At 64.7% G+C, this 113,159-nt stretch carries 107 protein-coding genes and 1 tRNA gene (2 of these 108 cut by a window edge); 54 read left to right on the top strand and 54 right to left on the bottom strand.

Annotated features, from left to right (window positions below):
* From ROH8110_RS04660 to ROH8110_RS04605, 12 genes are all read left to right on the top strand, one after another.
* Positions 1 to 628, top strand: partial view of an MlaE family ABC transporter permease gene (locus ROH8110_RS04660; RefSeq protein ID WP_085816534.1) — the 3' portion only. The gene continues 158 nt to the left of window position 1, outside the view; 628 of the gene's 786 nt are visible here — the last part of the coding sequence; its start codon lies beyond the left edge, outside the window; the stop codon is at positions 626 to 628.
* Positions 625 to 1,371 carry an ABC transporter ATP-binding protein gene (locus ROH8110_RS04655; RefSeq protein ID WP_085816533.1) on the top strand — a complete coding sequence of 249 codons (747 nt, stop codon included), beginning with the start codon at positions 625 to 627 and terminating at the stop codon, positions 1,369 to 1,371. The genes ROH8110_RS04660 and ROH8110_RS04655 overlap by 4 nt, the downstream gene beginning before the upstream one ends.
* Positions 1,368 to 1,829 (top strand): paraquat-inducible protein A, encoded by a 462-nt coding sequence (locus tag ROH8110_RS04650; RefSeq protein ID WP_245962749.1) that lies wholly within the window; start codon positions 1,368 to 1,370, stop codon positions 1,827 to 1,829. Before ROH8110_RS04655 ends, ROH8110_RS04650 begins: the two co-directional genes overlap by 4 nt.
* A 138-nt stretch (positions 1,830 to 1,967) precedes the next feature.
* Positions 1,968 to 2,735, top strand: coding sequence for a DNA repair protein (locus ROH8110_RS04645; protein ID WP_245962750.1), 768 nt, complete (start codon positions 1,968 to 1,970; stop codon positions 2,733 to 2,735).
* 39 nt (positions 2,736 to 2,774) lie between these two features.
* The gene (radA, locus tag ROH8110_RS04640; protein ID WP_085816530.1) at positions 2,775 to 4,139 is read left to right on the top strand and encodes a DNA repair protein RadA; all 1,365 of its coding nucleotides are present in this window, start codon (positions 2,775 to 2,777) and stop codon (positions 4,137 to 4,139) included.
* 28 nt (positions 4,140 to 4,167) lie between these two features.
* Positions 4,168 to 4,770 carry a CvpA family protein gene (locus ROH8110_RS04635; RefSeq protein WP_085816529.1) on the top strand — a complete coding sequence of 201 codons (603 nt, stop codon included), beginning with the start codon at positions 4,168 to 4,170 and terminating at the stop codon, positions 4,768 to 4,770.
* Positions 4,771 to 4,810: 40 nt separating this feature from the next.
* Positions 4,811 to 5,257, top strand: coding sequence for a DMT family transporter (locus ROH8110_RS04630; protein WP_085816528.1), 447 nt, complete (start codon positions 4,811 to 4,813; stop codon positions 5,255 to 5,257).
* Positions 5,258 to 5,434: 177 nt separating this feature from the next.
* The gene (gene purF, locus ROH8110_RS04625) at positions 5,435 to 6,916 is read left to right on the top strand and encodes an amidophosphoribosyltransferase (protein ID WP_085816527.1); all 1,482 of its coding nucleotides are present in this window, start codon (positions 5,435 to 5,437) and stop codon (positions 6,914 to 6,916) included.
* Positions 6,917 to 7,003: 87 nt separating this feature from the next.
* Complete coding sequence (locus ROH8110_RS04620) at positions 7,004 to 7,648, top strand: SDR family NAD(P)-dependent oxidoreductase (RefSeq protein ID WP_085816526.1); 645 nt, start codon at positions 7,004 to 7,006, stop codon at positions 7,646 to 7,648.
* 92 nt (positions 7,649 to 7,740) lie between these two features.
* Positions 7,741 to 8,523: a 5'/3'-nucleotidase SurE gene (surE, locus tag ROH8110_RS04615; protein WP_085816525.1), complete on the top strand. Its 783-nt coding sequence runs from the start codon at positions 7,741 to 7,743 to the stop codon at positions 8,521 to 8,523.
* Complete coding sequence (locus ROH8110_RS04610; RefSeq protein WP_085816524.1) at positions 8,520 to 9,176, top strand: protein-L-isoaspartate(D-aspartate) O-methyltransferase; 657 nt, start codon at positions 8,520 to 8,522, stop codon at positions 9,174 to 9,176. The genes surE and ROH8110_RS04610 overlap by 4 nt, the downstream gene beginning before the upstream one ends.
* Positions 9,177 to 9,241: 65 nt before the next feature.
* On the top strand, positions 9,242 to 10,405 hold the full coding sequence (locus tag ROH8110_RS04605) for a M23 family metallopeptidase (protein ID WP_085816523.1): 1,164 nt from the start codon (positions 9,242 to 9,244) through the stop codon (positions 10,403 to 10,405).
* Positions 10,406 to 10,580: 175 nt separating this feature from the next.
* On the opposite strand, the gene ROH8110_RS04600 is transcribed toward ROH8110_RS04605, so the two are convergent.
* From ROH8110_RS04600 to ROH8110_RS04565, 8 genes are all read right to left on the bottom strand, one after another.
* A complete protein-coding gene (locus ROH8110_RS04600; RefSeq protein WP_245962751.1) occupies positions 10,581 to 11,417 on the bottom strand; it encodes an ATP-binding protein in 837 nt (278 codons plus the stop codon).
* Positions 11,414 to 12,418 (bottom strand): twin-arginine translocase subunit TatC, encoded by a 1,005-nt coding sequence (gene tatC / locus ROH8110_RS04595; RefSeq protein WP_085816521.1) that lies wholly within the window; start codon positions 12,416 to 12,418, stop codon positions 11,414 to 11,416. The genes ROH8110_RS04600 and tatC overlap by 4 nt, the downstream gene beginning before the upstream one ends.
* Positions 12,415 to 12,933, bottom strand: a complete 519-nt coding sequence (tatB, locus tag ROH8110_RS04590; protein ID WP_085816520.1) for a Sec-independent protein translocase protein TatB — start codon at positions 12,931 to 12,933, stop codon at positions 12,415 to 12,417. The genes tatC and tatB overlap by 4 nt, the downstream gene beginning before the upstream one ends.
* A 7-nt stretch (positions 12,934 to 12,940) precedes the next feature.
* Positions 12,941 to 13,165, bottom strand: coding sequence for a twin-arginine translocase TatA/TatE family subunit (locus ROH8110_RS04585; protein WP_085816519.1), 225 nt, complete (start codon positions 13,163 to 13,165; stop codon positions 12,941 to 12,943).
* 224 nt (positions 13,166 to 13,389) lie between these two features.
* Complete coding sequence (locus ROH8110_RS04580) at positions 13,390 to 14,475, bottom strand: ABC transporter ATP-binding protein (RefSeq protein WP_085817006.1); 1,086 nt, start codon at positions 14,473 to 14,475, stop codon at positions 13,390 to 13,392.
* 87 nt (positions 14,476 to 14,562) lie between these two features.
* Positions 14,563 to 15,711, bottom strand: a complete 1,149-nt coding sequence (locus tag ROH8110_RS04575; RefSeq protein WP_085816518.1) for a trans-sulfuration enzyme family protein — start codon at positions 15,709 to 15,711, stop codon at positions 14,563 to 14,565.
* Positions 15,708 to 16,457: a maleate cis-trans isomerase family protein gene (locus ROH8110_RS04570; RefSeq protein ID WP_085816517.1), complete on the bottom strand. Its 750-nt coding sequence runs from the start codon at positions 16,455 to 16,457 to the stop codon at positions 15,708 to 15,710. Before ROH8110_RS04570 ends, ROH8110_RS04575 begins: the two co-directional genes overlap by 4 nt.
* Positions 16,454 to 17,575 carry an anhydro-N-acetylmuramic acid kinase gene (locus ROH8110_RS04565; protein WP_085816516.1) on the bottom strand — a complete coding sequence of 374 codons (1,122 nt, stop codon included), beginning with the start codon at positions 17,573 to 17,575 and terminating at the stop codon, positions 16,454 to 16,456. The genes ROH8110_RS04570 and ROH8110_RS04565 overlap by 4 nt, the downstream gene beginning before the upstream one ends.
* 63 nt (positions 17,576 to 17,638) lie before the next feature.
* On the opposite strand from ROH8110_RS04565, the gene tyrS reads away from it, so the two are divergent.
* The 6 genes from tyrS (at position 17,639) to arsH (ending at position 22,101) form a co-directional block, all read left to right on the top strand.
* A complete protein-coding gene (gene tyrS, locus ROH8110_RS04560; protein WP_085816515.1) occupies positions 17,639 to 18,892 on the top strand; it encodes a tyrosine--tRNA ligase in 1,254 nt (417 codons plus the stop codon).
* 62 nt (positions 18,893 to 18,954) lie between these two features.
* Positions 18,955 to 19,287, top strand: coding sequence for an ArsR/SmtB family transcription factor (locus ROH8110_RS18865; RefSeq protein ID WP_085816514.1), 333 nt, complete (start codon positions 18,955 to 18,957; stop codon positions 19,285 to 19,287).
* Positions 19,288 to 19,314: 27 nt separating this feature from the next.
* The gene (locus ROH8110_RS18860) at positions 19,315 to 19,809 is read left to right on the top strand and encodes an arsenate reductase ArsC (RefSeq protein ID WP_085816513.1); all 495 of its coding nucleotides are present in this window, start codon (positions 19,315 to 19,317) and stop codon (positions 19,807 to 19,809) included.
* 18 nt (positions 19,810 to 19,827) lie between these two features.
* On the top strand, positions 19,828 to 20,886 hold the full coding sequence (gene arsB / locus ROH8110_RS04545) for an ACR3 family arsenite efflux transporter (RefSeq protein ID WP_085816512.1): 1,059 nt from the start codon (positions 19,828 to 19,830) through the stop codon (positions 20,884 to 20,886).
* A gap of 53 nt (positions 20,887 to 20,939) precedes the next feature.
* Entirely contained in the window at positions 20,940 to 21,362 is a 423-nt protein-coding gene (gene arsC / locus ROH8110_RS04540) for an arsenate reductase (glutaredoxin) (RefSeq protein WP_085816511.1), read from the top strand.
* The gene (arsH, locus tag ROH8110_RS04535; RefSeq protein WP_085816510.1) at positions 21,355 to 22,101 is read left to right on the top strand and encodes an arsenical resistance protein ArsH; all 747 of its coding nucleotides are present in this window, start codon (positions 21,355 to 21,357) and stop codon (positions 22,099 to 22,101) included. The genes arsC and arsH overlap by 8 nt, the downstream gene beginning before the upstream one ends.
* A 92-nt stretch (positions 22,102 to 22,193) precedes the next feature.
* On the opposite strand, the gene aroB is transcribed toward arsH, so the two are convergent.
* Positions 22,194 to 23,309 carry a 3-dehydroquinate synthase gene (gene aroB / locus ROH8110_RS04530; protein WP_085816509.1) on the bottom strand — a complete coding sequence of 372 codons (1,116 nt, stop codon included), beginning with the start codon at positions 23,307 to 23,309 and terminating at the stop codon, positions 22,194 to 22,196.
* Positions 23,306 to 23,887 carry a shikimate kinase gene (locus ROH8110_RS04525; RefSeq protein WP_170156469.1) on the bottom strand — a complete coding sequence of 194 codons (582 nt, stop codon included), beginning with the start codon at positions 23,885 to 23,887 and terminating at the stop codon, positions 23,306 to 23,308. The genes aroB and ROH8110_RS04525 overlap by 4 nt, the downstream gene beginning before the upstream one ends.
* A 226-nt stretch (positions 23,888 to 24,113) precedes the next feature.
* On the opposite strand from ROH8110_RS04525, the gene ROH8110_RS04520 reads away from it, so the two are divergent.
* The 4 genes from ROH8110_RS04520 to ROH8110_RS04505 all read left to right on the top strand — a co-directional run bounded on the left by ROH8110_RS04520 (position 24,114) and on the right by ROH8110_RS04505 (position 28,817).
* The gene (locus tag ROH8110_RS04520; RefSeq protein WP_085816507.1) at positions 24,114 to 25,649 is read left to right on the top strand and encodes a hypothetical protein; all 1,536 of its coding nucleotides are present in this window, start codon (positions 24,114 to 24,116) and stop codon (positions 25,647 to 25,649) included.
* Positions 25,646 to 26,596 carry a site-specific tyrosine recombinase XerD gene (locus tag ROH8110_RS04515; RefSeq protein ID WP_085816506.1) on the top strand — a complete coding sequence of 317 codons (951 nt, stop codon included), beginning with the start codon at positions 25,646 to 25,648 and terminating at the stop codon, positions 26,594 to 26,596. Before ROH8110_RS04520 ends, ROH8110_RS04515 begins: the two co-directional genes overlap by 4 nt.
* A 201-nt stretch (positions 26,597 to 26,797) precedes the next feature.
* Entirely contained in the window at positions 26,798 to 28,105 is a 1,308-nt protein-coding gene (locus ROH8110_RS04510; RefSeq protein WP_085817005.1) for an HlyC/CorC family transporter, read from the top strand.
* A gap of 82 nt (positions 28,106 to 28,187) precedes the next feature.
* Entirely contained in the window at positions 28,188 to 28,817 is a 630-nt protein-coding gene (locus tag ROH8110_RS04505; protein WP_085816505.1) for a LysE family translocator, read from the top strand.
* Between the two features lie 87 nt (positions 28,818 to 28,904).
* Here ROH8110_RS04505 and ROH8110_RS04500 read toward each other — a convergent pair whose 3' ends face one another.
* Positions 28,905 to 31,334: a GcvT family protein gene (locus ROH8110_RS04500; RefSeq protein WP_085816504.1), complete on the bottom strand. Its 2,430-nt coding sequence runs from the start codon at positions 31,332 to 31,334 to the stop codon at positions 28,905 to 28,907.
* Positions 31,335 to 31,621: 287 nt separating this feature from the next.
* Here ROH8110_RS04500 and ROH8110_RS04495 point away from each other — a divergent pair, with 287 nt between their 5' ends.
* Positions 31,622 to 34,039: a GcvT family protein gene (locus tag ROH8110_RS04495; RefSeq protein ID WP_085817004.1), complete on the top strand. Its 2,418-nt coding sequence runs from the start codon at positions 31,622 to 31,624 to the stop codon at positions 34,037 to 34,039.
* Positions 34,040 to 34,148: 109 nt separating this feature from the next.
* Positions 34,149 to 34,748: a nucleotidyltransferase family protein gene (locus ROH8110_RS04490; protein ID WP_085816503.1), complete on the top strand. Its 600-nt coding sequence runs from the start codon at positions 34,149 to 34,151 to the stop codon at positions 34,746 to 34,748.
* A gap of 10 nt (positions 34,749 to 34,758) precedes the next feature.
* On the opposite strand, the gene ROH8110_RS04485 is transcribed toward ROH8110_RS04490, so the two are convergent.
* Positions 34,759 to 36,063: an ATP-binding protein gene (locus ROH8110_RS04485; RefSeq protein WP_085816502.1), complete on the bottom strand. Its 1,305-nt coding sequence runs from the start codon at positions 36,061 to 36,063 to the stop codon at positions 34,759 to 34,761.
* A gap of 40 nt (positions 36,064 to 36,103) precedes the next feature.
* Here ROH8110_RS04485 and ROH8110_RS04480 point away from each other — a divergent pair, with 40 nt between their 5' ends.
* Positions 36,104 to 37,015, top strand: coding sequence for an MBL fold metallo-hydrolase (locus ROH8110_RS04480; RefSeq protein ID WP_085816501.1), 912 nt, complete (start codon positions 36,104 to 36,106; stop codon positions 37,013 to 37,015).
* Between the two features lie 81 nt (positions 37,016 to 37,096).
* Positions 37,097 to 37,171 (top strand) — tRNA-Asn (locus ROH8110_RS04475).
* Between the two features lie 119 nt (positions 37,172 to 37,290).
* Here the strand turns inward: ROH8110_RS04475 and ROH8110_RS04470 are convergent.
* From ROH8110_RS04470 to ROH8110_RS04440, 7 genes are all read right to left on the bottom strand, one after another.
* Entirely contained in the window at positions 37,291 to 38,676 is a 1,386-nt protein-coding gene (locus ROH8110_RS04470) for a M20 family metallopeptidase (protein ID WP_085816500.1), read from the bottom strand.
* A 3-nt stretch (positions 38,677 to 38,679) separates the two neighbouring features.
* A complete protein-coding gene (locus ROH8110_RS04465) occupies positions 38,680 to 40,260 on the bottom strand; it encodes a gamma-glutamyltransferase family protein (RefSeq protein ID WP_085816499.1) in 1,581 nt (526 codons plus the stop codon).
* Position 40,261: 1 nt separating this feature from the next.
* Entirely contained in the window at positions 40,262 to 41,263 is a 1,002-nt protein-coding gene (locus tag ROH8110_RS04460) for an ABC transporter ATP-binding protein (protein ID WP_085816498.1), read from the bottom strand.
* A complete protein-coding gene (locus ROH8110_RS04455; protein WP_085816497.1) occupies positions 41,260 to 42,255 on the bottom strand; it encodes an ABC transporter ATP-binding protein in 996 nt (331 codons plus the stop codon). The genes ROH8110_RS04460 and ROH8110_RS04455 overlap by 4 nt, the downstream gene beginning before the upstream one ends.
* A 4-nt stretch (positions 42,256 to 42,259) precedes the next feature.
* Positions 42,260 to 43,162: an ABC transporter permease gene (locus ROH8110_RS04450; protein ID WP_085816496.1), complete on the bottom strand. Its 903-nt coding sequence runs from the start codon at positions 43,160 to 43,162 to the stop codon at positions 42,260 to 42,262.
* Position 43,163: 1 nt separating this feature from the next.
* Complete coding sequence (locus tag ROH8110_RS04445) at positions 43,164 to 44,081, bottom strand: ABC transporter permease (protein WP_085816495.1); 918 nt, start codon at positions 44,079 to 44,081, stop codon at positions 43,164 to 43,166.
* A gap of 101 nt (positions 44,082 to 44,182) precedes the next feature.
* Entirely contained in the window at positions 44,183 to 45,700 is a 1,518-nt protein-coding gene (locus ROH8110_RS04440) for an ABC transporter substrate-binding protein (protein ID WP_370738108.1), read from the bottom strand.
* A gap of 170 nt (positions 45,701 to 45,870) precedes the next feature.
* On the opposite strand from ROH8110_RS04440, the gene ROH8110_RS04435 reads away from it, so the two are divergent.
* A complete protein-coding gene (locus tag ROH8110_RS04435) occupies positions 45,871 to 46,674 on the top strand; it encodes an IclR family transcriptional regulator (RefSeq protein WP_085816493.1) in 804 nt (267 codons plus the stop codon).
* 19 nt (positions 46,675 to 46,693) lie between these two features.
* Here ROH8110_RS04435 and ROH8110_RS04430 read toward each other — a convergent pair whose 3' ends face one another.
* The 6 genes from ROH8110_RS04430 to ROH8110_RS04405 are packed head-to-tail and all read right to left on the bottom strand — an operon-like array spanning position 46,694 to position 52,655.
* Positions 46,694 to 47,068: a Na+/H+ antiporter subunit G gene (locus ROH8110_RS04430; RefSeq protein ID WP_085816492.1), complete on the bottom strand. Its 375-nt coding sequence runs from the start codon at positions 47,066 to 47,068 to the stop codon at positions 46,694 to 46,696.
* 9 nt (positions 47,069 to 47,077) lie between these two features.
* A complete protein-coding gene (locus tag ROH8110_RS04425; RefSeq protein WP_085816491.1) occupies positions 47,078 to 47,347 on the bottom strand; it encodes a K+/H+ antiporter subunit F in 270 nt (89 codons plus the stop codon).
* Positions 47,344 to 47,835 (bottom strand): Na+/H+ antiporter subunit E, encoded by a 492-nt coding sequence (locus tag ROH8110_RS04420; RefSeq protein ID WP_085816490.1) that lies wholly within the window; start codon positions 47,833 to 47,835, stop codon positions 47,344 to 47,346. Before ROH8110_RS04420 ends, ROH8110_RS04425 begins: the two co-directional genes overlap by 4 nt.
* The gene (locus ROH8110_RS04415; RefSeq protein ID WP_085816489.1) at positions 47,832 to 49,409 is read right to left on the bottom strand and encodes a monovalent cation/H+ antiporter subunit D; all 1,578 of its coding nucleotides are present in this window, start codon (positions 49,407 to 49,409) and stop codon (positions 47,832 to 47,834) included. Before ROH8110_RS04415 ends, ROH8110_RS04420 begins: the two co-directional genes overlap by 4 nt.
* Positions 49,406 to 49,789: a Na+/H+ antiporter subunit C gene (locus tag ROH8110_RS04410; protein WP_085816488.1), complete on the bottom strand. Its 384-nt coding sequence runs from the start codon at positions 49,787 to 49,789 to the stop codon at positions 49,406 to 49,408. Before ROH8110_RS04410 ends, ROH8110_RS04415 begins: the two co-directional genes overlap by 4 nt.
* A 1-nt stretch (position 49,790) precedes the next feature.
* Positions 49,791 to 52,655, bottom strand: coding sequence for a monovalent cation/H+ antiporter subunit A (locus ROH8110_RS04405; protein ID WP_085816487.1), 2,865 nt, complete (start codon positions 52,653 to 52,655; stop codon positions 49,791 to 49,793).
* 309 nt (positions 52,656 to 52,964) lie between these two features.
* Here ROH8110_RS04405 and ROH8110_RS04400 point away from each other — a divergent pair, with 309 nt between their 5' ends.
* On the top strand, positions 52,965 to 53,705 hold the full coding sequence (locus ROH8110_RS04400) for a sulfotransferase family 2 domain-containing protein (protein ID WP_139837383.1): 741 nt from the start codon (positions 52,965 to 52,967) through the stop codon (positions 53,703 to 53,705).
* Positions 53,706 to 53,730: 25 nt separating this feature from the next.
* Here ROH8110_RS04400 and ROH8110_RS04395 read toward each other — a convergent pair whose 3' ends face one another.
* On the bottom strand, positions 53,731 to 54,369 hold the full coding sequence (locus ROH8110_RS04395; protein WP_245962752.1) for a response regulator transcription factor: 639 nt from the start codon (positions 54,367 to 54,369) through the stop codon (positions 53,731 to 53,733).
* Positions 54,370 to 54,658: 289 nt separating this feature from the next.
* Between ROH8110_RS04395 and ROH8110_RS04390 the strand changes: the two genes are divergently transcribed.
* From ROH8110_RS04390 to lexA, 5 genes are all read left to right on the top strand, one after another.
* Positions 54,659 to 55,864, top strand: a complete 1,206-nt coding sequence (locus ROH8110_RS04390; RefSeq protein WP_085816484.1) for an aminotransferase class V-fold PLP-dependent enzyme — start codon at positions 54,659 to 54,661, stop codon at positions 55,862 to 55,864.
* A gap of 25 nt (positions 55,865 to 55,889) precedes the next feature.
* Positions 55,890 to 56,834: an HpcH/HpaI aldolase/citrate lyase family protein gene (locus tag ROH8110_RS04385; RefSeq protein WP_085816483.1), complete on the top strand. Its 945-nt coding sequence runs from the start codon at positions 55,890 to 55,892 to the stop codon at positions 56,832 to 56,834.
* Positions 56,835 to 56,852: 18 nt separating this feature from the next.
* The gene (locus ROH8110_RS04380) at positions 56,853 to 58,037 is read left to right on the top strand and encodes a malate--CoA ligase subunit beta (RefSeq protein ID WP_085816482.1); all 1,185 of its coding nucleotides are present in this window, start codon (positions 56,853 to 56,855) and stop codon (positions 58,035 to 58,037) included.
* Positions 58,037 to 58,918: a succinate--CoA ligase subunit alpha gene (gene sucD / locus ROH8110_RS04375; RefSeq protein ID WP_121143623.1), complete on the top strand. Its 882-nt coding sequence runs from the start codon at positions 58,037 to 58,039 to the stop codon at positions 58,916 to 58,918. The genes ROH8110_RS04380 and sucD overlap by 1 nt, the downstream gene beginning before the upstream one ends.
* A gap of 198 nt (positions 58,919 to 59,116) precedes the next feature.
* Positions 59,117 to 59,818, top strand: a complete 702-nt coding sequence (gene lexA, locus ROH8110_RS04370) for a transcriptional repressor LexA (protein ID WP_085816480.1) — start codon at positions 59,117 to 59,119, stop codon at positions 59,816 to 59,818.
* Here the strand turns inward: lexA and ROH8110_RS04365 are convergent.
* Entirely contained in the window at positions 59,812 to 61,836 is a 2,025-nt protein-coding gene (locus ROH8110_RS04365) for a ComEC/Rec2 family competence protein (RefSeq protein WP_245962753.1), read from the bottom strand. The two genes, lexA and ROH8110_RS04365, sit on opposite strands and share 7 nt — an antisense overlap.
* A gap of 85 nt (positions 61,837 to 61,921) precedes the next feature.
* Here ROH8110_RS04365 and gltX point away from each other — a divergent pair, with 85 nt between their 5' ends.
* Together gltX and gltA are read left to right on the top strand one after the other, a co-directional pair.
* Positions 61,922 to 63,331, top strand: coding sequence for a glutamate--tRNA ligase (gene gltX, locus ROH8110_RS04360; protein WP_085816479.1), 1,410 nt, complete (start codon positions 61,922 to 61,924; stop codon positions 63,329 to 63,331).
* A gap of 73 nt (positions 63,332 to 63,404) precedes the next feature.
* On the top strand, positions 63,405 to 64,700 hold the full coding sequence (gene gltA, locus ROH8110_RS04355) for a citrate synthase (protein ID WP_085816478.1): 1,296 nt from the start codon (positions 63,405 to 63,407) through the stop codon (positions 64,698 to 64,700).
* Positions 64,701 to 64,817: 117 nt separating this feature from the next.
* Here gltA and ROH8110_RS04350 read toward each other — a convergent pair whose 3' ends face one another.
* The 7 genes from ROH8110_RS04350 to argC all read right to left on the bottom strand — a co-directional run bounded on the left by ROH8110_RS04350 (position 64,818) and on the right by argC (position 71,031).
* The gene (locus ROH8110_RS04350) at positions 64,818 to 65,597 is read right to left on the bottom strand and encodes an enoyl-CoA hydratase-related protein (RefSeq protein ID WP_085816477.1); all 780 of its coding nucleotides are present in this window, start codon (positions 65,595 to 65,597) and stop codon (positions 64,818 to 64,820) included.
* Positions 65,598 to 65,669: 72 nt separating this feature from the next.
* Positions 65,670 to 66,134, bottom strand: coding sequence for a cytochrome c-type biogenesis protein (locus tag ROH8110_RS04345; protein ID WP_085817002.1), 465 nt, complete (start codon positions 66,132 to 66,134; stop codon positions 65,670 to 65,672).
* A 32-nt stretch (positions 66,135 to 66,166) separates the two neighbouring features.
* Positions 66,167 to 68,137: a heme lyase CcmF/NrfE family subunit gene (locus ROH8110_RS04340; RefSeq protein WP_085816476.1), complete on the bottom strand. Its 1,971-nt coding sequence runs from the start codon at positions 68,135 to 68,137 to the stop codon at positions 66,167 to 66,169.
* 84 nt (positions 68,138 to 68,221) lie between these two features.
* Positions 68,222 to 68,824 carry a holin family protein gene (locus ROH8110_RS04335; RefSeq protein WP_085816475.1) on the bottom strand — a complete coding sequence of 201 codons (603 nt, stop codon included), beginning with the start codon at positions 68,822 to 68,824 and terminating at the stop codon, positions 68,222 to 68,224.
* Positions 68,815 to 69,426: a holin-associated N-acetylmuramidase gene (locus tag ROH8110_RS04330; RefSeq protein WP_085816474.1), complete on the bottom strand. Its 612-nt coding sequence runs from the start codon at positions 69,424 to 69,426 to the stop codon at positions 68,815 to 68,817. Before ROH8110_RS04330 ends, ROH8110_RS04335 begins: the two co-directional genes overlap by 10 nt.
* An 81-nt stretch (positions 69,427 to 69,507) precedes the next feature.
* A complete protein-coding gene (gene ccmE, locus ROH8110_RS04325) occupies positions 69,508 to 69,984 on the bottom strand; it encodes a cytochrome c maturation protein CcmE (RefSeq protein ID WP_085816473.1) in 477 nt (158 codons plus the stop codon).
* 18 nt (positions 69,985 to 70,002) lie between these two features.
* Complete coding sequence (gene argC / locus ROH8110_RS04320) at positions 70,003 to 71,031, bottom strand: N-acetyl-gamma-glutamyl-phosphate reductase (RefSeq protein ID WP_085816472.1); 1,029 nt, start codon at positions 71,029 to 71,031, stop codon at positions 70,003 to 70,005.
* 1,001 nt (positions 71,032 to 72,032) lie between these two features.
* Here argC and ROH8110_RS04315 point away from each other — a divergent pair.
* The gene (locus ROH8110_RS04315) at positions 72,033 to 72,362 is read left to right on the top strand and encodes a PadR family transcriptional regulator (RefSeq protein ID WP_085816471.1); all 330 of its coding nucleotides are present in this window, start codon (positions 72,033 to 72,035) and stop codon (positions 72,360 to 72,362) included.
* Positions 72,362 to 73,264, top strand: coding sequence for a sugar transferase (locus ROH8110_RS04310; RefSeq protein WP_085816470.1), 903 nt, complete (start codon positions 72,362 to 72,364; stop codon positions 73,262 to 73,264). Before ROH8110_RS04315 ends, ROH8110_RS04310 begins: the two co-directional genes overlap by 1 nt.
* A gap of 313 nt (positions 73,265 to 73,577) precedes the next feature.
* On the opposite strand, the gene murI is transcribed toward ROH8110_RS04310, so the two are convergent.
* The 3 genes from murI to ROH8110_RS04295 all read right to left on the bottom strand — a co-directional run bounded on the left by murI (position 73,578) and on the right by ROH8110_RS04295 (position 78,793).
* Positions 73,578 to 74,390, bottom strand: coding sequence for a glutamate racemase (murI, locus tag ROH8110_RS04305; protein ID WP_085816469.1), 813 nt, complete (start codon positions 74,388 to 74,390; stop codon positions 73,578 to 73,580).
* A 24-nt stretch (positions 74,391 to 74,414) separates the two neighbouring features.
* Positions 74,415 to 75,278, bottom strand: a complete 864-nt coding sequence (locus ROH8110_RS04300; RefSeq protein WP_085817001.1) for a lysophospholipid acyltransferase family protein — start codon at positions 75,276 to 75,278, stop codon at positions 74,415 to 74,417.
* A 95-nt stretch (positions 75,279 to 75,373) separates the two neighbouring features.
* Positions 75,374 to 78,793, bottom strand: coding sequence for an indolepyruvate ferredoxin oxidoreductase family protein (locus ROH8110_RS04295; RefSeq protein ID WP_085816468.1), 3,420 nt, complete (start codon positions 78,791 to 78,793; stop codon positions 75,374 to 75,376).
* 172 nt (positions 78,794 to 78,965) lie between these two features.
* Between ROH8110_RS04295 and ROH8110_RS04290 the strand changes: the two genes are divergently transcribed.
* Complete coding sequence (locus ROH8110_RS04290; RefSeq protein WP_085816467.1) at positions 78,966 to 79,871, top strand: LysR family transcriptional regulator; 906 nt, start codon at positions 78,966 to 78,968, stop codon at positions 79,869 to 79,871.
* A 268-nt stretch (positions 79,872 to 80,139) separates the two neighbouring features.
* Here the strand turns inward: ROH8110_RS04290 and ROH8110_RS04285 are convergent, their stop codons facing one another.
* Both ROH8110_RS04285 and ROH8110_RS04280 read right to left on the bottom strand, forming a co-directional pair.
* Complete coding sequence (locus tag ROH8110_RS04285; protein ID WP_085816466.1) at positions 80,140 to 81,279, bottom strand: M24 family metallopeptidase; 1,140 nt, start codon at positions 81,277 to 81,279, stop codon at positions 80,140 to 80,142.
* Positions 81,276 to 82,319 (bottom strand): pyridoxal-phosphate dependent enzyme, encoded by a 1,044-nt coding sequence (locus tag ROH8110_RS04280; RefSeq protein ID WP_085816465.1) that lies wholly within the window; start codon positions 82,317 to 82,319, stop codon positions 81,276 to 81,278. The genes ROH8110_RS04285 and ROH8110_RS04280 overlap by 4 nt, the downstream gene beginning before the upstream one ends.
* Positions 82,320 to 82,454: 135 nt before the next feature.
* On the opposite strand from ROH8110_RS04280, the gene purL reads away from it, so the two are divergent.
* The 5 genes from purL to grxD all read left to right on the top strand — a co-directional run bounded on the left by purL (position 82,455) and on the right by grxD (position 85,990).
* Entirely contained in the window at positions 82,455 to 84,620 is a 2,166-nt protein-coding gene (gene purL / locus ROH8110_RS04275; RefSeq protein ID WP_085816464.1) for a phosphoribosylformylglycinamidine synthase subunit PurL, read from the top strand.
* A 124-nt stretch (positions 84,621 to 84,744) separates the two neighbouring features.
* Positions 84,745 to 84,987 carry a BolA/IbaG family iron-sulfur metabolism protein gene (locus tag ROH8110_RS04270; protein ID WP_085816463.1) on the top strand — a complete coding sequence of 81 codons (243 nt, stop codon included), beginning with the start codon at positions 84,745 to 84,747 and terminating at the stop codon, positions 84,985 to 84,987.
* A gap of 4 nt (positions 84,988 to 84,991) precedes the next feature.
* Positions 84,992 to 85,258 (top strand): hypothetical protein, encoded by a 267-nt coding sequence (locus ROH8110_RS04265; RefSeq protein ID WP_085816462.1) that lies wholly within the window; start codon positions 84,992 to 84,994, stop codon positions 85,256 to 85,258.
* A gap of 38 nt (positions 85,259 to 85,296) precedes the next feature.
* A complete protein-coding gene (locus tag ROH8110_RS04260; RefSeq protein WP_085816461.1) occupies positions 85,297 to 85,617 on the top strand; it encodes a hypothetical protein in 321 nt (106 codons plus the stop codon).
* 10 nt (positions 85,618 to 85,627) lie between these two features.
* A complete protein-coding gene (gene grxD, locus ROH8110_RS04255) occupies positions 85,628 to 85,990 on the top strand; it encodes a Grx4 family monothiol glutaredoxin (protein ID WP_085816999.1) in 363 nt (120 codons plus the stop codon).
* 120 nt (positions 85,991 to 86,110) lie between these two features.
* Here grxD and ROH8110_RS04250 read toward each other — a convergent pair whose 3' ends face one another.
* The 4 genes from ROH8110_RS04250 to ROH8110_RS04235 all read right to left on the bottom strand — a co-directional run bounded on the left by ROH8110_RS04250 (position 86,111) and on the right by ROH8110_RS04235 (position 89,846).
* The gene (locus ROH8110_RS04250; protein WP_245962794.1) at positions 86,111 to 87,895 is read right to left on the bottom strand and encodes a TRAP transporter permease; all 1,785 of its coding nucleotides are present in this window, start codon (positions 87,893 to 87,895) and stop codon (positions 86,111 to 86,113) included.
* Between the two features lie 2 nt (positions 87,896 to 87,897).
* Positions 87,898 to 88,851 (bottom strand): TAXI family TRAP transporter solute-binding subunit, encoded by a 954-nt coding sequence (locus tag ROH8110_RS04245; RefSeq protein WP_085816998.1) that lies wholly within the window; start codon positions 88,849 to 88,851, stop codon positions 87,898 to 87,900.
* Positions 88,852 to 88,929: 78 nt separating this feature from the next.
* The gene (locus ROH8110_RS04240) at positions 88,930 to 89,334 is read right to left on the bottom strand and encodes a cell division protein ZapA (RefSeq protein ID WP_085816459.1); all 405 of its coding nucleotides are present in this window, start codon (positions 89,332 to 89,334) and stop codon (positions 88,930 to 88,932) included.
* Complete coding sequence (locus tag ROH8110_RS04235) at positions 89,334 to 89,846, bottom strand: hypothetical protein (RefSeq protein ID WP_085816458.1); 513 nt, start codon at positions 89,844 to 89,846, stop codon at positions 89,334 to 89,336. Before ROH8110_RS04235 ends, ROH8110_RS04240 begins: the two co-directional genes overlap by 1 nt.
* Positions 89,847 to 90,045: 199 nt before the next feature.
* On the opposite strand from ROH8110_RS04235, the gene tkt reads away from it, so the two are divergent.
* Together tkt and ROH8110_RS04225 are read left to right on the top strand one after the other, a co-directional pair.
* Positions 90,046 to 92,061 (top strand): transketolase, encoded by a 2,016-nt coding sequence (gene tkt, locus ROH8110_RS04230; RefSeq protein ID WP_085816996.1) that lies wholly within the window; start codon positions 90,046 to 90,048, stop codon positions 92,059 to 92,061.
* Between the two features lie 106 nt (positions 92,062 to 92,167).
* On the top strand, positions 92,168 to 92,653 hold the full coding sequence (locus tag ROH8110_RS04225) for a flavodoxin family protein (RefSeq protein WP_085816457.1): 486 nt from the start codon (positions 92,168 to 92,170) through the stop codon (positions 92,651 to 92,653).
* A 1-nt stretch (position 92,654) separates the two neighbouring features.
* On the opposite strand, the gene ROH8110_RS04220 is transcribed toward ROH8110_RS04225, so the two are convergent.
* Both ROH8110_RS04220 and ROH8110_RS04215 read right to left on the bottom strand, forming a co-directional pair.
* The gene (locus ROH8110_RS04220) at positions 92,655 to 93,587 is read right to left on the bottom strand and encodes a carbon-nitrogen hydrolase family protein (protein WP_085816456.1); all 933 of its coding nucleotides are present in this window, start codon (positions 93,585 to 93,587) and stop codon (positions 92,655 to 92,657) included.
* A 109-nt stretch (positions 93,588 to 93,696) separates the two neighbouring features.
* On the bottom strand, positions 93,697 to 94,656 hold the full coding sequence (locus ROH8110_RS04215; protein WP_085816455.1) for a DUF808 domain-containing protein: 960 nt from the start codon (positions 94,654 to 94,656) through the stop codon (positions 93,697 to 93,699).
* 208 nt (positions 94,657 to 94,864) lie between these two features.
* Between ROH8110_RS04215 and gap the strand changes: the two genes are divergently transcribed.
* Both gap and ROH8110_RS18650 read left to right on the top strand, forming a co-directional pair.
* Entirely contained in the window at positions 94,865 to 95,866 is a 1,002-nt protein-coding gene (gap, locus tag ROH8110_RS04210; protein ID WP_085816994.1) for a type I glyceraldehyde-3-phosphate dehydrogenase, read from the top strand.
* Between the two features lie 118 nt (positions 95,867 to 95,984).
* Complete coding sequence (locus ROH8110_RS18650) at positions 95,985 to 96,128, top strand: hypothetical protein (protein WP_170156443.1); 144 nt, start codon at positions 95,985 to 95,987, stop codon at positions 96,126 to 96,128.
* A gap of 13 nt (positions 96,129 to 96,141) precedes the next feature.
* Here ROH8110_RS18650 and coaD read toward each other — a convergent pair whose 3' ends face one another.
* From coaD to ROH8110_RS04195, 3 genes are all read right to left on the bottom strand, one after another.
* Positions 96,142 to 96,633, bottom strand: a complete 492-nt coding sequence (gene coaD / locus ROH8110_RS04205; protein WP_085816454.1) for a pantetheine-phosphate adenylyltransferase — start codon at positions 96,631 to 96,633, stop codon at positions 96,142 to 96,144.
* Positions 96,634 to 96,793: 160 nt separating this feature from the next.
* Positions 96,794 to 97,228: a CBS domain-containing protein gene (locus ROH8110_RS04200; RefSeq protein ID WP_085816453.1), complete on the bottom strand. Its 435-nt coding sequence runs from the start codon at positions 97,226 to 97,228 to the stop codon at positions 96,794 to 96,796.
* A 57-nt stretch (positions 97,229 to 97,285) separates the two neighbouring features.
* Positions 97,286 to 98,182: a LysR family transcriptional regulator gene (locus ROH8110_RS04195; protein ID WP_085816452.1), complete on the bottom strand. Its 897-nt coding sequence runs from the start codon at positions 98,180 to 98,182 to the stop codon at positions 97,286 to 97,288.
* Between the two features lie 107 nt (positions 98,183 to 98,289).
* Here ROH8110_RS04195 and ROH8110_RS04190 point away from each other — a divergent pair, with 107 nt between their 5' ends.
* Positions 98,290 to 99,789 carry a CoA-acylating methylmalonate-semialdehyde dehydrogenase gene (locus tag ROH8110_RS04190; protein ID WP_085816451.1) on the top strand — a complete coding sequence of 500 codons (1,500 nt, stop codon included), beginning with the start codon at positions 98,290 to 98,292 and terminating at the stop codon, positions 99,787 to 99,789.
* 77 nt (positions 99,790 to 99,866) lie between these two features.
* On the opposite strand, the gene ROH8110_RS04185 is transcribed toward ROH8110_RS04190, so the two are convergent.
* On the bottom strand, positions 99,867 to 100,628 hold the full coding sequence (locus tag ROH8110_RS04185; protein WP_139837382.1) for a VPLPA-CTERM sorting domain-containing protein: 762 nt from the start codon (positions 100,626 to 100,628) through the stop codon (positions 99,867 to 99,869).
* A gap of 675 nt (positions 100,629 to 101,303) precedes the next feature.
* Here ROH8110_RS04185 and ROH8110_RS04180 point away from each other — a divergent pair.
* The 6 genes from ROH8110_RS04180 (at position 101,304) to ROH8110_RS04155 (ending at position 106,900) form a co-directional block, all read left to right on the top strand.
* A complete protein-coding gene (locus ROH8110_RS04180; RefSeq protein WP_170156444.1) occupies positions 101,304 to 102,035 on the top strand; it encodes a VPLPA-CTERM sorting domain-containing protein in 732 nt (243 codons plus the stop codon).
* A 143-nt stretch (positions 102,036 to 102,178) separates the two neighbouring features.
* Positions 102,179 to 103,312 (top strand): carboxylate-amine ligase, encoded by a 1,134-nt coding sequence (locus tag ROH8110_RS04175; RefSeq protein ID WP_085816448.1) that lies wholly within the window; start codon positions 102,179 to 102,181, stop codon positions 103,310 to 103,312.
* A gap of 203 nt (positions 103,313 to 103,515) precedes the next feature.
* Complete coding sequence (locus ROH8110_RS04170) at positions 103,516 to 104,658, top strand: acyl-CoA dehydrogenase family protein (protein WP_085816447.1); 1,143 nt, start codon at positions 103,516 to 103,518, stop codon at positions 104,656 to 104,658.
* The gene (locus tag ROH8110_RS04165; RefSeq protein WP_085816446.1) at positions 104,655 to 105,704 is read left to right on the top strand and encodes an enoyl-CoA hydratase/isomerase family protein; all 1,050 of its coding nucleotides are present in this window, start codon (positions 104,655 to 104,657) and stop codon (positions 105,702 to 105,704) included. Before ROH8110_RS04170 ends, ROH8110_RS04165 begins: the two co-directional genes overlap by 4 nt.
* Positions 105,705 to 105,707: 3 nt before the next feature.
* Positions 105,708 to 106,580 (top strand): 3-hydroxyisobutyrate dehydrogenase, encoded by an 873-nt coding sequence (gene mmsB / locus ROH8110_RS04160; protein WP_085816445.1) that lies wholly within the window; start codon positions 105,708 to 105,710, stop codon positions 106,578 to 106,580.
* A 119-nt stretch (positions 106,581 to 106,699) separates the two neighbouring features.
* The gene (locus tag ROH8110_RS04155; RefSeq protein WP_085816993.1) at positions 106,700 to 106,900 is read left to right on the top strand and encodes a YgaP family membrane protein; all 201 of its coding nucleotides are present in this window, start codon (positions 106,700 to 106,702) and stop codon (positions 106,898 to 106,900) included.
* A gap of 52 nt (positions 106,901 to 106,952) precedes the next feature.
* Here the strand turns inward: ROH8110_RS04155 and uvrA are convergent, their stop codons facing one another.
* The 5 genes from uvrA to ROH8110_RS04130 all read right to left on the bottom strand — a co-directional run.
* Positions 106,953 to 109,817 (bottom strand): excinuclease ABC subunit UvrA, encoded by a 2,865-nt coding sequence (gene uvrA / locus ROH8110_RS04150; RefSeq protein ID WP_085816444.1) that lies wholly within the window; start codon positions 109,815 to 109,817, stop codon positions 106,953 to 106,955.
* Positions 109,818 to 109,915: 98 nt separating this feature from the next.
* A complete protein-coding gene (locus ROH8110_RS04145; protein ID WP_245962754.1) occupies positions 109,916 to 110,476 on the bottom strand; it encodes a methyltransferase in 561 nt (186 codons plus the stop codon).
* A gap of 146 nt (positions 110,477 to 110,622) precedes the next feature.
* Positions 110,623 to 112,017: a dihydrolipoyl dehydrogenase gene (gene lpdA, locus ROH8110_RS04140; protein WP_085816443.1), complete on the bottom strand. Its 1,395-nt coding sequence runs from the start codon at positions 112,015 to 112,017 to the stop codon at positions 110,623 to 110,625.
* 136 nt (positions 112,018 to 112,153) lie between these two features.
* Complete coding sequence (locus ROH8110_RS04135; protein WP_085816442.1) at positions 112,154 to 112,738, bottom strand: DUF924 family protein; 585 nt, start codon at positions 112,736 to 112,738, stop codon at positions 112,154 to 112,156.
* Between the two features lie 121 nt (positions 112,739 to 112,859).
* Positions 112,860 to 113,159, bottom strand: partial view of an MFS transporter gene (locus ROH8110_RS04130; protein WP_085816441.1) — the final stretch only. Its footprint extends 954 nt past the window's final position; the window shows 300 of its 1,254 coding nt (coding positions 955–1,254); its start codon lies off the right edge, out of view; its stop codon occupies positions 112,860 to 112,862.

Below are 113,159 nucleotides of genomic sequence, written 5' to 3'. Positions count from 1 at the left end.
CGGCTGGCTCTCGCTGCCGGTGGTGGGCATGACGGCGCTGTTCACCGGCGGCGCGCTGGCGCTTCAGATTTATGCCGGTGGCGCGCGTTTCAACGCCGAAACCGTGGTGCCCTCGATCGTCGCCATCGGTCTCACACGCGAACTTGGCCCGGTGCTGGGCGGCCTCATGGTGGCGGCCCGCGTCGCTTCCTCCATCGCCGCCGAGATCGGCACCATGAAGGTGACCGAGCAGATCGACGCGCTCACCACACTTTCCACCAACCCGATGAAATACCTCACCCTGCCGCGCGTGCTGGCGGCGACGCTGGCGGTGCCGCTGCTGGTCGGCGTCGGCGATGCGATCGGCATCATGGGCGGCTTTCTCGTGGGCGTCGGGCGGCTCGATTTCGGCGCCGGCACCTACCTGCACAACACCATCGACTTTCTCGAGACATGGGACGTGGCCTCCGGCATGATCAAGGGTGCGGTCTTCGGCTTCATCGTGGCGCTGATGGGCTGCTATTACGGCATGAATTCGGGGCGCGGCGCACAGGGCGTCGGGCGCGCGACCAAGGCGGCGGTGGTCGCCGCCTCGGTGCTGATCCTGGCCTCCAACTACATCCTGACAGAACTGTTCTTTTCCGCATGATCGAACTCAGGAACGTCCATAAGGCCTTCGGGGCGAACAAGGTGCTGCAAGGGGTGGACCTCACCATTCCCACCGGCACGTCGATGGTCATCATCGGCGGCTCGGGCACCGGCAAATCGGTGGCGCTGAAATGCGTGCTCGGGCTGATCCGCCACGATTCCGGCGACATCCTTCTCGATGGCAAGGACGTGACGCGCGGCGACCGCGACGCCTTCCTTGCGCGTTTCGGAATGCTGTTCCAGGGCGGCGCGCTGTTCGATTCCCTGCCCGTCTGGCAGAACGTCGCTTTCCGCCTGCTTCGCGGCTCCCTCAAGCGTCCGAGGGACGAGGCCCGCGAGATCGCCATCGAGAAACTGCGCCGCGTCGGTCTGACCCCCGAACAGGCCGACAAGTTCCCCGCCGAACTCTCCGGCGGGATGCAGAAACGCGTCGGCCTCGCCCGCGCCATCTGCGCCGAACCGGAAATCATCTTCTTTGACGAACCCACGACCGGGCTCGATCCGATCATGGCGGGCGTCATCAACGACCTGATCCGCGAGATCGTCACCGAGATGGGCGCCACCGCCATGACCATCACCCATGACATGACCTCGGTGCGCGCCATCGCCGACAACGTGGCGATGCTGCATGACGGCGTGATCAAATGGACCGGCCCCGTCGCCGATATGGACAACAGCGGCGATCCCTATCTCGACCAGTTCATCCACGGCCGCGCCACCGGCCCGATCGAGGCGGTCCGGTGACCCTACTCAAACTCGCCAACCTCGCGCTCCTGGTCCTTTACCCGGTCGCGTGGTTTGCGCCCCTGATGCGCGCGGGTCTGAACCTGCCGCTCTTCGGCCTCTCGGAAATCAGCGTCATCTCGGGCCTGCAAAGTCTCTGGCGCAGCGATGTGGTGCTGGCGCTCGTGGTGACCCTGTTCGCTCTCTTTGCGCCCTATCTCAAGACCATCGGCCTTGCGCTCATCCATTTCGGCCTGCTCCGGCGCAAGGTGCTGCCCGCGCTCGACATTCTGGGCAAGCTGGCGATGGCCGACGTGTTCCTCGTCGCGCTCTATATCACGCTGATCAAGGGCATCGGCCTCGGGCGGATCGAAGTCGCCTGGGGGCTCTATCTGTTCACCGCCTGCATCCTCGCCTCGATCCTGATCGCATGGCGCACCGCGGCGGCGCGCAACCGTCCGTCCAGCGACCCCGCCTGAGCCGCGCACCATGCTTCCCAGCGGCGTCCGCAAGGCACCCTCGGGGCTTCGATCCGCTGGGTTCTTCCAAGTTTAACGCGACAATCGGCAAGAATTCGCCTATAGTGGGGGTCTGTTCGGAATTCTGGGGGGAATACCGTGTCGTATCAGTTGAGATCGTTCCTGCAACTCGTCGAGGCCGTTTTTCAACGGCTTGCCCTGGGCGCCTTCGCGCTCTCCGCCCTTGTCCTGACCGCAGTCACGCTCCTTGCCGCCCTCGGCCATCTGCCGTGGCTCGACTTCAGCGTGAACATTGGCGCGGTCCCCTATGACAATGCCGGGCGCATCACCCAGGTCGCGGTGACGGTGCTGGTGGTCATGCTCTGCTTCTTCCTGCCTGCCAACCGGCGAATCATGCGCCTCGAATCCTCGCACCGCGATTTTCACATCGGCATGAGCGACGTGGCCCGCGCCTATTGCGCCGCCCATGCCGCCGACCGTCAGGGCCTGTTTCAACTCAGCTCCGAGTTCGATTCCGTGCGCGAGCGCCTTGCCTATCTGCGCGACCATCCCGACCTGGAAGCGCTCGAACCCGAGATCCTGGAACTCGCTGCGCAGATGTCCCATATCAGTCGCGAACTGGCCGATGTCTACTCGGACGAGAAGGTCGCGCGCGCCCGCGCCTTCCTCACTCAACGCCAGCAGGAGGTCGAAGCCTTCAACGCGCGGCTGGATCAGGCAAAACACACCTGCCGCGAGCTGAGGGATTGGGCGCATATGGTCGATCTCGAGGAAAGCGTCGCCATCAGCCAGCTCAACCGCCTGCGCGACGACCTGCGCGATCTGTTGCCTGAACTCGGCCACGAAGATGTCGTCGATGCCGATGGCAAGGTGATCGAACTGTCCAACAAGGCCGCCGCCGAATAGGGGTTTGACGCTCTCCCCGGCTTGGGGCATGACGCTGACATGGCGAAACCCGGCACCTTTTCCTGTTCGGCCTGCGGCGCGTCCTTTTCCAAATGGTCGGGACGCTGCGACGCCTGTGGCGAATGGAACACCATCTCCGAGGATGCGCCGCTCTCCTCCGGTCCCGCCTCGAAATCGCTGGGCACGAAACGTGGCCGCCCGATCACCCTCACCGACCTTTCTGCCAACGAGGCCCCGCCTCCGCGCACCGGCTCGGGCATGGCCGAACTCGACCGCGTCCTGGGCGGCGGCCTGGTGCCTGCCAGCGCCATCCTCGTGGGCGGCGATCCCGGGATCGGCAAATCCACGCTCCTATTGCAGGCCGCCGCCCGTTTCGCCCGCGCCGGGCTCAAGACCTTCTACGTCTCGGGCGAAGAGGCCAGCACCCAGATCCGCATGCGCGCGCAGCGCCTCGGGCTGGCGGATGCCCCTGTGAAACTGGCCGCCGCCACCAGCCTGCGCGACATCCTCACCACGCTCGAAGCCGAATCGCCCGATCTCGTCATCATCGACTCGATCCAGACCGTCTGGGCCGACAATGTCGACAGCGTCCCCGGCAGCGTCAGCCAGGTGCGCGCCGCCGCCCATGAACTGACCACCTTCGCCAAGCGCAAGGGCGCCAGCGTCATCATGGTCGGCCATGTCACCAAGGACGGCCAGATCGCCGGCCCGCGCGTGGTCGAACACATGGTCGATACCGTGCTCTATTTCGAGGGCGAGCGCGGCCACCAGTTCCGCATCCTGCGCAGCGTCAAGAACCGCTTCGGCCCCGCCGACGAGATCGGCGTCTTCGAGATGACGGGCGGCGGGCTGGCCGAGGTCGCCAACCCCTCCGAACTGTTCCTTTCGGGGCGCGGAGATCCGGCCCCCGGCTCGGTGGTGTTCGCCGGGATCGAGGGCACCCGCCCGGTGCTGGTCGAGATGCAGGCACTGGTCGCCCCGAGCCCCCATTCGCAGGCCCGCCGCGCCGTCGTCGGCTGGGATGGCGCGCGCCTTGCGATGGTGCTCGCCGTGCTCGAGGCGCGCTGCGGCATCCCCTTCGCGGGGCTCGATGTCTATCTCAACGTGGCGGGCGGCATCAAGATTTCCGAACCCGCCGCCGACCTTGCCGTCGCCGCCGCGCTGCTCAGTGCGCGCGAGGATTCGAGCCTCCCCTCGGAAACGGTGATTTTTGGCGAAATCAGCCTCTCGGGCGCGCTCCGCCCGGTCGGCCAGACGGAAAACAGGTTGAAAGAGGCGCGAAAACTTGGTTTCACATCGGCTATCTTGCCGTCCGGCGGTAAATCCGGTGGCAATGGTGGCGTTTCACTCACCCGTATGAGCGATCTGACCGCCTTCGTGGGTGAGGTTTTCGGTGCAGGGTAAGCGCCACCAGGGACAGGACGGATCTTGAATGGACGGTTTCACAATCATCGACGGCGTCGTAGCGCTAGTCATCGTGCTGTCGGCGCTGCTGGCCTATTCGCGCGGCTTCGTGCGCGAGGCACTGGCCATCGCGGGCTGGATCGTGGCCGGTATCCTGGCCTTCATGTTCGCCCCCCAGGTCGAACCGCTGGTCAAGGAAGTGCCGGTCGTGGGCGATTTCATCGCCGACAGCTGCGAATTATCGATGATCGGCGCCTTTGCCGTTGTCTTCGCCGTGGCTTTGATCGTGGCCTCTCTCATCACGCCGCTGTTCTCGTCACTCGTGCAGCGCTCCGCCCTTGGCGGGCTTGACCAGGGGATCGGCTTTCTCTTCGGTGTGGCGCGCGGCGTGCTCCTGGTGGCGATCGCCTATTTCGTCTATGAAACCGTGATCTCGGGCCAGAATATCCAGGTCATCGACGACAGCCGCTCGGCGCGCATCTTCAGCCAGATGACCGGCAAGATCGAGGATGGCAATCCCGAACAGGCGCTTGGCTGGATCACCCTCCAATATGAACAGCTGGTCGGTGCCTGCGATGCGCCCGCCGCTCCCGCCGACACGCAGACAACGGCGCCCGCCGCCAGCGAATAGGGCGCGCGCCGGGCCTGAGGATCAAGGACAATAGACCGCGATGCCCCAACCGCCCCTTTTCGCCATGATCCTTGTCGCCGTCGCAGGGGCGGCCATCGCGCTGCAATCGCCGATCAATTCCGCCCTTGGCCGCCATATCTCCAGCAGCCTCGGCGCGGCGACGATCTCCTTCGGGGTCGGCTTCGTCCTCCTCGTCACGGTCACACTGGCCTATGGCGACGGGGGCAAGCTGCTCGGCGCGGCGCAGGCACCCCGGCTCCTGCTGACCGGCGGCATCCTCGGCGCATTCCTCGTCTGGGCGACGCTCTACAGCGTGCCGGTTCTGGGCGTGCTTACGCTGACGGCGGTGCTGATCCTCGGCCAGATCACCGCCGCGCTGGTCATCGACCATATCGGCATCTTCGGCCTCGCCGCGCGTGAAATCTCGCTGCCCCGCATTCTGGCCGCGCTGATGGTCGCGGGCGGCGTGGTGCTCTCGCGCTACTGACGCAAGACGCGAACCAACACTTCCCTTTTCATCCAGGGATTGCACCAAACCCGCGCCAGACCTGTCACGCAGCCGTGACGCAAGTTTCTGTGATAGTTTCGTGACATATGCTGCCACAGCCCTTATCTAGGGGTCGAATGCATGACCGGGATTCGGAGCTGCCCCTTGTCCAAGCATATGCCCCCCGCGCATCCCTTCGATTTCGACGCAATGGCCGATGACGCCGACGCCGACAAGCTGAAGGAAGAGTGCGGCATATTCGGCGTGATCGGTCTGACCGACGCGGCAAATTTCGTGGCCCTCGGGCTGCACGCCCTGCAACATCGCGGGCAGGAGGCAGGCGGCATCGTCTGCCATGCCCCCGAACAGGGGTTCAATTCGGCGCGCCGCTTCGGCTATGTGCGCGACAATTTCACCAAGCAGTCGCTGATGGAAACCCTGCCCGGCCCTCTCTCTATCGGACATGTGCGCTATTCCACCGCCGGTTCCAAGGGCCCGACCCAGATCCGCGACGTGCAGCCTTTCTTCGGCGAATTCGCAATGGGCGGCGCGGCGATTGCCCATAACGGCAACATCACCAACGCCAACGCCCTGCGCCGCGAACTGATCGAGCGCGGCTCGATCTTCCAGTCCAGCTCGGACAGCGAATGCATCATCCACCTGATGGCGCGCTCGCTGCAACGCACGATTCCCGAACGGATGGAAGACGCGCTGCGCCGCGTCGAAGGCGCGTTTTCCGTCGTCGCCATGACCCGCAGCAAGCTCATTGGCGTGCGCGACCCGCTCGGTGTGCGCCCTCTGGTTCTTGGCCAGGTCGGCGATGGCTGGGTGCTCAGCTCTGAAACCTGCGCGCTCGACATCATCGGCGCCAAGTTCGTGCGCGAAGTCGCCCCCGGCGAAATGGTGGTGATCTCCGAACAGGGCGTCGAAAGCCAGTTCCCCTTCCGCCCGCAAAAGCCCCGCTTCTGCATCTTTGAGCATGTCTATTTCTCGCGCCCCGACTCGATCATCGGCGGGCGCTCGGTCTATGAGACCCGCCGCCAGATCGGCGTGGAACTGGCGCGCGAGGCCCCGGTCGATGCCGATATCGTCTGCCCGGTCCCCGACAGCGGCACGCCAGCGGCCATCGGCTACAGCCAAGAATCGGGCATCCCCTATGCGATGGGGATCATCCGCAACCAGTATATGGGCCGCACCTTCATCGAACCGACCGAGCAGATCCGCAACATGGGCGTGCGTCTCAAGCTCAACGTGAACCGCGCCCTGATCCAGGGCAAGCGCGTGATCCTCGTGGATGACAGCGTCGTGCGCGGCACCACGAGCCGCAAGATCAAGGAAATGATCCTCGATGCCGGTGCCGCCGAGGTGCATTTCCGCATCGCCTCGCCGCCGACCGCCTGGCCTTGCTTTTACGGGGTGGATACGCCGCAGCGCGAGAAACTCCTCGCCGCGACCATGAGCGAGGACGAAATGCGCGACCACCTTCAGGTGGACAGCCTCAGATTCGTGTCCCTCGACGGTCTCTACCGCGCCGTGGGCGAGGCCAGTGGGCGCAAGGCCGACTGCCCGCAATATTGCGACGCCTGTTTTTCCGGCGAATACCCGGTCGCGCCCTCGGACATGATCGAACAGGGATTCGAGATCAAGGCGGCGGAATAAGCGCCCACGCCCCGCCTTGGCGGGGCGTGTCGCCGCGCCTCCCTGTTTGCCCTTGACCTCGCTCCGATTTCTGCCCAGACCCGTGCCATGACAGACCGTATCGCCCTCATCACCGGTGCGTCGCGCGGGCTGGGTTTCGCCCTGGCCGAGGCGCTTTGCGACACCCATCACATCGTCGCCGTGGCGCGCACCACCGGCGCGCTCGAGGAACTCGATGATCGCATCAAGGCCCGTGGCGGCAACGCCACGCTTGCGCCGATGGACATCACCAAGGTCGACGCCATGCGCCAGCTTTGCCGCTCGATCCATGATCGCTGGGGCGGCGTGGATATCTGGGCGCATACCGCGATCAACGCGGCGCCGCTGATGCCCGCCGCGCATCTCGACGAGGATGTCTGGGAAAAATCGGTCGATGTGAACGTGACCGCCGCCGGTCGCCTGATCGCCTTCGTGGCGCCGCTTCTGGGCGAGTCGGGCCGCGCGCTGTTCTTTGCAGACGATACGCGCGCCGGTCAGAAATTCTTCGGTATCTACGGCGCCACCAAGGCCGCGCAGATCGCGATGGCGCGCAGCTGGCAGGCCGAAAGCGTCAACACCGGTCCGGCCGTGCATATCCTTGCGCCCGAGCCGATGCAGACCGCAACCCGCGCCCGCTTCTTTCCGGGCGAAGACCGCAGCGGCCTCGCCACCGCTCAGGACGAGGCGCGACGCCTTCTGGCAACGCTCGACTGAAGCCTTGGCACAAGGCCTGTCTTGCGCTTGCCGCAGGGCCTCCACAGGGATAGAAGTGAGCGCAACGCGACGCGACAGAAGGGGCCGGATCCGTGCGTATTCTCATCACCAATGACGACGGGATCGACGCACCGGGCCTGAAGGTGCTCGAGGAGATCGCGACCCAGCTGGCCGGTGATGACGGCGAGGTCTGGACAGTCGCCCCCGCCTTCGAGCAATCGGGCGTCGGCCATGCCATTTCCTTCACCCGCCCGATGATGATTTCCCAGATGGGTCCGCGCCGCTTCGCCGCCGAGGGCAGCCCCGCCGACTGCGTGCTGGCCGCGGTGCATGACGTGATGCAGGGCAATCCCCCAGACCTGGTGCTTTCGGGCGTGAACCGGGGCAACAATTCAGCCGAGAACGCGCTCTATTCCGGCACGCTCGGCGGCGCGATGGAAGCGGCCCTGCAAGGGCTGCGCGCCGTCGCCCTCAGCCAGTATTACGGCCCCGAGATCCGCGATCTCGACGACCCGTTCGAGGCCGCCCGCCTGCATGGCCTCGCCACTCTCAACGCCCTCCTCGAGCGCGGCGTCTGGACCAGGGACGATTACGGCATCTTCTACAACATCAATTTCCCCCCCGTCCCCGCCGCCGCGGTAAAGGGGCTGAAGGTCGCGCCGCAGGGCTTCCGCCGCGACATGGGCTTTGGCGTGCAGCCGGTGCATTCGCCCTCGGGGCGGCGCTTCTTGTGGGTCACCGGCGCGCCCCAGCAGCAACCCACCGTCGAAGGCACCGATGCCGACTTGAACCTCAAGGGCTATATCTCGGTCACGCCGATGCGCGCGGACCTAACGGCCCATGACGCGCTGGAGGCGCTCAGGGCCATCGAATGAGTGACGACGCCGCCGATATCGCCGAACGCAAGATGCAGTTCCTCTTCGCGCTGCGCTCCAAGGGCGTCACCGACAAACGGGTGCTGACGGCGATGGAAAAGGTCGATCGCGGCCCCTTCATCCGTGGCTATTTCGCCCATCGCGCCTATGAGGACATGCCCCTGCCCATCGCCTGCGGCCAGACCATCTCGCAGCCCTCGGTGGTGGGGCTGATGAGCCAGGCGCTCAAGGTCAGCCCGCGCGACAAGCTGCTCGAGGTGGGCACCGGCTCGGGCTACCAGGCGGCGATCCTCAGCCACCTCGCGCGGCGCGTCTATACCGTGGACCGCCACAAGCGGCTGGTCGACGAGGCCAGCGCGATCTTTCGCGAGCTCGATCTCACCAATATCACGGCCGTCACCGCCGATGGCAGCTTCGGCCTCCCCGATCAGGCGCCCTTTGATCGCATCCTGGTGACCGCCGCCGCCGAAGATCCCCCCGGCCCGCTCTTGGCGCAGTTGAAAATCGGCGGTATCATGGTGCTGCCGGTCGGCCAGTCCGACGCCGTGCAAAGCCTGATCCGCGTCACACGCCACGAGACGGGGTTCGATTACGACGAAATGCGCCCGGTGCGCTTCGTGCCCCTGGTCGAGGGGCTGGGCCGCGACGGCTGACCGCAAGGACGAGTAGGAAACCCGAGCCCCGGTCAACAAGGGGCGCAGGACGAGGACCGATCGAGATGAATTTTTCCAGAACCAGTGCGCCGCTCCTGGCAGGCACCGCGATCCTGATGCTGACCGCCTGCAGCGACCAGCCGCTCGATTTCGACCTGCGCGGCGCCTTCGGCAACGCACCCAGCACCGCCGAGGCCGCTGCCAACGCCACCGCCAACCGGCCCGAACCCGACAGCCGCGGGATCATCTCCTATCCCGGCTACCAGGTCGCGGTGGCGCGGCGCGGCGACACGGTGGCCAGCCTCGCCTCGCGGATCGGCGTCGATCCCCGCGAGCTTGCACGCTACAACGGCATCCAGACCGGCGATCTCCTGCGCGACGGTGAGGTCGTGGCCCTGCCCGGCCGCGTCGCCGAACCCTCCGGCGGGCCGATCACCCCGCCGGGCGCGGTCGACATCACCACCCTTGCGGGTGACGCCATCAACAACGCCTCGCAACCTGCCAGCGTGCAGACCACCACCCTGCCCTCGGCCCAGTCCGGCGTCGAACCGGTCCGCCACAAGGTCGAGCGCGGCGAAACCGCCTATACGATCGCCCGGCTTTACGATGTCTCGGTGCGCAGCCTCGCCGACTGGAACGGGCTCGGCTCGGATCTTTCGGTGCGCGAAGGGCAATACCTGCTGATCCCGGTGGCCCTGCCCGACAGCGGCGACAACCGTCAGGCCGCAGCCGCCACGACCCAGCCCGGCGCCGGCTCGCCCACACCCGAGCCGCCCTCCGCCTCGCGCCCGCTGCCCGAGAACGATACCGTCCCCGCCGCCGAGCCGGTAAAAAGCAGCGCCCCGGACCTTGGCGCCACGCAGACCGCCGCCAGCAGCGGCGCTGCGATGATCTTCCCGGTGCGCGGCGACATCATCCGCGACTACGCCAAGGGCCAGAATGACGGCATCGACATCGCCGCCAGTCCCGGCACCGCGGTCAAGGCCGCCGCCGCCGGCGTCGTTGCCGCTATCACCAAGGACACGAACGGCGTGCCGATCATCGTGATCAAGCACCCCGACAACCTGCTGACCGTCTATTCCAACATCGACAATGTCACCGTGACCAAGGGCGACAGCGTCAGCCGCGGCCAGAAACTGGCCGAGATCCGCCGCGAAGGCACCGCCGCGCTGCATTTCGAGGTCCGCGACGGTTTCGACAGCGTCGATCCCAACGACTATCTGGGCTGACCGCGCCCGCCGCACGCCGGTTTGATCCGGCGGAGCGCGCGTGCCGCGCGCGCAGATTCCCTTGATGGGGGCCTGTGGCAAGCGTGGCACGACCCCCGCCGGTCGCGCGCCAGAATGCGCCCTTGCGCAGAGGTATTTATGGTCAGATGAAGCGCAGCCGCGGCGCTCAGCCGGATCAGATCGCGATGCCGCGCCGTCCCGCCAGATCGGTGAAATACTGCCAGGCCACCCGGCCCGAGCGCGACCCGCGCGTGGCCTGCCATTCGATCGCCTCGGCGCGCAGCGTCGCATCGTCGATCTCGATCCCATGCGCATCGCAGTAGCCCCGGATCATGGCGAGATACTCGTCCTGATCGCAGGGGTGGAAGCCCAGCCACAGGCCGAACCGGTCGCTGAGCGAGACCTTTTCCTCGGTCGCTTCTGACGGGCTGATCGCCGACCCGCGTTCGTTCTCGATCATGTCACGCGGCATCAGGTGGCGCCGGTTCGATGTGGCGTAGAAGACCACGTTGTCGGGCCGCCCCTCGATCCCGCCGTCCAGCACCGCTTTCAGGGATTTGTAATGCTGGTCGTCATGGCTGAAGGAGAGGTCATCGCAAAACAGGATGAACCGCGCGCTCGACTGGCGCAGATGCCCCAGCAGACGGCCGACGCTGGGCAGGTCCTCGCGCTGAAGCTCGACGATCTTGAGCGCCGGACCTTCGGCGCGCACCGCCGCATGGACCGCCTTCACGAGGCTCGATTTGCCCATGCCCCGCGCGCCCCAGAGAAGCGCGTTGTTGGCGGGCAGCCCCTGTGCGAACTGGCGCGTGTTCTCAAGCAGCGTATCGCGCGACCGGTCGATCCCCAGAAGCAGCGACATGTCCACCCGGTTCACCTCGGGCACAGGTTGCAGCCGGTCTGGCTCCACATGCCAGACAAAGGCGTCGGCCGCGTCGAAATCGGGCGTTTCCAGCGGCGCGGGCGCGATGCGCTCGAGCGCCGCCGCAATCCGGTCCATGCTGTCACTCACGTCGGTTTGTCCTCGTCGTCCTTTTTCGTGCCGTCCTCGTCGTCCTTGTCGAACTCCTCAAGCAGCGGATCGTCGAAATCATCCTCGCCATAAGGGTCGCGCGCGGCATCGGGTGTGGCCTCGGGGGACGGGCCGCGATCATCGTCGTCGTCCTCGTCCTCGTCATCATCGACCCACAGCCCCTCGGCGCGCAGACGCGCCTCGCGCTTGCGCTCGACCCGGCGCACCAGCCAGATGGAAATCTCGTAAAGCCCGTAAACCACGACGAAAAGGATCACCTGCGTGATCACGTCCGGCGGCGTCACCAGCGCAGCCAGCACAAGGATGCCGACCACCGCGTATTTGCGCACATTGCCGAGGCCCTCGGCGCTGACCAGCCCGGCCTTGCCCATCAGCGTCAGCAGAACCGGCAATTGAAAGCACAGCCCGAACGCGACAATGAACTTGATGGTGAGGTTCAGATACTCCTGCGCCGACCCCTGAAAGACCACGCTCAGCGGCGCGGCGGCCTGCGGACCGCCCGTCGGCACCGCCTCGCCGCCCGTGCCGAATTGCTGGAATCCGAGGAAGAAATCATAGGCCAGCGGCGTCACCACGTAAAAGGCGAACGCCGCGCCCAGCACGAACATGAAGGGCGAGGCCACGAGAAACGGCAGGAAGGCGCCTTTCTCGGACTTGTAGAGTCCCGGCGCCACGAAACGCCACATCTGGTTGGCGATGAAGGGAAAGGACAGCATCAAGCCGCCCAGCAGCGACACCTTGATGGCGACGAAGAAACCCTCCTGGGGGCTGATGAAGATCAGGTCGCAGTCCTGTCCGCGGTTGGCCAGGACCTGGCACAGCGGCGCGGTGAGGAAGTTGAAGATCGGCGTGGCGACCGTGAAACAGATGATCATCCCGATCATGAAGGCCACGACCGATTTGATCAGCCGGCTGCGCAGCTCTGCCAGATGTTCGATCAGGGGGGCCGAGCTGTCTTCGATATCGTCGCTGGGGCTCATGCCTTGCTGTCCTTGGGGGCGGCGGGCGCGTCATCGGCACCGGCGGTCTCGGCCGCTGCCGCCTCGGCTGCCTCGGCCGCTTCGCGCGCATGGCGCGCGGTCGCCATCTCGGCGCTCTTGGCGCGGATCTTCTCGGCCTGGGTCTTGCGTTCCTCGCTCAGCCCGCCCGGCGTGTCGCCGGCCCCGTCGCCCGATGCATCATCGGTCTTGGCGGATTTCGGCCCGCTCATCGTATCCTGGGTAAAACTCTCGCTGGCCGATTTCGCGCTCTTGCGCACCTCGTCCATCGCGCTGCCCACCGGATTCGTCGCCTTGCGCAGGCTCTCCGAGACATCCTTGACGCCCGCCTCGTCGGCGGCGTCGTTCATCGCCTGGCTGAAATCGCGGGCCATGCGCTTGGCCTTCCCCACGAAATTCCCCACCGCGCGGAACATGCCCGGCAGATCCTTGGGGCCGACAACGATCAGCGCAACCACGCCGATCACCAGCAGCTCGGTCCAGCCCAGGTCGAACATTCAGGGTTCAGGCCTTGTCTTTTTCGTCTTCGGGCGTGACGTCGCGGGCGCTCTGGGCGCTCTCGTCACTCGCGTCGTCGATTTCCTTGGTCCCCTCGGCGACACCCTTCTTGAACGATGTGATGCCCTTGCCAACCTCGCCCATCAGCGACGAGATCTTGCCGCGCCCGAAAAGCACCAGCACCACGACGGCGATCAGCAGAAGGCCCGGAAGGCCGATATTGTTCAGCATAGTCTATCTCCCATTGTCGGGGTCCGTTTGTGCGCTTCCCCGGCATTTTCGTCAACCGTATCTAAGCCTTCATCGCGCGGGTTGGAAGAACCAATAGACATGCAGCCCCCATAAATCGGCGATTTCCCCCGCCGCGCGGGTCCACCGCCCTTCATCTGGCCGAAAATACCTCGGGGGAGTCGCCGCCTGCGGCGACGGGGGTAGCGCCCCCGCCCGTCCTCGCCTCAGTCGCGCACCGGAAAGACGAAACAGCGATCGCGCCGGATCATCAGCCACAAGGGCTTGCCGGGGCTGGGCAGGAACACGTTGGGCACGGTGGCGCGCATCAGCGAGCCGTCATGATCCATGCGGAACTCCACCAGGCTCTCGCTGCCCATGAAACGCGCGCGCTCGACCACGCCGCGCGCCGGGGTGCCGTTCTCGATGGTCGGATCCGGCCCGCGCCCGGCGCGGTCGAAATCGATGCGGATATGCTGCGGGCGAATGACGATATCGACCTCGTTGCCCTCATGCACCCCCGGCGCCAGGAAATGGCCAAAGGGCGTCTCCACCAGCGATCCGTTAACTTTGCCGCGTATAACATTGATATCGCTGAAGAACGCCACCGCGTCACGATCCACGGGCGCGTTGTAGATGTTATAGGGCGCGCCCTGCTGCACGATCCGCCCGTCGCGCATCAGCGCGATCTCGTCGGCCATGCGCATGGCCTCTTCGGGCTCATGGGTGACCAGCAACACCGCCGTGTCCTGTTCGCGCAGGATATCGAGCGTCTCGTCGCGGATACCGTCGCGCAGCCGGTTGTCGAGCCCAGAAAACGGCTCGTCCATCAGCATGATCGACGGGCGCGGCGCCAATGCCCGCGCCAGCGCAACGCGCTGCTGCTCGCCCCCCGACAATTCATGCGGATAGGTCTCGCGGTAATTGCCAAGGCCCACGCGCTCCAGCAGCTCGTCCACCCGCCGGTCGATCGCGGCCCGGTCCCCCGACAGGCCGAAGGCCACGTTCGCCGCCACGCTCAGATGCGGGAACAGCGCGAAATCCTGGAACATCAACCCGATATGGCGCCGCTCGGGGGGGACGCGGAACACCCGGTCACAGACCAGCGCGCCATCCACCCAGATTTCGCCCTCGTCCTGCATCTCGACGCCTGCGATCATCCGGAGGGTCGTCGATTTGCCGCAGCCCGACGGCCCCAGAAGGCACGTCACCTGCCCCGGCAACACCTTGAGCGACACATGATCGACCACCGTGCGCGCCCCGTAGCGGCGCACGATATTCCTGATTTCCAAACGCGGAGTCGCTGGCTGCACCTTGGCCTCGTGTTTCTTCCCGATCAAACTTATCGGGATTACATTGGGCAAATAGCAACCCCGGCCCGCCCGCGCAAGTGAAGGCCGCTATCCCTCCAGCGCCTGACTCAGGTCTGCGATCAGATCGTCCACGTCCTCGATCCCCACCGACAGGCGCAAAAGGTTTCCGGGTATGCCGGTATCGGGCTCGATCGTGGCGCGATGCTCCACAAGGCTGTCCACGCCCCCAAGCGAGGTGGCCCTGTGAAACAAGGCCAAGCGCCCATTGACCTCAAGCGCGCGCGCCTTGCCGCCCCGGATCAGCACCGACATGAGGTAACCAAAGCCGCCCCGCATCTGGCGCGCCGCCAGATCATGACCCGGATGACCCTCGAGGCCGGGGTAAAGCACCGCCTCGACCGCCTCGTGATCGGCCAGAAACGCGGCGATCCGCCGCGCGCTTTCGCACATCCGCTCCATCCGCAAGGGCAGCGTGCGCATCCCGCGCATCAACAGCCACGCCTCGAACGGTCCCAGGATCGCGCCCGCGTCATGTCGATCCGCCGCAATCGCGCGCCAGACCGGCGCGTCGCTGTCGCGGCATGACAGGACGCCCGCCACCACATCGGTATGACCGTTGATCGCCTTGGTCGCCGAATGCATCGCGATATCGGCACCATGATCCAGCGCCCGCGTCAGAACCGGGGTCGCCGCCGTGCCATCCACCGCCAGAGCCGCCCCTGCCCCATGCGCCAGTTCGGCGGCGCGGGCGATATCCGTGATCTTGAGCCAGGGGTTCGACGGCACCTCGATCCACACAAGGTCCGCAGGCGCGGCGCAGGCCGCCATCAGCGCGCCTTCATCCGCCGCATCCACCTCTTCGAGGGTCACGTCCCGGCGCGCGCAGAAATCGCGTACCCAGCTTGTCGTGCCCCAATAGATGCCCGATTGCATGATGACCCGGCCACCGCCCGGCACCGTGCGCAAAACCGCCGCGATCGCCGCCATCCCCGACGGAAAAAGCAGGCTCGCCGCCGCGCCTTCAAGCTGGCGCAGCACCTCCTCGGCCTGGCGAATCGTCTCGTTATGGTCGCGCGCATAGATGTTTTCGGGCGACAGCAGCGCATTGTCGCGGTCCCGCTCATAGGTGCTGGCCATCGAGATGCCCGGCACCACACCGCCATCGGCGCGGTTGACCGCGCCCGCCGCCTGCGCCGCGATTGTCGCGGGCGCCAGTTTCCGGTTCTTGTCGCTCATGCCAGTGCCCCCTCGCGAAACAGCCGCCCGGGCCCCCAGCCACAGGGCTGGCTCACGCCCCCAAGCCCCAGCATATGCCACAACAGCGCCTGGTTCGAGCTGACCACCGGCAGGCCCAGCTCGGCCTCGGCCTTTTCGATCACGCCAAAGCTGCGCAGGTTGGTGCAACTGGCAAAGACCGCCTCGACGCCCTTGGCGCGTCCGGCCTCAAGGATCGCATCCAGCGTGCTCTCTTCGGCGATTCGCGCAACTGTGCGGTCTTCCTTTTCGCCAAAGCTGATCTCGCTCAGCACCTCGATGCCGCGCCCGTCCAGGAAATCGCGCATCGCACCCGTCACGCTCGCCACATAGGGCGTCACCAGCGCGATGCGCCGCGCGTCGAGGGCCGCCAGCGCGGCCAGCGTCGCGCTCATCGGGTTGGTCACCGGCACGCCGGGATGCACCGTCTGCACCGCCGCCGCGACCGCCTCCGGGCCGATCACTGTTGACGCCGAGGTGCAGCCATAGCCCAACGCATTCAGCCCCTGCGGCAACAGCCCCGCCGTTGCGGGCAAGGCGGCCTCCATCATGCGCAGCGTCTCGGGCGTGACATCGGCCTGCGCGGGAATGCGCGTATGCATGAGGTTCGCGTCGCGCCCGGTCAGAACCTTGCGCGCCTCGAACTCCAGCGTCTCATCGGTGCTCAGGACCACAAGGCCCAGCCGCAACCCCGCACCCGCACCATCGTCCAGCCTGAAATGCGTCATCCATCCTCCTCATTCACCGCTTTTGCGGGGCGGCTCAGCGTGCCGCCCGATACCCCGGCGCGCACGCCCGTCGTGCCGGGACACGAGGTCGGCAGGCCGCGTGCCACCCGCACCGCCAGATGGGCGAATGCCTGCGCTTCCAGCATGTCGCCGTCAAGCCCCGCATCCTCGACCGGCTCCACCGGGCAATCCAGCGCCGCGCGCAGCATGTCCATCATGACCGGGTTCTTGCGCCCCCCGCCACAGACCAGCAGCCGCGCGGGCGGCTCGGGGCAATGCTCCATTCCGCGCAGCACCGCGGCCGCGCTCATCCCGGTCAGCGTCGCCACCGCGTCGGCGTCGCTCAGTTCGTTGACCAGTTCGATCATGTCCTTGAAGGCGTCCCGGTCCAGCGACTTGGGCGGCATCTTGAGGAAATATCCCTCATCAAGGAACATCTCCAGCGCGCCCTGCGCCACCTCCCCCTGCCGCGCCAGCGCCCCGTCGCGGTCAAAGGCCTCGCCGCGCCGCGCCAGCATCACGTCATTGATCGGCGCATTGGCCGGGCCGGTGTCAAAGGCCAGCAATGCGCCCGCCTCGTCGGGGCGCTCCTTTCGCGGATCGACCCAGGTGAGGTTGCCCACGCCGCCAAGGTTCAGAAAGGCCAGCGGTTCATCGGCGCCGATCCACTTGGCGCAGGCGAAATGATAGAACGGCGCCAGAGGCGCGCCCTCGCCGCCAAAACGGATGTCGGCGCTGCGGAAATCCCAGACCACCGGCAGCCCCAGCGCCGCCGCCAGCGCGTCGCCATCGCCCAACTGATGCGTTCCCCGCCCGCGCGGCTCATGCGCCAGCGTCTGTCCGTGAAACCCCACGAGCGCGATATCCTCGAACCCGGCCAGCGCCTCTTCGTGGGCGCCCTGCACCACCGCCAGCGCCGCATCGAGCCCGCCATCCTCGGGCCAGCGCCCCAGCGCGGCGCTCAGCACCGCCTGTTCCTCCGGTGAATAGGGCCTGTAGCGGCTCTCGCCAAAGCCGAAGATGCGCTCGCCATCGGTCTCGACCGCCGCCGCATCCACCCCGTCCAGCGAGGTGCCCGACATGGCGCCCAACGCCCTTATGCGGCCGGCTTTCATCATGGCCTTTCCCTTCGCGCCTTTGGTCCCTATACATGCCGCGCAATCAAGACCGGGACAAGCCATATGACCTACCATCCCAAGTCCGAATTCCTGCGCGTGATGATCGAGCGCGGCTTCCTCGCGGACTGCACGGATCTCCAGGCGCTCGACGACAGCCTGAACTCCGGCACGGTGACGGCCTATATCGGCTATGACGCCACCGCGAAATCGCTGCATGTCGGGCATCTGCTCAACATCATGATGCTGCGCTGGCTGCAAAAGACCGGCCATCGCCCGATCACCCTGATGGGCGGCGGCACCACCAAGGTCGGCGATCCCTCGTTCCGCTCCGATGAACGCCCGCTGCTCGACGACGCCCAGATCGCCGAGAACATCGCCGCCATGCAGCAGGTCTTCGCCCGCTTCCTCGACTACGGCGACACCGCCCCCGGCGCGATGATGCTCGACAATGCCGAATGGCTCGACGGGCTGCGCTATATCGAATTCCTGCGCGATATCGGGCGGCATTTCTCGGTCAACCGGATGCTCAGCTTCGAATCCGTGAAATCCCGGCTCGACCGCGAACAGTCGCTCAGCTTCCTCGAATTCAACTACATGATCCTGCAGGCCTACGATTTCCTCGAGCTGAACCGCCGCTACGGCTGCACGCTGCAGATGGGCGGCTCGGACCAGTGGGGCAATATCGTCAACGGCATCGACCTCACCCGCCGCGTCGCGGGCACCGAACTCTTCGGCCTCACCTCGCCGCTCCTGGCCACGGCCGACGGACGCAAGATGGGCAAATCGGCGGGCGGCGCAGTCTGGCTCAATGCCGACATGCTCAGCCCCTATGAATTCTGGCAGTTCTGGCGCAACACGCTCGACGCCGATGTCGGCCGCTTCCTCAAGTTCTACACCGAATTGCCGGTCGATGAATGCGACCGCCTCGGCGCGCTCGAAGGCTCGGACATCAACGCCGCCAAGATTATCCTCGCCAACGAGGTGACCACCCTTCTGCACGGGGCCGAGGCCGCCGCCAATGCCGAGGCCACCGCCCGCGAGGTGTTCGAGAAGGGCGGCGTCGGCGATGACCTGCCCACGCTCGAACTCACCGTCGGCGAACTGGGCGAGGGCATTTCCATCGTGCAGCTCATCGTGCGCTCGGGCCTTGCGAAATCCGGCAAGGACGCCAAGCGCCTGATCGCCGAGAACGGCGCGCGCCTCGACGACGCCCCCCTCACCGATGCGGGGCTCATGATCGACGCGGGCGCTCTTCGCGCACCGATCAAGCTTTCGGCAGGCAAGAAGCGCCACGCGCTGATCAAGCTCGCCGACTGACGCCCCGGCTGTCACAAAACCTTCACTTGCGTCCGGCGCCATATATCAATACTTCATGATATATGGATAAGACACATGCCCTCACCGCCTTTGGCGCCCTCTCGCAGCCCACCCGCCTGGACGTGCTGCGCCTGCTGATCCGCGCGGGCGACACCGGCATGGCCGCGGGCGAGATCGCCACCGCGCTCGGCGCGCGCCAAAACACCATGTCCGCCAATCTTGGCGTGCTCATGCAGGCCGGGTTGATCCGCAACGCCCGACAGGGCCGCTCGATCCGCTATTTCGCCGATCTCGAAGGGCTGCGCGGCCTTCTTGCCTTCCTGATGGAGGATTGCTGCGGCGGCAATCCCGCCGCCTGCCAGCCGCTCCTCGACACCATCACCTGCCCCAGCTGAAACCTGCCCGCCAAAAAGGCCGCCCCGATGAAAAACGTGCTCTTCCTCTGCACCGGAAATTCCGCCCGCTCGATCCTCGCCGAGTCGATCCTCAACGCCGAAGGCGCGGGCCGCTTTCGTGCCTCCTCGGCAGGGTCGCAGCCCCAGGGCGAACCCAACCCCCATGCCATCGCCCTGCTCAGGAACCTCGATCACGATGTCTCGGCCCTCAGATCGAAAAGCTGGGATGAGTTCGCAGCGCCCGGCGCGCCGCAGATGGATTTCATCTTCACCGTCTGTGACAACGCCGCGGGCGAAACCTGCCCGCTCTGGCCCGGCCAGCCGATGAGCGCCCATTGGGGCCTGCCCGATCCCGCCGCCGTCACCGGCAGCGAGGCCGAGATCGCCGCCGCCTTCGCCCAGACCTACCGGATGCTGCTGCGCCGGATCTCGGTCTTCGTGAACCTGCCGCTCGAAACGCTCGATTCCCTGTCGCTGAAGCGCGATCTCGACGCCATCGGTGCCGTTTCCGAAACCACCTGACACTGTTGGAGCCCATCCATGACCGATCACAGCACTCCCGACGCCCCCGGCGGCATTGGCACGTTTGAACGCTGGCTCTCGCTCTGGGTCGCGCTCGCCATCACGGCGGGCGTGCTGCTTGGAAACATCGTGCCGGGGCTTTTCCAGGCCCTTGCCGATCTTCAGGTCGCTTCGGTCAACCTGCCGGTCGCCGTGCTGATCTGGGCGATGGTCTATCCGATGATGGTTGGCGTTGATTTCACCGCCCTAAGCCATGTGGGCGAACGCCCCAAGGGGCTTGTCATCACCCTGCTCGTGAACTGGCTGATCAAGCCCTTCACCATGGCCGCCCTCGGCGTGCTCTTCTTCGAGGTGGTCTTCGCCGGTCTCATCCCGCCCGATGACGCACAGGCCTATCTGGCCGGTGTGATCCTGCTTGGCGCCGCGCCCTGCACGGCGATGGTCTTCGTGTGGTCCAACCTCACGCGCGGCGACGCCACCTACACGCTCGTTCAGGTCAGCGTGAACGACGTGATCATGGTCTTCGCCTTCGCCCCGATCGTCGCCTTTCTGCTGGGTGTCACCGATATCGTGGTGCCGTGGAACACCCTGATCCTGTCCGTCCTCCTCTACATCGTGATCCCGCTGATCGCGGGCCTTCTGACGCGCACCCGCCTCATGGCGATGGGCGGCGAAGCACGGGTCGACTCCTTCCGCGACCGGATCAAACCCTTCACGATCCTCGGCCTCCTCGTCACCGTGGTCCTGCTCTTCGGCTTTCAGGGGCAGGTCATCATCGACACCCCGCTGGTCATCGTCCTGATCGCCGTGCCGCTCCTGCTGCAGAGCTATGGTATCTTCTTCGTCGCCTACGGCATGGCGCGGGCGTGGAAAGTGCCGTTCAACGTGGCGGCGCCCTGCGCTCTCATCGGCACGTCGAACTTCTTTGAACTGGCGGTCGCCGTCGCCATCAGCCTTTTCGGCCTCGGGTCGGGCGCGGCGCTGGCAACGGTCGTGGGCGTGCTGGTCGAAGTGCCGGTCATGCTTTCCCTCGTGGCCTTCGCCAACCGCACCCGCCACTGGTTTCCCGAGGCATAGGGCCGGTCACGCCCGATCACAGATCCGGTTTCCCCATAGCGCGAGCAGATCACATGAGCATCGTCATCCACCACAATCCCGATTGCGGCACGTCGCGCAACGTGCTGGCCCTGATCCGCGCCGGCGGCACCGAACCGGTCGTCATTCCCTATCTCGACACCGGCTGGACGCGCCCGCAGCTTCTGGCGCTGTTCGCCGCCGCTGGGCTGACCCCGCGCGAGGCCCTGCGCACCACCAAATCGCCCGCCGAGTCGCTGGGCCTTCTGGACCCGTCGGTCAGTAACGATGCACTGATCGATGCGATGATCGCGCATCCGGTCCTGGTCAACCGCCCCATCGTCTGCTCGCCCAAGGGGGTGCGCCTGTGCCGCCCGTCCGAAACCGTGCTCGACCTTCTGGATGCGCTGCCGCCCGGCCCGCTCTGCAAGGAGGACGGAACATTGCTCATCGACGAACAAGGAACGCGGATTGCCTGACAACACCACGCCCAATATCGACGACACGCAGTTTCGCCAGATCGACCACGCGCGCCTCTTCCCGGAAGAAAGGCCCGCCCATGCGCCGCGAATCCTGCTGCTGCATGGCAGTCTGCGCACGCGGTCATATTCGCGCCTCCTTTCGCAGGAATCCGCGCGCATCCTGCGCCGCCTTGGCTGCGAGACCCGCAATTTCGATCCCTCCGGCCTGCCCCTGCCCGATGACGCGCCCGATACCCACCCGAAGGTGGCCGCGCTGCGCGATCTCGTGATGTGGTGCGAAGGCATGGTCTGGGTCAGCCCCGAGCGCCACGGCGCGATGACCGGCATCATGAAGTCCCAGATCGACTGGATTCCGCTGGCGCCCACCGGCGGCATCCGCCCCACCCAGGGCAAGACCCTCGCCGTCGCGCAGGTGTCGGGCGGATCGCAAAGCTTCAACGCAGTCAACCAGATGCGGGTTCTCGGGCGCTGGATGCGGATGCTCACCATTCCAAATCAATCCTCCGTTCCCAAGGCCTGGGACGTGTTCGACGATGCGGGCCGGATGAAACCGGGGCCGCTCTATGACCGTGTCGTCGATGTTATGGAGGAACTCGTTAAATTCACGTTACTGACGCGCGCGCAATCGGACTACCTGACCGACAGGTATTCCGAACGGGTCGAATCGCTCGAGGAACTCTCGCGCCGGGTGAACGCCCCGGCCGCACTGGGCGGCGCCGAAACGACCGGCGACTAGGCCGCTCTCGGGGCACTCTGTACAGAACCGCGCGGCGCGGCAGCGCTTTTCGTACAAAAGCAGCGTACAAAACAGACGTTTTGTACGCTGTCTCAGCCCCGCGCCGCCAACGCGTCATCCAGCAGGTCGCGCACCGCGTCCCGTGGGACCTCCGAGGTCACGAACGCCTCTCCGATCCCCCGCGCCAGGATGAAATGCAGCTTGCCCGCGACGACTTTCTTGTCCTGTCCCATCAGGTTCAAAAGCCCGTCCGAGTCCGGCAATTCTCCTTCTATGTCATACAGATCGGCCTTCATCTTCATGTTCTTGAGATGCGCGCGCACGCGGCTCGGCTCCTCCTGGCTGCACAGGCCCAGCCTCGCCGACAGCTCAAAGGCCAGCGCGCACCCGATGGCCACACCCTCACCATGCAACAGCCGCTCCGAATACCCCGTCGCCGCCTCCAGCGCATGACAAAAAGTATGCCCCAAATTCAAAAGCGCCCGATCCCCCATCTCTTTTTCGTCCCTCACGACGATGTCCGCCTTCATCTCGACCGACCGCTTCACCGCCGCCACGCGGGTTGCGCGATCTCCGGCGCGAAGACTCGGGCCATGGATCTCAAGCCATTGAAAAAATTCGGAATCTCCCAGCAGGCCATATTTGACCACCTCGCCGTAACCGGCCAAGAAATCGCGCTCCGTCATGCTGTCCAGAACCGCCGTGTCGGCCAGAACAAGGCTCGGCTGATGGAACGCGCCGATCAGGTTCTTGCCTTGCGGCGCGTTGATCCCGGTCTTGCCGCCAACCGAGCTGTCCACCTGCGCCAGCAGGCTGGTGGGCACCTGCACGAACCGCACTCCCCGCCGCAGCACCGCCGCCGCAAAGCCGACAAGGTCCCCGACCACCCCGCCACCAAGGGCGACCACCACGTCGCGCCGCTCGATCCGCTCCTCCAGAAGCCACTCCACCACCCGCTCGAACTGGGGCCATGACTTGGTCGCCTCGCCTTGTGGAAGCGTTAGTATCGATGACGAAATGCCATTTCTTTTCAGTGCTGTTACAAGCGTTTCTGAATGTAACTTCGCAACATGCTCATCGGCGACGATCGCGACATGCGGGCGCTGCAGCAAGGGTGCGATCAGTTCACCCGCCCGTTCAATCAGGCCAGGGCCGATATGTATGTCATAGGCCCGCTCTCCCAGCGGCACATGCACCGTTTCCATCACGTCACCTTCTCCAGAACATCCTCGCGGGTCGCCAGCGCCTCCAGCACCTTGCCCGCCATCGTTTCGATCGTGTAATCCGCCCGCGCCTCGACACTAAGATCCGCCTGTTCATAAACCGGCACGCGCGCGTCGAACAGGTCGCGCAGCGTAGAATATGGATTAGCTGTGCGCAGCAAGGGTCTGGTATCTTTATGTTTTACGCGACTCCATAGGATCGGCAAATCGACCTTCAACCAGACTGACACGCCCTTGCGCGAAATCAGCTCGCGGTTCCTCTGCGCCAGAAACGCCCCGCCGCCGGTCGACAGCACCCCGCATTCATCTGCAAGCAGCCGGTCGATGACCTGCGTCTCGCGGTCGCGAAAGAACGCCTCTCCGTCACGCTCGAAAATCTCGGCAATGCTCATGTTCGCCGCCCGCTCTATCTCGGCATCCGAGTCAAGGAAGGGAACGTGCAGCGCCACCGCCAATGCCTTGCCGACAGCCGTCTTCCCGGCGCCCATCATACCGACAAGCACCACGGTTTTCTTCAGCTTCCACTGTTCCGGCGCAGTCACCTTCGGCGCTCCCCTGCCCAAATTTCGCGCGTTGGCACTGAATGACGTGATCTTGCCCAAAAGGCCAGTTATAAACACTCAAAAATCCGGAACGATCGAGGCAGGCCCACCATGTTACGACTCATCAAATGGCTGTTATATCTCGCCATTCTGGCGTTCATCGGGCTTGTGGGCTATGCTTACATAGGGCCCTTCTTCGGGGCGGATTTCTCGCCCCCGACGAATGAGATTCGCCAGGAAATCATTCTTGAGACAGACTGACGCGCTCATCGCTTCGATCTTCATCGCCTCCGGCGCCACCGCGCAGGAGCCCCTGTCAGCCATCGACTGGCTTGATGCCCCGGTGTCGGTCAGCGTCGCTGCACCGCGCGTGGTGCCGCTGGATGACATGGCGGTCAGCGACGGTGTCGACACGCCCGAAGTCGCGGTGATGCCGCTTGGTTCGGCGCGCTCGGATTCGGTGGGGCTTCTGCCTGCCAACGTGACGGGCCTGCCGGTCTCGCTCTGGCAAGCCAGCACCGAACGCGCCGTAACGGCCCAGTTTGCGCGCCTTGCGCCAGAACCGCTGCCCGCAATTCAGGCGCTGTATTACACGCTGCTTCTGGCCGAGGCGGAGGCCCCGGCCGACGCGGGCGCTGGCGCGGGTTTTCTCAAGGCGCGGCTGGCTGCACTGGAGCGTTTTGGCGCCGTCGATCCGGCCCTTGCCCTGATCGAGCGTGCGGGCCCCGCAACCCCTGCCCTGTTTGATCGCTGGCTCGACCTGGCGCTGCTGGTGGGCACCGAGGACACGCCCTGCAAGGCCCTTGCCGACAACCCGTCGCTCAGCCAGCGCTACGGTGCGCGCATATTCTGCACGGCGCGCGCGGGCGACTGGCAGACAGCGGCGCTGCTCTATGAAACCGCGCTGGCGCTTGATCTTCTGAGCGCGACCGAAGGCGATCTTCTGGCACAGTTTCTCGATCCGGATATGGTCGAAAACTCACATGCGCTCGCCCCGGCGAGCGACATGACGCCGCTTCTGTTCCGGCTTTATGAATCCGTCGGTGAGCCGCTTCCGACTCAGGGCCTGCCACGCGCCTACGCAATGGCCGATCTTCGCCCCTCAAGCGGATGGAAGGCCCGGATCGACGCGGCCGAGCGTCTGACGCGCACGGGCGCCTTGCCGCCCAACCGCCTTCTGGGCCTCTATACCGAGCGCAGCCCGGCCGCATCGGGTGGTGTCTGGGCCAGGGTCGCGGCGATGCAGGCCTTCGATGCGGCACTGACAAACGGCCAGCCGGACGCCATCGCCACCGCCCTGTCCGAGGTCTGGCGGCTGATGCGGGAACAGCGCCTGAGCGTCAGCTTCGCAGAGCTCTATGGCAAGGACCTGGCTTCGCTTGACGGCCTGCCCGGCCCCGCCCGCGCCCTTGCCCTGCGCATCTCGCTCCTGTCGCCCGAGTACGAAACCGCCGCCCAAGGCGCCAATCCGGACGATCCCGCCGAAGCCTTCCTGGCCGGCCTGGCACGAGGCGCGCCGCCTGAGAATCTTGCCGATACGCCCCTCAAACAGGCTGTTGTCCGCGCGTTTGATGCCACCGGCCCGGCGCGCACCCATGCCGGCATGCTTGAGGGCGACAAACTGGGACAGGCGATCCTGACGGCGGCGCTGCAGCTCGATCAGGCCGGGCCGCGCGGTTTTGACGACATTTCCAATTCGCTTGCCACCCTGCGCGCCGTGGGGCTCGAGGATACCGCGCGCCGCGCCGCCTTGCAGCTTCTCATCCTGGAACGCGGGACATGACCGCGGCACGGCAGTGGATTTCCGCCTTCCTCGAAGCACAGGCAGCCGAGCTTGGCTCGGCGCGCAATACGCTTGAGGCCTACGCCCGGGACCTGCGCGATTTCGACGAATGGCTGGATGCCAGCGCCCTGCGAGCCGACACTGTGGATCAGCATGACATCGAGGCCTATCTCGTGCATTGCGATGCCCAGGGTCTGGCACGCGCGACCCGCGCGCGGCGTCTCTCGGCGATCAGGCAGTTCTACCGTTTCGCCTTCGAGGAGCGCCTGCGCAAGGACAACCCCGCAATCCGCATCAAGGGGCCGGGGCGTGATCGCAAACTGCCCAAGACACTAAGTGAATCCGAGGTCGAGAACCTTATTGCGGCGGCCCGCACCCACGGGCGCACGGACGAGGTCAGGCTGCGCAATGCCTGCCTGATGGAACTGCTCTATGCCACCGGCATGCGGGTCAGCGAGCTGGTCGCATTGCCGGTCTCGGCGGCACGCGGCGACCCGCGCATGCTGCTGATCTCCGGCAAGGGCGGCAAGGAGCGCATGGTGCCCCTGTCGCAGGATGCCCGCGTCGCGCTGGTGGCCTGGCTCGCGCAACGCGACGCCAACGAGGATGCCGCGCGCAAACAGGGCAAACCCTCCACGCCTTATCTGTTTCCCTCCTCGGGCAAGGCCGGGCACCTGACGCGGCACCGCTTTTACATGCTGATCAAGGACCTGGCGGTTGAGGCGGGCATCTCGCCCGCCAAGGTCACGCCCCATACGCTACGCCATGCCTTTGCAACCCACCTGCTGGCGAACGGGGCCGACCTGCGCGCGATCCAGACGCTTCTGGGTCATGCCGACCTCGCAACCACCGAGATATATACCCATGTGCTGGAACAGCGCCTGCGCGATCTCGTGCAGGATCATCACCCCCTGGCACTGGCGGCGCGGCGCAGCGACGGCGGCTAGCCCTCCTGCGAGAGCCAACGCCGGCCACGAAGGCTTCGTCGCGGCCATGCCTCAACGCCGCCCCCGCATGCGGGCGCCGCGCTCAAGCGATCTGCGCCTCACGACCGCGCGCCATCACCACGCGGTTTCACGCCCATTCCTCCTTGATCGTCACGCCCGCACGCCCCATAACGCCTCTTGGACATAGGGATGCTGAGCTTCATGGAACCGACCTCACCGACACTTGATGCCGCCTTCTGGATCACCTCGGTCTCGATCATCACGCTTCTGGTGCTCTCTGCCTTCTTTTCGGGCAGCGAAACGGCGCTGACCGCCGCCTCGCGCGGCAAGCTGCGCGCGCGGGCCGATAAGGGTGAAACCGGCGCCGCGCGCGCTCTCAAGATCACCGAGGACAATGAACGGCTGATCGGTTCGGTTCTGCTGGGCAACAACCTCGTGAACATCCTCGCCGCATCGCTGGCGACCGCCATGTTCACGCGCCTCTTTGGCGAATCCGGCGTGGCGCTGGCGACGCTCGTGATGACCCTGCTGGTGCTGATTTTCGCCGAAGTCCTGCCCAAGACCTACGCGATTACCAATGCCGAGGCGGCCGCCGCGCGCGTCGCCCCGGCGATCGGCGTCGCCGTCAGCGCCTTCTCTCCCATTGTGGCGGCCGTGCGCTGGCTGGTGCGCGGCGTGTTGCGGGTGTTCGGCGTCAAGACCGATCCCGACAGCCAGATCCTCGCCGTTCGCGAGGAGATCGCCGGCGCACTGTATCTCGGCCATTCCGAGGGCATCGTCGAGAAGGAGGATCGCGACCGCATTCTCGGGGCGCTCGATCTGGGCGAGCGCGCCGTCGAGGAGATCATGCTCCACCGCAGCCAGATCGAGATGATCAATGCAGAGGATGACCCCGAAACCATCCTTAACCAGTGCCTGCAGTCGAACTATACCCGCCTGCCGGTCTATCGCGACGATCCCGACAACATCATCGGGGTCGTCCATGCCAAGGACCTGTTGCGCGCCATGCACAAGCTGGTCACGGTCGACGAATTGTCACGCGACGCGCTGAAGACTTTCGATATCTGCGACGTCGCGATGAAACCCTATTTCGTGCCGGAAACCACCACGCTTGATGACCAGATGCGCCAATTCCTGCGGATGCGCAGCCATTTCGCGCTGGTGGTGGATGAATACGGCACGCTCGAAGGGCTGATCACGCTAGAGGACATCCTCGAGGAAATCGTCGGCGAGATCACGGATGAATTCGACCCCGCCGCCGACCATCCGATCCGCAAGAGCGAGGACAACCAGTTCCTCGTGGATGGCGCCATGACCATCCGCGATCTCAAGCGCGCCACCGACTGGAACCTGCCCGACGACGAGGCCAACACCATCGCCGGCCTCGTCATCCACGAGGCACAAATGATCCCGGACGTGAACCAGGTGTTCAACTTCCACGGCTTCCGGTTCGAAGTCGTCGCCAAGGCCGACAACCGGATCACCCGCCTGAAGATCCGCAAGATCTGAGGACAGCTGCGCCCGATCCGTCCTTGTCAGCCACGCCTTGACGCCCCATCCTCGGCGCAGGGCCGCAAAAGGATCGACCTGCATGCCACTGGAAACCTACCTGATCTATCTCGCCGCGGTCGGCGTGTTCTTCGCGACCCCACCCGACACCAGCCAGCTACTCATCATCTCCAACAGCATCCGCCACGGCCTGCGCAAAAGCGCCTTCACGATCGCGGGCGATCTCACGGCGAACTGCCTGCAGATGACAGCGGCGGCTTTCGGCCTGGCGGCGATCATCGCCACATCGGCAAGCGCATTCAGCTGGATCAAATGGCTCGGCGTCGCCTATCTCGTCTGGATCGGCGTGCAACTGATCCTGACCCGTGACAGCACCGATGAGGTCAGCGCCGATGTCTCGGGCGAACGGTTCCGACTCTTTCGCCAAGGTTTCGTCACCTCGATGGCAAATCCTTTCGCCGTCGTGTTCTTCGGCGCGCTCTTCCCGCAATTCATCGATCCCGCGGCCCCGGTCCTGCCGCAGCTCTTCATGCTCGGGGTCACCTATATCGTCGTCGACGGGGCGATCCTGCTGCTTTGGGGCTGGCTTGGCATTCGCGCGGCAACGGCGCTCAAACGCTTCTCCTTCGGCCTCGTGAACAAGATCTGCGGCACCCTGATGATCGCGGCGGCGGCATTGCTGGCAACACGGGATCTCCAACCCCAGAAGTGACCACCGCACCTCTTGCTCCGGCCTTCATCTGGCCGGATATACCTCGGGGGGGCCGGGGGGCTGCCCCCCGGCCCTGCCCGGCAGAATTCAGGCGCGCAATCTTTCTCCCTTCGGGTCGAACGGGGGCTCTTCCAGGATCCGGCCCTTGTGGGGCTGCCCCAGCACCATCACCTCGACCTCGTCGCCCGGCGCCGCCGAACCGTGGCGCACATAGCCAAGCGCAAGGCTCATCCCCACGCTGTAGCCATAGGTCCCCGACGTAACGCGGCCCACCGGTTTGCCCTTGCAGAAGATCGGCTCGCCGCCGGTGGCATCGGCATTCGACGCCGTGACCGCCGCCTCGTCGATATGGATCAGCACGAGATCCTCGCGCGGGGTCTTTTCCAGCACCGCTTCGAGTGCCGACTTGTGCAGGAAATCCTTGCCCATCTTGCACAGCCCCGCGAGGCCGACCTCGTGGGGCCAGTATTCCGGGCTGTATTCACGCGACCAGGAGCCATACCCCTTCTCGATCCGCATCGACATCAGCGCCCGTGCGCCCACCGGGCCAGCGCCAAGCGGCTTTCCCGCTTCCAGCAACGCTGCATAAAGCTGCGCCTGGTCTTCGGTCGCGCAATGCAGCTCCCAGCCCAGGTCGCCGGTGAAACTGACCCGCAGCGCCAGGCAATCGACCCCCGCCAATTCGATGCGCTGAGAGCGCATGAAAGGGAAGTCATCGGTCGAAAGCGAAGCATTCGTGAGCCGCGCCAACAACTCGCGCGATTTCGGCCCGGCCACGTTGAAGCCGCACATGCGCTCGGTCCAGGACTCGAAGCTGGTGCCCTCGGGCAATGGCACCATGTCGAAGAAGCGCTTGTGATAGCGCTCGGCCATGCCAGAGCTGACCACCCAGAACTCATCCTCTCCGACCCGCGTCACCGTGGCGTCGCCCGCGATCCCCCCGCGCACCGATATCAGTGGCGTGAGGCAGGAGCGCCCCACCGATTTGGGCATGTTGTTGGCGAAAACCGCGTTCAGCCAATCCTCGGCCCCCGGCCCCTTCACGCGATACTTGGCGAAGTTCGAGATATCAATGATACCTGCGCGTTCGCGCAGCATGCGGCATTCCTCGCCCACCGGCCCCCACCAGTTCTGACGCGTGAAACCGTTGGTGTCCTTGCTGCCCGGCTCATTCGCGAACCATTGCGGATGCTCCCAGCCATAGTTCAGGCCGAACACCGCACCCATCTCCTTTTGCATCCCATAGACCGGGCGGGTGCGCAGCGGGCGGCCCGCTTCGCGCTCTTCGTTGGGATAGTGAATAGCGAAGCGGTGCGCATAGACATCCCGGACCTTGGCCTTGACGAAGTCGCGGTCATTGGCCCATTGGCCGAACCGTGCCAGATCCCAGGCGAACATGTCGTATTGCATCTCGCCCTCGACAATCCACTGCGCCGCCATCAGGCCCATCCCGGCGGACTGGCTGAAACCGGGTATGATGCCGCCGCACATGAAATAGTTCCTGAGCTCCGGCACCGGCCCCAGAATCACGTTGGAATCGGGCGACCAGATCATCGGCCCGTTGATCACGCGCTTGATCCCGGCCTCGGCCGCGACCGGCACGCGATCCATCGCGCGCATGACGTTCTCCATGATCCGCTCCAGGTCGTCGGGGAAAAGATCATGTGCGAAATCGAGCGGCGTGCCGTCCTCGGCCCAGAACCGCATATCGCGCTCATAGGCCCCGATCAGCAGGCCCTTGCCTTCCTGACGCAGGTAATATTCCCCGTCGCGATCCGCGACCGACGGCAGGCGGCGGTCCATCGCGTCGATCTCGGCGATGGTCTCGGTCACGAAATACTGGTGCTCTGTGGGTTGCAGCGGCATCTCGACCCCCGCCAGCTTTGCCACCTCGCGCCCCCAAAGACCCGCTGCGTTGATCACCCAACGGGTTTCGATGTTGCCCTTGGGCGTTTCCACGATCCAGCTGCCGTCGGGCTTTTGCGTCGTCGCCGTAACCGGCGTGAAGCGGTGGATCTCGGCGCCGCGCTGGCGTGCGCCCACAGCATAGGCATTGGTCACACCCGACGGGTCCACATTGCCGCCCTCGGGCTCCCACATGATGCAGCGGATGCCGTCGAAATTCACCAGCGGATGCAACTCTTCGGCGCGCTCGCGACTGATTTCGCTGAAATTCATCCCGTAGAGCTGGGCCTTGGCCGCCTGCAGGCGCAGCTGATGTTCACGCGCCTCGGTCTGAGCCAGATAGAGGCTGCCCGGCTGGAATACCCCGCAGGACTGGCCGGTCTCGTCCTCGAGCTGCTTGTATAGTGACATCGTGTAGTGCTGCAGGCGCGAGATATTGGCACTGTCATGCAGACCGTGGATATTGGCCGCCGCATGCCAGGTCGATCCCGAGGTCAACTCGTCGCGCTCAAGCAGAACGACATCGCTCCAGCCGAGCTTGGTGAGGTGATAAAGGATCGAGCATCCGATGACGCCCCCGCCGATCACGACGGCCTGTGCATGGGTTTTCATTTCCGGTCCCTTGACTGTTGTCGCCTCCCCCGCGCGCTTGGGCGCGCGTCGGGATCGTCGCGTCCCGGCATCATTCGATGCAATGCGGCAAATGTCCTTCCGGTTTCCGACAGTATTTTTCGCTTTGCGGCAGCGCATCCCGCGTCAGCGGCTTGTCGGGACCAAATGCGACCCGCGGCGCGAACCGCGTCCATGCACGGTTGCGACACAAGCTGTCGCTTTCCGACATGCCCGGCCTGCGGCGGCCCCTCACTTTGAAACCGTCGGGCCAAATGCAGGAGACATTCATGAAAACCACCACCCGTGTTGCTGTGATCGGCGGCGGTGTCGTCGGATGCAGTGTCCTTTACCACCTGACCAAACTGGGCTGGACGGACGTGATGCTGATCGAGCGCTCGGAACTGACCAGCGGCAGCACATGGCATGCGGCGGGTGGCTTTCACACGCTCAATGGCGATACCAACATGGCGGCGCTGCAGGGCTACACGATCAAGCTCTACAAGGAACTCGAGGAAATCACCGGCCTCTCCTGCGGGCTGCATCACGTGGGCGGCGTGACCCTCGCCGACAATCGCGACCGTTTCGACATGCTGCTGGCCGAACGCGCCAAGCACCGCTACATGGGCCTGGAAACCGAGATCGTGACACCCGAAGAGATCGCCGGGATCGCACCGGTGACCAACACCGACGGCATCCTGGGGGGGCTCTATGACCCTCTTGACGGGCATCTTGATCCCTCCGGCACGACTCATGCCTATGCCAAGGCGGCGCGCATGGCCGGTGCGGTGATCGAAACCCATTGCCATGTCCATGAAACCAACCAGCGCCCCGACGGCACCTGGGACGTGGTCACGGCCAAAGGCACGATCCACGCCGAACATCTGGTCAACGCCGCGGGGCTCTGGGCGCGCGAGGTGGCGGCGATGGCAGGCATCTACCTGCCCCTGCACCCGATGGAACACCAGTATATCGTAACCGATGACGTGCCCGAGATATCCGCCATCATCGACGCGGGGGGCGAGCACCCCCATGTGATGGGCCCGGCGGGCGAAAGCTATCTGCGTCAGGAGGGGCGTGGCCTCTGTATCGGGTTTTACGAACAGCCCTGCCGCCCCTGGGCCGTGGATGGCACGCCCTGGAACTTCGGGCATGAGTTGCTGCCCGACGATTTCGACAAGATCGAGGACAGTATCGAATTCGCCTATCGCCGCTTCCCCGCCCTTGGGCGCGCGGGCGTGAAATCGGTGATCCACGGCCCCTTCACCTTTGCTCCCGACGGCAACCCGCTGGTCGGCCCGGTGCCGGGCCTGCGCAATTACTGGTCCGCCTGCGCTGTAATGGCGGGGTTCAGCCAGGGCGGCGGCGTCGGGCTGATGCTGGCGCAATGGATGACCGCTGGCGAATGCGAGCGCGACGTAAGCGCGATGGACGTTGCACGCTATGGCGATTGGATCACGCCCGGTTACACCCGCCCCAAGGTGATCGAGAACTATCAGAAACGGTTCTCGGTCTCCTACCCGAACGAGGAACTGCCCGCGGCACGTCCGTTCCGGCGAACGCCGATGTATGACGTCTTCGATCAGCTTGGCGCGGTCTGGGGGCATCAATACGGGCTGGAAGTGCCGAACTACTTCGCCCAGGGCGACGAGCCGCGTTTCGAGACCCCCAGTTTTCGCCGCTCGAACGCCTTCGCGGCGACCGCACGCGAAGTGAAAGCCGTGCGCGGGGCCGTAGGCATCAACGAGGTCCAGAATTTCGGCAAATACCTCGTGCGCGGTGCCTCGGCACGCGCTTGGCTTGATCGCATCATGGCCGGGACGATCCCGCAACCGGGCCGGCTGGCGCTGAACCCGATGCTCAGCCCCGCGGGGCGCATCATCGGCGATTTCACCGTCGCCTGCCGCGACGAGACGACATTTCAACTCACGGCATCCTACGGCGCGCAGGCCTATCACATGCGCTGGTTCCAACAGAACGCGCAGGCGGGCGTCAGCGTCGAGAACATCTCGGACCGCCTGACCGGCTTCCAGATCGCTGGGCCAAGGGCGCGCGACGTTCTGGCCGCCTGCACTGACGCGGACGTTTCGCGCCTGCGGTTCATGGGGCTCATGCGGGCGAATGTCGGCATGGTCGATTGCACGATCCAGCGCGTCAGCTTCACGGGCGATCTGGGCTATGAGATCTATTGCGATCCGATGGCACAGCGCAGCCTATGGGAGGTTCTCTGGCGCGAGGGCCAGCCGCATGGAATGAACCCCTTCGGCATGCGCGCGATGATGTCGCTGCGTCTCGACAAGTTCTTCGGCGCCTGGCTGCATGAATACGGCCCCGACTACACGCCGGCCGAAACCGGGCTCGACAGGTTCATCCGTTTCTCGAAGGAGGCGGATTTCATCGGTCGCACCGCCGCCGAGGCCGAACGCGCCTCGGGTCCCGCGCGTCGTCTCGCCGCCTTCGAGGTCGCTGCCGGGGATACCGATGTGAACGCCTACGAGCCGGTCTGGATCGACGGCGCGGTGCAGGGATTCTGCACTTCCGGGGGCTATTCGCACCATGCCGGCACGTCCGTCGCCCTGGCGTTGATCCCGTCCGCAATGGTCCATTCGGGGCTTGAGGCACAGATCGAAATTCTCGGTGAGATGCGCCCCGCCCGCCTGATCACGACACCGCTTTTCGACGCCGATGGCGCGCGGATGCGCGGCTGAACCTGCATCTTGCGGAACTCATGGCTTTCCGGCTGGCGAGCGGGCGTGGGCGGGCGTATCGTTGGCCTCAGTTGACAGGCGCAGGTGCCACTGCCCGACCGGAGACGCCATGGACGATATCGTCATCCTGATCCCCGCCGCCGGGGACGCGACGCGGATGCGCGGACGCGACAAGCTGCTTGAACCGGTCGACGGGCTGCCCTTGCTGGCGCGTCAGGTGCGCGTGGCCGAGGCGACGGGCTGCCCGGTGCTGGTCACGCTTCGCCTGCGCGATACAGCGCGTCACGCGGCCCTTGCCACAGTCGGTGCGCCCGAACGCATCGAACTGACCGATGCCGACGAAGGGATCGCCGCATCGCTGCGGGCGGGGGCGGCATGGGCCGGGAAACGCGGCGCAATGGGGCTGATGGTGTTTCTGGCGGACCTGCCCGAGCTTGAAACCGCCGATCTCTTGCATATGCGCGCCAGATTCCGGCATGACCCCGCAAAGCCGCTGCGCGCCACAGACAGCAATGGACAGGCCGGGCATCCGGTGATCTTTCCGGCGCGATTGTTCGGCGCGATGGCGCAGCTTTCGGGTGATCGGGGCGCGCGGGCCATTCTGGCGGATGAAGATGTCGTCTGGCTGTCCCTGCCCGGTCGCCGTGCGACGCTGGACCTCGATACGCCCGAGGCCTGGGCCGAGTGGCGCCAGCGCCCTCGAGGCTGACGCACAAGGTTCAGCGCCCGATCACGATGTCGGCGCGCAGCCCGCCGAGACGCTGGCTTTCACCCAGGCGCAGGGTTCCGCCATGCGCCCGCGCGATATCCATCGCGATCGAGAGGCCCAAGCCCACCCCGGTACCACGGTTCTGATTGCGCGCAGGTTCCAGCCGGGCAAAGGGCTTCATCGCCTCTTCACGCCGGGACGCAGGGATGCCCGGCCCGTCATCCTCAACCCGGATCCGCAATGCGCGCTCCGTCATCAGCACGGAGAGTTCCGCCTTGCTACCATAACGCACGGCGTTGTTGATCAGATTCTCGATGGCGCGCCGGATAGCGCCCTCGCGCAACTGAACCAGCCCTGAGCCCTTCACCTCGACAAGTTCGGCGGCAATATCGGCACGCTGACAATCCTCGACAATCCGCTCGACCAGCGCGACGGGATCAAGCGCCACCGGCGCGCCCTCCTGCGCGCCCCGGGCAAAGGCCAGGAACTCGTCAAGCAGGCGCTCCATGTCGGCCACGTCCTGCTGCATGGGGATGCGGTCCTCATGATCCAGCATCGACAGGCCCAGTTTGAGGCGCGTCAACGGCGTGCGCAGATCGTGACTGACGCCGGAAAGCATCAGCGTGCGCTGCTCGATCTGGCGTTCGATCCGGGCGCGCATGTCCAGAAAGGCGTTTCCCGCCGCGCGCACCTCGATTGCACCCGCAGGGCGGTATGGTTCATGGCGCCCCCGACCAAAAGCCTCGGCGGCGCGCGCAAGCCGGGTGATCGGGCGCAGCTGGTTGCGCAGATAGAAATAGGCGATCACCGTCATCAGCACGCCGAAAAACACCATGTTCACAAAGATCTGGTGTGCGTTCTTGGGCGACACCCTTGCCCGCTCGAACTCCATCCGCCAGACCCCGTCGGGTTGGAGGATATACAAGCGCACCACACGGTCATCCGGCAGGTCCACCGCCCGAAGACCCGAAATCAGTGCCTCGAACTCTCGGATCACGACGATTCCGGTCAGATCATACCAGCGCCGCTGGTGGGTTTCGGGCAGTTCGTCCTCGGTCACGGCGCTGATCTTGATCCCGAGCGACCTTGCAAGCGACGTTTTCGCCGTCTCCTCGGCAGACAGGTTACTGGCGCGCAACACCGCGACCTCGCGGCTGGCGGTCCGGGTCATCTGCGTGGTAACACCCTCGAAATGACGCTGGAGAAACACCACCGCCATCACCAGGAACAGGCTGACAACCGGCAACAGCAGGATCAGTGCTGCCCGCCAATAAAGGCCTCGTGGCGTATATGATTTGAGCCAGTTGAACGACATGCGCCAAACCTAGACGCGCGCCACCAAGGAAGGAAGCCCGATGATGCCGCAGAGCGCATTCAATCCTCCCGTCGGCATCGCCGAGGATATGGGCCGGGGAATCCGCCGCATCCTGGCCCCCAATCCCTCGCCGATGACCTATCTGGGCACCAATACATATATGCTGGGGGAAACCGGCATTGCGGTGATCGATCCGGGGCCGGACGATCAAAGCCATCTGGCGGCGATTCTCGGGGCACTGGGTCCGGGCCAGCGGGTCACCCATATCCTCGTGACCCATGCGCATCTCGATCACTCGCCACTCGCGGCGCAACTGGCGCGTGAAACGGGCGCGAAGGTGCATGCGTTCGGCCACGCCCGCGACGGTCGCAGTGCGGTGATGGAGCGCCTCGCGCAAAGCGGCCTCAATGACGGGGGCGAAGGGATCGACCACGGCTTTTGCCCCGACATCCGGCTGGCGGATGGCGAGGTCGTCACAGGCGAGGGCTGGACCATCACCGCCCTCTGGACGCCGGGACATCTGGGCAATCACCTCTGTTTCCAGACGCGCGGCGCAGTCTTTACAGGCGATCTGGTGATGGGCTGGGCCAGTTCTCTGGTGTCGCCCCCGGATGGGGATCTGACCGATTTCATGGCCTCCTGCGCGCGTCTCAGGGATATCGGGGCAGAGGTGTTCCATTCCGGGCACGGCGCCCCGATCGACGACCCGATGGCGCGGCTCGACTGGCTGATCTCGCACCGGCGCGCGCGAGAGGCGGCGGTCCTCGCGCAACTCGGATCGGGACCCGCCACCGCCCAAGAGCTGGCGCAGCGCATCTATACCGACACGCCGCGCGCCCTTCTGCCCGCCGCCACCCGCAACGTCCTTGCCCATCTCATTGACCTGATGGGAAAAAACCTCGTCTCACCCCTCGACCCCCTGTCCTCTGACGCGCGCTTCGCCACCACCTGAGAGGCGTGACGAGACAGGCGCAAAATATGTGACAATCCCTCTGGACGCCGCCCAAGCCTGTTGCTATACGGACGCCCGTGTTCCGGCGTAGCTCAGCGGTAGAGCAGTTGACTGTTAATCAATTGGTCGTAGGTTCGATCCCTACCGCCGGAGCCAAAGATTTCAGGGGCTTAGTGTAAAGACACTAAGCCCTTTTTCTGTAACGGATCATGACTTGTCGGATCGGGCGACGCCAGCATCGGTACCCGTCGGGCTGCGCTGCGCAACGGCCCGATTCAGGCCGGGGTGTTGCCCTCTCCGATATCCCAGAACAGCCCCGCCATCAGGCGCAGCGCGTCGCGCGAAAGGGGCTTCAGAACATGCTCGTCGGGCGCGTGCTGCGAACAGCCCCTGTAGGAATGGGGCACCCAGACCGTGGGCAGGCCAAGGATGTCGGCAAAGGCATCATTGGGCAGTGACCCGGCCAGGTTGGGCAGGATATGCGGCTTTTGCCCCGAGGTTTCCTCGAGGGAGCGGGCGACGAACGTGACCCAGGGGTGATCGGGATTGAGCCGTGTCGCGCGGAAAAAACCCCGGTCATGCGCGACGATTCGCACCGCCTGAAAGCCATGCGCATCCAGGTGTCGGCGCAGTGCGGGCAGGATATCCTCGGGTTCGGTGCCCACCACATAGCGCAGCTGGCAGGTGGCGCGCGCGTGGGCTGAAATCGCATTGACCGGCGCCTCGGGCACACCGCTTTTCATGGCGAGGATCGCGAAGCTGTTCCAGCCATATACACGTTCGGCCGGGCTCAGGCTTTCCTCGCCCCAATCCTCGTCGACCGAGGGGCCGTCGCCCCCGGTTACCGGCAGTCCGGCAAGCGCGGCGCGCACATCGTCTGTCAGGCTGTCGGGACGCCACTCCGGGATGCGGATCTGACCGCGCGCGTCGGTGATAGTCGAAAGCGCCTGCGCCAGAATCATCGCCGGATCGGCCAGCAACCCGCCCCAGTTGCCCGAATGATGCGCCCCTTCGCGCAGTTCGATCACCAGGTCGAAGGTCACGCCGCCGCGCGAGCCCATGAACATGGTCGCCGTTTCGGGTTGCAGGCGCGGCCCGTCCGAGGCGATCAGCACATCCGCCTTCAGATCGTCCTTATGCGCTTCAAAGAACTCGGCAAGACCCGGCGATCCGGTCTCCTCGCCGGTTTCGATCACGATCCGGCAGTTGAAACCCAGCTTGCCGCGGCTTTGCAATGTGGCATCGAGCGCGGCGATATTGATCAGGTGCTGGCCCTTGTTGTCCGCGCTGCCCCGGCCATACAGCCGGTCGCCTTCTTCGACCAGCTTGAAGGGATGCAGGCCCTCGCGCCACTGGTCGGTCTGGGCGCGGATCACATCGCCATGACCATAGCTCAGCACCGTGGGCAGATCGGCGCCCTCGATCCGTTCGGCCACCAGAATTGGTCCGGCCCCTGCGACCGGGTTGTCGTAGGTCTTGCAGGAAAACCCCATCGTACCGAGCCGGGGGGTCATCGCCTGTTCCAGATAGCGCGCCAGTTCCGCCGCCTGCTCGGGGTTCTGGCTTTCGGTCTCATACCCCACCAGATCGGCAAGTTCGGCCTGGAACCGGCCCTCGTCGAAATAGGCTGTTACAGTGTCGATCGCGTCGCTTCGTGTCATGGTCTACCTGCTCGGTTCTTCACAAATGGCGTCGCCCCAAGGCGACATGATCTCAGTGCATCCGGTATTGACCGCGCCCTTTCGCATCACCCCTGCCGGACAGGCAAAGGCATAGGGAAAGGGGCTGCGCCGGGTAGTATGAACGGGGTGGCGCGTGCGCAGGGCATCTAGGATCTCTTCCGACAGCGTCTCATCGGCCACGATCGCCTTGCCGCCCGACACATCGATGCGCGGATGATGGAAGCACTCGGCGATATCCATCCCGAAATCCGCCACGAAAGACGCCATCTGCACCATCGCCGACACGATCTTGCGCCCGCCGGACGCCCCGAATGCGAAGCGCGCGTCGCCGCTTTCGCCAAGTATCGGGCAGACATTCATCAGGCAGCGCTTGCCCGGTGCCAGCGAATTGGGGCGTCCGGGAACCGGGTCGAACCACATGATGCCGTTATTCATGAGGAAACCGGTCTCGGGCGACACGACGCGCGCGCCGAAGATCGACAGCAACGTCTGCGTCTGGCTAACCATGTTGCCATCCCGGTCGACCACCGAGAAATGCGTCGTGCAGCCCGAATGGGACTCGGTCTCGCCACTGTCACCCATCGTCGCCAGCCGCTCGCCATAGGCGGTGCTCAGCCCCTCGGCATAGGCGCTGAAGGCTTCGCCGCCGGGCGCGGCACCGAACGCCGCTTCCGCCTCCATCACGCCAAGCGCGTGACGGAACGTCGGGCCTGCGGTCAGCCCCGGCACCACGTCGAACCGTGCGCCGCGATAATCGAAACTCAGCGGATCGCTGAACTCGGCGCGATAGGCGCAGAGATCCGCGTGGCTCAGGCTGCCACCCTTGGCCTGCATGTCGGCGGCCATCGCCGCGCCAAGCTCGCCGTCATAGAACTCGCGCGCGCCCTTGCGCGCCATCTGCTCGAGGCTGTCGGCCATGCGCCCCTGCTCCAGCCGTTTTTCGGCCAGCGCGGTCCAGCCGCTGATCGTCGGCCACTGGCCGTCCTCAAGGAACATCGCGGCGGCATCCGGGTCCTTGGCCAACTCGCGGGTGGTCGAGGCGATGATCAGCGCGGCATACCAGTCCACCAGCAGTCCGTCGCGGGCAAAGCGGATCGCCGGCGACAGAAGCTCGCCCCAGGGCATCCGCCCGAATCGCTCATGCGCCTGGCCCATGCCGTCGACCAGCCCCGGCACCGCAACGGCGGTGGCGCCCTGGACATTGCGATCGTCAACCACTTCCTCCCAGGGGAACAGATCGCCCGCAACCCCCCTGCCCGTAAGCGGGTAGTCGGCAGGATCAAGCGCCGCCGGGGCGCGCATCCCGTAGTTCAGCGCATGCGCCTTGCCGGTATCGGCGCGCCACAGCATCAGCGCGCCACCGCCTGCCGGGCCGCTCATCCAGGGTTCCAGCACACCGATGGCAAAGGAGGTGGCCACCGCGGCATCAACCGCATCACCCCCTGCTTCCAGCACCGCGGCGCCCGCCTCGGCCGCCAGCCGGTGTTGCGCGGCAACGACGCCATATTCGGTTTCGATGACGATTTTCCGGGTTTGCGCGCTGCGCGACAGGTTCACGGACATGTCAGGCGACCTTCGGATCATACATGGGGCTGTCGGGATCGTGCAGGTGGCATTCCACATGGCCGTGGCTGGTGGGAACAGGCCTTGGCGCGACGCTCTTGCAATGCGCGCCCGCCATCGGGCAGCGCGGATGGAACTGGCAGCCGCTCGGCGGGTCGATCGGGTTGGGATAGGCCATGCCAAGCTGGGTGTCGGGCACCCCAAGCCCCGGCTCGGGCGTCAGCACCGATTTCAGCAGCGCCTGCGTATAGGGATGGCGCGCATCGTCGAACAGACCCGCCACGTCGGATTCCTCGACGATCCGACCCAGATACATGACCGCCACCCGCGTCGCCAGGTGCTCGACCACTGCCAGGTCGTGGCTGATGAACAGATAGGTCAGGCCAAACTCGCTGCGCAGATCTCCCAGCAGGTTCAGGATCTGGCTCTGTACTGACACATCCAGCGCCGATGTCGGCTCGTCGCAGATCACGATCTCGGGCTTCATGATCAGCGCCCGCGCGATGGCGACCCGCTGGCGCTGACCGCCCGACATCTGGCTGGGATAGGTGTTCATGACCCGCGCGGGCAAGCCCACGATATCGAGAATACGACGCACTTCCTTGTCCCAATGCGCCTTGTCGCCAATCCCGTGCACCCGCAGCGGAAGGGACACGATGTCATAGATGCTCTTGCGCGGATTGAGCGATGAATAGGGATCCTGGAAAATCGGCTGGATCCGGCGCGCAAGGCTCAGGCGGTCCTGGGCGGTGATCTCCTGACCATCCACCATGACCTGCCCCAAGCTCGGCGCCTCGAGTCCGAGCAGGATCTTGGCCAGAGTCGATTTCCCGCAACCGGATTCGCCCACCAGCCCCAGAACCTCGCCGCGCGGCAGCGACAACGAGACATCATTGACCGCCGTCAGCGGCTTGGCCTTGCCAAAGAGGCCCTGCTTGACGCGATAGGTCTTGGTGACATTGCGCAGTTCCAGCACCGCCGAAGTGGTTGCCTGCTCGGTCATGCGATGACCTCCTCGTCGTGGCGCTTGCCGTCTTCATGAACGCAGCGAAAGGCGTGCTCGGGGCGGCCCTGCAAGGGAATGTCCTGATGACAGGCGGCCATCGCATGCGGACAGCGCGTGCGAAACGCGCAGCCCTCGATATCGCCGACCAGCGACGGCACGATCCCCGGAATGGTGCCAAGCGTGCTGCCGCGCGCAGTCTTGCCGGGCAAAGGGATGCAGCGCAGCAGACCGCGCGTATAGGGATGCGAGGGCGAGTTGAACACATCCACCGCCGAGCCGGTCTCGACCAGCTCTCCGGCATACATCACCGCGACCTTGTCGGCGACCCGCGCCACCACGCCCAGGTCATGGGTGATGAGGATCATCGCCATGTTCATTTCCTGCCCAAGGTCATGCAGCAGGCGCAGGATCTGCGCCTGGATGGTCACATCCAGCGCCGTTGTCGGCTCGTCCGCGATGATCAGCTCGGGTTCGCACATCAGCGCCATCGCGATCATGACGCGTTGACGCAGCCCGCCCGACAGTTGGTGCGGATATTGCGACAGGCGGCTGGCGGCGGCGGTGATGCCGACCTTCTCCAGCAACTCGGTGGCGCGCGCGCGGGCGGCCTCCCGGCTGACGGACTTGTGCAGGCGCAGCGCCTCGATCAGCTGGTCGCCGATCGTGTAGGCGGGATTGAGCGATGTCATCGGCTCCTGAAAGATCATCGACATCCGGTCACCGCGCAGCGCGCGCATGGTGCGCGGACTCGCCGTGGTCAGCTCGGTGCCGTCGAATTCCATCCGGTCGGCACTGCGGTCGATATTCTTGCCCAGGAGCCCCATCAACGCCAGCGATGTCAGCGACTTCCCGGAGCCGCTTTCGCCGACGATGCAAAGGGTCTCGCCCCGGTTCAGATCGAAGTCGATGCCGCGCACCGCATGCAGGGTGCCCCCACCGACGGGAATGTCGATCGTCAGGTTTCGGACGCTCAACAGGGGTTTTTCCATTGTCTCAGCTCCGGTTTTCGGGGGCAGTCACGTCGCGCAGACCATCGCCCATGAGGTTGATCGCCAGCACAAGCAGGAACAGCACCGCGCCGGGGATAAGCACCATCCAGGGCTCGAACAGCATCATGTTCTTGCCCTCCGAGACCATCAGGCCCCAGCTTGGCGTCGGCGGTTGCACGCCAAGACCCAGGAAGGACAGCGCCGCTTCCAGAAGGATGGCGTGGGCCATCTCCAGCGTGACCACCACGATCAGGTTGTTGGCGATGTTGGGCATGATCTCGGACAGGATCACGCGCGGCGTCGATGCGCCGATGGCGCGCGCGGCGGCAACATATTCGCGCCCCCGCACCTGTAGCGTCGAGGCGCGCATGACCACAGCGAAGCGGTCCCACAACAGCAGGCCAAGCACAACGATCACGACCTGGAGCGATCCGCCCAGGATGGCCACGACCGCCAGCGCGACCAGCACGACCGGCATCGCAAGGCGCACGTTGATCAGGAACGTGACCACCATGTCCACACGGCCGCCGAAATAGCCCGCGGCCACGCCCATTGCCGTGCCGATCACGCCCGAGATCAACGCCGCCACCGCGCCGATCATCAGCGAGACACGCGCGCCATAGATCAGCCGCGACAGGTAATCTCGCCCCAGATGGTCGGTGCCCAGCGGGTGTTCCCAGTCGCCGCCCAGGAAAACAGGCGGCTGCATCCGGGTCATCAGGCTTTGGGCATAAGGATCATGCGGCGCCAGAAGCGGAGCGAAGATGGCTATGAACAGCAGGATCGCAAGGACGATCCCGCCAAACAGCAGCCCCTGATGCCCGAAGACGCGCTTGCGCAACATCTGGCCGGGTGTCGGGCCGGTGATCTCCTGCAGCAAGGAATCTGTGGTGCTGGTGTCAGACATCTCAGCTGCTCCTCATGCGCGGATCAAGCCAGGCGTTCAGCACGTCGGCAAGGAAGGTGAAAACGATATAGAACATCGAGAAGACAAGGATCAGCGCCTGAACGGTCGGCAGATCGTTGCGTGCGATGCTTTCCCAGGCAAGGTAACCCGCGCCGTGCAGCGCGAAGATCGACTCGACCACGATCGAGCCGCCCAGCATGAAACCCATCTGCACCGCAGCCAGCGACACCACCGGAATGATCGCATTGCGCAGCGCGTGGCGGAACAGGATCCGTCCCTCCGGCGCGCCCTTGGCGCGCGCGGTGCGGATATAGTCCGAGGACAGCACATCCAGCATCCCCGCCCGCGTCAGGCGCATGATCGCCGGCATCGCGTAATAGCCCAGAACGATGGTTGGCATGATGAAATGCGCCGGGCTCGACGCGCCCGAGGGCGGAAGCCAACCCAGCTTGATGGCAAACAGCACGATCAGGATCAGGCCGAACCAGAAGCTCGGCATCGCCTGCCCTGCCACCGACAGGAACAAGGCCACACGGTCGATGATCGAATTGGGCCGGATCGCCGCGGCGACACCAAGCGGCACCGCAGTCAGCAATGCGAAGCTGATGCCGCAGACCCCCAGCGTCATGGTCACACCAAGCCGCTCGAAGATCAGCGAGGCCACCGGCAGGCGGAAATAATAGCTCTCGCCGAAATCACCGCGCAAAGCCGAGAACAGCCAGTCGCCGTATTGAATCAGCATCGGGCGGTCGAAGCCGTAAAGCTTGCTGATCGCCTCGATATCCTCGCCGCTGGCGGTCTCGCCCGCCAGCGCCGCAGCGGGATCGCCCGCGAGGAACAACAACGTGAAACTGATGAACGACACCGTGAAGGCCACTAGGACAGCAAGGCCAAGCCGTTTGAGAATGAATGTCAGCACGGAGACACCTTTGGTTATCGCGCGCTTCGCGGCGCGGCGATTGCATGGGGGCTACAGGTGCACTGGCGGGGGCCGCAATGGCCCCCGCACCGGAGCCTGGATCAGTTCCAGCTCATCGTGGTGAAGCGCAGCACCTCGTCGGCGGTGGGTGTGTACTCGACCTCGTTGGTGAACACGTAGTTCGTGTTGTACGAGAACATCGGCGCCCAATAGGCCTGGTCGGTGATCCGCTCGATCGCCTTGGCGTAATTCTCGATACGCGTATCGGGATCGGTCGAGCTGTCGGCGATGTTGAGATACTCAAGCACCTGGTCGTCGCGCGCGTCGTCAAGCGATCCATGCTTGAAGAACTGGCTGACCATCGCCGAGGCATCGTTGATCGAGAAGCTGCCCCAGGTCAGGAAGGCCAGCGGCACTTCGCCCTTCATGTTCTGCTCACGCAGCGCGGAGTATTGCAGGAACTTGAAATCGGTCTGGATGCCGACCGCGTTCAGGTAGCTCATGATCGCCTCGGCATATTCGCGGTTGCGATAGGCGTAGAACTCGATCGTGAAGCCATCGGGATACCCGGCTTCCGCCAGCAGCGCCTTGGCCTTCTCGGGATCATACTCGTAGGACTTGGCCGCATCTTCCACGCAACCGAACTGGCTCGGGAAGCAGGGCGTCGAGACCACGCGCGACTTGCCCTTCAGAAGCGCTTCGACCAGCTCTTCACGGTTGATCGCATGGTTGATCGCGCGGCGCACGCGCAGGTCGGTGACGGGCGTGTCACCCGAACGGCCCGCGGCATCCATGTTCAGATACCCGACGCGCATGGTGGATTCGTTCTTGACGGTGAACTGATCCATCGTGGCCAGCTTTTCGGCCTGGTCGGCGGGCACCTGCCAGATCAGGTCAAGCGACCCGCTGAACAGTTCGGCCATCTGCGTGTTCACATCCGGAATGGTGCGGATGTCGACATTGGCGATTTCCGGCTGGCCCTTGGGGCTGTCGTGGTAGTTCTCGTTCTTTTCCAGCACGAAATGCTGGCCGGGCACCACCGACACGACCTTGTAGGGGCCGGTTCCGACCGGCTCGAGCCCCATGCCGCTGGGGCCAACCTCGGCATAGTAATCGGACGGATACATCGACACCGGACCCGACAGGAATTCGATCGCCGCCGGGAACTTTTCCTTCAGGTGGATGCGCACGGTATAGTCGTCCACCTTCTCGGCGGATTCCATCCAGTTCACGTTGCGCTGCGTCTTGACGCCGTTCTCTTCCTTGGCAACGAAATTGACGGTGTAGACAACGTCATCGGCATTGAAGGGCGAACCATCGTGAAAGGTCACGCCCTCGCGCAGCTTAAGCTCCAGGGTGGTGTCGTCGATCCATTCCCAGGATGTCGCCAGGTTACCCTTGTATTCATTGGTCGCCGGATCGCGGTAGATCAGGCCATCCCAGATGGCGCGCTGCAACACCACGCCTTCGCGCGACGAGTTGAAATAGCTGTCGACATTCTCGAGCTCTTTGGTGAACGCTACGCGCAGCGTGTCGTTCGCCTTGTCGGCCCAGGCGCCGCCGGCGGCGGCGATCAGCGCGATGCTGGCGATTCCGGATTTGAACCAGGATTTCTTCATCATTGTCTCCCTGTTGTGATCAAGCGCACATTGGCGCCAAAAATCTTTGCTTTCATTCTTCGTGTATCATACTATGATACCTTGAACCTTCATATGATCCATTAATTCTAACCTGCCCGCCTGCGTCAACCCCCTTGAACGCTCCCGGGCGGGAAAAACCCGAGAGCGCCATGACCACGAAACAAAATACCCTTTATGTCGGTTCGCTTGCCAAGGGTTTGCGACTTTTACGGGCATTCGATGAAAGCCACACCGAGCTCACGCTCTCCGACCTCGCACAGCGAAGCGGGCTCGACAAAAGCGCGACTCAGCGCCTTGCCAACACCCTCCATATCGAGGGCATGCTCGACAAGGATCCGGTGACGCGCCGCTTTCGTCCCTCGCATGCATGGCTTCAGATGGCCTATGCCTATTACTGGTCCGATCCCCTGGTCGGACAGACGATTCCCAAGCTCATCAGCCTCTCGCAAGAGATCGGCGAAACCATCAACCTTGCCGAACTGTCGGGCGACCACATCATCTATGTCAGCCGCCTGCCCTGCAAACGCACCTATTTCGCCGCCACCATCATCGGGCGCCGCCTGCCGGCGCTCTCGACATCCGCGGGGCGTGCAATGCTGGCCACCTTTCCCGAAGACGAACGCCGCGCCGCGGTCGACAACTGGCCGATCATCCAGTTCACACCCTGCACCACGCTTGACCGGGGCAGTATCCGCGACAGCGTCGAACGCGCGGTGCATGACGGATTCGCGATCTCGACCGGGCAGATGATTCTGAACGAGATCGGCGTTGCCGCGCCCATTCCGGGCCATGACGGACGCGCAATGGCGGCGGTGCAATGTTCTGTTTCGGCCCATACATGGACGCGCGAAAAGATCATCGCCGAGATTCTGCCCCAGATTCAGGATACCGCGAATTCCATCTCGCCGTCATTCCAGGCGCAGCGAGGCTATTCCCGCAGTCCGGCTGGCTGACGGCGCGACGCGCGCCTGTTCAGTCCTCTTCGCTGCGTTCCGGCGGGTCCTGGTAGATCGACCAGCCGTATTCGCTTTCGGTGCCGGGCAGATCGGACTGATGCAGATTCGCCTGCATGAAGGTCTTGGCGATGAAATTTGCGGTGATCGGCGCGGTCAGGAACAGGAACAGCGTGATCAGCAGCTCGTGAAACGAGAACATGCCCTTCACCAGCAGGAAATACAGCATCGAACCGATCAGTACGCCGCCGACACCCAGCGTCGTCGCCTTGGTCGGGGCATGAAGGCGCTGCATCGTGTCACGCAGCTTGATCATCCCGAACGAGCCGACCAGCCCGAAGATCCCCGCCACGACGAGGAAAAAGGAAATCAGCAATTCGCTTACAAGATCCATGATCGTCCCCTATTCGATGATGTCGCCGCGCAGCACGAAGCGGCAATAGGCGACGCTCGAAACGAACCCCACCATCGCCACCAGCATGGACGCTTCGTAATAGACGGTGGTGCCCTGCCACATCCCATAAAGAATCAGCAGCGCGATGATGTTGATCACCATCGTATCCAGCGCGAGGATGCGGTCAGCGCTGTCCGGCCCGGTGGCGATGCGCCAGAGGTTGAACAGCAGGCCCAGCCCGAAACAGCCCGTGGCGAATGTCAGCGCAGCGGTGATCATTGGAAAATCTCCCTCAGGCGCCACTCGTAGCGGCTCTTGATCTGATCGCGCACACCGTCGGGATCGTCGGTATGCAGGCAATGCACAAGGATACTGCTGCCATCCGCCGCCAGCATCGCCGACACGGTGCCCGGCGTCATGGTGATGGTCCCTGCCAGCACGGTGATTGCCTCGGGCGAGGTCAGCTCGAGCGGCACTGTGATCCAGTGCGAATGGATATTTCGGTTGCGCTTGAAGAGGATGATCATTGCCACCTCGACGTTGGCCACCACGATATCCCAAAGCACGATCATGAAATACTCGATCACCCGCAACGGCCGCCCGATCTTGGCGCGGCGCGGCCAGTATGGCGCGGTCATGATCGGCACGACGATCCCCAGAATGCCGCCAAGCAGCAGGTTGCCGGGGGTGACCTTGTTGACCAGCCCCAACCATACGGCGGTCAGCAACACGCTCAGCAACGGATGTGGAAAGATGCGCCCGATCATTGCTTGACCTCCGCGTCAGGATCCAGCACCGCCGCGACATAATCCGATCCGTCGAACAGCTGATGCGCCGCCTTGTCCATGAAGCCGGTCATCGGCCCGGCCAGAAACGCCAGCACAGCCAGGATCGCCAGCGCCATCACCGTCGGCGCCACCTCAAGCGCCCCTGCCCTCGCCGGTCCCGGCGGCGGAGCGTCCCCTGCTTCGGTCTCATCGGGGTTGCCGGTGTCTTCCTCGGGCTCTGCGGGCGCGAGTGCGGTCGATTTCCAGAACAGGATCGAACCCGCCCGCGCAAATCCCACGATGGTCATCAGCGACCCCACGAGGATCGCGATCCAGGCCGCCGTCATCGCCGCTGAATCGCGCAGCCCGTCAAGGATCAGCAACTTGCCCAGGAACCCGCTCAGGGGTGGCATCCCCGCCATCGCGATCGCCCCGGCAAAGAACAGGGCCGCGAAAAGCCCGTTCTGCACCGTCGGCGGCTCGGCCCGCAGCAGATCGCCGCCGGGGCGGCGCGATACCACCAGATCGGCCAGCAGGAACAGCGCCGCCGCCGAGAATGTCGAATGCACCAGATAGTAAAGCGCCGCCGTGGTCGCTTGCGGGGTAAAGGCGGCCACCGCGATCATCATCGTGCCCATCGACCCCACGACCGAGAACGACAGCAGCGGCATCAGGCGCCGCGCGCCCAGGACCCCGACCGCGCCGATTGCCACCGTGACCACCGCGGCCGGCATCAGCCAATCGCCGATCAGCCCGCCCAGACCGGGCACGTCCGGCCCGAACACCACCGCGTGAATGCGGATGATCGCGTAAGCGCCGACCTTGGTCATGATCGCGAACAGCGCCGCCACCGGCGCAGGCGCATTGGCATAGGTCGCAGGCAGCCAGAACTGCACCGGGAAAAGCGCGGCCTTGATCGCGAAGACCACCATCAGCAGGATCGCCGCAACCCGCACCAGCGCCGCATCCTCCAGCGGCAATTCACGCACCTTCACCGCAAGATCCGCGATATTGAGCGTCCCGGTCGAGGCGTAAAGCGTGCCGAGCGCGAACAGGAAAAGGGTCGAGCCCGCAAGGTTCATCACCACGTATTGCAGGCCCGCCTGCAGGCGCACGCGCCCGCCGCCATGAATCATCAGGCCGTAGGAGGCGATCAGCAGCACCTCGAAAAAGACGAACAGGTTGAAGGCGTCGCCGGTCAGGAACGCACCGCAAATGCCCATCAGCTGGAACTGGAAGAGCGCGTGGAAATGGCGCCCGCGGTCGTCCCATCCGCTCGCGCTCGCATGCAGCAGGACAACCAGCGCCAGCGCCGACGTGACCAGCAGCATCAGCGCCGAAAGCCGGTCCAGCACCAGCACGATGCCGAAGGGCGCCGCCCAATCGCCCATCCGGTAGACATGCGTGGTGCCATCCGCCGCCATCACCATCAGCCCCACGGCGATAGCCGCCAGCGCGATGGTTCCCGCGAATGAGGCCGCGCGCGCCAGCGTGATATCATGGCGCATCACGAAGGCGATGATCGGCGCCAGCAGCGCAGGCAGGACGACCGGGGCAACTATCCAGTGACTCATGCTCGGTTTTCCCCTTGCGCCGACAGGGCGTCATCATCGTCTCTGGCGTCATCCTCGCCGGTCATGTCGATCCGGTCGTGATCCGCCTCGAGAAACGCGCCAAGCGCGATCATCACCAGCACCGCCGTCATCCCGAACGAGATCACGATCGCCGTCAGAACCAGTGCCTGCGGCAACGGGTCGGAATAGGCGACATCGGCGTATTTGTTCAGCACCGGCGGCGCGTTGACCGCCAGCCGGCCGGTCGCGAACAGAAAGATATTGACCGCATAGGTCAGCAACGCCAGCCCGAGGATCACCGCGAAGGCGCGCAGCCGCAGGATCAAATAGACCCCGCCCGCCGTCAGCACGCCGATTGAACTTGCAACCACAATCTCCATGTCACTCGACCTCCGGCTTTCTCTGCTCGACCGTCAGCGACGGGTCGTAATCCATCGGCTCCACATTGACCGTCTCACCGGCATAGCGGGCGATCCGCGACAGGCTGTAGAGCATCAGCATCACCGCCCCCAGCACCGTCAGGAACACGCCAAGGTCGAACGCCATCGCCGTGGCCCATTCAAACTCCTCGATCGGGGGCCAGTGGATATAGCCATAGGCGCTGGTCAGGAAGGGCTTGCCCGCCAGCCATGCACCCGCACCCGTGAGGCCCGCGATCACCACGCCCCAGCCGATCATCATGTGATATTCGATCCGCTGGCGGCTCTGGGTCCAGGCGAAGCCCGACGCCATGTATTGCATCAGCAGCGCGATCGAGATGACCAGCCCGGCCACGAAGCCGCCGCCAGGCTGGTTGTGGCCGCGCAGGAAGATGTAGACCCCGACCATCACCGCGATCGGCATCATCGCGCGCGTCGCCACCACCATCATCAGCGGGTGGCGGTCGCGCGAGCGGTCGGGCGGCACCGGGCGCGCCCGCAGGCGGCGCCCCGCCGGCCCCGCCAGCAGGGCCTCCATCAGCGCGAAGATGGTCAGCCCGGCAATCCCCAGCACGATGATCTCGCCGTAGGTGTCATAGCCCCGGAAATCGACCAGGATCACGTTGACCACGTTGGTGCCGCCGCCGCCCTTGTAGGCATTGGCCAGATGGAACTCCGAGATCGGGCTGAAGTCGCGTATCAGGAAGGCCATCGCCAGCGCGGCAGCCGCCCCGCCCGCGACCAGCGCAATCGCCCCGTCGCGCAGACGCAGCAGCGCACCGCTTTCCTTCGGGCTTTCCTTGGGCATGAAATAGAGAGCCAGCAGCAACAGCATGATCGTCACGGTCTCGACCGAGATCTGCGTCAGCGCCAGGTCGGGCGCCGACAGGTAGATGAACCCGCCCGACAACATCAGGCCGATCACCCCGATCAGCACCAGCGCGCGGAACCGGTTCCGATGATGCAGCACGACCAGAATCGTCGCCCCGACAAGCAGCAGCCAGCCAACCGCCACGACCGGCGGAACCGGAAGGATCTCGCGCGTCGGCGGGCTCATCTCGCCGCCCGAGAAGGCCGCGTATCCCAACAGCACGGTGGCGGCGATGAAGATCGCAAGGTATCGGCTGATCGCGCCGTTATGCAGCCCCTCGGCCAGGGCGCGCGACAGCGCCGCGATACCCCCGACCAGCCCGTCGAAGATCGTTTTCGCCTCGGGTCGCGGCGCCGCGATCCAGGCCCGGTCCAGCGGCCGGTGCAGCGCCAGCAGGACAGCGCCGCCCAGAACGGCGATGATCGACATGATCAGCGCCGGGGTGACCCCATGCCAGATCTTGAGATGCGGATGCATCTCGGCGCCGGTCACGGCGCTCGCCGCCGCCGCCACCAGCGGCTCGGCCAGATGCGGCATGATCCCGATCACCATCACCAGCACCGTCAGGAAAGCGGGCGCGGCCCACATGCCGAACGGCGGGTCATGCGGATGGGACGGGTAATCGTCGCGCGCCGGCCCGGCAAAGACGTGAAAGATGAACCGCAGCGAATAGGCCACCGACAACAGCGCGCCGATCGTCGCCAGCACCGGCACGATCCAGGGATTGCCGAACCAGCCGGTATGCGCCGCCTCTTCCAGCATCAGCTCCTTGGACAGGAACCCGTTGAAGAACGGAATCCCGGCCATCGACAGCGCAGCCAGCGTGCCGATCAGCGCCGTCACCGGCATGAACTTGGCAAGACCACCAAGCCGCTTGATGTCGCGGGTATGGGTCTCGTGGTCGACGATCCCGGCGGTCATGAACAAGGTCGCCTTGAAGGTCAGGTGGTTGATGACGTGAAACACCGCCGCCACCGCCGCCGCCTTGCTGCCAAAGCCCAGCAACATGGTCAGCAGGCCAAGGTGACTGACGGTCGAAAACGCCAGCAGGGCCTTCAGATCGTCCTTGAACAGCGCGATCAGCGCGCCGAGAACCATCGTGACAAGGCCCGTGATCGACACGATATAGAACCAGGCATCCGTGCCCGACAGCACCGGCCACATCCGCGCCATCAGGAACACGCCCGCCTTCACCATCGTGGCCGAATGCAGGTAGGCCGAAACCGGCGTCGGCGCGGCCATCGCATGCGGCAGCCAGAAATGGAACGGGAACTGCGCCGATTTGGTGAATGCGCCCAGCAGGATCAGGATCAGTGCCGGCAGATACCACTCCGAGGCGCGGATCGCGTCGCCCTCCGCCAGGATGTCGGTCAGGTTGTAGCTGCCCACGATATCGCCCAGGATCAGCATCCCCGCGATCATCGCAAGCCCGCCCGCCCCGGTCACCGCCAGTGCCATGCGCGCGCCTTGGCGCCCCTCGGGCAAGTGCTTCCAATACCCGATCAGCAGGAACGAGGACAGGCTGGTCAGCTCCCAGAAAATCAGCAACAGCAGGATATTGTCCGAAATCACGATGCCCAGCATCGCGCCCTGGAACAGCAGCAGACAGGTATAGAACTGTCCCATCGGGTCCTCGCCCGACAGGTAGAAGCGTGCATAGAGCGTAATCAGAAGCCCCACGCCCAGGATCATGCCCGCGAACAGAAATCCCAGCCCGTCGAGGAAGAAACTGGCGCTCAGCCCCAGCTGCGGCAACCAGACCAGCTCGGCCTGCAACACTTCGCCGCGCAGCACCGCGGGTGCCAGCGTACCCAGCATGACCAGCGCCGCCAGCGTCGGCACGGCGGTAAATGTGGCGCAGGCCGTTCGTCCGGCGCGGATCATCAGCCCCGGCACCAGCGCCCCCAGGAATGGAAGCAGCGCAATGATAGGTAATAGACTTCCGCCGTCGCTCATATCCGCTCCGTTTCAAACACTGTTCACGCGTTCTTCAAGCGGAATCGCCACATGAGCCACATGCAATTCCCCCGCCCCTGTCGGTCCCGGCCCCGGTGCGCATCGTCCCGCGCGCTCCCGTCGCCGTCCCCTTCTTAAAAATTTGTCGCTTCGGCCACAAGTCAACCAAAACCGAAACTTCGGCCCGCGTCAAATGGCGCACCGCACCCACCGAAACGTCCCTTGCATCGCAGGAACCGTCCCGCAGGGCAAGACCGTGCGGCCTTCCGTCCGCCCGGCACATCATGCGCAAATCGAATTGCAAATCCCGTGCCGGAACGCCTACATAAGCACCAGTCCAAGCGCATCAATTACGGTGCCGATACAGCCGCGAGCCATGCCATGCCGATTTTCCGACACGACGGCGCCATTTATCTCTTCGCCCATGTTCCGAAAAGCGGCGGCTCGACGGTGGAACACGGGCTTCAGGACGCCGGGATCAAGATGTCCTTCCTCGATGCCGACTGGCTCGGCCCGAACGTGCCCGACTGGAACCGCTCCTCGCCCCAGCATGTGCCGCGCAACGTGTTGGCGCGGCTGTTCGACCCGGATTTCTTCGACCACAGCTTCGCCTTTATGCGCGACCCGGTCGACCGCTTCCTCAGCGCCTTCAACTTCAATCGCAGCCTCGGACATATCCCGCGCCGCCAAGGCCTGCGCCGGTTCCTCGACCGGCTGGAACGCTCGGATAACCATTTCGAGAACAGGTTCGACAATCACTTCCTGCCCGCTGACCGGATCGTGCCGGAAACCTGCACGATATTTCACCTCGAAAACGGGTTCGCGCCGCTGTCGGACTGGCTGCGAAAAACCTCCGGCGGCAGCCTCAGCGTCGATTTCGGACACCACAACAAATTCGCGCCCCCCGCGCCGGAGCGCCCCAAGGGGCTGATCGACGCCATCGTCAGCGACGCGTCCGAAATCCGTCAGGTCACCGCCGACATGCTCGACCGCGAAACCCGCGAATGGATCTGCGAACTCTACGCAGAGGATTACAAGCGGTTCTATTGACCCCCCGGGCCTCTCGCGTGGGGGGTCAGTAATTTCCGGCGACATATTTGGCGATGGCCGCGCCGCGTGAATTCACGTCCAGCTTCTGATAGATCGCCTTGAGGTAATATTTGACCGTGTTCTCGCTCAGGCCCAGCCGGGCGGAGATCTGGAAATTCGTTAGCCCGTCCACCAGCAGCGCCAGGATCTCGTGCTCGCGCCGCGACAGTGCGTCGGCATTGTCCGATGTCAGCCGCCGCAGGATCTCGGTCGGCATGATCGCATGCCCCTCCACCAGCTTGCCCAGGATTCGCGGCAGGCTGGTCAGGATCTGGCTCATCATGCAGACCGAATTCGCGCCCTCCTTCACCGCCATGCGGATAAAGGCGAACTCGGTGTCCTCGGCGATGACCACCACCATCACCTCCGGGTGATCCTTGCGCACCATCTCCAGAACCTGGGTCAGGTCGCCATCCGCCAGTCGCACCCCGAGGATCAGGATCGATTTGCCGCGCGCGCCCGACAACAGCTTCTTGAGGCTCGCCTTGTCGTTCGCAAAGGCCCCGAGCGCCACCTCCGGGATCTGCGCCACGAGCGAACCGATGCCCTGACAGACAATCGCCTGCCGGTCGGCAACGATGACCTGCGGAACATCGGACGCCGCGCCAGGCGCGGGCGTTCCCAAGATGGGTTGTCTCTCCTCCATCGCACGAGCTTACACCAGGAATCTCCGCGCGCCATGCTGCAAATTGCGACATATGATCACCCGAAACCGATGATTTTAAAGGAAAATTCTGCATACCGGGGCATACCGACGTATTCCGTCCTTCCCCGTCACCCAAACGGGTGGGGCCGCCCTACCCGTTCGTTGGCAGGCCCGCGCCGCTGGCCTCGATGACCATTCCTTCGGGCGTTTCGCGATGGGGGTGCGCTGGCCGATACAAGAGGGCAGACCCTGATTTCGGAGGAAGATCATGAACGGCTACCAACATCTTTTCATCCCCGGCCCCACCAATGTGCCCGAACCCGTGCGCCAGGCCATGAACATCCCGATGGAGGACATGCGCGCCCCCGATTTCGGCGATTTCGTCTCAGGCATTCTCGAGGATCTGAAACGGGTCTACCGCCTTCGCAATGGCCGCGTCTTCGTCTTTTCCTCATCCGGCACCGGCGCCTGGGAGGCGGCGATCTCGAACACGCTCAACACCGGCGACCGTGTGCTGATGTCGCGCTTCGGGCAGTTCTCGCTGCTCTGGGCCGACATGGCCCGCCGCCTCGGCCTCGACGTGACGCTTTGCGACACCGACTGGGGCAAGGGCGTCCCGGTCGACGACTACGCGGCGCAGCTGCGCGACGACCGCGACCACCGGATCAAGGCCGTCTTCTGCACCCATAACGAAACCGCGACCGGCGTGACCTCGGATATCGCCGCGATCCGGCGCGCGCTCGACGATGCGCAGCACCCCGCGCTGCTCTTCGTGGATGGAGTCAGCTCGATCGGGTCGATCGAATTCGAGATGGAGGAATGGGGCGTCGACCTCGCCGTCGCGGGCTCGCAAAAGGGCTTCATGCTGCCCGCCGGGCTTGGCTTCCTCGGGGTTTCAGACAAGGCCCTGGCCGCCCATGAACACGCGACCATGGCGCGCTGCTACTTCAGCTTCGCAGACATGATCGCGCTCAACGACACCGGCTATTTCCCCTATACCCCCGCCACGCAGCTACTGCGCGGGCTGCGCACATCGCTCGACATGCTGCTCGGCGCGGGGATGGAAACCGTCTGGGCGCGCCACAACCGGCTGGCGCGCGGCGTGCGCGCCGCCGTTGCCGCATGGCAGGGCTGCCGCCTCGTGGCCGAAGACCCGCAATGGTATTCCGATACCGTCTCGGCGATCTACACGCCGCAGGGCGTCGATGCGCGCGACGTGATCTCGACCGCCTATTACAAATACCAGACCTCGCTCGGCTCGGGCCTCAACATCCTCGCGGGGCGCGCCTTTCGCATCGGCCATCTGGGGTCGCTCAACCCGGTGATGCTCTGCGCCGCGATCTCGGCGGCGGAAATGGCGCTGCGCGACTCGGGCGCCGTGATCGAACCCGGTGCCGGCGTGGCCGCCGCGCAGGAATGCTACCGCCTCACCACGCCCGACGGGATCGAACAGCCCGCCTCGCAAGCCGCCTGAATGCGCCACACCAAAGGACCCTGACATGAGCTACACCCTGCACCCACTGAAGAAACAGCGCCTGCAACGCTCGGAACTGGCCGTGCCCGGCTCGAATCCTTCGATGATCGAGAAGGCCGCCGACAGCCCCGCCGATTACATTTTCTTCGACCTCGAAGATGCCGTGGCACCCCCCGACAAGATCAAGGCCCGCGCCAATATCATTCAGGCGCTCAACGATATCGACTGGAAGGCCCGCGGCAAGACCATCTCGATCCGCATCAACGGGCTCGATACCCATTACATGTATCGCGATGTGGTCGAGGTGCTGGAACAGGCGGGTCAGCATGTCGACACGATCCTCGTCCCCAAGGTGGGCGTGCCCGGCGATCTCTACACGGTCGAAACAATGGTGTCCCAGATCGAGACCGCCTGCGCCCTGCCCCACCGCATCGGGCTTGAGGCGCTGATCGAAACAGCGCTCGGCATGGCCAATGTCGAAGCCATCGCCGCCACGCCGGGCCGCCTCGAGGCGCTGCATTTCGGCGTCGCCGATTACGCCGCCTCCAACCGCGCACGCACCGTGGTGATCGGCGGGCTCAACCCCGACTATCCGGGCGATCAGTGGCATTTCGCCCTTTCGCGCATGACCGTCGCCTGCCGCGCCTACGGGCTGCGCGCCATCGACGGCCCGTTCGGCGATTTCTCGGACCCCGACGGATATATCCTTTCGGCCAAACGCGCCGCTGCGCTCGGGATCGAGGGCAAATGGGCCATCCACCCCAGCCAGATCGCGCTGGCCAACGACGTGTTCTCGCCCCCCGAGGCTGAAGTCACCCGCGCCCGCGCCATCATCGAGGAGCTGAAGAAAGCCGCCGCCGAGGGCCGCGGCGCCGCCAGCCTCGATGGCAAGATGATCGACGCCGCCTCCGAGCGCATGGCCAACAACGTCATCGCCGTCGACGACGCCATCGCCGCGCAGAACGGCTAGGAAAGGGAGAAAGACATCATGGATATCCACGAATACCAGGCCAAGGAACTGCTCAAGCGCTTCGGCGTACAGGTGCCGCGCGGCGGCATCGCCTACAGCCCCGAACAGGCCGTCTATCGCGCCAGCGAGCTTTCGGGCGACAAATGGGTGGTCAAGGCACAGATCCATTCCGGCGCGCGCGGCAAGGCGGGCGGCGTGCGTATTTGCGCCTCCGAGGAGGAAGTCTGCGACGCCGCCGCCTGGATGCTCGGGCGCAAGCTCGTGACCCACCAGACCGGTCCCCAGGGCAAGCTGGTGAGCCGCCTCTATGTCGAAGAGGCCACCGCCATCGCCCAGGAAATCTATCTCGGCTTCGTGATGGACCGCAAACTCGAACGCGTCGTGGTCGTGGCCTCGGCCCAGGGCGGCATGGAGATCGAGGAAATCTCCGCCAACGAGCCTGACTCGATCATCCGCTCCGTGGTCGATCCGGCGGTGGGGATGCAGGCCTTCCAGGCCCGCGAAATCGCCTTCTCTCTGGGGCTGGAACCGCCGCTCATCGCCCAGGCCGCCAAGACCATCATGGGCTGTTATGCGCTGATGAGCGACATGGATGCCAACATGGTCGAGGTCAACCCGATGGTCGTGACCCGCGCGGGCGAGATCGTCGCGCTCGATGCAAAGATCAGCTTTGACGACAACGCCCTCTATCGCCGCCCCGAAATCTCGGAACTGCGCGACAAGAGCCAGGAAGACCCGCGCGAAACCTTCGCCGAGGATCGCGGCCTCAGCTATATCGGCCTCGAAGGCGAGATCGGCTGCATCGTCAACGGCGCCGGGCTGGCGATGGCGACGCTCGACATGATCAAGATGGCCGGCGGCGATCCGGCCAACTTCCTCGATGTTGGCGGCGGCGCCAGCCCCGAACGGGTGCTGATGTCGTTCCAGGCCGTGCTCAACGACCCCAAGGTCGAGGCGATCCTCGTCAACATCTTCGCCGGGATCAACCGCTGCGACTGGATCGCCGAAGGCGTCGTGCGCGCGGTCCGGGAACTCGATCTAGACCTTCCCATCGTCGTGCGCCTCTCGGGCACCAATGTCGACGAGGGGCGCAAACTGCTGGCCGAAAGCGGCCTTGCCGTGATCGCAGCCGACACCCTCGCCGAGGCCGCCGACAAGGTCGTCACCGCGTGGAAAGACGCCAGATACAAGGAGGCTTCGTGATGGCCATTCTCATCGACAGCGACACCAGGGTGCTGGTGACCGGTCTGACAGGCCGCATCGGCAGCTTTCATGCGCAGGACATGATGGATCACGGCACAAATGTCGTGGGCGGCGTGACGCCGGGCAAGGGCGGGACCACGCATCTCGGGCTGCCGGTGTTCAACACCGTCAAGGGCGCCGTCGCCGAAACCGGCGCCGAACTGGTGGTCAGCTTCGTGCCGCCCCCCTTCGCCGCCGATTCCATCATGGAAGCGGCGGATGCGGGCATCAAGACCTGCGTCTGCATCGCCGACGGCATCCCCGCCGCCGACATGATCCGCGTGAAGCGCTACATGCGCCGCTACAAATCGGATCGCCGGATGCGTCTGATCGGCCCCAACTGCGCGGGCATCATCACTCCCGGTCAGGCCTTTGCGGGGCTCATGCCGCCGCATATCTACATGCCCGGGCGGATCGGCATCGTCGGGCGCTCGGGCACGCTCGGTTACGAGGCCGCCAGCCAGCTCAAGGCCCGCGGAATCGGCGTCTCCTCCTCCATCGGGATCGGCGGCGACCCGATCAATGGTTCAAGCTTCCGCGACATTCTCGAGCTCTTCGAAGCCGACCCCGACACCGACGCCGTGGTCATGGTCGGTGAGATCGGCGGCCCGCAAGAGGCCGAGGCGGCGGCCTATATCCAGAGCACGATGACCAAACCCGTGGCCGCCTATGTGGCCGGGCTTTCGGCGCCCAAGGGGCGGCGCATGGGCCATGCCGGCGCCATCGTCTCGGCCTTCGGTGAATCGGCGCAGGAAAAGGTCGAGATCCTCAAGGAATCCGGGGTGACGATCGTGCCCACCCCCTCGGCCTTCGCCCAAAGCGTCGCGCAGATGCTGAACTGACCCGTCAGCGCGCGCCCCCGGCCAAGGCTGGGGGCGCCGCCCCCAGACCCCCGAGGTACTTCCCGCCAGATGAATGGCGGGGCTGCATTGGTGCAGCGCCCGGTTGACACAAAACGGGAACATGCGTAGAACAAAGCAAAACGCCCGACCCGTTCGGGAGAGATGCAGGGACGACATCCATGTCCCCGAGGAGCGCATATGCTGACCAAGAAACAACTCGACCTTCTCGCCTTCATCCACAAGCGCGTGCAATCCGATGGCGTGCCGCCCAGCTTCGATGAAATGAAGGAGGCGCTCGATCTGCGCTCCAAATCCGGCATCCACCGGCTGATCACCGCGCTCGAGGAACGCGGCTTCATCCGCCGCCTCGCGCATCGCGCCCGCGCCCTTGAAATCGTGCGCCTGCCTGAATCGCTTGGCGGCGACGCCAGTCACGGCTTTACCCCCCGCGTGATCGAGGGCGAAAGGCCCGACGCCCCCCGCCCCGCCAACGCACAGCCCGTCGAGGCGGCCGGCGCGATGGAATTGCCGGTGATGGGCCGGATCGCCGCCGGTGTCCCGATCGAGGCGATTTCCCATGTCAGCCACAATGTCGCCGTTCCCGGCTCGATGCTCTCGGGCCAGGGCGAACACTACGCGCTCGAGGTGAAGGGCGATTCCATGATCGAGGCGGGCATCAACGACGGCGACGTGGTCGTCATCCGCGAAACCAATACCGCCGACAATGGCGATATCGTCGTCGCCCTGATCGAGGATCAGGAGGCAACGCTCAAGAAATTCTACCGCCGCGGCAACGCCATCGCGCTCGAGGCCGCCAACCCGGCCTATGAAACCCGCGTCCTGCCCGAAGACCAGGTCAAGGTTCAGGGCCGCCTCGTGGGGCTGATCCGCACCTATTGATCGTTCCAGAGCCGCGTGCCGGTGACCTGGCGCGCGGTGACCACCCGCAGCCCGCCCACCCCGTCCGGCCAGAGCGCCACCGCCCCGCTTTGGCGCAGGCTTGCCGGATGGAACAGCTGGCAGGGCAGATCGCCCGGCAGGTCACGCGGCGGATCGCTATCGAGAACCAGCCAGTCATGGCCGCGGCAATCGCGCAATGCCCCGGCCGCCGCCTTGCCGCGCAGCACCAGCAGCCCCAGCCCCGCATCGGGCGGCAGCGCCCGCCAGCGGTCGTGCGCGCCCGCCTGATCCGTCGCGTCGCCATCATTCTCAAGCCAGTTCTGCGCCACGAACCCGCCGCCCCGCTCCCGGTTGAGCGCGCGCGCCTCCCCGGTCATCACCCCCACGAGCCCGCCGCTTTCGGCAATCAGCACCAGCGGCCGCTCGGCGGCCAGCCATAACGCGGCGCTCAACGCCACCGGCGCCAATCCCAGGAACCGCCCCCGGCCCTGCCAGAGCGCCAGCATCAGCATCCCCCCCGCCAAGAGCGGCAACACCGCCGCGCCGGGGCTCACGACCGTGCCGCGCGCACCGCTCCACCCCGCGACCCAATGCGCCACGCCAAGGATCCAGTCGAGCCCCAGCCCCATCACCCGGAGCGGCAGCGCCTCCAGGCCGAAGGGCATCAGGCTCGCCGCCATGACCGCCGCGGGCATCACCAGCGCCCCCATCAAGGGCACGCTCAGCAGGTTGGCGATCAGCCCGTAATGCGCGAACTGGTTGAAATGCGCCGCCGCCACCGGCGCCGTGGCGATCCCGGCCACGAAGGACGACACCAGCACCGACACCGCGGGCCGGATCCAGCGCGGCCCCAATGGCACCGCATGATCGCGCAGCGCGCCATAGGTCAGCACCAGTGCCGTCGTCGCAGCGAATGACATCTGAAACCCCGGTCCCAGCAACGCCTCGGGGCGCAGCGCCAGCACGATCAGCGCCGCCAGCGCCACCGATCGCAGCGACAGCGCCCGACGCTCCGCGATCACCGCCACCAGCGCCACGGCCACCATCACGAAGGCCCGCTCGGTCGCGACATTGCCTCCCGAAAGCCCCAGGTAGACCGCCGCCACCGGCAGCGCCAGCGCCGCCGACAGCTTCTTCGCGGGCAGCCGCAACCCCACCACCGGCACCGCCGCCAGAAGCAGCCGGAAGAAGCCGAAGACCACTCCCGCCAACAGCCCCATATGCAGCCCCGAAATCGCCAGCAGATGCGCAAGATTGGTGACCCGCAGCGCCTCCAGCGCCTCGCGCCCGAAGGCCGAGCGGTCGCCGGTCATGATCGCCGCAGCGAACGCCCCGGTATCGCCCGCCAGCCGCGCCTGGATGCGCGCCGACATCGCCATGCGCGCGCGCGCCATCCACTGCCCGCCCCCGGACGGCGCCAGCGCCAGCGCCGGAACGCGCGTATATCCCACCGCCCCGAGGCGCAGAAACCACGAATGGCGCTGGAAATCGAAGCCCCCCGGCTCGACGGGCCCACCGGGCGGCCCGAGATGCGCGCTCATCATCACCCATTGCCCCGGCTCGGGCCGGATAAAACCCTGCTCGCCATGCAGCGAGATCCGCACCCGCGCGGGCCTGCGCTCCGGCGGCACGTCGCGCAGGCTCACATGGTCCAGCGTCAGGCGCAGCGCATCCGAGGCCGAACGGTCGATCGCCACGATGCGCCCCTCGACCGGCCCGTAATAGCGCCAGCCAAGGACCGGCTCGGCCACCAGATGCGCGCGCGCGCCCGCCAGGGCGAAGCCCGCCAGCATCAGCGCCCCCGCCCATAAGAGCGGCCCGCCGACCGCTCCCGCGCGCCGTGTCGCGGCAGCCAGCACAGATGCTGCCGCCCCCGCCGCCCCGATCAGCAAGGGCGCAGGTTCGGCCAGCAGCGCAAAATATGACCCCACCCCGCAAGCCACCATCACCGGCGCCCAGGCGAACAGCTGGCCGCGCTGCGCCAGCCACGCCGCCCGCAATGCCAACAGGGGTGCCACGTCTTGTCTCCCTCACGCCGCGCCGATAGACAGGCCGCAACGCAACGCTAGGCCCAGCACGGTTACCGAAAGGTTAATTTTTCCCATGTCCCAGACAGTCGTGACCCGTTTTGCCCCCTCGCCCACGGGCTTCCTGCATATCGGCGGCGCGCGGACCGCTCTGTTCAACTGGCTCTATGCGCGCGGGCGCGGCGGCCGCTTCCTGTTGCGCATCGAGGATACCGACCGCGCGCGCTCCACACCCGAGGCTACACAGGCGATCCTCGACGGCATGGCCTGGCTCGGCCTTGCGCATGACGGCGAGGTCATCAGCCAGAACGCGCGCGCCGAGCGTCACCGCGCCGTGGCGCTCGAACTTCTGGACAAGGGCGAGGCCTACAAGTGCTTCGCCAGCCAGGACGAGATCGAGGCCTTCCGCGAGGCCGCCCGCGCCGAGGGGCGCTCGACGCTCTTTCAAAGCCCCTGGCGCGATGCCGATCCCGCCAGCCATCCCGACGCGCCGCATGTGATCCGCATCAAGGCGCCCCGCGACGGCGCCACCGTGATCCGCGACGAGGTGCAGGGCGATGTCACCATCCGCAACGATCAGCTCGACGACATGGTGCTGCTGCGCTCGGATGGCAGCCCGGTCTACATGCTGGCCGTGGCGGTGGATGATCACGACATGGGCGTGACCCATGTGATCCGCGGCGATGACCACCTCAACAACGCCGCCCGCCAGATGCTGATCTACCGGGCGATGGGCTGGCCGCTGCCGGTCTATGCCCATATCCCGCTCATCCACGGGCCGGACGGCAAGAAACTCTCCAAGCGTCACGGCGCGCTCGGCGTCGATGAATATCACAAGATGGGCTACCCTGCGGCGGGAATGCGCAACTATCTCGCCCGCCTCGGCTGGAGCCACGGCGATGACGAGTTCTTCAGCGATGAACAGGCGCTTGAATGGTTCGACATCAAGGGAATCGGCAAATCGCCCGCGCGCTTCGACGTCAAGAAGCTCGAGAATCTCTGCGGGCAGCACATCGCCTCGACGCCCGATGCTGCGCTGCTGCATGAATTGCACGGATTTCTGGCCGTCACCGGGCAGCCGCCGCTGTCGCCGGCTAAATCCGCGCTGATGGAACAGGCGATGCACTGCCTCAAGGAGCGGGCCAAGACCTTCCCTGAACTCCTTGAAAAAGCGGAATTTGTTTTGGCGGACAGGCCGATTTCACCGGATCAGAAGGCCGCCGCGCAGCTCGATGATGTATCCCGTCGTATACTGAAAGAATTGACGCCGCATCTGCAAAATGCTAGTTGGACGCGCGACGAATTGGAGGCGGAAGCCATGCAGTTTGCCGAATCCAAGGACATGAAGTTCGGCAAGCTCGCCGGACCCCTGCGCGCCGCGCTGGCGGGTCGCAGCGTCACACCGAGCGTGTTCGACATGATGATTGTACTCGGGCGGGATGAAACGATTGCCCGGCTGAACGACGCCGCCTGCGAGAGCGCTTAACCGTCTCGAAAGGCCAAATGAAATAAGCAGCCCTTGGCGCCAGTCCGGCGTGGGCTTCAGGAGGGAGATTCCCATGGGTGAAAACAAGACAACCGCCAGGCTGACCATCGACGGGAAGGATTACGACCTGCCCGTCCTTGCGGGCACCGCCGGCCCGAACGTGATCGACATCCGCAAGCTCTACGGTCAGGCAGGTGTGTTCACCTACGATCCCGGCTTCACCTCGACCGCCAGCTGCGACAGCACCATCACATATATCGACGGCGAAAAGGGTGAACTGCTCCATCGCGGCTACCCGATCGACCAGCTGGCCGAGAAATCGCATTTCCTCGAGGTCTGTTACCTCCTGCTCTACGGCGAGCTGCCCACCGCCGCCCAGCTCGAGGATTTCGAGGAACGGGTGACGCGCCACACCATGCTGCATGAACAGATGATGTATCTGTTCCGGGGCTACCGTCGCGATGCGCATCCGATGGCGATCATGGTCGGCGTCGTCGGCGCGCTCAGCGCCTTCTATCACGATTCCACCGATATCTCCGATCCCTGGCAGCGCGAAGTGGCCTCGATCCGGATGATCGCCAAGATGCCCACCATCGCAGCGATGGCCTTCAAATATACGCTCGGCCAGCCCTTCGTCTATCCGCGCAACGATCTCGACTACGCCTCGAACTTCATGCGCATGTGTTTTGCCGTGCCCGCCGAGGACTACGAGGTGAACCCGATCCTCAGCCGCGCGATGGACCGGATCTTCACGCTGCACGCCGATCACGAGCAGAACGCCTCGACCTCGACGGTGCGCCTCGCGTCGTCCTCGGGCGCCAACCCCTTCGCCTGCATCGCCGCCGGCATCGCCTGCCTCTGGGGTCCGGCGCATGGCGGCGCGAACCAGGCCTGCCTCGAAATGCTGCGCGAAATCGGCAGCGTCGAGCGCATCCCCGAATATATCGCCCGCGCCAAGGACAAGGACGACGATTTCCGCCTGATGGGCTTCGGCCACCGCGTCTACAAGAATTTCGACCCGCGCGCCAAGGTGATGAAGCAATCCGCCGACGAGGTGCTCGAACTTCTCGGGATCGAGGACAACCCCACCCTCCAGGTCGCCAAGGCGCTGGAAAAGGCCGCCCTCGAAGACGATTACTTCGTCGAGAAGAAACTCTTCCCCAATGTCGATTTCTACTCGGGCATCATTCTCGAGGCGATGGGCTTCCCGACCTCGATGTTCACCCCGATCTTCGCGGTTTCGCGCACCATCGGCTGGATTTCGCAGTGGAAGGAAATGATCAGCGATCCGCAACTCAAGATCGGCCGCCCGCGCCAGCTCTATCACGGCGAAACGCTGCGCGACTACGTCGATATCGAGAACCGCTGACGCCACCCCGAAAACAGGCAGGGCCGGGTTTCATCCCCCGGCCCGCCCCTTCATCTGGCTGAAAATACCTCGGGGGGTCCGGGGGGCTGGCCCCCCGGCCCTGACCCGGAAAATCCCTCAGCGTCCCTCGTAAGCCGCCTTGCGCTTTTCCAGGAACGCGACCACGCCTTCCTTGAAATCGCGCGTCGTGCCGCAGACACCCTGCAATTTCGCCTCGAGGTCCAGCTGCTGGTCGTAATCATTCGACCAGCTGGCGCGGATCGCCTGTTTCAGCTGCGCATAGGCCACGGTCGGCCCCGCCGCCAGATGCGCCGCACGCGCGTGCCAGTGCTGCTCGAAATCCTCGTCCGGCACCGCCTCCCAGATCATGCCCCAGTCGCTGGCAAGCTGGGCGCTGACCGGCTCGGCGAACAATGCCGCCCCCATCGCCTTCGCCGCGCCCATCTGGCGGGGCAGCCAATAGGTGCCACCGGCATCGGGGATCAGCCCGATCCGCGTGAAGGCCTGAAGGAAATAGGCGCTCTGGGCCGCGATCACCACATCCGCCGCCAGCGCCAGGTTGGCGCCCGCCCCCGCCGCCGGGCCATTCACCGCGCTGATGGTCGGGATCGCGCAATTGCCGATCGCGTTCAGCATCGGCACATATTCATCGCGCAACACCCGCTCCAGGTCCATGTTGGCCGCATTGCCGCTGTCGCTCAGATCCTGACCCGAGCAGAAACACTTGCCATTGCCGGTCAGCACCAGCACCCGCGCCGTCTTGGCCGCCGCGTTCACCGCATCGGTGATCTCGGCGCGCATCTGGGTGTTGAGCGCGTTCATCTTGTCCGGCCGGTCCAGCCGCAGCGTCGCGATGTCCTGGTCAATCTCAAGGCTGATGGTCTGATATTGTGTCACGGGCGCGATCCTCTGGCTGTTGCCGCTCCAGTCAAACCCGATTCCGCCTCACGGCGAAAGACGGACGGCGCGTCATTCCTTCATGATTTCGCGCAGCCGCTCCGCCTCGGCCTCGCTCAGCGCCTGCGCCGGGGTCTCGCTCGCTCGTCCCCGCCGCCGCATGTAGCTCCAGCCGATCGCACCGCCCAGCAACAGCATGATCGGCCCCGCCAGCCACAGCACCAGGTTCGACCCCGTCGCGCGCGGCTGCAACAGCACATATTCGCCGTAACGGTCGACAACGAACTCGACGACCTCCTTGTCGCTGTCCCCTGCCACCAGGCGCTCACGCACCAACAGGCGCAAATCGCGCGCCAGCTCGGCATTGGAATCGTCGATGCTCTCGTTGCGGCAGACCAGACAGCGCAGCCCCGAGGAAATGTCGCGTGCGCGCTCTTCCAGGGCCGGGTCGTCAAGTACCTCGTCGGGCTGCACCGCGCGGGCCTCGCCGCTCATCTGCGCCAGCAGCGCCATGCCCAGGACCAGCGCCAATGCCAGCGCCCGCAGCATCCCTTTCGCCCTCGCACGCGTCATTCCGCGGGCACTCCTTCGACCGGGCGTGTCTTTTTCGCCCCGGCGGCGACGCGATAGCGCCGGTCGCTCAGGCTCAGCGCCCCGCCAAGCGCCATCAGGATCGCACCACCCCAGATCCAGTTGGCCAGCGGCTTGTAATAGGTGCGCACTGCCCAGCCGCCATTATCCTGCGGATCGCCCACCACCACATAGACATCGCGCCAGAAGCCGATGTCGATCGCCGCTTCCGTGGTCGGCATCTTGGCAACCGGGTAAAAGCGCTTCTCGGGGTAGAGCGTCGCGATCTCCTTGCCGTCCTGCGCCAGCTTCACAATGCCCTGGGTCGCGTCGTAATTCGGCCCGTCGATCCTCTGCACATCCATCAGGGTCAGCTCGTAACCCGACAATTCCAGGCTCTCGCCCACCTGCAGGACGCGGATATCCTCGGTCTCCCAGGCCATCAGCCCCGCGACCCCGGCCATGGTCACGCCCAGACCGGCATGGGCCACGGCCTTGCCCCAATCCGCGCGCGGCAGGCGCCCGAGACGCGCCAGCCGGTTGCCGCTGCGCCCGGTGCGGCTCCACAGATCGACAGCCGCTCCTGAGACCAGCCACGCGCCCAGGAACAGGCCCACCGGCCCCAGCGCGCTGCGCCCCGATTGCATCGCCCAGGCCAGCGCTCCGATCGCCAGCGCCAGCACGAAGGCATAGCGCAGCGATGACGCGACGCGCGCGATATTGCCCCGCTTCCAGGGCAGCATCGCCCCCAGCGGCAGCAACAGGCCCAGCACCACCATGAAAGGCGTGAACGCCATGTTGAAGAACGGCGCGCCGACCGACAGTTTGCGGTCAAAGAACATCTCGCTCACCAGCGGCCAGATCGTGCCGACAAAGACCACGAAGGCCGCGACACCCAGCAGCAGGTTATTGACCACCAGCGCCGATTCCCGGCTCACCAGCGAGAACACGCCCTTGGCCTGCATCGCATTGGCGCGCGCCGCGAACAGCGTCAGCGCGCCCAGCATGAACACCGCGAGGATCAGCAGCAGGAACATCCCCCGCTCGGGGTCCGATGCGAAGGCATGGACCGAAGTGATCACGCCGGAGCGGGTGATGAACGCGCCAATCATCGAGAAGCCGAAGGCGATGATCGCCAACAGCACGGTCCAGCTTTTCAGCGATTCCCGCTTTTCCACAACGATGGCCGAATGCAGCAGCGCCGCGGCGATCAGCCAGGGCATGAAGCTGGCATTCTCGACCGGGTCCCAGAACCAGAAACCGCCCCAGCCCAGCTCGTAATAGGCCCACCAGCTGCCCAGCCCGATGCCGATGGTCAGAAAGATCCACGCCGCCAGCGTGTAGGGCCGCACCCAGCGGCCCCAGGCGGCATCGATCCGCCCTTCGATCAGTGCGGCGACCGCGAATGAGAAGGTCATCGAAAGACCCACATAGCCGAGGTAGAGAAACGGCGGATGAAACGCCAATCCGGGGTCCTGCAAGAGCGGGTTCAGGTCCTGCCCGTCAAAGGGCGGCACCGCCATGCGCAGGAACGGGTTCGAGGTGAACAGGATGAAGGCGAAAAAGGCCGCGCCCACCATCCCCTGCACCGCCAGCACCCGTGCCTTCAGGGTCGGCGGCAGATTGCCCCCGAACCACGCGGCAAAGGCCCCGAACAGCGTCACGATCAGCACCCACAGAAGCATCGACCCCTCGTGATTGCCCCAGACACCGGTGATCTTGTAAAGCAGCGGTTTCGCCGAATGGCTGTTGAGCACCACCAGCCTCAGCGAGAAATCCGAGGTCACGAACGCATAGGTCAGTGCCGCGAAGGACAGCGCCGTCAGCAGGAACTGCATGTTGGCGGCGGGTTCGGCGAATGCCATCCAGCCCGGCCAGCGGCGATGCGCGCCCACAAGTGGAACCACCGCCTGCACGCAGGCGACAAGGAAAGCGAGGACGAGGGCGAAATGGCCGAGTTCTGTAATCATGGAACCATTCTAAAGCATTCGTCGTCCCATGCCACCGTGATTCGCGCGCGCCGCGGGATCACATTGTCGCGGGCGCACGCGCGCTCATCGCCCCTGTGGCCCGTCATCGATGCGCCATTGCTCCAGCGCCCGGTTGGGGTCGGGGCGCAGCGCCTCCAGCGTCAAGGCCGCATCCGCGCCGGTATCGGCCGCGCCCGGCGCCCCGGCACCCGGCCTGCCCTCCATCGCGCGCAGGCGCGCCAGGTTGTTCAGCACGGCGGGGGTGTGAGCGACGCTGGTGGTGATCGACCGGCGGAATTCCTGCCCCTTGAACTGGTGGCGCGCCCCGAAATAGAAGCTCACGATCGCCCCCAGCAGCCACCACAGCGGCTCGGGCACCAGCGCGATCCCCTGCATCCGCGCGGCAAACCATAGCGGGTCCGCCATCGCCGCCACGAACAGCCCCAGCGTGCCAAGCGCCATCATCGGGCGCGGCAGCCGGTTCACCCCGTCCATGAAACGATCAAAGCGCCCGCGCGTCGGCGCCGGGGTGAATTCCTGCCCGAACTGGTCCAGCACCGCGCGCCGCCCGTCGGCCTCGCGCATGGCGCCCGCCTCGGCGTTCTCGCGAAAGACTTCGGCGGTTTCGGCCAGCAGGTTGCGCCCGTCACCGAACACGAGGTCCAGTCCCCTGTCGATCACCCCCATCGCGCGACCCTTTCCCTGAATTCGGCGTCGGTCAGGTGGTATTCGGGGGCGATGAATTCCTCGGCGCGCCGGATCCAGCCGCCCTTGCCGCCCTGTCGGGCGCGTGCGTATTTGCGGCTGGCGGGGCGGCGGTCGGCAAGGCGGAAATAGTAATTCCGCCGCGCGATTCCGTAGGCATCGGCGATATGGCCGGGGGCCGCGCGCGTGGCCGCATGGGCCGCCGCGATGGTCTGCGGCCCGATCACCCCGTCCACCGCCACCGCCTGCCCCATCTCGCGCAGCAGCGTCTGCAGGATCGTGACCGCGTTGCGCCCGGCATTCACATACATGTCGAAGACGCTGGCCCGCAGCGCCTCGGGCAAGGCGTCGATACGCGGGCGGTGAAAGTAATGCTCGACAAAGATCGCCTCGGCATCCTGCCGCGTCAGCGCATGAAGATCGGCAAGGTCGCTATCCCCGTCCCCGTCAAGATCCAGCCCGAGACGGCGCAGCGTGTGGATCGTCACGCCATGCTTCGTCGCCCCGCCCGGATCGTCGGGATCGTCGACAAAGCCGCCCTCGCGGGCGACGATCTCTTTCGCGATATCCGAAATGCGCTGCATGACGCCTTCTCCCTGCCGGTGATCATTCCCGGCAAGGCTGGCGACAAGAGGTTAACGACTGGCTGCCTCGGCGCGCGCCGCTCAGCTTCCGCTGTCGGGCGCATGGCCGTTATACTCGGCCTCCGGCTCCTGGTAGACGCCCTGCGCCTTGAGCGCATCCACCACCTCCTTGGGCATGTAATCCTCGTCATGCTTGGCCAGGATCTCGGTCGCCTCAAAGACACCGTCCCTGAGCGACCCCATGCCGACCATGCCCTGATTTTCCTCGAAAAGGTCGGGCAGCACGCCGCGATAGGTCACCGGCACCGCCGCCCCGCCATCGGTCACGTTGAAGCGGATCGTCTCGCCCGCGCCGCGCTCGAGGCTGCCGTCCTCGACCAGACCGCCGATGCGGAACACCTCGGTCGGCCCCGGCGGCTCGGCCAGCACTTCGCTCGGCGAGCGGAAATAGTTGATACCATCCTTGAAGGCGAAACCGATCAGGGAAACCGATGCGACCAGCGCCAGCGCAGCCAGCACGATCACCTGCACCCGGCGTTTCTTCTTCAGCGATTTCATGGCTTCACCCGCGCTAGCTCAAGGAAAGACCGGGGCCATCATCAGACCTTCGGTTTCCTGAATATCTAGCATCAGATTGGCATTCTGCAATGCCTGCCCGCTGCTACCTTTTGTCAGGTTATCGAGCGCGCCCACCAGGATCGTGCGCCCTTCCCGGCGGTCGGCGACCACGCCGATATGGCAGAAATTGCTGCCACGCACATGGCGCGTGCTCGGCGCCTCGCCCAGCGGCAGCACCTCGATGAAAGGCTCGCCCGCATAGGCCGCCGCCAGCGCAGCATGCACCTTCGCCGCATCGCCATGCACATAGCCCGTGGCCAGGATCCCCCGGTTCGCCGGGATCAGGTGCGGCGTGAACTGGACCTTGACCTCGCGCCCCGCCAGCGCGGTGAACTCCTGGTCGAACTCGCCCAGATGACGATGCGTGCTGCCAAGCGCATAGGCGTGATAGCCCTCGCTCAGCTCGGCATGAAGCAGGTTCTCCTTGAGCGACCGCCCCGCCCCCGACACCCCGCATTTGAGGTCGAGGATGATCTCGTCAAGGTCGATCACCCCCGCGCTAATCAGCGGGCGCAACAGGTACTGCCCCGTCGCCGCGTTACAGCCCGTGCCCGCCACCAGCCGCGCCGCGCGGATCTCGTCGCGGTAGAACTCGGTCAGCCCGTAGACCGCCTCTTTCTGCAGCTCGGGCGCGGCATGGGGATTGCCATACCAGCGCTCATAGGCGGCAGGGTCACGCAGCCGGAAATCGGCGCTCAGGTCCACGATCTTGAGGTCACGCGGCAGGGCGCTGATGACTTCCTGGCTGGTCTTGTGCGGCAGCGCGCAGAAACAGAGGTCGATATCCGCGAAATCGATCTCGTCGATGGTGACCAGCACCGGCAAGTCCAGGTGCCGCAGATGCGGAAAGACCTGCGCCATGTCCTGCCCCGCCTTCGAGTTCGCCGCCAGCGCCGCGATCTCGAGGCCCGGATGCGTGGCGATCAGCCGGACCAGCTCGGCCCCCGTGTAGCCGCTGGCACCCAGAATTGCGATCTTGTGGCTCATGTCATTCCCCGGTTTTCAATCGGCATGTGCCTACATGCTGGACGCGCGCTTGCCAAGAGCACGCAAGGCGCGACGGCGGGGGTAAGGAAGCGCCATCGTCGGGCCGGGGTTTGACGAGCCAGCGGTGGATGCTGCCGCTTTATCCTGGCCAAGCCCGTCCAACCCCGACACGCAGCGTACCCCATCCAATCGTCAGCCCAAACGCCCGCCTCTGGCATGACAACCGCGCGAAAGACGCCGCTCCAGCGTCGGGCCGGGGACTGACGATACAACCTTTGATGCGAGCACTTTATGCCAGCCAAGCCCCTCCAACCCCAAGACGCAGCGCAACCCGTCCAATCGTCAGGCCAAAGACCCGCCTCGGCATGACAACCGCGCGAAAGACCCCGCGCCAGCGTCGGGCCGGGGGCTGACGATCCGACGGTGGATGAAGGCACTTTATCCCCGCCAAATCCCTCCACCCCCGAGATGCAGCGCACCCCATCCAATCGTCAGGCCGCCGGACGGCCCGACGATGGCGCGGCGGCCCAAGGGCCGCTATTCGCGCCGGGGGAAGGTGCTGGACAGAAGTGCGACCGATCAGACTAGGATATTACCGCATCGCTCCGTGATGACCGTTCAGCGCAGAAAGCCAACTTTGCACAGTCACACCGAAGACCGCTCGCAGACATTAGAATTCCATCGCGATGTCGCACCGCAGCCTTCGCCTTTTTGCCGTCGATGCAAAGCTTAGCGCCTTGGAGTTCCACGCGACCACCTTGTCGGTAGGGTTGCCTACAACAAAGTCCTGAAGAGTGGCGCGAACCGCCGATCCTATAGCCGAAATGGATTGGCCAATCTGCGAGGCGATCACAAGAAAGGGAAGCGGGTAAACGGTTGATCCATCGATAGTTTTGGCGGCAATCTGACACCTCAAAAACTGCTCAAGACCCCCTATGTAGATTTTCTATCTTGACCTATATAGATTTTTAGTGCTAGGTTGGGTCGGAAAGGAGACTCGAATGCGGATAAGCGGAAGACCTCTGGAGATATTGCTATTTCTATCGAACTTTCCGCAGGAGAGTTTCGCCGGATATTCTCTGAGCAAATCACTTGGTATCTCGTCAGGCACTCTATACCCTCTATTGGTCAAGCTTGAAGAAGCCGGGCTGCTAGATTCTCAGTGGGAGGACGGTGACCCGCAGGAGCTTGGAAGACCAAGACGGCGTTATTACAAAGTTAATGGTCAAGGCATTGCTGCGCTTAATGAAAAAATGCGGTCAATTCATCCGCAGTTCGAACCGGTCGTTACAGGCGACCCGGTCATTAACTCAGTGTTAGGAGCCAAGTGATGGCGCTCTCAGAAATCATTTTTTTGACATTTGGTTGCTTGGGTGCAGTTGTCGTCGGCGTTGTCACAAAAGTTCTTGCGGATGATGCCAAATTATTCATTCCCCGCATCGCCCAGAACCTTCTTCGACGAGCCTCGTTGAAGTTGGGCGAAGAGTACGCGGCTGGTTTTTATGAGGAATGGTCCGCCCACCTTATTGAGATTCCAGAAACATCTGGCAAGCTTTGGCACGCAGCAACGATTTACTTCTGGGGCGCATACAGAATTCGCCAGACGCTTTGCCCTGCGGTGGGAGCGACAGCAAGACAACGAATTTTCAAACGGATACTTGATATCGTATTTGTAGGGCTATCGTTCCCTAGTATTGGGCCCATCGTATTGCTCTTTGCGGTCTTGGTCGCGCTCGACGGCAAGTCACCCTTCTACAGCCAAATGCGCGTCGGTCAGAACGGTCGCACCTTTCGCATATGGAAGTTGCGCACGATGTTTTATGACGCGGATAAACGTCTTGAGAGGTATCTGGAGCGGAACGTCAACGCGCGGCTTGCATGGACAGAATACCGGAGGCTCAGGAGCGATCCCCGTATAACAAAAATAGGTTGGTTTTTGCGCAAGACTTCGCTGGACGAATTGCCGCAGCTGTGGAACGTGTTGAACGGTACGATGTCGCTTGTCGGGCCGCGCCCCCTGCTGATTGAGCAGCAGCGCCTGTACGACGGAGAGGCGTATTATAAACTGCGCCCTGGTATTACTGGGTTATGGCAGATATCGCGTCGGCTTTGCTGCGATTTTAAGTATCGCGAACGTCTGGACGACGAATATTTTAAACAGCAATCACTGTGGACTGACATAAAGATCATGTTGGCTACATGTGCCGTGGTCTGCCAGAAAACGGGTGCATGACAGGCTCTTCTACGTCCGGTACAGATGACTCTTCTTCAATGCGCCGCGTATGTCCGATTTGCGCCTGACACTATGGATGGCTAAGTCCGCTTCGGGCTGAAACCAGTCATCACTCTCCCCCGACACGCACCACACCCCATCCAATCGTCAGGCCGCCGGACGACCCGACGATGGCGCGGCACCTCCGGTGCCGTTCGCGCCGGGGCAGCAGGCCCCGAAACCCCGCCAAATCCCCAAAATGTACAGAACACATCCCACCGGTCCCGGTTTGCGTACAAAGCCGGCGTACAAAACGGACGTTCTGTACGCTCCTTCAGGCGGCGGTGAAGGTGATCGGGCGGCGCAGGAATTGCGTCGCGCGGCTCGACACGCGCCGCGGATCGCCCGTGGTCAGGTAAGCCCCCTCGCCCCCCTCGCCGCGCATCTTCGGGTGGCGTTCAAGGTAGTCGGCAAGGCTCTCGGCGACCAGATTGGCCTGGCTGTAGACCTGCACATCCGGCCCCAGGGCCTCCTGAAAAACGTTTTGCATCAAGGGGTAATGGGTGCAGCCGAGGATCGCGGCCTCGGGATTGGGCATCTTGCGCTTCAGTGCATCCACATGGCTGCGCACCAGCGCCTCCGCGAGGATCATGTCGCCCTCCTCGATGGCGTCGACCACCCCGCCGCAGGCCTGCGCCTCCACATCCACGCCCACCGCCCGGAACGCCAGCTCCCGCTGAAACGCCCGACTGCTCACCGTCGCCGGCGTCGCAAACAGCGCCACATGCTTGACCGCAACCTCTCGCGGGGGTGAATTGTCGCCCCATTGGCGTTCTGTAAGTGCTTCAATCAATGGAACAAAAACGCCGAGCACCCGCTTGCCGGGCGGCACGCCCTTTTCCTGCATCCGGCGTAGGGCGGCGGCGCTGGCGGTGTTGCAGGCGAGGATCACGAGGTCGCATCCCGCACCCCAAAGCCGCTCCACCGCCCGGGTCGTGAGGTCATAGACATCATCCGCATCGCGCACCCCGTAAGGCGCGTGCGCATTGTCACCGTAATAGATGAAAGCCACGTCTGGCAGCCGCTCCTGCACCGCTTCCAGAACCGTCAGGCCGCCCAGCCCGCTGTCGAAAATCCCAACCGCCATGTCCGCCCGCGCCCCGGCGCGCCCCTATTCGAACTCGAAGCCGACCGCATCGGGATCGACCGGTCGTGGGCTAAGCTCATACGTCTTGTGACGCAGGAACGCCATAAGGGATTTGCTGTCCGACACCCGCGCCGCCAACGCCTCTCGCGCGATCGGTTCGCCCAGAACGACCCGCACGGGGGTGTCGACCCGCTTGCCGAATTCCTTGATCAAAAGCCCCATCCGCAGGGTGTAATGCAGGTGGCTAGCGACCTGAAAGAGGCGGCTCGTATGGCCATCGAAGAACACCGGCACCACGGTCGCGTCCGATTTCGCGACCATCCGCGCCGTAAACCCGCGCCAGCCCGGATCCATCGGCTGCGCAAAGGGTTTGACGGCGGTGCTGACGGTGCCGCCGGGGAAGATCCCCACCGCGCCGCCCTGCCCCAGATACTCCAGGGCGTTGCGGCGGGTCTGAAGATTGAGCGCCATCGCCTCCCGGGTGCCGTCGAAACTGACCGGCAGGATCACGCGGCGCACATCCTCGGCCTTGCGAAACACCTCATGCGCCATGATGCGGAAATCGCCCCGCGTGCGGCTCAGGATATGACCCATCATCAGCCCATCGAGGATACCGTAGGGATGGTTGGCGATCAGGACCAGCGGCCCCTCGCGCGGGATGCTGTCAAGCTGGCCCGCCACCACATCGAGCGTCAGCCCGTAGCGTTCGGTGATGACCTGCCAGAAATCGCGCCCCTGCGCGATCTCGTCCTCGTAGCCACTGGCGCGCTTGATCAGCCGGATACGCCCGGTCAGGTTCTCCATGGTGCGGATCATCGCCCGCCCGCCCCGCGTCTGGGCGGCGTGGGCATAGCTGATGTCGCGCGCGATGTGGCGTTGCTGGTCCATCGTCACCTTTCCGGCTTCCGAACATGTCGTCATGCCGTCGCGCTCTGCGCGCCGTGTGACGGATGTGCCTGAAACGCGTTACGGTTTCATGACAATCACTCGGCCGCGCGCGCCATCGGCGTGCCGCCATCCCGGATCACGGCCAGCAATTCCTCGCGCCGCCTGGCGGCTTTCTCGGCATTGGCCTGCTTGACCGGGCCAAAGCCGCGGATATCCAGGGGCAGCGCCGCCAGCGCCACGACTGCATCCATCACCGCCGCATCGGCCTTGGGCAGCACCTCCTGCATGTCCTTCTCATATTGCGCAATCAGGGCACGCTCCATCCGGCGCTCGGCAGTATAGCCGAACGGGTCGAGCGGCGTGCCGCGCAGCCACCTCATCGCGGCCATCCAGCGCAGCGGCCGTTCCAGCCAGGGGCCGAACACGCGCTTTTGCGGGCGCCCGTCCTTGCCGGTCTTCGCCAGAAGCGGTGGCGCCAGGTGAAAGCGCATCCCGAAATCGCCATCGAACTCGGCTTTCGCCTTGTCGCGGGTGCCGAGCAACAGCCGCGCCACCTCGTATTCATCCTTGTAGGACAAGAGCTTATGATAGCCCTTGGCTACCGCCTCGCGCAGCGCGGGCTCCTCAATTTTCTCCAGCATCCGCATATAGCGCCGGACCAGCCCCTCGCCCTGATAGGCGGCCAGATGATCGGCGCGATAGGCGATCCTGTCCTCCAGCGTCTCGGGCATCGGCGTGACATCGGGCGTGATATGGCGCTGCACCTCCTCGGGGAAGGCGGCGGCCCATCGTCCGATCTCGAAGGCGCGCAGGTTCTTATCAACCGCTGCGCCGTTCAGCGTGATCGCCCCAGCGATGGCGTCATGGCCAAGCGGCACAAGACCGCGCTGCCAGGCCGCACCAAAGACGATCATGTTGGAAAAGATCGAATCCCCCATCGTGACCCGCGCCAGATCATGGGCATCAAACAGCTGCACCTTGTCGCGCAGCCGGGCCTTCAGGGACAGTTCCAGTTCTTCCGTCGGCAGGCGGAATTCGGTGTTGCGGGTGAACTCGCCGGTGATGATCTCGTGGCTGTTGACCACGCCACCGGCGCCATCCCCGCGCATCAGGCCAAGGGTAGAAGGCCCGGCGCTGACCACCAGATCGCCGCCGATCAATGCATGCGCCTCGCCGGTGGCGACACGGATCGCACTGATATCACTTGGCTTTTCGGCAATCCGGCAATGGATATGCACAGCGCCGCCCTTTTGAGCAAGCCCGGCCATCTCCATCATGCCCGCACCCTTGCCATCCAGCTGCGCCGCCTGCGCCATCACCGCGCCGATGGTCACGACGCCCGTGCCCCCGACGCCGGTGATCACCACGTTATGGGTGCCGTCAATGCGCGGCAGGTCAGGCTCGGGCAGGTCCGGCAATACGAAATCGCTGGCCTCTTCCTTGCGGATCTTCGCACCTTCCAGTGTCACGAAGGAAGGGCAGAACCCCTTGAGGCAACTGAAATCCTTGTTGCAGGCGGATTGGTCGATGGCGCGTTTGCGCCCCAGTTCGGTTTCCAGCGGTGTGACTGCAACGCAGTTCGACTGCACCCCGCAATCACCGCAGCCCTCGCAGACATCGCTGTTGATGAAGACGCGCTTGTCCGGGTCGGGAAAATTGCCGCGCTTGCGGCGGCGGCGCTTTTCAGCGGCACAGGTCTGGACGTAAACAATGGCAGATACACCACTGATTTTAGTGAACTTTTCCTGCACTTCAGGCAGTTCGTCGCGGACGTGCCAACCGATATCGTCGGGAAAGTCGCGCCGCGCGGGTTCTTCCTTGGGGTCAAAGACCAGCGCGATGTCGCGCACCCCCATGGCGCGCAGCTCGCGCACGATCCGGTCCGGGCCAAGCCCGCCCTCGTTGCTTTGCCCGCCAGTCATCGCCACGGCGTCGTTGTAGAGAATCTTGTAGGTCATGGTGACGCCCGCCGCCACCGCCGCCCGGATCGCCAGCAGGCCCGAATGGTTGTAGGTGCCGTCGCCCAGGTTCTGGAACACATGGCCGCGCGTCGAAAACGGCGCCTCGCCGATCCAGTTCGCGCCCTCACCGCCCATATGGGTGAAACCGCTGGTTTCGCGGTCCATCCAGAGCGCCATGATATGACAGCCGATCCCGGCATAGGCGCGGCTGCCCTCGGGCAGCTTGGTCGAGCTGTTATGCGGGCAGCCGGCGCAGAAATAGGGCAGCCGCGCCGCCAGGGTCTCGGTATTTTCGGCCTGGCGTGACTCGGCGATCCGCTCCAGCCCGGCCTGCACACGTTCGGTGCCGCGCCCCTCTTCGGTCAGGATGGTGCCGATCTTCTCGGCGATCATCACCGGATCAAGCGCCATGCGTGTCGGGAACAGCTCTTCGGAATGCATGCTGCCCGCACCGCCCTTGTACCAGCCATAGACGCGCCGCCCGCGCCGGTCGTCAAAGATCGCCTCCTTGATCTGCACCTCGATCAGCTTGCGCTTCTCCTCGACCACCACGATCAAGTCCAGCCCCTCGGCCCAGTCGTGAAAGCCCTTCATGTCCATCGGAAATGTCTGGCCGATCTTGTAGGTGGTCAGCCCCAGCCGCTCGGCCTCGGCGCCGTCGATCCCCAACAGGTCTAGCGCATGCACAAGATCCAGCCAGTTCTTGCCAGCCGCGACGAAACCGATCTTCGCACCCGGCTTTCCCCAGACCCGTTTGTCGATCTTGTTCGCGTGCGCAAAGGCTTCTGCGGCGAACCTCTTGTGGTCGATCATCCGCGCTTCCTGCGGTATCCAGTGATCGCCGAGGCGGATGTTCAGCCCGCCTTCGGGCAGGTCCAATTCCGGCGTGACGAACTGCATCCGGTCGGGACTGCCGTCGACCACGCTGGTCACCTCGACCGTGTCCTTCATCGTCTTCAAGCCGCACCAAACACCCGCGAACCGGCTCAGGGCAAAGCCATAGAGCCCATAGTCCAGGATTTCCTGCACCCCTGCGGGCGACAGCACCGGCATATAGGCATCGACCATCGCCCAGTCGGACTGATGGCAGACGGTCGAGGATTCCCCTGTATGGTCATCGCCCATGGCCATCAGGACGCCGCCGTTGCGCGATGTCCCGGCCATGTTGGCATGGCGCATCACGTCGCCCGAACGGTCCACGCCGGGGCCCTTGCCGTACCAGAGCCCGAACACGCCGTCATGCGTGCCTTCGCCGCGCAGCTCCGCCTGTTGCGTGCCCCAAAGCGCCGTCGCCGCCAGATCCTCGTTGAGACCCGGCTGAAACAGGATGCCCGCCTCGCTCAAGGACTTCTGCGCGCGCATCATCTGCATATCGACCGCCCCCAGGGGCGAGCCGCGATAGCCGGTGACGTATCCAGCGGTGTTCAGCCCCGCGGCGCGGTCGCGTGCGCTCTGCATCAGCATCAGGCGCACCAGCGCCTGCGTGCCGTTCAGCAGGACTGGCGATTTACTCAGGTCGTAACGGTCACTCAGGGATACTTCTGGCTTACTCATGGCGCGTCTCCCTTCCGGTGCTGGGCACCTTGCCTATATATATACCGATATTAGGTCATAATTAGTGACCTATAAAGCGAAATTTCCGGAAAAAGCCCCGGCGTGCGGTGGTCACGAAGGGTTTTTCTGGTATTTCAACGGCGGATGGATGTTGAAATTGAAAGTTGCGCTTATGGATTGGGATAAACTCAGAATCTTTCATGCGGTCGCGGATGCGGGCAGCCTCACCCATGCGGGCGATCAGCTGCACCTGTCCCAGTCGGCGGTATCCCGCCAGGTACGCGCACTGGAAGAATCACTCAATACCACGCTTTTCCACCGCCATGCCCGCGGACTGATTCTGACCGAACAGGGTGAGCTGCTGTTCGATGCCACCCGCGCCATGCTCAAGCGTCTCGACGCGGCGACCGCCCGGATCCGCGACAGCGAAGAAGAGGTATTCGGCGAACTGCGCGTAACCACGACGACCGGTTTCGGCACGCTCTGGCTGGCCCCGCGTCTGGCGCATCTCTATGATAAATACCCCGACCTCAAGATCGACCTCATGCTCGAGGAACGCGTGCTTGACCTGCCCATGCGCGAAGCCGATGTTGCCATCCGCATGAAGGAGCCCAGCCAGGCCGATCTGATCCGCAAACGGTTGATGACGGTGCATATGTGCCTTTATGCCTCGCGCGATTACCTGGCTCGGAACGGCACCCCCGAAGAGCCCGAGGACCTGCGCAATCACCGCCTGATCTGCCAGAATCCGCGCTCGGCCCAGGTCGGCGCCAGCGCCACGCTCATCAACGAATTGATGACCCATGATGTGCCGTCGCTCTTGGCGGTGAACAATTATTTCGGAGTGCTGCAGGGTGTGCTGCACAATCTGGGAATCGGCGTGTTGCCGGATTACCTGACCCATGACTTCCCCGACCTCGTGCGCGTCCTGCCCGATGTGCAGTCCAACGAGGTGCCGGTGTTCCTCGCCTATCCCGAAGAGCTGCGCCACTCCAAACGCATCGCCGCGTTCCGGGAATTCGTCCAGAACGAGATCATCAGCTACCGCAAGAAGCTCAGAGAACAGGCGGCAAGCTGAATTTTCGGGCAATTTAGCAAGGCCTTAGAGGCGCTATGCACATGGCGCATAACAGGCATGCTGCACCTGCGGCAATATTGCTCTTGAACGGCGCATCCAATCCTCATATTTCCCCGTTGTGACGATGGCCGCTTGGCGCGCCATCATCATACCTCCCTGTTGGACTTTGGCCGAGCTTAGTGCTCGGCCTTTTTTTTGGGCGCTTCACGTCCAGCCATCCGCCATGCGCCCAAGATTTCAGCAAAGCGCCCTGCGGCAGGACAGCTCGCTATCCGATCACGGGCAGGTGCGGCCCCGCCAGCGGCGACAACAGGCGCGGCGCGCCCTCTGTGATCACAATGTTTTCCTCATGCACCATGATCCGCCCCGGCGCGACCACCAGCCCCGGCTCCAGCGTGATCACCATACCCGCGCGCAGCACTGTGCGATCCTGCGCCGTCAGTGACAGCCCCTCGGTCAGCTGAATCCCCAGCCCATGCCCCAGCCGTCCGGCGCTTTCACCGACGCTCAGGATATCCGCCATCACCCGCCACAGATCGCAGGCACGCGCGCCGGGGCGCGCCGCCTCGAGCCCCGCATGCACCGCCTCGATCAGCCGCGCATGGGTGGCGCGCTGGACGGCGGTTGAGCGGCCAATCGCAAAATTCCGGTCGAAATCGCAGAAATACCCGTCCCAGACCGCACCCGTATCCAGCATCAGGACATCACCCACCGCCAGCGGCGCATCGCTGGCAGGCGAAATCACGTCGGCATAGCCCTCCGGCCCGGCACCCCCGGCAACGTAAGGCACCCAATCCGCCCCCTCCTCCAGCAACAGGCGCTGAAAATCGCGAAACACCCGGCTCAGCGCCACGCCCGGCGGGGCGATCTCGTCAAGCCGCGCAAAGGCCCGCCCTGCAATCGCGCAGGACTGAGCGATCTTGCCGATTTCCGCCTCTGACTTGACCGCGCGGCACCCCGCCACGATGCCTCGGTCGTCCGTGAACCCAAGCCCGCTTGCCCGCTTCAAGCGCTCGAAATCCGCCAGCGGCATGCGTAGATGCGTCTCCATATGCGAGGGCACGCCGACCGGCCCGCCGATGTCGCACAGCGCCTCAGCCAGAAGGCTCACACCATCATCCCTGAGGTCCGGCGCCGCCCATGTGCGGATATCATCGATCCATGTCGTCGCCATCAGCGCCGCGCCAATCGCCGGGATCACCGCCACCGGATCGCCCTGCGCAGGCAGCACCAGGAACCAGGGGCGGCTGGGGCTTTCCCAGAACCGCGTCAGGAATCCGGTGAAATAGCGCAGCTCCGGTTCCGTGGTCAGCAACAGCGCCGCCAGCCCCTCGGCCTGCATCTTGCTCTGCGCGCGCGCCACGCGGGCGCGATACTCACCCTCGGCAAAGCCGCGCGTCGGGTTCATGTGTCGGGCTCTTCACTCAGGATGCACAAGACCCGCGCATCGCCCGGCAGGTCCATCAGCCGCAACGCCGCCAACCCCGCCGCCCCGGATTCGGTGCTGGCCAGCCCCTGCGCCGCCAGCGCCGGAAGCACCGCTAGCGCGTCGGCGTCCGAAATGGTGGCAAAGGCATCCGCATCGCGTGCCAGCCCCTTCAGGGCGATCAGCGACGGCGCCTTGCAATCAAGCCGCCCCATGTTGGAAACCGGACCCTGGCTCTCCACCGGGCGACCCGCCCGGATCGACCCGATCAGCGCAGGCGCGGCCTCGGGTTCCACCACCACGATCCGCGGGGCATCGCCCCAGAATTCCCGGAAATAGGCCGCACAGGCCCCTGCAAGGCCGCCGACACCCGCCTGAAGCAGGATATGTGTGGGCGGTTCGGGCATCTGGCGCGTGGCCTCGGCCGCAAGGGCAAGGTAGCCCTCCATCAATCGGTACGGCAGATCGAAATATCCCGGCCATGAACTGTCCGACAAGAGCGTCCAGCCCTTTTCATCGGCTGTCCTGGCCGCCGCCGCCATGCTCGCCTCATAGTCGCGCCCGGCACGCACCACTTCGGCGCCCTTCTCCTTCAGCTTCTGGGCAAAGCTGTCGGGGACCGTGTCCGAAAGGTAGATCACCGCCCGCGCACCGAACACATGCGCGCCCGCAGCGACCGACAACCCGTGATTCCCCGCACTCGCGGTAATATATGTGCGCCCCTCCAGCGCGCGCGACATATCTCTCCCGGCCTCGCCGTCGCCCTTCGCCGCCGCCTCATGGGCGATCACATAGGCTGCGCCAAGCGCCTTGAAACTGCCAAGCCCCATGCGCCCGCGCTCGTCCTTGATCCAAACAGACGCGCCAAACCCCGTGACCTCGACCAGCGGGGTCTCCCCCGCTACCGGGCACCGCGCCAACAGCGCCTCGGGCGCATCCGCATTCACACTGGGCCAGGGGGCGCCTGACAATACATCCTCGGGCAGACCCCGTCCCCGCCAGGGGTTTTCCACGATTTCCATCTGTCCTCCGCCTTTGACGCGTCATTGCAACGCCAATTGCCGCTGCGGGTCAAGCACCGTGCGCCGCCCCTTCCCCCTGCGCGCGCCATGCACTAAAGAGGCGCCATCCGGACCATCCAGGGGGATTCCAATCAGATGCAGGAACCGGCAGTCACACCCGAGCTGATCGAGGCCCACGGCCTCAAGCCCGACGAATACCAACTGATCCTCGAGATCATTGGCCGCGAACCCACCTTTACAGAGCTGGGCATCTTCAGCGCCATGTGGAACGAGCACTGCTCCTACAAATCCTCCAAGAAATGGCTGCGCACCCTGCCCACCACCGGTCCGCAGGTAATCTGCGGTCCCGGCGAGAACGCGGGTGTCGTGGATATCGGCGACGGGCAGGCGGTTATCTTCAAGATGGAAAGCCATAACCACCCCTCCTATATCGAGCCCTACCAGGGGGCCGCGACAGGCGTCGGGGGCATCCTGCGCGATGTGTTCACCATGGGCGCGCGGCCGATTGCCTCGATGAACTCGCTCAGCTTCGGCGAACCCGACCATCCCAAGACACGCCAGCTCGTGCATGGCGTGGTCGAAGGCATCGGCGGCTATGGCAATTGCTTTGGCGTGCCCTGCGCGGGCGGCGAAGTGCGCTTTGATCCCGCCTATAACGGCAACTGCCTCGTGAATGCCTTTGCCGCGGGCCTCGCGGATGCCGACAAGATCTTCTATTCAGCGGCCTCCGGTGTTGGCATGCCCGTGGTTTACCTCGGCGCCAAGACCGGCCGCGACGGCGTTGGCGGCGCGACCATGGCCTCGGCGGAATTCGATGACACCATCGAGGAAAAACGCCCAACGGTTCAGGTCGGCGACCCCTTCACCGAAAAGCGGCTGATGGAAGCCACGCTCGAGCTGATGGCCACCGGAGCGGTGATCTCGATCCAGGACATGGGCGCGGCGGGCCTCACCTGTTCGGCCGTGGAAATGGGCGACAAGGGCAATCTCGGCGTGCGCCTCAATCTCGAGGACGTCCCCTGCCGCGAAGAGGCCATGACCGCCTACGAGATGATGCTCTCGGAAAGCCAGGAACGGATGCTGATGGTCCTGCGCCCCGAGAAAGAGGCCGAAGCCAAGGCAGTCTTCGACAAGTGGGATCTCGACTTCGCCATCGTCGGGGAAACCATCCCCGAAGATCGCTTTCTCATCATGCATAACAACGTGGTCAAGGCCGACCTGCCCCTCAAGGCGCTTTCGGGCAACGCCCCCGAATATGACCGCCCCTGGGTCGAAACCGCCCCGGCGGAACCGCTCGATCCCGCCAGCGTGCCCGGCGTCGACCCCATCGACGGGCTGCGCGCGCTGCTGGCCTCGCCCAATTACTGCTCGCGCCAATGGGTCTATGAACAATATGACACGATGGTCATGGCCGACACCGCCCGCACGCCGGGCCAGGGCGCGGGGCTGATCCGCGTGCATGGCACGGAGAAGCTATTGGCCTTCACCTCGGACGTGACCCCGCGCTACGTCAAGGCCAACCCGGTCGAGGGAGGCAAGCAGGCCGTCGCCGAAGCCTATCGCAACCTCAGCGCGCTTGGCGCGGTACCGCTGGCCACCACCGACAACATGAATTTCGGCAACCCCGAAAAGCCCGAGATCATGGGCCAGTTCGTCGGCGCGATCAAAGGGATCGCCGCCGCGGTTTCGGCACTCGACATGCCGATCGTGTCGGGAAATGTCTCGCTTTACAATGAAACCGACAGCCAGGCGATCCTGCCGACACCGACCATCGGCGCCGTGGGCCTGATCCGCGACCCCGAAACCGCGATCATCGGCGATGCGCGCGACGGGCATGTGGCGCTGGTGCTGGGTGAAACCACCGGCCATCTCGGGCAGTCAGCGCTCCTGGCCGAGGTCTATAACCGCGTCGAGGGCGACGCGCCGCCCGTCGATCTGGATGCCGAGAAACGCCACGGCGATTTCATCCGCGCGAACCACGCGCTGATCAAGGCCTGCACCGACCTTTCGGATGGGGGGCTGGCGCTGGCCGCCTTTGAAATGGCCGAGGCGGCGGGCGTGGGCGTTCATCTCGACGATGCAGACACCGCGGCCCTCTTTGGCGAGGATCAGGGCCGCTATCTCATCGCCTGCAATTTCGACCAGGCCGAGGCGCTGATGATCGAAGCCGGGCGCGCCGGGGTGTCGATTCAGAGCGTCGGGCGCTTTACCGGTGATTCCGTGCGCATCGGTAGCGCCGAGGCGCCGCTCGCGGAACTCTCGCAGATCTTCCGCGACAGCTTTGCCGCGCATTTCGCCTGACCCTACACGGCGCGCCGCCCGCCGGCGCGCCCGCTTCTCCCGCCGGCCGCACCCGGCCGTGCATCTTGCACTGACCCCTCACGCGTTCTACATCCTTGTGAGACCCAATGAAGGAGACGCGCCGATGCCGATACACGCCCAGGAAATCGAGGAGCTGATCCGCGCCGCCTTTCCCGAGGCCAGCATCACCATCACCGACCTGGCCGGTGACGGGAACCACTACGCGGCCGAGGTGATCGACGCCTCGTTCAAGGGCATGAACCGCGTGCAGCAGCAACGCGCCGTCTATGCCGCGCTCAAGGGCAAGATGGAGGGGTCGAACGGCGATCTCCACGCGCTGGCGCTGACCACCAAGGCGCCCGACTGAACCGATGGAGGCGCTGCCGATCATCCTTGGCCTTGTCGCCGTGGCCGCCCTCGTGGCGGCGCTGGCGCGCAGCCGTGCCGTATCCGAGCGCAAGTCGCCGCGCGGCTGCGAGCCCGGTCAGGGCGACCAGCTGGTCGATATCGGCTATGCTTCGGGCGGTTCCGGGGGCGGTCATGGCGGCGTCATTCGGGTCACCCGCGACCCCCAGCAATATGCCCGCGCCTTCGTGCCGTCACGCGCCCTCAAGGCAGACCGCAACACCAAGGACTGACCACCCGCCCGAGACCATGATCCCAAGGAGAGCCACGCTTGCAGCAACTGGGCGAACTGCCGCAAAACCCGTTCCAAACGGGCGACGTCGCGACCCTGATCGCCCAGCCGGTCATCATCATCGCCCTGATCCCCTTCGTGCTGATTTTCCTGAGGGCGGCCTGGCTGGAATATCGGCGCTGGAAGGTGCATGGTCCGTCGGAAAACAAGCGTTCAGCCTATGATATCGACGAGGATGCACCAAGCTATACGCCACCGGAGTCCGAAACCGAAACCGACGACATGACCGAAACCGAAACCAAAGACGACACTCAGTTTCACAACCCGAAGCCCGCCAGAGGCGGGCAGGACCAGAATTGAAAGGCACATGATGACCGACGCAAGAACCCGCATCGATGAGACCGTCAAGGGCCATGACGTGGTGCTTTACATGAAGGGCACCAAGGACATGCCGCAATGCGGATTTTCCAGCCGCGTGGCGGGCGTTCTCAACTACATGGGCGTGACCTACCAGGACGTGAACGTGCTGGCCGACGAAGAGATCCGCCAGGGAATTAAGGATTATTCCGACTGGCCGACCATCCCGCAGCTTTACGTGAAGGGCGAGTTCGTCGGCGGCTGCGACATCATCACCGAGATGACGCTCTCGGGCGAGCTGGACCAGCTCTTTGAGCAGCACGCCGTCGCCTATGACAAGGACGCTGCCGAGAAGATCCGCGAAGCCAACGCCTGACCCGCGCAGGCCTTGCGCCCCGTGAGGGCGCGACAGGAGGGGGCCAGCCCCCTCTTGGCCCCTGGCCAATTCACCCCCGAGGTATTTCTGGCCAGATGAATTGCTGGCCCGGCGGGCCTGTCAGAGCGGCCAGAGAACCGCCAACAGCCCGCCCGCCAGTGCCCCACCGCGCAGCCAGAGCGCCTTGCGCCGCACCAGCGACCAGCTGACCAGCGCAAGGCCGGTCCCGATCTTGAGCGCCGCCAGAAGCGCCGCGCCGGGGGATTGCGCCAGCGCGATGAGGTCCGGGTTGGCCACCATGCCGAGCGGGATCAGGTAAAGCCCGACACCAAGCGTCATCGCCGTCAGCGCCACGCGCAGCCAGTTTTCCCCGATCATGCCCGCGGCGATGAACACAGCCCCGCAGACCGGCGGTGTGATGGTCGAAAGGAGTGCATACCAGAACACGAAAAGATGCGCCTGAAGCGGCTCCATCCCGAGCTCGGTCAGTGCAGGCCCGGCGACCGAGACGCAGATCACATAGGCCGCCGTGGTAGGCACTTCCATGCCGAGGATAAGGCAGGCGAATGCCGTCAGCAGCAAGGAGGGCCAGAGTAACCCGCCCGAAGCCGAGAGGATCAGCGACGTTATCTTGACCCCCAGCCCCGTGACCCCGAGCACGCCGATCACCAGCGAGGCGCAGAAGATGATCGAGCCGATCAGCGCCACCTGCCGCGCCGCGGTCAGCACCGCGGTCTCGGCGCGGCTCGCCGCGCGCCCGAGGTCGATGCGCAGATCGCTCCCCGTCAGCAACAGCGCCGCCCCCGCGAAGATCGACAGGCACGCGGCATATTGCGGCGTCACCCCAAGCGCGAACATTCCCCATAAGAGCAGCGCGAAGGGTACAAGGAAAAAGCCCGAGGTGATCGCCACGTCGCGCAGCGCCGGGCGGTCCCTGGCCGCGAGCCCGCGCAGATCGAAGCGGCGCGCATAGCCGTCGATGCCGATCCAGACCGCCCAGAAGTAGAGCGCCGCAGGCAGCGCAGCCGCCGCCATGATCGCCGTGTAGGGCGTACCGGTCAGTTCGACCATCACGAAGGCCCCTGCCCCCATCAATGGCGGCATGATCTGTCCGCCCGACGAAGCCACCGCCTCGACCGCGCCCGCGATGCGGCGCGGGTATCCCAGCCGCTCCATCGCCGGCAGCGTGATCGCCCCGGTCGAGGCCACGTTGGCCGAGGCCGAGCCCGAGATCGACCCGAACAGTGCAGAACTGAGGACCGAGACCTTCGCCGCACCACCCCTGAGCCGCCCGGCGGCAGCAGCGGCGACATTCATGAAGCCCTGGCCGGCCTCGCCCGCATTCAGGACCGCGCCGAAAATGACGAAGATCGCCACCACGTTGACCGACACCGCCGTCAGCGAGCCCCAGAGCCCGCCCTCGGCGATGGCGAGCGTGCCGAGGAAACTTTCGAGCGGCGTGCCGGAATGACCGAAACGCCCCGGAATATGCTGGCCGAACAGCCCGTAGAGCAGCGCCGCAGCCGCCACCAGCGGCAAGGGCCAGCCGATCGCGCGCCGCGCAGCCTCGAGCACGACGCAGATCAGCAGGATCGCGATGATGACCTGCCCCCGCCCTTCGAGGAACCCGTATTGATCGGCCAGCGCATCGTGGCTGAGAGCTACCCATAGCGCCGCGCCCCCGCCAAGCGCCGTCAGCACGAGGCCACTCATGCGCGCAAACCCCTCGTGTCCCCAGATCAGCACGAAGGGCAGCACGAACACGAGGTGCAGCGGGCGGCTAACGAGGTTGGGCACAAGGCCCGAAAAGACGAGACCGATATGGAAAACGACAGAGGCCAGCGCGAAGCTGGCCCAGAACACCCGCGCCAGACCGGCTGGCGCGGGGCTTTCGATGCTGGTCAGGCTCACTTCTGCGCGTCGCTCAGCGCGATCCCGGCCTCTTCGTAATAGCGTTGCGCGCCGGGATGGATCTTGCCGGTGATGTTCTCCATCAGCCCGGCATCGACGCCCTTCCACCAGGCGGCGCTCTTGCCAAGCCGCTCCTGGCTTTCCCAATAGGTCTTGGTCAGCTGATAGGCGGTCTCGTCATCCATCTTGGTGGTGGTATAGGCGGCCACCGGCAGCGAGGTGGTGGTGATATCGGCGTCCTGCCCCGCATAGGTGCCCGCCGGGATGACCAGCTTGGTGCGTTTGGTCTGCGCGATCTCCTCGTCGCTCAGCGACAGCACCGTGACATCGCTCGAGGCCGCCGCCTCGACCACGTTGGGCGCGGGCCAGGAACCGGCGGTCACGAAGCCGTCGATCTGGCCGTTCTTGAGCGCCGGAACCGCGTTGCTCAACTCGACATCGGCGATCTCGACCTTGTCGGCGATTCCGAAAAGCCCAAGGTATTTCTCGCCTTCGCTGGCACCAAAGCTGCCCTTGCCCAGCAGGATCGTCTTGCCTGCCATATCGGCAAAGCTGGTGACGCCGCTTTCGGCGGACATCACGAAATGCATGGTCAGCGACGGAATCGGGAACAGCGCGCGGATTTCGTCGAAGGCCGGGTCGCCCTTGCCCTCGAACATCGCCTTTCCGCCCTGCGCCAGCCCGACCAGCGCCGGGGGCGTGGTAAAGACGTAATCGGCGCCGCGCGCGCGCACCTCCATGACGTTCTGCACCGAACCCTGGCTTTCCTCGACGGTGACACTGATCTCGCCGCCGGTGGCCTCCTGCATCGCTTCGGCGATCTGCACGCCCATCTGGTAATAGGACGAGGCGGTCTTGGCGGATTTATAGGTCACGCGGGTTTCTGCCCCGGCGGGCAGCGCGGTGATGGCGGCCAGCATGGCCGCTGCGGTGATGGACCCGAATTTCATGATGATGCTCCCTGTCATTTCGGGCGCATCTAGACAGGGATCGCGCCGCTGGTCAATCGCAGCCGCGCAGGGCCCGCCTCAGTCGCGGGACGCGCTGGCAGGCCCATCCACTTGATCCGCCAGCGCCTCGGCGCGCGCCGCGATCTCGGCCAGGGCATCATTGACGCTGGCGGGGACGATCGGCACCTCGATGGTCTGGGCCGCGGGCGCGGGGGCGTTGCGCAGCTGGTCGAGCTCGGCCTCCTTTTCGGCCATCCGGTCCTCCATCTGGCGCAGCTTGTCCTCGATCCCGGCGGTCTTGTCGGCCAGCATCAAACCCGCCATCAGAAGCAGCCGCGCTTCCGGGATGCGGCCGATCTGGGCGCTCAGAACCGAGGCCTCCTCGTCCAGCATCTTCGCGGCGGCCCTCAGATAGCCTTCTTCACCCTCCTGGCAGGCCACCTCGAACGGGCGGCCACCGATACGGATCTCGATCTCGGGCATCAGGCGTCCTCCTGCTGGGTCTGGTCATGGGGGCCATCGCTCAGAATGCGGCCCATCTCGGCAAGGATCGTGTCGGTCTCGGCGCGGTCGCTGGCGCGGCTGGCGCGCAGCCCCTCGAGTTCGGCCAGCATCGACTTGTTGATCAGATGCGGCTCGCCGACGCCCTCGCTGTTTGCGGCGCGCAAGGCCTCGTTGGACTCGCGCAGCTGCTGGTTGGCCTTGCGCAGCGACTGAAGCTCGTGATCCAGCTTTTCCATCCGGGCCGCGGTTTCGCCGCGCGCCTCGATGGCGGCGGCTTCCAGCCGTGCCAGCTGTTCCTTCATCTTGCGCACCCGCTCGGCCAGCTGCGCATTGGCCAGCCGCTCATCCTCAAGCTGCGACTCCAGCGCCTCGATCTCGTCGGGCGCAGGTCCTTCGCCCGTGCCCGTCGCGGTTCCGCGCTGCTCCAGACCCTGCGCGATCCGATCCAGCGCCGCCGTGATCCGCCGTTGAAGCTCGTCGATGTCGCTCATGGCGTCACCCCTTGTTTATCCTGCCCATCACCGTGGCCCGCACCCCGCGCGAATCGCGCGACCACCGGATTAACGCCAAGTTTAGCGAAACACCGCAGGAATTGCGCCCCCTTAGCGCAGATCGGGCGGGGCGCGCTTGATCTTTGACCCCGGCCTGATATTGAGCGCCCAGAGATAGCCAATTCAAAGGAAGATGCCCGTGGATATCGCTGCCCTGCGCGCTGCCAATCCCGATCACTGGACCAAGGCCGCCGCCATCCGCGCATTGACGCTGGATGCGGTCCATGCCGCCAATTCCGGCCATTCCGGCATGCCGATGGGCATGGCGGACGTGGCCACGGTGCTGTTCGAGAAACATCTCAAGTTCGACGCCGCCGCCCCCGAATGGCCCGACCGCGACAGGTTCATCCTGTCGGCGGGGCATGGCTCGATGCTGCTCTATTCGCTGCTTTACCTCACCGGCAACCCCGACATCACCCTCGAGGAAATCCGCAATTTCCGCCAATGGGGCGCAAAGACCGCCGGGCATCCGGAGAATTTCCTCGCCTCCGGGATCGAGACCACCACCGGCCCTCTCGGCCAGGGGATCTCGAACGCGGTCGGCTTCGCGATGGCCGAGGAAATGCTGCGCGCGCGCTTCGGGCGCAAGCTGGTCGATCACTATACCTATGTCATCGCCGGTGACGGCTGCCTGATGGAAGGCGTCAGCCACGAGGCGATCGGCATCGCCGGACGCCAGGCGCTCGGCAAGCTCATCGTGTTCTGGGATCACAACAGCATCACCATCGACGGCAAGGTCGATCTTTCGGACCGCACCGATCAGGTGAAGCGCTTCCGCGCCTCGGGCTGGCAGGTGCTGGAAATCGACGGGCATGATCCGGCGGCCATCGATGCCGCGATCACCACCGCGCGCAAGTCGCGCAAGCCCAGCATGATCGCCTGCAAGACCCACATCGCGCTTGGCCATGCCGCACAGGACACATCCAAGGGCCACGGCGCGCTGACCGATCCCGATCAGCTCGTTGCCGCCAAGCAGGCCTATGGCTGGCCGCATGGCCCATTCGAGGTGCCGGGCGATGTGAAATCGGCATGGGAAACCATCGGCGCGCGCGGCGCGGCCGAACGCGAATCCTGGAACGCCCGCCTCGGCGAGACCTCCGAGCGCCGCCAGAAGGAATTCGCCCGCATCTTCGCCGGCGAGGCCCCGAAATCCCTGTCGGCACGCATCAAGGCGCTGAAAAAGCAGGTATCCGAGGAAAAGCCCAAGGTGGCCACCCGCAAATCCTCGGAAATGGTGCTCGAAGTGGTGAACCCGATCATGCCCGAAACCGTGGGCGGCTCGGCGGATCTGTCGGGATCGAACAACACCCGCTCGGGCGACATGAGCGTCTTCGACGTGGACAACCGCAAGGGCCGCTACGTGCATTGGGGCATCCGCGAACATGGCATGGCGGCGGCGATGAACGGCATGGCGCTGCATGGCGGCATCCGCCCCTATGGCGGCACGTTCATGTGCTTCACCGATTACGCCCGCCCGGCCATGCGCCTCGCCGCGCTGATGAAGGTGCCGTCGGTTTTCGTCATGACCCATGACAGCATCGGCCTTGGCGAAGACGGCCCCACCCACCAGCCGGTCGAGCACCTTGCGATCAGCCGCGCGACCCCCAACACCTGGGTGTTCCGTCCCTGCGACACGGTGGAAACCGCCGAGGCCTGGGAACTCGCGCTGCGCTCTACGGATACGCCTTCGGTTCTGTCGCTCACGCGCCAGGGCGTGCCGACGCTGCGCCACGAGCACAAGAACAAGAACCTGACCGAACAGGGCGCCTATGTGCTGGCCGATGCGACGGGCAAGCGTCAGGCGATCCTGATCGCAACCGGCTCGGAAGTCTCCGTCGCGATGAAAGCCCGCGAAATGCTCGAGGCCGAAGGCATCGGCACCCGTGTCGTCTCGATGCCCTGCATGGAGCTGTTCGCCGCGCAGGACGACGCCTATCGCAAGCGCGTTCTGCCCGGCGGTCCTGTGCGCGTCGGCGTCGAGGCCGCGATACGGCAGGGCTGGGATCGCTGGCTTCTCGGCCAGGGCGGGCGCGAGCAGAAGGCCGGTTTCGTCGGCATGGACAGCTTTGGCGCTTCCGCGCCGGCCGAAACCCTGTTCGAGAAATTCGGCATCACCGCCGAGGCGGTCGCCCAGAAGGTCAAATCGCTGCTCTGATCGGGTCTTGCAGGGGAAGGCGCGATCACCAGCGCCTCCCCTCTTCCCGCTCTCAGACCGCCCTGCCCTCTGGCCTCCAGCGCGCTGCGGCGCTAGCCTCACGCCCATGGCAGAACTTCTGATCGTCTATCACTCCCGCACCGGCGGCAGCCGGCAGATGGCCGAAGCGGCGCATGACGCCGCGCGGGCCGAGGCCGACAGTCGCCTGCTGCGCGCTGACGAGGCCGGGCCGGATGACCTCCTGCGCGCCGATGGCTATCTTTTCTGCGCGCCCGAGAACCTCGCCGCGATCTCCGGCGTGATGAAGGATTTCTTCGATCGCTGCTATTACCCGGTGCTGGGCCGGATCGAAGGGCGCGCCTATGCCCAGATGATCTGCGCCGGGTCCGATGGCGCCAACGCCGCCCGCCAGATCGCCCGCATCGCGCAGGGCTGGCGGCTCAAACCCGTGCAGGAGGCGCTGATCGTCTGCACCCACGCGCAGACCCCCGAAGCGATCCTCGCCCCAAAGACGATCCCGCAAGACGACCTGACCGCCTGCGAAGAGCTCGGCCAGGCCCTCGCCGCAGGTCTAGCGATGGGCGCGTTCTGATCTAGCCGAAGGTCACTGGCCGCTGCACCGTCCGGTTCACTGACAACGAAAACACATCCGGGCGCGCATAATGCCCGCTCGCATCGAATTTGCGCCGCGATGCCCGCGCGGCCGCGACGTCGATATCGGCGATCAGCAGCCCTTTTTCCTGATGCATCGGACCGGCAATCGCCTTGCCGAAGGGCTTGTAGATCACCGCATCTCCCGGATTGACCCACTCGTCCTTGTCGGGAAACAGCTCGTCGCGATAAGGGATACCGGCGGGAATGTCCGCAGCCTCCAGCGCCGTCGCGCATCCCACCACCCAGCAACCGCCTTCGCGCGCGATATGCTGCATCGTCGCCAGCCATGCCGCACCGCTATCCCATGTCGGGGCCACGTAGATGTCGATGTCCTGCGCATAAAGCGCATAGCGCGCCAGCGGCATGTAGTTCTCCCAGCAGATCAGCGCACCGACGCGCCCCACCGCCGTATCGACCACGTTGAGGCCGGAACCGTCGCCAAAGCCCCAGACCATCCGCTCGGGGTTGGTCGGCATCAGCTTGCGGTGATTATTGGCCAGACTGCCATCCGCGTCGATGATCGCACAGCTGTTGAACAGCGTGCTGCCGCTGACACCGGAATCGATTTCCTGATAACCGATCACCACGACGACGCCGTTGTCGCGCGCCGCCTCCTGCAAGGGCGCAAGCCCGCCCTTGCCCAGATCGACCGAATTCGCCTGCGACAATGCGTAAAGCTCATCCGTCTTGCCCATCCCCGCCCCCGGCGGCAAACGCCATACGAAGGTCGGATACCCCGGCAGCCATGTTTCGGGAAAAACCACCATGGAGCATCCCTGCTCCGCGGCCTGCGCGACGATCTCGACCGCCCTGAGCATGGATTTTTCTAGATCGAGATAAACCGGCGCATACTGAACGACCGCGATTTTCATGATATGTCCTCCCGCCTCTGAAAATGAGACCGGTGAACCTTAGCACGGGAATGCCGCTTGCCCGCGCTCAAACCGCGTGGCGGGACGCCGGGCCAAGCGCCATCGCCGTTCAGCCGGGCATCACCCGTGTCCAGATCGGCTTGATCACCTTCACGCCGACGGGAATAAGCAGCATCCCGAGCGCCAGCCCGAACACGCCGTCGATTCCCGCCGTGACCGCCCATTCAACGGCACCCTGCCAGTCGCCCATACCCTCCGCGGCCTTGACCGCGACATCGTGAATCCAGCTGTAAGGCGCGGCAAAACCCATTTCCGCCAGCGCATGCAGGATGATCGAGCCACCCACCCACAGCATTGCCGCCGTGCCGACGATCATCAGCAGTTTCAGGAATCCCGGCATCGCGTGAACGATCCCGCGCCCCACCGCACGCGTCAGACCGAACCGTCCGCGCTCGGCCATGAAAAGTCCCACATCATCCGCCTTCACGATCAGCGCCACCGAGCCATAGACCGCCACCGTGATCCCGACCGCCACCATCGCCAGCGTCGCCGCCTCCATCCAGATGTTGCTTTCGGGGATCGCCGCCAGCGCGATCGTCATGATCTCGGCCGACAGGATGAAATCCGTCTTGATCGCGCCCGCCACCTTGGCTTCCTCCAGATGGGCGACATCGCCCTCGGCGTGGCTCGAGTCCGGACCGCCATGCCCCTTGCCCGCGCCAAGCGCATGGGCGATCTTCTCGGCGCCCTCAAAACACAGATAGGCCCCGCCCAGCATCAGCAGGGGCGCGATCAGCCATGGCGCGAAGGACGACAGCAACAGTCCCGCGGGCAACAGGAAAACCAGCTTGTTGAAGATCGAGCCGCGCGCGATCTTCATGACGATCGGCAATTCGCGGGCCGGAGCGAAGCCCTGCATGTATTTCGGCGTCACCGCCGCGTCGTCTATCATCGCACCGGCGGCCTTGCTGCCCGCCTTGGCCGCCTGCCCGGCCACATCGTCGACCGAGGCCGCCGCCAGCTTGGCAATCCCCGCGACATCGTCCAGCAATGCCATCAACCCGCTCATACCCGTCCCTCCGATCAACTTTCCGCCAGTGGTCCGACGTTAGCGCCATCAAGTCAAGAGCGCTCCGGTTTGCGATAACAGTTATCGCTAACATATTGAATTACCCGTGATTTCCGGCGATGAATCCCGCTGCCTCGGCGATTTTGACCTTTCAGGCACGCCCTGCGCCGTCTATATCGCGCACAACCTTATTCACAGGAGCATTGCCATGACCATCACCGTCGGCATCAACGGTTTCGGCCGCATCGGCCGCTGCACCTTGGCCCATATCGCCGCCAGCGGGCGCGACGACATCAAGGTCGTCAAGGTGAACGCCACCGGCCCGCTCGAAACCGCCGCCCACCTGATCAAGTATGACAGCGTGCATGGCCGCTTCCCCAACGAGATCACCCTCGGCGACGCCACGATGGACCTGGGACGCGGGCCGATGCAGATGTTCTCGACCTACGACATGGCCGAGCTCGACTGGTCAGGCGTCGACGTGGTGCTGGAATGCACCGGCAAGTTCAACGACGGCGAAAAGGCCAAGGCGCACCTCGAGCGCGGCGCCGGCAAGGTCCTGCTCTCGGCGCCCGGCAAGAACGTGGACCGCACAGTGGTCTATGGCGTCAATGACGGCGATCTCCAGCCCGGCGAGCGGATGATCTCGAACGGCTCCTGCACCACCAACTGCCTGGCACCGCTGGCCAAGGTCCTGCACGAATCGATCGGCATCGACTCGGGCATCATGACCACGATCCACGCCTATACGGGTGACCAGCCCACGCTGGACCGCCGCCACAAGGATCTTTACCGCGCCCGCGCCGCCGCCATGTCGATGATCCCCACTTCCACCGGCGCCGCCAAGGCCCTCGGCGAGGTGCTGCCCGCCCTCAAGGGCAGGCTCGACGGCTCGGCGATCCGCGTGCCCACACCGAATGTGTCGGCGGTGGACCTGACGTTCGTCGCGCAAAAGGACGTCAGCGCCGATGACGTGAACGCCATCGTCGCAGAGGCCGCCGCCGGGCCGATGAAAGGCGTTCTGGGCTATGATCCCGAACCCAAGGTCAGCATCGACTTCAACCATACCGAGGAAAGCTCGATCTTCGCGCCCGAGCAGACACGGGTCACCGGCGGCCGCCTCGTGCGCGTGCTGGCATGGTATGACAATGAATGGGGCTTCTCGTGCCGCATGGCCGATGTGGCCGTGGCGATGGGTCGGCTGGGGTAATTGCACCGGGCGCGGGGCGGGCTGCCGCCCCGCATGGGCTGCGCGCATATCCCGCGTGACAGCCCCCGTGCCTTCTGGCATCTATGACGCGCATCGCTGAGCGCATGAGGCCCGATCCATGACCAATCCCATCGCAATCGCCCTTGGCGGCCTCGTTCTTGTCGGGCTGGCGGTGGATTTCTGGTCCTATGACTGGTCGGGCACCATCTTTCTCGCGCGAAAGATGGCCGACCTCATCGAGTGGCTGGCCTTCTGGCGCTGAGCGGTTCAGGCGCTCACTTGAACTTCGCCAACAGCTTGTCGCGCACCGGGGGTGTCACGAACTTGCTGACATCGCCATCAAGACGCGCGATCTCCTTGACCAGCTTGCTGGCGATCGCCTGGTGGCTGGCATCGGCCATCAGAAAGACGGTCTCGACGGTATTGTCGAGCGCACGATTCATGCCCACCATCTGGAATTCATATTCGAAATCCGCCACAGCGCGCAGCCCGCGCACGATCAGCTGCGCCCCGACATCATGGGCGCAATCGATGAGCAGGTTCTCGAACGGATGCGCGACGATCTCGGTGCCGGTCTGGTCGGTCAGCTTGGCGCATTCCGCCTCGATCATCGCGACCCGCTCCTCCAGCGAGAAAAGCGGGCCCTTGTCGCGGTTGATCGCGACCCCGATCACCAGCCGGTCCACCAGCATGGCGGCGCGGCGGATGATGTCGAGATGTCCAAGGGTGATGGGATCGAAGGTGCCGGGGTAAAGGGCGATGCGCATGGGGCGGCTCCGTATTGTGCTTGGGCGTCACGCAACAATATTACATCGCAGAATGCAAGCCGAAGACGCTCGGGTATAATGTCGCCCTATGGGGGCGCTGCCCCCGCCGCCGCAAGCGGCGACTCCCCCGAGGTATTTTGGGCCAGATGAAGTGGCGGGCCTAGTAGCCCATGATCATGCCTTCAAGCGCGTCTTTCTCCATCGACAGTTCCTGAAGGCGTGCCTTGACCACGTCGCCGATGGTGACGATGCCCACGAGCTTGCCATCCTCAACCACCGGCATATGACGAAAACGCCCGTCGGTCATGCGCGACAGAACCGCATCCGAGCTGTCCTGACGCGAACAGCAAACCGGGTTGCGGGTCATCATCTCGTCGACCTTCTCGGTCAGGCAGGTCGCACCGCGCACCGCCAGCGCGCGCACGATGTCGCGTTCCGACAGGATTCCTTCGGCATGTTCGCCATCGCGCGACACGACAAGCCCGCCGATCCGGCGCTCCGCAAGGATCTGCGCCGCTTCAGAGACCAGCGTCCCCGGTTTGATCGTCAATACGCCGTCATCGCCCTTGGATTTGAGGATTTGCTGAACGAGCATGGCCGGTCCTCCAGATGAAATGCCCCTCATTCAGCGTTGACGATAACCCCCGCCCTGTCAAGTCAGGGCCTCCAGCCGCGCCACCTCGCTGCGCACCCCGTCGGCCAGCGCGGCGGCGAAGCGGTTGAGCCGCTCGAGCCGGCGGTCGTCGGCATGGCGCACAAGGTAGAAACTGCGCGTCAGGCTGAACGCCTCGGGCAGCAGTTTCACGACGCCGCGCACGAATGGCAGCGAGAAATCATGCAGCACGCCGATGCCGCCGCCCTGGCGCACCCAGTTGACCTGCACCGATACCGAATTCGACGCCAGCGACACCCGCTCGAGCGCGGCTTCGCGCATGTAATCGAGCTCCTTGTCGAAGATCATGTCCTGGATGTAGCCGACCATCCGGTGCCCCTTGAGATCATCGAGCGAGGTGATCGGCGCATGATCGCGCAGGTAGCGTCGCGAGGCCGCCAGGTGCAGGCGGTAATCGGTGATGCGCTGCACGCTCAGCCGTCCGGCGGTGGGCGGGCTCACAGCGACCACCATGTCGGCCTCGCGCCGTGTCAGGTTGAAGACCCGGGGCAGCGCGACGATCTGCACCTCGAGGTCGGGATTGGCCTCGCCGATGCGCGCGCAGACCTGGGGCAGCACGAAATTCGCCGCACCGTCCGGCGCGCCGATGCGGATCTGCCCGGTCATGCCGCCCGCGCTTCCGGCCATTTCCTCGGCCACGCCCTCGATCGCCTGCTCGACCCGTACCGCATGGCCCATCAGGCGCTGCCCGGCGTCGCTCAGCGCATAGCCGGTCGGGGATTTGGCGAAAAGCGGCGCGCCAAGATCGGTTTCCAGCCGGGCAATGCGCCGCCCCACCGTCGCCGGGTCGATCCTCAGCACCCGCCCCGCACCCGAGAGGCTTTCGGCGCGCGCCACCGCAAGGAATATCCGCAGATCGTCCCATTGAGCATCCATCACAGCCACCCTTTGCATTTTTGCATGACGCTTTTGGAATATTGCCCCTTTTACATAGATATTTGCAAGGCTACCCTGCGCGCGAACCGCAAAAGGGAGGACTCTCCATGAAAGACCTGACGCATTATATCGGTGGCGCCCATCAAAAGGGCACATCCGGACGCACATCCGACGTCTACAACCCCGCCACCGGCGAAGTGCAGGCGCAATGCCCCCTCGCATCCGCCGAGGAACTGAACCGCGCGGTCGAGATCGCCGCCGAGGCGCAACCCGCATGGGCCGCCACCAACCCGCAGCGCCGCGCCCGCGTGATGATGGAATTCGTGCGCCTGCTCAACCGTGACATGGACAAGCTGGCCGAGGCGCTTTCCTCCGAGCATGGCAAGACCTTCCCCGACGCCAAGGGCGACGTCCAGCGCGGCCTCGAGGTCGTGGAATACTGCATCGGCGCGCCGCAGCTGCTGAAAGGCGAGTTCACCGATGGTGCCGGCCCCGGCATCGACATGTATTCGATGAAACAGGCGCTTGGCGTCTGCGCCGGCATCACGCCGTTCAACTTCCCGGCGATGATCCCGATGTGGATGTTCGCGCCCGCCCTCGCCTGCGGCAACGCCTTCATCCTCAAGCCCAGCGAACGCGACCCCTCGGTGCCGCTCATGCTCGCTGAACTGATGGAAGAGGCCGGCCTGCCCAAGGGCCTGCTGCAGGTCGTCAACGGTGACAAGGAAGCGGTGGATGCGATCCTCGATCACCCGGTGATCCAGTCCGTCGGCTTCGTCGGCTCGACCCCGATCGCCGAATATATCTACGGGCGCGGCTGCTCGAACGGCAAGCGTGTGCAATGCTTCGGCGGCGCCAAGAACCACATGATCATCATGCCCGACGCCGATCTCGATCAGGCCGCCGACGCGCTGATCGGCGCCGGTTACGGTGCCGCAGGCGAACGCTGCATGGCGATCTCGGTCGCCGTGCCGGTGGGTGACGAAACCGCCGACCGCCTGATCGAAAAGCTGGTGCCGCGCATCGAGAAACTCAAGGTCGGCCCCTACACGGCGGGCGATGACGTCGATTACGGCCCCGTCGTGACCGCGGCAGCCAAGGAAAAGATCCTCGGCCTTGTGCAGACCGGCATCGACCAGGGCGCCGAACTGGTGGTCGACGGGCGCGACTTCTCGCTCCAGGGCTATGAGGACGGCTTCTTTGTCGGCCCGCACCTCTTCGACAAGGTGACGCCCGACATGGACATCTACACGCAGGAAATCTTCGGCCCGGTGCTGACCACCGTGCGCGCGGCCTCCTATGAAGAGGCGATCAGCCTCGCGATGGACCATGAATACGGCAACGGCACGGCGATCTATACCCGCGACGGCGACGCCGCCCGCGATTTCGCCAACCGCATCAATATCGGCATGGTGGGCATCAACGTGCCGATCCCGGTGCCGCTGGCCTATCACACCTTCGGCGGCTGGAAGAAATCCATGTTCGGCGACCTCAACCAGCACGGCCCCGACGCCTTCAAGTTCTACACCCGCACCAAGACGGTCACATCGCGCTGGCCCAGCGGCATCAAGGAAGGCGGCGAGTTCAACTTCAAGGCGATGGACTGATCCACGCCCCTTGCAGACAACAAAAAAGGCGCCGGAAACGGCGCCTTTTCTTTTGTTTGGTTCAGGCCGGTTCCGGCTCAGGCTTTCCGGCGACGCCGCAGGAAGGCCAGCGCGGCCAGACCACCGATCAGAAGCGGGCCACCCGCAGGCAGCGGGACCACGCCCGGCTGGTGATTGTCACCCGGATCGCCATTGCCGACCACCGGCGGGTTGTTCTGATCCCCGTCGAAAAGCGGAGGCACACCGCAATCGTGCAGACAGAAATCATCGGTGTCCGGCTTGGTCTCGGCCTTCACCTTGTGCTTCTTGTTGTCGTTCTTCTTGGCGTTCTTCTTCTTGTTTTTGTTCTTGTTCTTTTTCTTGTTTTTCGATGTCGAGTTCGACGCGGTGCCGAAGCCGAACCTGTCATTCGACCCGCCTTGGCTGAATGCGCCGAAGCCGCCGAAGAAGCCCGAACCCGAGAAGAAGCTGTTCGTCGCGCCGCCCGGGAAGAACCCGCTCGCAGCACCGCCCATCATGAAGGGTGCGCCGGCCGGGAAAAAGCCGGGCGCGCCGAAGCCGCCACCGAAACCGGAGAAGCCGCCGCCCAGGCCAGAGAACCCGCCACCGAAACCGGAAAACTGCGAAGGCCCGAAAAACTGCGGCATTGCGTTGTTACCGCCGCTCGACGAATTGCCGAAGTCGAAAGACTGGGTCGTCGCTGACGCCATCGCGCCCGTCGCGACCAGGACCGCCACGGCAAGCGCAGCGCGGGCAGCAGCGGTTTTTCGCAAATGCTTCATAAGACTCTTCCTTGAAAATAGCGCTGTAAAAAAACTGATCGGGCGCAGCAGAATCACCAAACCCGTAACCAAATACAATATCCCTCACTCTATGGCATTGCGGCGCTCTTGCCAATGTTACGCCATGTTCCCGCCGCGATTTAAGCCCGCATTATCAATTATTTCGAGATTAATTCCGCTTGGAGTCATTCATTGTAAGGGCATCCGAAACAAAACGCTGCGCCGACACGCGTCTGCCAGCACCGCCTGCCCCGCCGGATTCGTCGCAAGAACTGCGTGCCTCGGGCTCTCATCAGGCGCGCAGGCACATGAGTCACGGCACCGTGATTCGCGGCCTTTGAATCCATAAGAATTGACCAATTCAGCCCGTTGATGCGTGATTGTCTACGAATGAGGGACAAAAACCTCTGCGTATTCCATCTCCAACACCCGTTGTTGCGTTGGTCCCTGTGCGGGCGCAGCATTGACCTTCGCTGCTTGCGCATCGTTAAGTTACCTCAATAACACGATAAAAAAGGCGGTGGGCAGCCACTACCGCGCGGCACATGCCCCCGATGGCCAAATTTACCGCGTCCGAAATGAAAGATTGTGATGAAAACCCGGCATAAATGTGCCATAATTGCCTTGATTATGAGTACGTCGGGGTTACTGGTCGGGCTTTGGTTGGCCACCACCACCCCTCAACTTTGATAAGTGATTTTTTCATCTTCATAGCGAATGGGGGATTTTAGAATGATCAGAACAATTACAGCGGCTCTTCTGGCTGTCGGCTTGACGACGGGTGCGCATGCCGCGACCGTGGCAGGTTCTTCGTCAGGTGGATTTACTTTTGAGGACGCTCAAGGCTCTGGGCCTTGGTACAACCAAACCAGTGGCGCTGAAATCAGCGCCGACGGCAAAACTCTGACTTGGCCGGGCGACACGTGCACTATTTTCGTCGGCTGCGGGGCGTCGACCCCTCAAAGCACCCTGACAATCAATGATGTGGCCTTCTCGCAGGCGACCACGTCGGGCAACAATGAGGTGACGGTCGGCAGCCTGACTTGGCATAACGCCAGCTCCGATTCCAGCATCACAGACGACCTGTTCTCGGCCATGGCTGATATCACCTTGAGCTTCACCAGCCCGTCGGCCGCAGGTGGTACCGAAACACTGAGCTTCAGCATCAACAACACCCTCAACCCGACCGGCGACCTGATCATGGCCAGCCCGACCGGCGCTCTTGATTTCGGCCTTGCCGTTCCGTTCGACCTCGGCTCCGGCCTGACGCTGGTCTCGTTCTTTGCGGAAGAAGTCGGCCCCGGCTCGCTGAGCAATGGCACCTGGTCGCTGAATGAAGGTTTGACGTCGACCGTCTTGATCAAGGCAAACATCGCAGCGATCCCGCTGCCCGCGGGCGGGCTTCTCCTGCTGACGGGTCTCGGTGGTCTCGCCGCGCTGCGCCGTCGCAAGCAAGCCGCCTGAGCCTTTACGCTCACACGGTAGAAAACGTTCAGAAGCGGCCCCTTCGGGGGCCGTTTCCTGTTTCGGGGGGATGACAAATGCTTGCCACAAGCGACACCTCCGTGCTGTGATCGGACTCTGGAAAAACCTTCGCGGCAGGTGTCATGGCCCTCATTCATCCCGAATTCACCATCGGCATCGAGGAAGAATACCTGCTTGTCGACCGTGACAGCCTGGCGCTCGCCGATGCCCCCGACGCGCTGATGCAGGATTGCAAATCCGAACTCGAGGATCAGGTCAGCCCCGAATTTCTCAATTGCCAGATCGAGATCGGCACCCGTGTCTGCCGCAACGTGGCCGAGGCCCGCGACGACCTCAAACGCCTGCGCGCCACCGTCTCGAGCTGTTCTGCGCGCCACAACCTCGTGCCGATCGCTGCCTCCTGTCACCCTTTCGCCGACTGGCGCAACCAGACCCATACCGACCGCGAGCGCTACAACATGCTGGCGGGCGACCTCGCAGGGGTGGTGCGGCGGATGCTGATCTGCGGGATGCATGTGCATGTGGGGATCGACCCGCCCGACCGGCGCGTGGACCTCATGAACCAGCTCAGCTATTTCCTGCCCCACCTTCTGGCGCTCTCCTGTTCCTCGCCCTTCTGGCAGGGTCAGGATACCGGGCTCGATTCCTATCGCCTCACCGTGTTCGACAACCTGCCGCGCACCGGCCTGCCGCCGCGCATGGAAAGCTACGGGGAATTCCAGCGCTCGGTCTCGGCGCTTGTCGATCTCGGGGTGATCGAGGACAGCTCGAAGATTTGGTGGGATCTGCGCCCCTCGCACCAGTTCCCCACCCTTGAATCGCGCATCTGCGACGTGCAGCCCAGGCTGGAACATGCCCTGACCCTGGCGGCGTTCACCCAGGCGCTGACCCGGATGCTCTGGCGCCTCGCCGTGCGCAATCAACGCTGGCGCATCTATGACCGCTTCCTTGTCGCCGAGAACCGCTGGCGCGCGCAGCGTTACGGCATCCGCGAGGGGCTGATCGATTTCGGCCTCGGGGAAATCGTGCCGATGGGCGACCTCGTCGAAGAGTTGATCGAACTGCTTGAGGAAGACGCCCGTTTCTTCGAATCCACCGCCGAGATCGAGACCGCCCGCGAGATCCTGCGCAGCGGCGGATCGGCTGGCCGGCAGCGGCAGGCCTATCAGGATGCGCTTCATGCCGAGGACGATCACGATCATGCCCTGCGCGCCGTAGTGCGCCACCTGATCGAGGAATTCCACGCCGATCTCTGAGCACCCGCCGCGCGCCCTGTTCACCCGGCCACCTTCGGTCCATGATACCGACGCGATACCGATGTGACGCCGACGCGATGCCGAAGCGGTTTTTCCCTGTTAACAAAGGCCAATCATCCGATTCTCGCACGTCCTTGCAAAACTGCTGCAAGAATTGGTAATTAAACACACGTTCAATTCACTCAGGGAGGAGGAGGCCCGGCATGGATTTCGCGTTGACCGAGGAACAGACCGCCATTTTCGACATGGCCCATGCCTTCGGGCAGGACAATATCGCACCACACGCCCGTGATTGGGAACGCGACGGCACCATCCCCAAACAGCTCTGGCCGCAGATCGCCGAACTGGGTTTCGGCGGGCTCTATGTTTCCGAAGAAGGCGGCGGCTCGGGCCTCTCGCGCCTTGATGCGACGCTCGTTTTTGAAGCCCTGTCAATGGCTTGCCCTTCCGTCGCAGCGTTCCTCTCGATCCACAACATGTGCGCGAAGATGATCGACACCTTCGCCAGCGACGAGATGAAGGCCCGCGTCATGCCCGGTGTCCTGTCGATGGACACGGTGCTCTCCTATTGCCTCACCGAGCCCGGCTCCGGCTCGGATGCCGCCGCCCTCAAGACCCGCGCCACCCTCACCAACGAGGGCTACAGCCTCAACGGCACCAAGGCCTTCATCTCGGGCGGCGGTTACTCCGACGCCTACATCGTCATGGTGCGCACCGGCGAGGACGGCCCGCGCGGCATCTCCACCGTCTATGTCGAAGACGGCACAGAGGGCCTCAGCTTCGGCGGACTCGAGGATAAAATGGGCTGGCGCAGCCAACCCACCGCCCAGGTGCAGTTTGACAATTGCAACATTCCCGCCACCAATCTGGTCGGCGAAGAGGGCAAGGGTTTCACATATGCGATGGCCGGTCTCGATGGCGGGCGGCTCAACATTTCCGCCTGTTCACTGGGCGCCGCCCAGCAGGCGCTGACCATGACGCTGCAATACATGCGTGACCGCAAGGCCTTCGGACGCCCGATCAGCGACTTTCAGGCGCTTCAGTTCCGCCTCGCCGACCTCGAGATCGAACTCCAGGCCGCCCGCACCTTCCTGCGCCAGGCCGCCTGGAAACTCGACACCGGCGCGCCCGACGCCACCAAGTTCTGCGCGATGGCCAAGAAATTCGTGACCGAAACCGGCAGCCATGTGGTCAATCAATGCTTGCAACTCCATGGCGGCTACGGCTACCTCGCCGATTATGGGATCGAGAAACTGGTGCGCGACCTGCGCGTGCATGAAATCCTCGAAGGCACGAACGAGATCATGCGCCTGATCGTGGCCCGTCAACTGCTGGCCGAGCAATGAGCGACGACATCAACATCCGCATCGAAGGCCGCGCGGGCCGGATCACCCTGACCCGCCCCAAGGCTCTCAATGCGCTTGGCCATGACATGTGCCTCGCCATAGAAGAGGCGCTCGACGCCTGGGCCGATGACGATGCCGTGGCGCTGGTCATCATCGACGGTGCCGGCGACAAGGCATTCTGCGCCGGCGGCGACATTCAGAAACTCTACGATACCGGGCGCGACGGGGATTTCGAATATGGCCGCCGTTTCTGGCGCGATGAATACCGCCTGAACGCGAAAATTGCCGAATATCCAAAGCCTTACATCGCGTTTCTGCATGGCTTCACGATGGGCGGCGGAGTCGGGATCGGCTGTCACGGCAGCCACCGCATCACCTGCGAGACCAGTCAGATCGCCATGCCCGAATGCTCCATCGGCCTCGTGCCGGATGTCGGCGGCTCGCTCCTGCTGGCGCGCGCGCCAGGGCACTTGGGCGAATATCTCGGCCTGACCGGGGCGCGGATGGGACCGGGTGACGCGATCCATGCCGGTTTCGCCGATCATTACATCCCCGCCGCCCATTGGCCCGGCCTCGTCGAAGCGCTCTGCACCACCGGCGATGTCGATGCGGCGCTGACGCCGCTCGGAGAAACACCCCCGGAAGGGGCGCTGCGCAGCGCGCAGGCGGATATCGATATGCTTTTCGACGCGGGCACCCTGCCCGGCATCCTCGATGCGCTGCGCAGCCATTCGGGCGAACTGGCGCAACAATCGCTTGGAAAAATCGAACGCAACGCGCCCCTTTCGATGGCCTGCACCGTCGAAATGCTGCGGCGCCTGCGTGCCGACAGCGCCGACATCCGCACGGCCCTTGCCCAGGAATACCGCTTCACCGCCCGCGCGATGGAATCGGGCGATTTCCTCGAAGGCATCCGCGCCCAGATCATCGACCGCGACCGCCAGCCGCGCTGGCGCCACGCCCTCGACACCCTTCCCGAAGACGCCGCAGATACCATGCTCGCGCCGCTCGGGGATCAAGAGCTGACATTCGCAACCGGAGGATAAGCCATGAAGATCGGATTCATCGGACTGGGCAACATGGGCGGGCCGATGGCGGCCAACCTGGCCAAGGCGGGACACGAGGTGACGGGCTTCGACACGGCCGGCGTCGCCATCGAAGGCGTCGCCAGCGCCGACAGTGCCAAGGCGGCCGCAAGCGGCGCCGAGGTGGTCATCACCATGCTCCCAAACGGCCAGATCCTGCGCGCCGTCGCCAATGATGTGATCCCGGCAATGGACAAGGGCGCGGTGCTGCTCGATTGCTCCACCGTCGATGTCGACAGTGCCCGCGCGGTTGCCGCACAGGCCAACGATGCTGGCCTCTCGGCACTTGATGCGCCAGTTTCAGGCGGCGTCGGCGGCGCGACGGGCGGCACGCTCACCTTCATGGTGGGTGGCGATGAGGCAGGGTTCGAGACCGCCCGCCCGCTCTTTGACATCATGGGCCAGAAGGCCGTGCATTGCGGCCCCTCCGGCAATGGCCAGGCCGCCAAGATCTGCAACAACATGATCCTCGGCGCCACCATGATCGTCACCTGCGAGGCCTTCGCCCTTGCCGACAAGCTGGGGCTGGACCGGCAGGCGATGTATGACGTGGTCTCCACCTCGTCGGGGCAGTCCTGGTCGATGACCACCTATTGCCCCGCCCCCGGTGTCGGACCCACGACCCCCGCCGACAATGACTACAAGCCCGGCTTCGCCGCCGATCTCATGCTCAAGGACCTGCGCCTTGCGCAAGAGGCCGCCGCCTCGGCCGATGCCGACACGCCGCTCGGCGAAGCGGCGATGAAGCTCTATGCGAAATTCGTCGAGGAAGAAGACGGCCAGGGTCGTGATTTCTCGGCCATGCTGCCGCGATTCGAGAAACGCGGCTACAGCTGAGTCGCGCGCCATGATTCAACCCCGTCCGGTTTTCGCCGGTCGGGGCATTGATCCATGTCATATTCATATTTCAGAACATGTGTCTTATGTCACGACGATCTCATGTGAAAGAGGACATCATGTTCAAGAAAAACGTCGGCGGCATCGACCGCACCCTGCGCATCCTGGTGGGCATCGCCCTGCTGGTCGCATTCGGCCTCAACCCGTCGAGCCAATACAGCTGGCTCTACCTGATCGGCATCGTGCCGCTGGCCACCGGTCTGCTCAGCACCTGCCCGCTCTATTCGATCTTCGGGCTCAACACCTGCCCGCGCAAATAAGCGTTCCGGCGGGCGGGTGGCCCTGTTTCAGGCCCCCGCCCCCGCCTCTCATCTATTCCGCCGCCACCTTGCGCGCCGCCAGCATCTCCTTGAGATAGCGCCCGGTATGGCTTCGCTCGACCTCGGCCACCTCTTCGGGCGTGCCCACGGCCACGATCTCGCCACCGCCATCGCCCCCTTCGGGGCCGATATCCACCAGATGATCTGCGGTCTTGATCACATCCAGGTTATGCTCGATCACCACCACCGTATTGCCGCTCTCGACCAACTCGTGCAGCACCTCCAGCAGCTTCTTCACATCCTCGAAATGCAGCCCCGTCGTCGGCTCGTCCAGGATGTAAAGCGTGCGCCCGGTCGACCGCTTGGCCAGTTCCTTTGACAGCTTCACCCGCTGCGCCTCGCCCCCCGACAGGGTCGTGGCCTGCTGGCCCACCTTGATATAGCCAAGCCCGACCCGCGCCAGCGCATCCATCTTCTCGCGGATACTGGGCACCGCCTTGAAGAAATCCTGCGCATCCTCCACCGTCATGTCCAGCACGTCGGCGATGGATTTTCCCTTCCACTGGATCTCCAGCGTCTCGCGGTTATAGCGCGCGCCGTTGCAGGTCTCGCAGGTGACATAGACATCGGGCAGGAAGTGCATCTCGATCTTGATCAGCCCGTCGCCCTGGCACGCCTCACAGCGCCCGCCCTTCACGTTGAAGCTGAACCGCCCCGGCTTGTAGCCGCGCGCCTTGGCCTCGGGCAGCCCCGCGAACCAGTCGCGGATCGGGGTGAAGGCGCCGGTATAGGTGGCGGGGTTGGATCGCGGCGTGCGCCCGATCGGGCGCTGGTCGATATCGATCACCTTGTCCAGATGCTCGAGCCCCCGGATCGTCTCGCAGGGCGCCGGCGTCTGGCGCGCACCGTTCAGACGCATGCTCGCGGTCTTGAACAGCGTCTCGATGGTCAGCGTGGACTTGCCCCCGCCCGACACACCCGTCACGCAGACGAACTGCCCCAGCGGAAACTCCGCCGTCACATCCTTGAGGTTGTTGCCGCTCGCCTTGACCACGCTCACGGATTTGCCATTGCCCTTGCGCCGCTCGGCCGGAATGGCGATCTCGCGCTGGCCCGACAGGTATTGCCCCGTGATCGAGGCCGGGTCCGCCGCGATATGTTCGGGCGTGCCGTGGCTCACCACCTGCCCGCCATGCACACCTGCGCCGGGACCGATATCATAGACGTAATCGGCGGTGCGGATCGCCTCCTCGTCATGCTCGACCACGATCACCGTATTGCCCTGATCACGCAGGTTGCGCAGGGTCTGCAACAGCCGCCCGTTATCGCGCTGGTGCAGGCCGATGCTCGGCTCATCAAGCACGTAAAGCACGCCGGTCAATCCGCTGCCGATCTGGCTCGCCAGCCGGATGCGCTGGCTCTCGCCCCCCGACAGGGTGCCGGCATTGCGGCTCAGCGTAAGGTAATCCAGACCCACATTGTTGAGAAACCCCAACCGCTCGCGGATCTCCTTGAGGATCGCGCGGGCGATCTCGTTCTTCTGCGCGCTCAGGCTCCCGGGCACCTCGGCGCACCATTGATAGGCCTCGCGGATCGACATCTGCACGACCTGCCCGATATGCAGCCCCCCGATCTTCACCGCCAGCGCCTCGGGCCGCAGGCGATAGCCGTCACAGCTGCCACAGGCCCGGTTGTTCTGGTAACGCTCGAACTCCTCGCGCACCCAATTGCTGTCAGTCTCGCGATAGCGCCGCACCATGTTGGGGATCACCCCCTCGAAACTGCGCGTCACCTGATAGACCCGTCCGCCCTCGTCATAACGGAACGGGATCTCGTCCTCGCCCGACCCATACAGGAACACCTGCTGCACATGCGCCGGCAGGTCTTTCCAGCGGGCATTCATGTCGAACTCGTAATGCTTGGCGATGGCCTCGATGGTCTGAAGGAAATAGGGGCTCTTGCCCTTGCGCCAGGGCGCGATCGCGCCGTCGCCCACCTTCAGCGCCGCATCCGGCACCACCAGCCGCTCGTCGAAATAAAGCTCCGCGCCAAGCCCGCCGCAATCCGGGCAGGCCCCGAAGGGCGCATTGAAGGAAAACAGCCGCGGTTCGATCTCGGGAATGGTGAAACCGCTTACCGGGCAGGCGAAATTCTCGCTGAACACCTGCCGCTCCGGCTCGCCCTCGCCCTCGCGCGGCGCGGTCTCCAGCACGGCGATCCCGTCTGCCAGATCCAGCGCGGTGCGCAGGCTGTCCGCCAGCCGCGTCTGCAACCCCTCGCGCACCACGATCCGGTCCACCACAACGTCGATATCGTGGCGGAATTTCTTGTCGAGCGTTGGCGGATCGTCCAGATCGTGAAACGCCCCGTCCACCTTCACGCGCTGGAACCCCTGCTTGCGCAGTTCCAGCATCTCCTTGCGGTATTCGCCCTTGCGGTCGCGCACGATGGGCGCCAGCAGATAGGCGCGGCTGCCCTCTTCCATGGTCATGATCCGATCGACCATGTCCTGCACCTGCTGCGCCTCGATCGGCTTGCCGGTGGCGGGGCTGTAGGGCGTGCCGACGCGGGCGAACAAGAGCCGCAGGTAGTCATATATCTCGGTGACAGTGCCGACCGTCGAACGCGGGTTCTTGCTGGTGGTCTTCTGCTCGATGGAAATCGCCGGGCTCAGCCCGCTGATATGGTCCACATCGGGCTTTTCCATCATGTCGAGGAACTGGCGCGCATAGGCGCTCAGGCTCTCGACATAGCGCCGCTGCCCCTCGGCATAGATCGTGTCGAACGCCAGGCTCGACTTGCCCGACCCGCTCAGCCCGGTGATCACCACCAGCGCATTGCGCGGAATATCGACATCTATGGATTTGAGGTTGTGCTCGCGCGCGCCACGCACCTCGATATGCTTCAGCTCGGCCATCGGCGTCCCCCGGTCAACGGTGGTTAACAGATAGTCGAGCACGCGCCGGGTTCCAAGGGTATTTTGCGAACATTTCGTGAACGCGCAAAGACCCGCCCCTATTTCTTCTGCGCCAGCGCCCAGGAGCAGATCGGAAAATCGGGCTCATTTGTCAGCACGTCGCGCCCGCGCTCATAGGGCGGCGGCCAGGGGGTCTCGAAATTGCGCATGGCGGCGCTGCGATTGCCCCATTGCTGCGCGCGGATCGCGTCTTCCTCGAACCCCGCCTCGATCAGCAGGTTCTTGAGCCCCCGCGCGCTCCAGCGCGAACAATCGACAGGATCGCCGTGATAGGGAATGTAGAACGGCACCGCGACCCAGAAATATCCCCCCGGCCGCAGCATCTCCAGGACGTTGCGCGTGGCGGCATAGGGACGGTCCAGATGTTCCCAGACCTGGTTGGCCAGCACCAGGTCGAACTGCGCGACCTCGCCATCCTTGTCCCGGTATGGCCCCTTGCAGATATCGTATTTCGGAAACCGGAAGCGACTGTAACTGCGAAAGGCGAATCGCGTCCCGAACTTGCCCGACACCTCGGCCACGTCCATGTCCGCAAGCGGCAGCGCCTCCAGCCATTGGCGCGAACTGCGCTGCATCACCACCCTGTTCACACTCGGCACCGGCTCTCACCCCTCACATTCGGACAGCGACCATTCTGCATGCGCCGCCCCGCGCGGCAAGTCCCGCCCGGCTTCATCTGGCGCGAAATACCTCGGGGGAGTCGCCGCTTGCGGCGACGGGGGCAGCGCCCCCGCCCTTTGCAGCCTCAGATATGGATCACCCGGTCAAAGGCATCCAGCACCGATTCATGCATCATCTCGCTCAGCGTCGGGTGCGGGAACACGGCCTGCATCAGGTCCTCTTCCGTGGTTTCCAGCTGGCGCCCCACCACATAGCCCTGGATCAGTTCCGTCACCTCGGCCCCGATCATATGCGCGCCCAGCAATTCGCCGGTCTTGGCGTCGAACACCGTCTTGATCATGCCATCGGGCTCGCCAAGCGCGATCGCCTTGCCGTTGCCGATGAAGGGGAACCGCCCGACCCGGATATCGAGTCCCTTTTCCTTGGCCTGCGCCTCGGTCAGGCCGACGCTCGCGATCTGGGGCTGGCAATAGGTGCAGCCCGCGATGCTGTCGGGCGAGACCGGATGCGGTTTTTCACCCGCGATCAGCTCGGCCACCATCACGCCTTCATGGCTGGCCTTGTGCGCCAGCCAGGGCGCGCCCGCCAGGTCGCCGATGGCATAGACCCCCTCGACCCCGGTGCGGCACAGCGCATCCGTCACCACATGGCTGCGCTCGACCTTCACGCCCAGTTCCTCAAGGCCCAGGCCCTCGGTATTGCCGACGATCCCGACGGCCGAGATCACCGCGTCGAAGTCCTGCTTCTCGGTCTTGCCGCCACTCTCGATATGCGCCGTGACCTTGCCCTTGGCGCGGTCCAGCTTCTTGACGGCGGCCTTCTCCATGATCGTCATGCCCTGTTTTTCAAAGGCCTTCTTCGCCATGCCGCTGATCTCGGCATCCTCGACGGGCAGGATGCGATCCATCACCTCGACCACGGTCGTCTCGGCGCCCAGCGTGTTGTAGAAACTGGCGAATTCGATCCCGATCGCGCCCGAGCCGATGACCAACAGTTTCTTGGGCATATGCGGCGGCACCAGCGCGTGCTTGTAGGTCCAGACCAGCTCGCCATCCGCCTCGAGCCCCGGCAATTCGCGCGCCCGCGCGCCGGTCGCCAGTACGATATGCTTCGCTTCCAGCTCCTCGGTGCCCTTCTCGGTCTTGACGCTGACACGGCCCTTGGCGGGCAGGCTCGCCTCGCCCATGATCGCCGTCACCTTGTTCTTCTTGAGCAGGTGGCTGACGCCCGAATTGAGCTGCTTGGCGATCGCGCGCGAGCGTTTGACCACCGCATCGAGATCATAGCCGACCCCTTCGGCCTTGAGCCCGAACTCCTTGGCGCGGTGCATCAGGTGAAACAGTTCCGAGCTGCGCAGCATCGCCTTGGTGGGGATGCAGCCCCAGTTCAGGCAGATGCCCCCCATATGCTCGCGCTCGACCACGGCCACCTTGAGGCCCAGTTGCGCGCCCCGGATCGCGGCCACATAGCCGCCAGGCCCCGCACCGATCACGATCATGTCAAAGCTTTTCGCCGCCATTGCCGACTCCGTTCCAGAATTTAGTTTGACATTAAACTATCTCTGGCGCGATCACAACGCAGCAGCGGCGCTGCGCGGCGCCATCCGGCGCGGCGCAGGCGCAAATGCTTGACGCGGCGGCAAATTATTTCCCGGCTCAGGCCGCCTTGGCAGCCTGCAATGCCTTCACCGTGGCGCCGTAACCGCCCTGCGCCATATACTCGCGCTCGCCGGCGGTGGTGCTGCGCCCCAGCGCCGCGTTGCGATGGGGGAAGCGGCCGAACTTGCGGATCACCTCGCGATGTGCGCGGGCATGCAGCAGGTTGCTGGCGCCGGTCTCGGGCATCCGCTCGCAGATCAGGCGCACGCAGTGATCCTGGTCGCACAGGCTCTCCGAATGCATCAGGGGAAGGTAGAAGAACTGCCGCGCCGGCTCGTCGATGCGCATGTCCCATTTGCGGCTGATCGCAGCCTTTGCGGCGGCCCGCGCCACGCCATCGCTGGCAAAGGCCTCACCGCTCTCGCGGAACATGTTGCGCGGGAACTGGTCCATCAGGATGATATAGGCCAGCGTGCCGGTCGGATAGGTCAGCCACAGCGCATAATTGCCTTCGCGGGCGCTCAGCCATGCCGCACCGAACCTGTCGCGGATCGTCTGATCCAGCGCATCCGAAGCCTCGTACCACCCCTTCGGACCGATTTCGTCCAGCCAGAAACTCAATATGTCGTCAGGCGCGACCATGGGCCCTCCTCGTCTTTCCCAGATCCGTCCACTTCATGTTACAAAAACGTTAAACTGACATTCACCTGAAATGACAGTAACTTATTACTACAGCCACGACACCCGTGTGACGTTAGCGCAATCACGCCGCGGACTCCTCCTGGGTGGACTCGATGGCGTATTCCTGCGCCGCCTCGACCGCCACATGCGACGAGGACGCTGCCACCGGCGCATAGCTTTCCGTCTCGTCCACCGACGGCGCGGCGCGCTGCGTCATCCGGTAGGCGGCATAGCCCGCCATCGCCAGCATCAGAACCCCGATCACCGCGAAAAAGCCGCGCGGCCCGATCGCACCCATCGCCCAGCCGGTCACCAGCGGCCCCGCGACCGCCCCCAGCCCGTTGATGAACACCATGCCGCCCGACGCGGCGGCCATGTCGTC

It is taken from the genome of Roseovarius halotolerans (assembly GCF_900172255.1).
GTDB classification, from domain to species: domain Bacteria; phylum Pseudomonadota; class Alphaproteobacteria; order Rhodobacterales; family Rhodobacteraceae; genus Roseovarius; species Roseovarius halotolerans.
The sequence above is the reverse complement of the archived record's forward strand: the minus strand, read 5'-3'. Positions and strand labels throughout refer to the sequence as shown.

What these genes read in the sequence shown, in the direction of transcription:
- ROH8110_RS04655 (WP_085816533.1), top strand. Translation starts at nt 625, where the DNA reads ATGATCGAACTCAGGAACGTCCATAAGGCCTTCGGGGCGAACAAGGTG.
- radA (WP_085816530.1), top strand. Translation starts at nt 2,775, where the DNA reads ATGGCGAAACCCGGCACCTTTTCCTGTTCGGCCTGCGGCGCGTCCTTT.
- ROH8110_RS04635 (WP_085816529.1), top strand. Translation starts at nt 4,168, where the DNA reads ATGGACGGTTTCACAATCATCGACGGCGTCGTAGCGCTAGTCATCGTG.
- ROH8110_RS04630 (WP_085816528.1), top strand. Translation starts at nt 4,811, where the DNA reads ATGCCCCAACCGCCCCTTTTCGCCATGATCCTTGTCGCCGTCGCAGGG.
- purF (WP_085816527.1), top strand. Translation starts at nt 5,435, where the DNA reads ATGCCCCCCGCGCATCCCTTCGATTTCGACGCAATGGCCGATGACGCC.
- ROH8110_RS04620 (WP_085816526.1), top strand. Translation starts at nt 7,004, where the DNA reads ATGACAGACCGTATCGCCCTCATCACCGGTGCGTCGCGCGGGCTGGGT.
- ROH8110_RS04610 (WP_085816524.1), top strand. Translation starts at nt 8,520, where the DNA reads ATGAGTGACGACGCCGCCGATATCGCCGAACGCAAGATGCAGTTCCTC.
- ROH8110_RS04605 (WP_085816523.1), top strand. Translation starts at nt 9,242, where the DNA reads ATGAATTTTTCCAGAACCAGTGCGCCGCTCCTGGCAGGCACCGCGATC.
- tatC (WP_085816521.1), bottom strand. Translation starts at nt 12,418, where the DNA reads ATGAGCCCCAGCGACGATATCGAAGACAGCTCGGCCCCCCTGATCGAA.
- tatB (WP_085816520.1), bottom strand. Translation starts at nt 12,933, where the DNA reads ATGTTCGACCTGGGCTGGACCGAGCTGCTGGTGATCGGCGTGGTTGCG.
- ROH8110_RS04585 (WP_085816519.1), bottom strand. Translation starts at nt 13,165, where the DNA reads ATGCTGAACAATATCGGCCTTCCGGGCCTTCTGCTGATCGCCGTCGTG.
- ROH8110_RS04575 (WP_085816518.1), bottom strand. Translation starts at nt 15,711, where the DNA reads ATGAGCGACAAGAACCGGAAACTGGCGCCCGCGACAATCGCGGCGCAG.
- ROH8110_RS04570 (WP_085816517.1), bottom strand. Translation starts at nt 16,457, where the DNA reads ATGACGCATTTCAGGCTGGACGATGGTGCGGGTGCGGGGTTGCGGCTG.
- ROH8110_RS04565 (WP_085816516.1), bottom strand. Translation starts at nt 17,575, where the DNA reads ATGATGAAAGCCGGCCGCATAAGGGCGTTGGGCGCCATGTCGGGCACC.
- tyrS (WP_085816515.1), top strand. Translation starts at nt 17,639, where the DNA reads ATGACCTACCATCCCAAGTCCGAATTCCTGCGCGTGATGATCGAGCGC.
- ROH8110_RS18865 (WP_085816514.1), top strand. Translation starts at nt 18,955, where the DNA reads ATGGATAAGACACATGCCCTCACCGCCTTTGGCGCCCTCTCGCAGCCC.
- ROH8110_RS18860 (WP_085816513.1), top strand. Translation starts at nt 19,315, where the DNA reads ATGAAAAACGTGCTCTTCCTCTGCACCGGAAATTCCGCCCGCTCGATC.
- arsB (WP_085816512.1), top strand. Translation starts at nt 19,828, where the DNA reads ATGACCGATCACAGCACTCCCGACGCCCCCGGCGGCATTGGCACGTTT.
- arsC (WP_085816511.1), top strand. Translation starts at nt 20,940, where the DNA reads ATGAGCATCGTCATCCACCACAATCCCGATTGCGGCACGTCGCGCAAC.
- ROH8110_RS04515 (WP_085816506.1), top strand. Translation starts at nt 25,646, where the DNA reads ATGACCGCGGCACGGCAGTGGATTTCCGCCTTCCTCGAAGCACAGGCA.
- ROH8110_RS04510 (WP_085817005.1), top strand. Translation starts at nt 26,798, where the DNA reads ATGGAACCGACCTCACCGACACTTGATGCCGCCTTCTGGATCACCTCG.
- ROH8110_RS04505 (WP_085816505.1), top strand. Translation starts at nt 28,188, where the DNA reads ATGCCACTGGAAACCTACCTGATCTATCTCGCCGCGGTCGGCGTGTTC.
- ROH8110_RS04500 (WP_085816504.1), bottom strand. Translation starts at nt 31,334, where the DNA reads ATGAAAACCCATGCACAGGCCGTCGTGATCGGCGGGGGCGTCATCGGA.
- ROH8110_RS04495 (WP_085817004.1), top strand. Translation starts at nt 31,622, where the DNA reads ATGAAAACCACCACCCGTGTTGCTGTGATCGGCGGCGGTGTCGTCGGA.
- ROH8110_RS04490 (WP_085816503.1), top strand. Translation starts at nt 34,149, where the DNA reads ATGGACGATATCGTCATCCTGATCCCCGCCGCCGGGGACGCGACGCGG.
- ROH8110_RS04485 (WP_085816502.1), bottom strand. Translation starts at nt 36,063, where the DNA reads ATGTCGTTCAACTGGCTCAAATCATATACGCCACGAGGCCTTTATTGG.
- ROH8110_RS04480 (WP_085816501.1), top strand. Translation starts at nt 36,104, where the DNA reads ATGATGCCGCAGAGCGCATTCAATCCTCCCGTCGGCATCGCCGAGGAT.
- ROH8110_RS04470 (WP_085816500.1), bottom strand. Translation starts at nt 38,676, where the DNA reads ATGACACGAAGCGACGCGATCGACACTGTAACAGCCTATTTCGACGAG.
- ROH8110_RS04465 (WP_085816499.1), bottom strand. Translation starts at nt 40,260, where the DNA reads ATGTCCGTGAACCTGTCGCGCAGCGCGCAAACCCGGAAAATCGTCATC.
- ROH8110_RS04460 (WP_085816498.1), bottom strand. Translation starts at nt 41,263, where the DNA reads ATGACCGAGCAGGCAACCACTTCGGCGGTGCTGGAACTGCGCAATGTC.
- ROH8110_RS04455 (WP_085816497.1), bottom strand. Translation starts at nt 42,255, where the DNA reads ATGGAAAAACCCCTGTTGAGCGTCCGAAACCTGACGATCGACATTCCC.
- ROH8110_RS04450 (WP_085816496.1), bottom strand. Translation starts at nt 43,162, where the DNA reads ATGTCTGACACCAGCACCACAGATTCCTTGCTGCAGGAGATCACCGGC.
- ROH8110_RS04440 (WP_370738108.1), bottom strand. Translation starts at nt 45,700, where the DNA reads ATGAAGAAATCCTGGTTCAAATCCGGAATCGCCAGCATCGCGCTGATC.
- ROH8110_RS04435 (WP_085816493.1), top strand. Translation starts at nt 45,871, where the DNA reads ATGACCACGAAACAAAATACCCTTTATGTCGGTTCGCTTGCCAAGGGT.
- ROH8110_RS04430 (WP_085816492.1), bottom strand. Translation starts at nt 47,068, where the DNA reads ATGGATCTTGTAAGCGAATTGCTGATTTCCTTTTTCCTCGTCGTGGCG.
- ROH8110_RS04425 (WP_085816491.1), bottom strand. Translation starts at nt 47,347, where the DNA reads ATGATCACCGCTGCGCTGACATTCGCCACGGGCTGTTTCGGGCTGGGC.
- ROH8110_RS04420 (WP_085816490.1), bottom strand. Translation starts at nt 47,835, where the DNA reads ATGATCGGGCGCATCTTTCCACATCCGTTGCTGAGCGTGTTGCTGACC.
- ROH8110_RS04415 (WP_085816489.1), bottom strand. Translation starts at nt 49,409, where the DNA reads ATGAGTCACTGGATAGTTGCCCCGGTCGTCCTGCCTGCGCTGCTGGCG.
- ROH8110_RS04410 (WP_085816488.1), bottom strand. Translation starts at nt 49,789, where the DNA reads ATGGAGATTGTGGTTGCAAGTTCAATCGGCGTGCTGACGGCGGGCGGG.
- ROH8110_RS04405 (WP_085816487.1), bottom strand. Translation starts at nt 52,655, where the DNA reads ATGAGCGACGGCGGAAGTCTATTACCTATCATTGCGCTGCTTCCATTC.
- ROH8110_RS04390 (WP_085816484.1), top strand. Translation starts at nt 54,659, where the DNA reads ATGAACGGCTACCAACATCTTTTCATCCCCGGCCCCACCAATGTGCCC.
- ROH8110_RS04385 (WP_085816483.1), top strand. Translation starts at nt 55,890, where the DNA reads ATGAGCTACACCCTGCACCCACTGAAGAAACAGCGCCTGCAACGCTCG.
- ROH8110_RS04380 (WP_085816482.1), top strand. Translation starts at nt 56,853, where the DNA reads ATGGATATCCACGAATACCAGGCCAAGGAACTGCTCAAGCGCTTCGGC.
- sucD (WP_121143623.1), top strand. Translation starts at nt 58,037, where the DNA reads ATGGCCATTCTCATCGACAGCGACACCAGGGTGCTGGTGACCGGTCTG.
- lexA (WP_085816480.1), top strand. Translation starts at nt 59,117, where the DNA reads ATGCTGACCAAGAAACAACTCGACCTTCTCGCCTTCATCCACAAGCGC.
- gltX (WP_085816479.1), top strand. Translation starts at nt 61,922, where the DNA reads ATGTCCCAGACAGTCGTGACCCGTTTTGCCCCCTCGCCCACGGGCTTC.
- gltA (WP_085816478.1), top strand. Translation starts at nt 63,405, where the DNA reads ATGGGTGAAAACAAGACAACCGCCAGGCTGACCATCGACGGGAAGGAT.
- ROH8110_RS04340 (WP_085816476.1), bottom strand. Translation starts at nt 68,137, where the DNA reads ATGATTACAGAACTCGGCCATTTCGCCCTCGTCCTCGCTTTCCTTGTC.
- ROH8110_RS04335 (WP_085816475.1), bottom strand. Translation starts at nt 68,824, where the DNA reads ATGGGGGTGATCGACAGGGGACTGGACCTCGTGTTCGGTGACGGGCGC.
- ROH8110_RS04330 (WP_085816474.1), bottom strand. Translation starts at nt 69,426, where the DNA reads ATGCAGCGCATTTCGGATATCGCGAAAGAGATCGTCGCCCGCGAGGGC.
- ccmE (WP_085816473.1), bottom strand. Translation starts at nt 69,984, where the DNA reads ATGAAATCGCTGAAGAAGAAACGCCGGGTGCAGGTGATCGTGCTGGCT.
- argC (WP_085816472.1), bottom strand. Translation starts at nt 71,031, where the DNA reads ATGAGCCACAAGATCGCAATTCTGGGTGCCAGCGGCTACACGGGGGCC.
- ROH8110_RS04315 (WP_085816471.1), top strand. Translation starts at nt 72,033, where the DNA reads ATGCGGATAAGCGGAAGACCTCTGGAGATATTGCTATTTCTATCGAAC.
- ROH8110_RS04310 (WP_085816470.1), top strand. Translation starts at nt 72,362, where the DNA reads ATGGCGCTCTCAGAAATCATTTTTTTGACATTTGGTTGCTTGGGTGCA.
- murI (WP_085816469.1), bottom strand. Translation starts at nt 74,390, where the DNA reads ATGGCGGTTGGGATTTTCGACAGCGGGCTGGGCGGCCTGACGGTTCTG.
- ROH8110_RS04300 (WP_085817001.1), bottom strand. Translation starts at nt 75,278, where the DNA reads ATGGACCAGCAACGCCACATCGCGCGCGACATCAGCTATGCCCACGCC.
- ROH8110_RS04295 (WP_085816468.1), bottom strand. Translation starts at nt 78,793, where the DNA reads ATGAGTAAGCCAGAAGTATCCCTGAGTGACCGTTACGACCTGAGTAAA.
- ROH8110_RS04290 (WP_085816467.1), top strand. Translation starts at nt 78,966, where the DNA reads ATGGATTGGGATAAACTCAGAATCTTTCATGCGGTCGCGGATGCGGGC.
- ROH8110_RS04285 (WP_085816466.1), bottom strand. Translation starts at nt 81,279, where the DNA reads ATGAACCCGACGCGCGGCTTTGCCGAGGGTGAGTATCGCGCCCGCGTG.
- ROH8110_RS04280 (WP_085816465.1), bottom strand. Translation starts at nt 82,319, where the DNA reads ATGGAAATCGTGGAAAACCCCTGGCGGGGACGGGGTCTGCCCGAGGAT.
- purL (WP_085816464.1), top strand. Translation starts at nt 82,455, where the DNA reads ATGCAGGAACCGGCAGTCACACCCGAGCTGATCGAGGCCCACGGCCTC.
- ROH8110_RS04270 (WP_085816463.1), top strand. Translation starts at nt 84,745, where the DNA reads ATGCCGATACACGCCCAGGAAATCGAGGAGCTGATCCGCGCCGCCTTT.
- ROH8110_RS04265 (WP_085816462.1), top strand. Translation starts at nt 84,992, where the DNA reads ATGGAGGCGCTGCCGATCATCCTTGGCCTTGTCGCCGTGGCCGCCCTC.
- grxD (WP_085816999.1), top strand. Translation starts at nt 85,628, where the DNA reads ATGACCGACGCAAGAACCCGCATCGATGAGACCGTCAAGGGCCATGAC.
- ROH8110_RS04245 (WP_085816998.1), bottom strand. Translation starts at nt 88,851, where the DNA reads ATGAAATTCGGGTCCATCACCGCAGCGGCCATGCTGGCCGCCATCACC.
- ROH8110_RS04240 (WP_085816459.1), bottom strand. Translation starts at nt 89,334, where the DNA reads ATGCCCGAGATCGAGATCCGTATCGGTGGCCGCCCGTTCGAGGTGGCC.
- ROH8110_RS04235 (WP_085816458.1), bottom strand. Translation starts at nt 89,846, where the DNA reads ATGAGCGACATCGACGAGCTTCAACGGCGGATCACGGCGGCGCTGGAT.
- ROH8110_RS04225 (WP_085816457.1), top strand. Translation starts at nt 92,168, where the DNA reads ATGGCAGAACTTCTGATCGTCTATCACTCCCGCACCGGCGGCAGCCGG.
- ROH8110_RS04220 (WP_085816456.1), bottom strand. Translation starts at nt 93,587, where the DNA reads ATGAAAATCGCGGTCGTTCAGTATGCGCCGGTTTATCTCGATCTAGAA.
- ROH8110_RS04215 (WP_085816455.1), bottom strand. Translation starts at nt 94,656, where the DNA reads ATGAGCGGGTTGATGGCATTGCTGGACGATGTCGCGGGGATTGCCAAG.
- gap (WP_085816994.1), top strand. Translation starts at nt 94,865, where the DNA reads ATGACCATCACCGTCGGCATCAACGGTTTCGGCCGCATCGGCCGCTGC.
- ROH8110_RS18650 (WP_170156443.1), top strand. Translation starts at nt 95,985, where the DNA reads ATGACCAATCCCATCGCAATCGCCCTTGGCGGCCTCGTTCTTGTCGGG.
- coaD (WP_085816454.1), bottom strand. Translation starts at nt 96,633, where the DNA reads ATGCGCATCGCCCTTTACCCCGGCACCTTCGATCCCATCACCCTTGGA.
- ROH8110_RS04200 (WP_085816453.1), bottom strand. Translation starts at nt 97,228, where the DNA reads ATGCTCGTTCAGCAAATCCTCAAATCCAAGGGCGATGACGGCGTATTG.
- ROH8110_RS04195 (WP_085816452.1), bottom strand. Translation starts at nt 98,182, where the DNA reads ATGGATGCTCAATGGGACGATCTGCGGATATTCCTTGCGGTGGCGCGC.
- ROH8110_RS04190 (WP_085816451.1), top strand. Translation starts at nt 98,290, where the DNA reads ATGAAAGACCTGACGCATTATATCGGTGGCGCCCATCAAAAGGGCACA.
- ROH8110_RS04180 (WP_170156444.1), top strand. Translation starts at nt 101,304, where the DNA reads ATGATCAGAACAATTACAGCGGCTCTTCTGGCTGTCGGCTTGACGACG.
- ROH8110_RS04175 (WP_085816448.1), top strand. Translation starts at nt 102,179, where the DNA reads ATGGCCCTCATTCATCCCGAATTCACCATCGGCATCGAGGAAGAATAC.
- ROH8110_RS04170 (WP_085816447.1), top strand. Translation starts at nt 103,516, where the DNA reads ATGGATTTCGCGTTGACCGAGGAACAGACCGCCATTTTCGACATGGCC.
- ROH8110_RS04165 (WP_085816446.1), top strand. Translation starts at nt 104,655, where the DNA reads ATGAGCGACGACATCAACATCCGCATCGAAGGCCGCGCGGGCCGGATC.
- mmsB (WP_085816445.1), top strand. Translation starts at nt 105,708, where the DNA reads ATGAAGATCGGATTCATCGGACTGGGCAACATGGGCGGGCCGATGGCG.
- ROH8110_RS04155 (WP_085816993.1), top strand. Translation starts at nt 106,700, where the DNA reads ATGTTCAAGAAAAACGTCGGCGGCATCGACCGCACCCTGCGCATCCTG.
- uvrA (WP_085816444.1), bottom strand. Translation starts at nt 109,817, where the DNA reads ATGGCCGAGCTGAAGCATATCGAGGTGCGTGGCGCGCGCGAGCACAAC.
- lpdA (WP_085816443.1), bottom strand. Translation starts at nt 112,017, where the DNA reads ATGGCGGCGAAAAGCTTTGACATGATCGTGATCGGTGCGGGGCCTGGC.
- ROH8110_RS04135 (WP_085816442.1), bottom strand. Translation starts at nt 112,738, where the DNA reads ATGGTCGCGCCTGACGACATATTGAGTTTCTGGCTGGACGAAATCGGT.